Source organism: Delftia sp. WSY_10, from assembly GCF_043104705.1.
Lineage (GTDB): Bacteria > Pseudomonadota > Gammaproteobacteria > Burkholderiales > Burkholderiaceae_C > Comamonas > Comamonas tsuruhatensis.
On sequence record NZ_JBICKY010000013.1, the window covers coordinates 1 to 111,964 of the forward strand.

103 protein-coding genes and 1 tRNA gene (1 of these 104 cut by a window edge) are annotated in these 111,964 nt (G+C 66.8%); 47 read left to right on the plus strand and 57 right to left on the minus strand.

Going from position 1 to position 111,964, the window contains the following annotated elements; all coding sequences use genetic code 11:
* Positions 1-19: 19 nt before the first annotated feature.
* The 6 genes from fhuE to ACF8ML_RS05855 all read right to left on the minus strand — a co-directional run bounded on the left by fhuE (position 20) and on the right by ACF8ML_RS05855 (position 8,378).
* Positions 20-2,554: a ferric-rhodotorulic acid/ferric-coprogen receptor FhuE gene (fhuE, locus tag ACF8ML_RS05830; protein ID WP_392406633.1), complete on the minus strand. Its 2,535-nt coding sequence runs from the start codon at positions 2,552-2,554 to the stop codon at positions 20-22.
* A gap of 142 nt (positions 2,555-2,696) precedes the next feature.
* On the minus strand, positions 2,697-3,680 hold the full coding sequence (locus tag ACF8ML_RS05835) for a FecR domain-containing protein (protein ID WP_392406635.1): 984 nt from the start codon (positions 3,678-3,680) through the stop codon (positions 2,697-2,699).
* A gap of 5 nt (positions 3,681-3,685) precedes the next feature.
* The gene (locus ACF8ML_RS05840; protein ID WP_016450750.1) at positions 3,686-4,168 is read right to left on the minus strand and encodes a sigma-70 family RNA polymerase sigma factor; all 483 of its coding nucleotides are present in this window, start codon (positions 4,166-4,168) and stop codon (positions 3,686-3,688) included.
* A gap of 126 nt (positions 4,169-4,294) precedes the next feature.
* Positions 4,295-6,781, minus strand: a complete 2,487-nt coding sequence (locus ACF8ML_RS05845; RefSeq protein ID WP_392406637.1) for a TonB-dependent siderophore receptor — start codon at positions 6,779-6,781, stop codon at positions 4,295-4,297.
* 89 nt (positions 6,782-6,870) lie between these two features.
* Positions 6,871-7,875: a FecR domain-containing protein gene (locus ACF8ML_RS05850; protein ID WP_392406639.1), complete on the minus strand. Its 1,005-nt coding sequence runs from the start codon at positions 7,873-7,875 to the stop codon at positions 6,871-6,873.
* Positions 7,854-8,378: a sigma-70 family RNA polymerase sigma factor gene (locus ACF8ML_RS05855; RefSeq protein ID WP_392406641.1), complete on the minus strand. Its 525-nt coding sequence runs from the start codon at positions 8,376-8,378 to the stop codon at positions 7,854-7,856. Before ACF8ML_RS05855 ends, ACF8ML_RS05850 begins: the two co-directional genes overlap by 22 nt.
* 228 nt (positions 8,379-8,606) lie before the next feature.
* Between ACF8ML_RS05855 and ACF8ML_RS05860 the strand changes: the two genes are divergently transcribed.
* From ACF8ML_RS05860 to ACF8ML_RS05885, 6 genes are all read left to right on the plus strand, one after another.
* The gene (locus ACF8ML_RS05860) at positions 8,607-11,195 is read left to right on the plus strand and encodes a GGDEF and EAL domain-containing protein (RefSeq protein WP_047327589.1); all 2,589 of its coding nucleotides are present in this window, start codon (positions 8,607-8,609) and stop codon (positions 11,193-11,195) included.
* 233 nt (positions 11,196-11,428) lie between these two features.
* Positions 11,429-13,273 carry a methyl-accepting chemotaxis protein gene (locus tag ACF8ML_RS05865; protein ID WP_277848557.1) on the plus strand — a complete coding sequence of 615 codons (1,845 nt, stop codon included), beginning with the start codon at positions 11,429-11,431 and terminating at the stop codon, positions 13,271-13,273.
* Between the two features lie 291 nt (positions 13,274-13,564).
* Positions 13,565-14,669, plus strand: a protein-coding gene (prfB, locus tag ACF8ML_RS05870; protein ID WP_392406643.1) for a peptide chain release factor 2 whose coding sequence is annotated in 2 segments (ribosomal slippage) — positions 13,565-13,645 and positions 13,647-14,669 — 1,104 coding nt in all. Because the reading frame shifts where the segments join, the coding sequence is not laid out codon by codon here.
* 78 nt (positions 14,670-14,747) lie between these two features.
* Positions 14,748-17,474: an aminopeptidase N gene (pepN, locus tag ACF8ML_RS05875; protein WP_016450620.1), complete on the plus strand. Its 2,727-nt coding sequence runs from the start codon at positions 14,748-14,750 to the stop codon at positions 17,472-17,474.
* 198 nt (positions 17,475-17,672) lie between these two features.
* Complete coding sequence (locus ACF8ML_RS05880; RefSeq protein WP_392406645.1) at positions 17,673-18,680, plus strand: class 1 fructose-bisphosphatase; 1,008 nt, start codon at positions 17,673-17,675, stop codon at positions 18,678-18,680.
* Between the two features lie 26 nt (positions 18,681-18,706).
* Positions 18,707-18,782, plus strand: a tRNA-Thr gene (locus tag ACF8ML_RS05885).
* Between the two features lie 74 nt (positions 18,783-18,856).
* On the opposite strand, the gene ACF8ML_RS05890 is transcribed toward ACF8ML_RS05885, so the two are convergent.
* The 21 genes from ACF8ML_RS05890 to ACF8ML_RS05990 form a co-directional block, all read right to left on the minus strand.
* Positions 18,857-19,153 (minus strand): addiction module antidote protein, encoded by a 297-nt coding sequence (locus ACF8ML_RS05890; protein ID WP_017406814.1) that lies wholly within the window; start codon positions 19,151-19,153, stop codon positions 18,857-18,859.
* 168 nt (positions 19,154-19,321) lie between these two features.
* Entirely contained in the window at positions 19,322-20,074 is a 753-nt protein-coding gene (locus ACF8ML_RS05895) for a 4'-phosphopantetheinyl transferase superfamily protein (RefSeq protein WP_052947245.1), read from the minus strand.
* Between the two features lies 1 nt (position 20,075).
* Positions 20,076-20,510, minus strand: a complete 435-nt coding sequence (locus ACF8ML_RS05900) for a hypothetical protein (protein ID WP_047327587.1) — start codon at positions 20,508-20,510, stop codon at positions 20,076-20,078.
* A gap of 47 nt (positions 20,511-20,557) precedes the next feature.
* Complete coding sequence (locus tag ACF8ML_RS05905; protein WP_209672864.1) at positions 20,558-20,953, minus strand: hypothetical protein; 396 nt, start codon at positions 20,951-20,953, stop codon at positions 20,558-20,560.
* The gene (locus ACF8ML_RS05910; RefSeq protein WP_047327585.1) at positions 20,950-22,209 is read right to left on the minus strand and encodes a beta-ketoacyl-ACP synthase; all 1,260 of its coding nucleotides are present in this window, start codon (positions 22,207-22,209) and stop codon (positions 20,950-20,952) included. The genes ACF8ML_RS05905 and ACF8ML_RS05910 overlap by 4 nt, the downstream gene beginning before the upstream one ends.
* A complete protein-coding gene (locus ACF8ML_RS05915; RefSeq protein WP_047327584.1) occupies positions 22,206-22,949 on the minus strand; it encodes a 3-ketoacyl-ACP reductase FabG2 in 744 nt (247 codons plus the stop codon). The genes ACF8ML_RS05910 and ACF8ML_RS05915 overlap by 4 nt, the downstream gene beginning before the upstream one ends.
* Complete coding sequence (locus ACF8ML_RS05920; protein ID WP_047327583.1) at positions 22,946-23,425, minus strand: hotdog family protein; 480 nt, start codon at positions 23,423-23,425, stop codon at positions 22,946-22,948. The genes ACF8ML_RS05915 and ACF8ML_RS05920 overlap by 4 nt, the downstream gene beginning before the upstream one ends.
* Positions 23,426-23,437: 12 nt before the next feature.
* Positions 23,438-24,649 carry a beta-ketoacyl-ACP synthase gene (locus ACF8ML_RS05925; RefSeq protein WP_047327582.1) on the minus strand — a complete coding sequence of 404 codons (1,212 nt, stop codon included), beginning with the start codon at positions 24,647-24,649 and terminating at the stop codon, positions 23,438-23,440.
* On the minus strand, positions 24,646-25,230 hold the full coding sequence (locus ACF8ML_RS05930; protein ID WP_392406650.1) for a DUF3261 domain-containing protein: 585 nt from the start codon (positions 25,228-25,230) through the stop codon (positions 24,646-24,648). The genes ACF8ML_RS05925 and ACF8ML_RS05930 overlap by 4 nt, the downstream gene beginning before the upstream one ends.
* A 65-nt stretch (positions 25,231-25,295) precedes the next feature.
* Positions 25,296-26,546, minus strand: coding sequence for an NAD(P)/FAD-dependent oxidoreductase (locus ACF8ML_RS05935; RefSeq protein ID WP_047327581.1), 1,251 nt, complete (start codon positions 26,544-26,546; stop codon positions 25,296-25,298).
* A 14-nt stretch (positions 26,547-26,560) separates the two neighbouring features.
* Positions 26,561-28,936 carry an MMPL family transporter gene (locus ACF8ML_RS05940; protein ID WP_392406652.1) on the minus strand — a complete coding sequence of 792 codons (2,376 nt, stop codon included), beginning with the start codon at positions 28,934-28,936 and terminating at the stop codon, positions 26,561-26,563.
* 9 nt (positions 28,937-28,945) lie between these two features.
* Positions 28,946-29,476, minus strand: coding sequence for an outer membrane lipoprotein carrier protein LolA (locus ACF8ML_RS05945; protein ID WP_240479255.1), 531 nt, complete (start codon positions 29,474-29,476; stop codon positions 28,946-28,948).
* Between the two features lie 170 nt (positions 29,477-29,646).
* Entirely contained in the window at positions 29,647-30,087 is a 441-nt protein-coding gene (locus tag ACF8ML_RS05950; RefSeq protein WP_046239890.1) for a thioesterase family protein, read from the minus strand.
* A gap of 23 nt (positions 30,088-30,110) precedes the next feature.
* Positions 30,111-31,088, minus strand: coding sequence for an acyltransferase (locus tag ACF8ML_RS05955; RefSeq protein ID WP_046239889.1), 978 nt, complete (start codon positions 31,086-31,088; stop codon positions 30,111-30,113).
* The gene (locus ACF8ML_RS05960; RefSeq protein ID WP_070080336.1) at positions 31,085-31,849 is read right to left on the minus strand and encodes a glycosyltransferase family 2 protein; all 765 of its coding nucleotides are present in this window, start codon (positions 31,847-31,849) and stop codon (positions 31,085-31,087) included. Before ACF8ML_RS05960 ends, ACF8ML_RS05955 begins: the two co-directional genes overlap by 4 nt.
* Entirely contained in the window at positions 31,846-33,519 is a 1,674-nt protein-coding gene (locus ACF8ML_RS05965) for an AMP-binding protein (protein WP_392406655.1), read from the minus strand. The genes ACF8ML_RS05960 and ACF8ML_RS05965 overlap by 4 nt, the downstream gene beginning before the upstream one ends.
* 100 nt (positions 33,520-33,619) lie before the next feature.
* Positions 33,620-34,171 (minus strand): membrane protein, encoded by a 552-nt coding sequence (locus ACF8ML_RS05970; protein WP_046239885.1) that lies wholly within the window; start codon positions 34,169-34,171, stop codon positions 33,620-33,622.
* Positions 34,172-34,185: 14 nt separating this feature from the next.
* Positions 34,186-34,446, minus strand: coding sequence for an acyl carrier protein (locus ACF8ML_RS05975; RefSeq protein ID WP_017406831.1), 261 nt, complete (start codon positions 34,444-34,446; stop codon positions 34,186-34,188).
* A gap of 38 nt (positions 34,447-34,484) precedes the next feature.
* Positions 34,485-34,745: a phosphopantetheine-binding protein gene (locus tag ACF8ML_RS05980; protein ID WP_128422704.1), complete on the minus strand. Its 261-nt coding sequence runs from the start codon at positions 34,743-34,745 to the stop codon at positions 34,485-34,487.
* Positions 34,738-35,508 carry a 1-acyl-sn-glycerol-3-phosphate acyltransferase gene (locus tag ACF8ML_RS05985; RefSeq protein ID WP_017406833.1) on the minus strand — a complete coding sequence of 257 codons (771 nt, stop codon included), beginning with the start codon at positions 35,506-35,508 and terminating at the stop codon, positions 34,738-34,740. The genes ACF8ML_RS05980 and ACF8ML_RS05985 overlap by 8 nt, the downstream gene beginning before the upstream one ends.
* Entirely contained in the window at positions 35,501-36,286 is a 786-nt protein-coding gene (locus tag ACF8ML_RS05990) for a beta-ketoacyl synthase chain length factor (RefSeq protein ID WP_047327578.1), read from the minus strand. The genes ACF8ML_RS05985 and ACF8ML_RS05990 overlap by 8 nt, the downstream gene beginning before the upstream one ends.
* A 744-nt stretch (positions 36,287-37,030) precedes the next feature.
* Between ACF8ML_RS05990 and cysC the strand changes: the two genes are divergently transcribed.
* Genes cysC through ACF8ML_RS06005 form a run of 3 tightly spaced genes read left to right on the plus strand, consistent with a single transcriptional unit; the run spans position 37,031 to position 39,502 of the window.
* Positions 37,031-37,717, plus strand: a complete 687-nt coding sequence (gene cysC, locus ACF8ML_RS05995; RefSeq protein WP_047327577.1) for an adenylyl-sulfate kinase — start codon at positions 37,031-37,033, stop codon at positions 37,715-37,717.
* Positions 37,714-38,349 carry an aspartyl/asparaginyl beta-hydroxylase domain-containing protein gene (locus ACF8ML_RS06000; RefSeq protein WP_034392492.1) on the plus strand — a complete coding sequence of 212 codons (636 nt, stop codon included), beginning with the start codon at positions 37,714-37,716 and terminating at the stop codon, positions 38,347-38,349. The genes cysC and ACF8ML_RS06000 overlap by 4 nt, the downstream gene beginning before the upstream one ends.
* The gene (locus ACF8ML_RS06005; RefSeq protein ID WP_047327576.1) at positions 38,342-39,502 is read left to right on the plus strand and encodes a hypothetical protein; all 1,161 of its coding nucleotides are present in this window, start codon (positions 38,342-38,344) and stop codon (positions 39,500-39,502) included. The genes ACF8ML_RS06000 and ACF8ML_RS06005 overlap by 8 nt, the downstream gene beginning before the upstream one ends.
* A 235-nt stretch (positions 39,503-39,737) precedes the next feature.
* Here ACF8ML_RS06005 and ACF8ML_RS06010 read toward each other — a convergent pair whose 3' ends face one another.
* The gene (locus ACF8ML_RS06010; RefSeq protein WP_026062195.1) at positions 39,738-40,307 is read right to left on the minus strand and encodes a helix-turn-helix domain-containing protein; all 570 of its coding nucleotides are present in this window, start codon (positions 40,305-40,307) and stop codon (positions 39,738-39,740) included.
* Positions 40,308-40,321: 14 nt separating this feature from the next.
* Between ACF8ML_RS06010 and ACF8ML_RS06015 the strand changes: the two genes are divergently transcribed.
* The 8 genes from ACF8ML_RS06015 to ACF8ML_RS06050 all read left to right on the plus strand — a co-directional run bounded on the left by ACF8ML_RS06015 (position 40,322) and on the right by ACF8ML_RS06050 (position 48,982).
* Positions 40,322-41,233 (plus strand): DMT family transporter, encoded by a 912-nt coding sequence (locus ACF8ML_RS06015; protein ID WP_047327575.1) that lies wholly within the window; start codon positions 40,322-40,324, stop codon positions 41,231-41,233.
* 150 nt (positions 41,234-41,383) lie between these two features.
* Positions 41,384-42,115, plus strand: coding sequence for a type 1 glutamine amidotransferase (locus ACF8ML_RS06020; RefSeq protein ID WP_016448076.1), 732 nt, complete (start codon positions 41,384-41,386; stop codon positions 42,113-42,115).
* A 111-nt stretch (positions 42,116-42,226) separates the two neighbouring features.
* Entirely contained in the window at positions 42,227-43,036 is an 810-nt protein-coding gene (locus tag ACF8ML_RS06025; RefSeq protein WP_047327574.1) for a DeoR family transcriptional regulator, read from the plus strand.
* Between the two features lie 34 nt (positions 43,037-43,070).
* Positions 43,071-43,991, plus strand: coding sequence for a substrate-binding domain-containing protein (locus ACF8ML_RS06030; protein WP_016448078.1), 921 nt, complete (start codon positions 43,071-43,073; stop codon positions 43,989-43,991).
* A 59-nt stretch (positions 43,992-44,050) separates the two neighbouring features.
* Positions 44,051-45,568, plus strand: coding sequence for a sugar ABC transporter ATP-binding protein (locus ACF8ML_RS06035; RefSeq protein WP_392406656.1), 1,518 nt, complete (start codon positions 44,051-44,053; stop codon positions 45,566-45,568).
* Positions 45,565-46,611, plus strand: a complete 1,047-nt coding sequence (locus ACF8ML_RS06040) for an ABC transporter permease (RefSeq protein ID WP_154834549.1) — start codon at positions 45,565-45,567, stop codon at positions 46,609-46,611. Before ACF8ML_RS06035 ends, ACF8ML_RS06040 begins: the two co-directional genes overlap by 4 nt.
* Positions 46,612-46,671: 60 nt before the next feature.
* On the plus strand, positions 46,672-47,640 hold the full coding sequence (locus ACF8ML_RS06045; RefSeq protein ID WP_392406659.1) for a sugar kinase: 969 nt from the start codon (positions 46,672-46,674) through the stop codon (positions 47,638-47,640).
* A 4-nt stretch (positions 47,641-47,644) separates the two neighbouring features.
* A complete protein-coding gene (locus ACF8ML_RS06050; protein ID WP_392406661.1) occupies positions 47,645-48,982 on the plus strand; it encodes a D-tagatose-bisphosphate aldolase, class II, non-catalytic subunit in 1,338 nt (445 codons plus the stop codon).
* Here ACF8ML_RS06050 and ACF8ML_RS06055 read toward each other — a convergent pair.
* Positions 48,957-49,871 carry a LysR family transcriptional regulator gene (locus ACF8ML_RS06055; RefSeq protein ID WP_046985485.1) on the minus strand — a complete coding sequence of 305 codons (915 nt, stop codon included), beginning with the start codon at positions 49,869-49,871 and terminating at the stop codon, positions 48,957-48,959. The two genes, ACF8ML_RS06050 and ACF8ML_RS06055, sit on opposite strands and share 26 nt — an antisense overlap.
* 118 nt (positions 49,872-49,989) lie before the next feature.
* Here ACF8ML_RS06055 and ACF8ML_RS06060 point away from each other — a divergent pair, with 118 nt between their 5' ends.
* A complete protein-coding gene (locus ACF8ML_RS06060; RefSeq protein ID WP_017404669.1) occupies positions 49,990-51,033 on the plus strand; it encodes a bile acid:sodium symporter family protein in 1,044 nt (347 codons plus the stop codon).
* Positions 51,034-51,092: 59 nt separating this feature from the next.
* Here ACF8ML_RS06060 and ACF8ML_RS06065 read toward each other — a convergent pair whose 3' ends face one another.
* The 5 genes from ACF8ML_RS06065 to ACF8ML_RS06085 form a co-directional block, all read right to left on the minus strand.
* Complete coding sequence (locus ACF8ML_RS06065; protein ID WP_017404668.1) at positions 51,093-52,193, minus strand: DUF6817 domain-containing protein; 1,101 nt, start codon at positions 52,191-52,193, stop codon at positions 51,093-51,095.
* Positions 52,190-52,720 (minus strand): cupin domain-containing protein, encoded by a 531-nt coding sequence (locus ACF8ML_RS06070; RefSeq protein ID WP_017404667.1) that lies wholly within the window; start codon positions 52,718-52,720, stop codon positions 52,190-52,192. The genes ACF8ML_RS06065 and ACF8ML_RS06070 overlap by 4 nt, the downstream gene beginning before the upstream one ends.
* Before the next feature lie 4 nt (positions 52,721-52,724).
* A complete protein-coding gene (locus ACF8ML_RS06075) occupies positions 52,725-53,534 on the minus strand; it encodes a MetQ/NlpA family ABC transporter substrate-binding protein (RefSeq protein ID WP_012205012.1) in 810 nt (269 codons plus the stop codon).
* A 79-nt stretch (positions 53,535-53,613) separates the two neighbouring features.
* Positions 53,614-54,279: a methionine ABC transporter permease gene (locus ACF8ML_RS06080; protein ID WP_012205011.1), complete on the minus strand. Its 666-nt coding sequence runs from the start codon at positions 54,277-54,279 to the stop codon at positions 53,614-53,616.
* A gap of 3 nt (positions 54,280-54,282) precedes the next feature.
* Positions 54,283-55,329 carry a methionine ABC transporter ATP-binding protein gene (locus ACF8ML_RS06085; protein WP_016448088.1) on the minus strand — a complete coding sequence of 349 codons (1,047 nt, stop codon included), beginning with the start codon at positions 55,327-55,329 and terminating at the stop codon, positions 54,283-54,285.
* 433 nt (positions 55,330-55,762) lie between these two features.
* Between ACF8ML_RS06085 and ACF8ML_RS06090 the strand changes: the two genes are divergently transcribed.
* The 6 genes from ACF8ML_RS06090 to ACF8ML_RS06115 all read left to right on the plus strand — a co-directional run bounded on the left by ACF8ML_RS06090 (position 55,763) and on the right by ACF8ML_RS06115 (position 64,599).
* The gene (locus ACF8ML_RS06090) at positions 55,763-58,684 is read left to right on the plus strand and encodes a xanthine dehydrogenase family protein molybdopterin-binding subunit (protein ID WP_392406664.1); all 2,922 of its coding nucleotides are present in this window, start codon (positions 55,763-55,765) and stop codon (positions 58,682-58,684) included.
* Positions 58,681-59,277, plus strand: a complete 597-nt coding sequence (locus ACF8ML_RS06095; RefSeq protein WP_046988347.1) for a (2Fe-2S)-binding protein — start codon at positions 58,681-58,683, stop codon at positions 59,275-59,277. The genes ACF8ML_RS06090 and ACF8ML_RS06095 overlap by 4 nt, the downstream gene beginning before the upstream one ends.
* 5 nt (positions 59,278-59,282) lie before the next feature.
* Entirely contained in the window at positions 59,283-60,719 is a 1,437-nt protein-coding gene (locus ACF8ML_RS06100; RefSeq protein ID WP_392406665.1) for a c-type cytochrome, read from the plus strand.
* A 461-nt stretch (positions 60,720-61,180) separates the two neighbouring features.
* On the plus strand, positions 61,181-62,086 hold the full coding sequence (locus ACF8ML_RS06105; RefSeq protein WP_392406161.1) for an SDR family oxidoreductase: 906 nt from the start codon (positions 61,181-61,183) through the stop codon (positions 62,084-62,086).
* Positions 62,083-63,588 carry an acyl-CoA synthetase gene (locus ACF8ML_RS06110; protein ID WP_061287604.1) on the plus strand — a complete coding sequence of 502 codons (1,506 nt, stop codon included), beginning with the start codon at positions 62,083-62,085 and terminating at the stop codon, positions 63,586-63,588. The genes ACF8ML_RS06105 and ACF8ML_RS06110 overlap by 4 nt, the downstream gene beginning before the upstream one ends.
* A 33-nt stretch (positions 63,589-63,621) precedes the next feature.
* A complete protein-coding gene (locus tag ACF8ML_RS06115) occupies positions 63,622-64,599 on the plus strand; it encodes a Bug family tripartite tricarboxylate transporter substrate binding protein (RefSeq protein WP_392406160.1) in 978 nt (325 codons plus the stop codon).
* A 35-nt stretch (positions 64,600-64,634) separates the two neighbouring features.
* Here the strand turns inward: ACF8ML_RS06115 and ACF8ML_RS06120 are convergent, their stop codons facing one another.
* The 3 genes from ACF8ML_RS06120 to ACF8ML_RS06130 all read right to left on the minus strand — a co-directional run bounded on the left by ACF8ML_RS06120 (position 64,635) and on the right by ACF8ML_RS06130 (position 67,755).
* Entirely contained in the window at positions 64,635-65,549 is a 915-nt protein-coding gene (locus tag ACF8ML_RS06120; RefSeq protein ID WP_016448094.1) for a LysR family transcriptional regulator, read from the minus strand.
* Positions 65,550-65,724: 175 nt separating this feature from the next.
* The gene (locus ACF8ML_RS06125; RefSeq protein ID WP_392406159.1) at positions 65,725-66,729 is read right to left on the minus strand and encodes a tripartite tricarboxylate transporter substrate binding protein BugE; all 1,005 of its coding nucleotides are present in this window, start codon (positions 66,727-66,729) and stop codon (positions 65,725-65,727) included.
* Positions 66,730-66,786: 57 nt separating this feature from the next.
* Positions 66,787-67,755, minus strand: coding sequence for an alpha/beta fold hydrolase (locus ACF8ML_RS06130; protein WP_392406158.1), 969 nt, complete (start codon positions 67,753-67,755; stop codon positions 66,787-66,789).
* A gap of 132 nt (positions 67,756-67,887) precedes the next feature.
* Between ACF8ML_RS06130 and ACF8ML_RS06135 the strand changes: the two genes are divergently transcribed.
* Complete coding sequence (locus ACF8ML_RS06135; protein WP_012205000.1) at positions 67,888-68,823, plus strand: LysR family transcriptional regulator; 936 nt, start codon at positions 67,888-67,890, stop codon at positions 68,821-68,823.
* Between the two features lie 42 nt (positions 68,824-68,865).
* On the opposite strand, the gene ACF8ML_RS06140 is transcribed toward ACF8ML_RS06135, so the two are convergent.
* Together ACF8ML_RS06140 and ACF8ML_RS06145 are read right to left on the minus strand one after the other, a co-directional pair.
* The gene (locus ACF8ML_RS06140) at positions 68,866-69,471 is read right to left on the minus strand and encodes a LysE/ArgO family amino acid transporter (RefSeq protein ID WP_392406156.1); all 606 of its coding nucleotides are present in this window, start codon (positions 69,469-69,471) and stop codon (positions 68,866-68,868) included.
* Positions 69,471-70,310: a 2OG-Fe(II) oxygenase family protein gene (locus tag ACF8ML_RS06145; protein ID WP_392406155.1), complete on the minus strand. Its 840-nt coding sequence runs from the start codon at positions 70,308-70,310 to the stop codon at positions 69,471-69,473. Before ACF8ML_RS06145 ends, ACF8ML_RS06140 begins: the two co-directional genes overlap by 1 nt.
* A 529-nt stretch (positions 70,311-70,839) precedes the next feature.
* Here ACF8ML_RS06145 and ACF8ML_RS06150 point away from each other — a divergent pair.
* The 3 genes from ACF8ML_RS06150 to ACF8ML_RS06160 all read left to right on the plus strand — a co-directional run bounded on the left by ACF8ML_RS06150 (position 70,840) and on the right by ACF8ML_RS06160 (position 73,675).
* Positions 70,840-71,286, plus strand: a complete 447-nt coding sequence (locus ACF8ML_RS06150) for a hypothetical protein (protein ID WP_392406153.1) — start codon at positions 70,840-70,842, stop codon at positions 71,284-71,286.
* Positions 71,287-71,372: 86 nt separating this feature from the next.
* Entirely contained in the window at positions 71,373-72,839 is a 1,467-nt protein-coding gene (locus ACF8ML_RS06155; RefSeq protein WP_392406151.1) for a hypothetical protein, read from the plus strand.
* Between the two features lie 464 nt (positions 72,840-73,303).
* A complete protein-coding gene (locus ACF8ML_RS06160; RefSeq protein ID WP_088165090.1) occupies positions 73,304-73,675 on the plus strand; it encodes a hypothetical protein in 372 nt (123 codons plus the stop codon).
* A gap of 46 nt (positions 73,676-73,721) precedes the next feature.
* Here the strand turns inward: ACF8ML_RS06160 and ACF8ML_RS06165 are convergent, their stop codons facing one another.
* From ACF8ML_RS06165 to fepB, 3 genes are read right to left on the minus strand one after another with little or no spacing between them, the layout of a single operon-like run.
* The gene (locus tag ACF8ML_RS06165) at positions 73,722-74,762 is read right to left on the minus strand and encodes a FecCD family ABC transporter permease (protein WP_392406149.1); all 1,041 of its coding nucleotides are present in this window, start codon (positions 74,760-74,762) and stop codon (positions 73,722-73,724) included.
* Entirely contained in the window at positions 74,759-75,820 is a 1,062-nt protein-coding gene (locus ACF8ML_RS06170; protein ID WP_333906803.1) for an iron ABC transporter permease, read from the minus strand. Before ACF8ML_RS06170 ends, ACF8ML_RS06165 begins: the two co-directional genes overlap by 4 nt.
* Before the next feature lie 3 nt (positions 75,821-75,823).
* Entirely contained in the window at positions 75,824-76,825 is a 1,002-nt protein-coding gene (gene fepB / locus ACF8ML_RS06175; protein WP_392406147.1) for a Fe2+-enterobactin ABC transporter substrate-binding protein, read from the minus strand.
* Positions 76,826-76,944: 119 nt separating this feature from the next.
* Here fepB and ACF8ML_RS06180 point away from each other — a divergent pair, with 119 nt between their 5' ends.
* Positions 76,945-77,760, plus strand: coding sequence for an ABC transporter ATP-binding protein (locus ACF8ML_RS06180; RefSeq protein WP_047472422.1), 816 nt, complete (start codon positions 76,945-76,947; stop codon positions 77,758-77,760).
* 30 nt (positions 77,761-77,790) lie between these two features.
* Here the strand turns inward: ACF8ML_RS06180 and ACF8ML_RS06185 are convergent, their stop codons facing one another.
* A complete protein-coding gene (locus tag ACF8ML_RS06185; RefSeq protein WP_096916011.1) occupies positions 77,791-78,582 on the minus strand; it encodes an IclR family transcriptional regulator in 792 nt (263 codons plus the stop codon).
* 358 nt (positions 78,583-78,940) lie between these two features.
* On the opposite strand from ACF8ML_RS06185, the gene ACF8ML_RS06190 reads away from it, so the two are divergent.
* Both ACF8ML_RS06190 and ACF8ML_RS06195 read left to right on the plus strand, forming a co-directional pair.
* Positions 78,941-80,890 carry a TonB-dependent receptor gene (locus ACF8ML_RS06190; protein ID WP_223275245.1) on the plus strand — a complete coding sequence of 650 codons (1,950 nt, stop codon included), beginning with the start codon at positions 78,941-78,943 and terminating at the stop codon, positions 80,888-80,890.
* Between the two features lie 19 nt (positions 80,891-80,909).
* A complete protein-coding gene (locus tag ACF8ML_RS06195) occupies positions 80,910-82,220 on the plus strand; it encodes an NtaA/DmoA family FMN-dependent monooxygenase (RefSeq protein ID WP_392406145.1) in 1,311 nt (436 codons plus the stop codon).
* 27 nt (positions 82,221-82,247) lie between these two features.
* On the opposite strand, the gene ACF8ML_RS06200 is transcribed toward ACF8ML_RS06195, so the two are convergent.
* The 4 genes from ACF8ML_RS06200 to ACF8ML_RS06215 form a co-directional block, all read right to left on the minus strand.
* Entirely contained in the window at positions 82,248-82,943 is a 696-nt protein-coding gene (locus tag ACF8ML_RS06200) for a response regulator (RefSeq protein ID WP_160854923.1), read from the minus strand.
* Positions 82,940-84,574 carry an ATP-binding protein gene (locus tag ACF8ML_RS06205; RefSeq protein WP_392406144.1) on the minus strand — a complete coding sequence of 545 codons (1,635 nt, stop codon included), beginning with the start codon at positions 84,572-84,574 and terminating at the stop codon, positions 82,940-82,942. Before ACF8ML_RS06205 ends, ACF8ML_RS06200 begins: the two co-directional genes overlap by 4 nt.
* Before the next feature lie 12 nt (positions 84,575-84,586).
* Positions 84,587-85,504, minus strand: a complete 918-nt coding sequence (locus tag ACF8ML_RS06210; RefSeq protein WP_392406142.1) for an intradiol ring-cleavage dioxygenase — start codon at positions 85,502-85,504, stop codon at positions 84,587-84,589.
* A gap of 83 nt (positions 85,505-85,587) precedes the next feature.
* Entirely contained in the window at positions 85,588-85,887 is a 300-nt protein-coding gene (locus ACF8ML_RS06215) for a hypothetical protein (RefSeq protein WP_016448111.1), read from the minus strand.
* A 128-nt stretch (positions 85,888-86,015) separates the two neighbouring features.
* Here ACF8ML_RS06215 and ACF8ML_RS06220 point away from each other — a divergent pair, with 128 nt between their 5' ends.
* Positions 86,016-86,459 carry a hypothetical protein gene (locus tag ACF8ML_RS06220; protein WP_392406141.1) on the plus strand — a complete coding sequence of 148 codons (444 nt, stop codon included), beginning with the start codon at positions 86,016-86,018 and terminating at the stop codon, positions 86,457-86,459.
* A 43-nt stretch (positions 86,460-86,502) separates the two neighbouring features.
* Here the strand turns inward: ACF8ML_RS06220 and ACF8ML_RS06225 are convergent, their stop codons facing one another.
* From ACF8ML_RS06225 to ACF8ML_RS06235, 3 genes are all read right to left on the minus strand, one after another.
* Positions 86,503-87,486: a tripartite tricarboxylate transporter substrate binding protein gene (locus tag ACF8ML_RS06225; RefSeq protein ID WP_160854926.1), complete on the minus strand. Its 984-nt coding sequence runs from the start codon at positions 87,484-87,486 to the stop codon at positions 86,503-86,505.
* Between the two features lie 77 nt (positions 87,487-87,563).
* Positions 87,564-88,709 (minus strand): CaiB/BaiF CoA-transferase family protein, encoded by a 1,146-nt coding sequence (locus tag ACF8ML_RS06230; RefSeq protein ID WP_338405889.1) that lies wholly within the window; start codon positions 88,707-88,709, stop codon positions 87,564-87,566.
* Between the two features lie 29 nt (positions 88,710-88,738).
* Entirely contained in the window at positions 88,739-89,692 is a 954-nt protein-coding gene (locus ACF8ML_RS06235; RefSeq protein WP_392406139.1) for a hydroxymethylglutaryl-CoA lyase, read from the minus strand.
* 114 nt (positions 89,693-89,806) lie between these two features.
* On the opposite strand from ACF8ML_RS06235, the gene ACF8ML_RS06240 reads away from it, so the two are divergent.
* The 4 genes from ACF8ML_RS06240 to ACF8ML_RS06255 all read left to right on the plus strand — a co-directional run bounded on the left by ACF8ML_RS06240 (position 89,807) and on the right by ACF8ML_RS06255 (position 92,645).
* Entirely contained in the window at positions 89,807-90,730 is a 924-nt protein-coding gene (locus tag ACF8ML_RS06240; protein ID WP_392406137.1) for a LysR family transcriptional regulator, read from the plus strand.
* A 69-nt stretch (positions 90,731-90,799) separates the two neighbouring features.
* Positions 90,800-91,453 (plus strand): cytochrome b/b6 domain-containing protein, encoded by a 654-nt coding sequence (locus ACF8ML_RS06245; RefSeq protein WP_392406136.1) that lies wholly within the window; start codon positions 90,800-90,802, stop codon positions 91,451-91,453.
* A complete protein-coding gene (locus ACF8ML_RS06250) occupies positions 91,450-92,241 on the plus strand; it encodes a molybdopterin-dependent oxidoreductase (RefSeq protein WP_034367224.1) in 792 nt (263 codons plus the stop codon). The genes ACF8ML_RS06245 and ACF8ML_RS06250 overlap by 4 nt, the downstream gene beginning before the upstream one ends.
* 104 nt (positions 92,242-92,345) lie before the next feature.
* On the plus strand, positions 92,346-92,645 hold the full coding sequence (locus tag ACF8ML_RS06255) for a pentapeptide MXKDX repeat protein (RefSeq protein WP_016448119.1): 300 nt from the start codon (positions 92,346-92,348) through the stop codon (positions 92,643-92,645).
* Between the two features lie 141 nt (positions 92,646-92,786).
* Here the strand turns inward: ACF8ML_RS06255 and infA are convergent, their stop codons facing one another.
* Together infA and ACF8ML_RS06265 are read right to left on the minus strand one after the other, a co-directional pair.
* Positions 92,787-93,053, minus strand: coding sequence for a translation initiation factor IF-1 (infA, locus tag ACF8ML_RS06260; protein ID WP_016448120.1), 267 nt, complete (start codon positions 93,051-93,053; stop codon positions 92,787-92,789).
* A 489-nt stretch (positions 93,054-93,542) separates the two neighbouring features.
* Positions 93,543-94,931, minus strand: coding sequence for a GntP family permease (locus ACF8ML_RS06265; protein WP_017407212.1), 1,389 nt, complete (start codon positions 94,929-94,931; stop codon positions 93,543-93,545).
* A 235-nt stretch (positions 94,932-95,166) separates the two neighbouring features.
* On the opposite strand from ACF8ML_RS06265, the gene ACF8ML_RS06270 reads away from it, so the two are divergent.
* The 8 genes from ACF8ML_RS06270 (at position 95,167) to ACF8ML_RS06305 (ending at position 102,290) form a co-directional block, all read left to right on the plus strand.
* Entirely contained in the window at positions 95,167-95,880 is a 714-nt protein-coding gene (locus tag ACF8ML_RS06270) for a nucleotidyltransferase domain-containing protein (RefSeq protein WP_392419675.1), read from the plus strand.
* Between the two features lie 126 nt (positions 95,881-96,006).
* On the plus strand, positions 96,007-96,996 hold the full coding sequence (locus ACF8ML_RS06275) for a LacI family DNA-binding transcriptional regulator (protein WP_392406130.1): 990 nt from the start codon (positions 96,007-96,009) through the stop codon (positions 96,994-96,996).
* Between the two features lie 79 nt (positions 96,997-97,075).
* Complete coding sequence (locus ACF8ML_RS06280) at positions 97,076-98,101, plus strand: ABC transporter substrate-binding protein (protein WP_392406128.1); 1,026 nt, start codon at positions 97,076-97,078, stop codon at positions 98,099-98,101.
* Positions 98,098-98,955 (plus strand): ABC transporter permease, encoded by an 858-nt coding sequence (locus ACF8ML_RS06285; protein WP_279213639.1) that lies wholly within the window; start codon positions 98,098-98,100, stop codon positions 98,953-98,955. The genes ACF8ML_RS06280 and ACF8ML_RS06285 overlap by 4 nt, the downstream gene beginning before the upstream one ends.
* Before the next feature lie 2 nt (positions 98,956-98,957).
* Positions 98,958-99,755, plus strand: a complete 798-nt coding sequence (locus tag ACF8ML_RS06290; protein WP_392406125.1) for an ABC transporter permease — start codon at positions 98,958-98,960, stop codon at positions 99,753-99,755.
* A complete protein-coding gene (locus ACF8ML_RS06295) occupies positions 99,745-100,806 on the plus strand; it encodes an ABC transporter ATP-binding protein (protein ID WP_016448130.1) in 1,062 nt (353 codons plus the stop codon). Before ACF8ML_RS06290 ends, ACF8ML_RS06295 begins: the two co-directional genes overlap by 11 nt.
* Positions 100,793-101,653 (plus strand): phosphodiesterase, encoded by an 861-nt coding sequence (locus ACF8ML_RS06300; protein ID WP_392406124.1) that lies wholly within the window; start codon positions 100,793-100,795, stop codon positions 101,651-101,653. Before ACF8ML_RS06295 ends, ACF8ML_RS06300 begins: the two co-directional genes overlap by 14 nt.
* 46 nt (positions 101,654-101,699) lie before the next feature.
* Positions 101,700-102,290, plus strand: a complete 591-nt coding sequence (locus ACF8ML_RS06305) for an HD family hydrolase (protein WP_016448132.1) — start codon at positions 101,700-101,702, stop codon at positions 102,288-102,290.
* Positions 102,291-102,315: 25 nt separating this feature from the next.
* Here ACF8ML_RS06305 and ACF8ML_RS06310 read toward each other — a convergent pair whose 3' ends face one another.
* The gene (locus ACF8ML_RS06310; protein ID WP_392406122.1) at positions 102,316-103,545 is read right to left on the minus strand and encodes an IPTL-CTERM sorting domain-containing protein; all 1,230 of its coding nucleotides are present in this window, start codon (positions 103,543-103,545) and stop codon (positions 102,316-102,318) included.
* A 332-nt stretch (positions 103,546-103,877) separates the two neighbouring features.
* Positions 103,878-104,363, minus strand: a complete 486-nt coding sequence (locus ACF8ML_RS06315; RefSeq protein WP_012204957.1) for a winged helix-turn-helix transcriptional regulator — start codon at positions 104,361-104,363, stop codon at positions 103,878-103,880.
* Between the two features lie 114 nt (positions 104,364-104,477).
* Between ACF8ML_RS06315 and ACF8ML_RS06320 the strand changes: the two genes are divergently transcribed.
* Positions 104,478-105,776, plus strand: coding sequence for a D-amino acid dehydrogenase (locus tag ACF8ML_RS06320; RefSeq protein ID WP_013802901.1), 1,299 nt, complete (start codon positions 104,478-104,480; stop codon positions 105,774-105,776).
* 57 nt (positions 105,777-105,833) lie between these two features.
* On the opposite strand, the gene ACF8ML_RS06325 is transcribed toward ACF8ML_RS06320, so the two are convergent.
* On the minus strand, positions 105,834-106,730 hold the full coding sequence (locus tag ACF8ML_RS06325; protein ID WP_013802902.1) for a LysR family transcriptional regulator: 897 nt from the start codon (positions 106,728-106,730) through the stop codon (positions 105,834-105,836).
* 150 nt (positions 106,731-106,880) lie between these two features.
* Between ACF8ML_RS06325 and ACF8ML_RS06330 the strand changes: the two genes are divergently transcribed.
* Positions 106,881-108,203 (plus strand): arylsulfatase, encoded by a 1,323-nt coding sequence (locus ACF8ML_RS06330; RefSeq protein ID WP_063327938.1) that lies wholly within the window; start codon positions 106,881-106,883, stop codon positions 108,201-108,203.
* The gene (locus ACF8ML_RS06335; protein WP_392406118.1) at positions 108,200-109,222 is read left to right on the plus strand and encodes a tripartite tricarboxylate transporter substrate binding protein; all 1,023 of its coding nucleotides are present in this window, start codon (positions 108,200-108,202) and stop codon (positions 109,220-109,222) included. The genes ACF8ML_RS06330 and ACF8ML_RS06335 overlap by 4 nt, the downstream gene beginning before the upstream one ends.
* A gap of 58 nt (positions 109,223-109,280) precedes the next feature.
* Here the strand turns inward: ACF8ML_RS06335 and ACF8ML_RS06340 are convergent, their stop codons facing one another.
* Positions 109,281-110,003 (minus strand): DUF4198 domain-containing protein, encoded by a 723-nt coding sequence (locus ACF8ML_RS06340; RefSeq protein ID WP_392406116.1) that lies wholly within the window; start codon positions 110,001-110,003, stop codon positions 109,281-109,283.
* Positions 110,004-110,014: 11 nt separating this feature from the next.
* Positions 110,015-111,964: the 3' portion of a TonB-dependent receptor gene (locus ACF8ML_RS06345; protein ID WP_392406115.1), read on the minus strand. It continues 114 nt past the right edge of the window; 1,950 of the gene's 2,064 nt are visible here — the last part of the coding sequence; its start codon lies beyond the right edge, outside the window — the gene reads right to left on this strand; the stop codon is at positions 110,015-110,017.

The following is a 111,964-nucleotide window of genomic DNA, read 5'->3' on the forward strand; positions in this document are numbered from 1 at the left end:
CCCGCCCCAACGCAACCACTCAGAACTTGTAGTTCAGCACCGCCATGGCCTGGCGCGGCGTGCCGAACTGGCCCTGGCCGTCGATGTTGACGTAGTACTTTTTGTTGAAGAGGTTGTTCAGGTTCAGCTGCAGCGAGAGCCTGGGGCTGAAGGCATAGCGCGCCATGAGGCTGGCGGTGGCGAAGGATTTCTGCTCGAAGACCAGGTCATTGCCCGCCACGAAGACGCTGGCGCGGGTGCGGCTTTGCCATTGCAGGCCGCCGCCCACGGTGAGCTGATTCCATCCACCGGGCAGGCGGTAGGAAGTGAACAGCTGGGCCTGGGTCTTGGGCGCCCAGGCGTTGATGGACAGGCCCTGGGCGTCACGCGCGACGGTGTGGGCAATGCCGGCCGACAGGTTCCAGCCCGTGGCCAGCTCGCCCGAGAGCTGGGCCTCGAAGCCCTTGCTGGTCACGCCCTTGGCGCCGTAGTAGGCGAAGTCGGTGGTGCCGGGCACGACCTGGCCTTCGTCCAGCTGGGCCACGTTGTCCTGCTGGATGCGGAAGACGGACAGCGAGCTGTTGAGCCTGCCGTTGAGGTGCTCGCCCTTGATGCCGATCTCGAAGCTCTTGCCCGCCACGGGGTCCAGGTAGCTGCCGCCGCGGTCGCGGTAGTTCTGGGGCTGGAAGATGTCGGTGTAGCTGGCATAGGCCGAGAAGCCTTCGCTCAGGTCCAGCACCAGGCCTGCGTAGGGGATGAAGACGTTGTGGTCGCGCACCTCGCTGAGGCTGCGCACCTTCCAGCTGCTCTGGCGCCCGCCCACGATGAGCTTGACCGGATCGGCCAGCGACAGGCGCAGCGCGCCGTACAGCGCGTCCTGGCGCGTGTGGTCCAGGCTGCTGGTGGTCAGCGGCCCCCAGGTGGGCTCGGCATAGGAGCCGTCCCATTGGTAGTAGTTGCCCACGTCCTGCAGGGGGCTGGTGCGCGCATGGCCGGCCTTGTGTTCGCGGGCACGGCTGCTGGTCAGGCCGACAACGGCCTCATGGCGGCGCCCGCCCAGTTCCCAGCCGCCCGTCACCTGCAGGTCGGCGCTGTTTTGCTGGAAGCTGTATTCGGAGTAGTTGGGCAGGGCTGCCATGCCCAGGCCGGTGGTGATGTCGGGCTGGCGCATGAGGTACAGCAGCTTGGCGTCGTAGGCGCTGTCGCGGTGCACGAAGTTGGCCTTGAGCTTCCAGTCGTTGCCGAAGCGGTGCTGCAGATTGGCGAAGATGCTTTTGTTGGTGCTGTTCCAGCGCGTCCAGTTCGCAGCCGTGGTCTTGGAGGTGCTCCAGTCGGCCGGCATGCCGTTCGTGAAGACCAGCGGCAGGCCGCCCCAGGTCGAGCCGGTGGGCCGGTTGGCCTGGTAGTCGGCGCCCACGCTGAGCGTGGTGTCGGGCGTGAGGTCGGCATCGATCACGCCGTAGAAGACCTGCTTGCGCGCGTGGTAGAGGTCCACATGGGAGTCGCGCTCTTCGGCCATGCCGGCGACGCGTGCGCGGATGCGGCCGTCCTGCGTCAGCGGCATGGACAGGTCCACCGTGCCGCGATGGTGGTTCCACGAGCCCACGCTGGCCGAGGCCGAGCCCGTGAACACCTTGCTGTTGGCGTGCTTGCGCACCATGTTGATGGAGGCCGACGGATTGCCCGCGCCCGTGAGCAGGCCCGTGGCGCCGCGCACCACTTCGACGCGGTCATAGATGGTGGTGTCGTTGCCCGATTCGCCGTAGAACGACAGGCCGATGGAGGTGGGCACGCCGTCGTACTGCAGGTTGTCCACGTAGAAGCCGCGCGAGTAGAAGTCCGAGCGGTCGCTGTCCGAGCTGACGACATGGATGCCGGTGACGCTGCGCATGGCGTCGTTGAGCGATAGCAGGCCCTGGTCCTCGATCTGCTGGCGCGTGAGCACGCTGACGGACTGCGGCGTGTCGCGCAGCGACAGGCTCAGGCCCGTGGCCGCCGCCGTGGCCGGCGTGGTGTAGGAGCCCGAGCCTTCGGTTGTGGGGCTGGCCTGGGCAGAGGCCGTGACCAGCACGGTCCTGAGCGTCTGGGAGGACCCCGCGCCTGCCGCACCCGCAGCACCCGCCGCGCCGGAGGTGGCAGGCACCACGGGCATCTCGCGCAGGGTGTAGCCGCCGCCGGCCGAGCGCACGGCCGCCAGCGGCGTGCCCAGCAAGGCGCGGTCCAGCGCCTGCTCCACGGTGAAGCGCCCGCTCACGCCGCCGCTGCGCAAGCCTTCGGTGACGGCCGAGCCGAAGGTGACCAGCACGCCGGCCTCGCGCCCGAGCTGGTTGAGCACGCTTTCCAGCGGGCCGGCGGCAATGTCGTACTGGCGTTGCTGCGAAGCACCGGCAGCCGGCTGCGCCCAGGCCTGTGCCGGAGCCAGGGCGCCTGCGGCAGCCAGCCCCGCCAGCGTGCCCGCGCACAGCACCTGCAGCGCCAGCGCCACGGGCCGCAACGCCGGGGCCGCCTGGGATGGGCGGACAGTGGGGGCGGCAGCCTGCCGCATGGAGTTCTGGCGCATGGTCTGAGGGCGCATGGAAAGGCCTTGTTGCAATGGTTGTAGAGAAGCGTTGGCGCACGCTGCGGTGCGCTCCTGTCTCTGTTGACAGCCATCGCCGGCAAATCAGCTCAAATTTTTTTCAAAAGAGAGGCGAAGGCCTTCATGCAGGCCGTGCCGCTCATGCCTTGCCCGCCCCGGCAGGCCGCACCATCACCCAGTAGCGCGAGAAGGAATGGATTTCCACGGGCAGCGAGGAAGTCAGCGCGGCCAGCACGCGGTCGGTGTCGGCCAGCGGATAGGCGCCGGAGACGTGCAGGCCGGCCACGGCCGGGTCGCAGCCCAGGCGCCCGCGCCGGTAGCGGCCCAGCTCGGCCAGGAAATCCTCCAGCCGCATGCGCGAGGCCACCAGCATGCCTTCGGCCCAAGCGCTGGCCGCCGTGTCCAGCGCGCCGGAGTGCGCGGCCTGCTGGGCCGTGAACGTGCCCTGCTCTCCTGCAGCTATGCGCTGCGCGGCATGCGGGGCATGCGCGGGCCGCAGTTGCACGGCGCCTCGCAGCACGCCCACTTCGATGCCGGACGCGCGCTCGCGCACCGTGAAGCGCGTGCCCAGGGCCTGGACGGCGCCCATAGCGGTCTGCACGATGAAGGGACGGTGCAGGCTGTCCGGCGCGGTCTGCACGAGGATTTCGCCACGCACCAGCTCCAGCACGCGCTCGGCCGCGCCGTAGCGCAGGTTGAGGGCGCTGCCGGTGTTGAGCACCACGCTGCCGCCATCGGGCAGCGGCAGCGTGCGCTGCTCGCCCACGGCCGCGACCTGGTCGGCCGTCCAGCCGCGCCAGGCCTGCGAGCGCACGACGGCTGCGGAGCCTGCGCCCGAGACCAGCAGCACGGCCAGCGCCTGCACCGCACGGCGCCTGCCGGCCGAGCCGGGTGCGGCCAATGCGGCCCGCGCCAGCGGCATGGGGATGCCGGCCATCTGGCTGCCCATGGATTCGATGCGCTGCCAGGCGGCCTCATGCTCGGGGCTGGCCGCACGCCAGCGCTGCAGGCCATCGTGCTGCCGGGCCTGGGCCTTGCCGGAGTTCAGTTGCAGCCACCATTGCACGGCCTGGCGGGCCACTTCGGCAGAAATGGGGGAAGAAGCGGAAGGGAACGCCTGCATGCCGCCTACTCCGGGAAGAAGCAGCGCATGGCCGCCTTGGCCAGATGCCGCTTGACCGTGGAGATGGAGATGCCCAGCTCGGCCGCGATCTCGCCATGGCCGAGCCCTTCGAGCTGGGCCAGCAGGAAGGCCTGCTTGGCCAGCGCGGGCAGGCGGCCCAGGCGCCGGTCTATCTCCACCAGGGTCTCCAGCACCATGAGCCGGACCTCGGGCGGCGGCGCCACGGGCTCGGGCATGGCGGCCAGGGCATCGAGATAGGCCTGCTCGATGGCGCGGCGGCGCACCTGGTTGATCAGCAGGTTGCGCGCAATGGTGGTCAGGTAGGCGCGCGGCTCCTGGAGCTGGTCCAGCCCCTTGGCGCCCAGCACCTTGAGGAAGGTGCTCTGCGCCAGATCGGCCGCGTCGAAGGCATTGCCCACCTTCTTGCGCAGCCAGCCCTGCAGCCAGCCGTGGTGGGCCAGGTACAGGGATTCGACATGGGCGGACAAGGAAGGCGATGGGCTGGACACGCGACGACCCGAGATTGAGAATAATTCTCAATTATAGGCAACTGCGACCCTCTTGCGGCCCTGCTCTGCCGCCTGCTGCTGCAGTCCGTTCCTCCTGGCCGCGTTTCAGAACTTGCCGCGCAGGGTGAGCGTCGCGCTGCGTGGCGCGCCGTAGACATTGCCCCAGGCCGGCGCGCCTATGGTCTGGTAGTAGGTCTTGTCGAACAGGTTGGCCACGCTCAGTGCCACGGACCAGTTGCGGTCGATGCGGTAGCCCAGGCGGGCAGACCACACGGCATAGGCTGGCTGCACGTCGGTGATGGCGCCCACCGCGCGCGAGCTGGCGGTCTGGAAGTTGACGCCGCCGCCCACGTTCCAGGCGCTCCATTCGCCCGGCAGGCGGTAGTCGCTCCAGACCCGCAGCATGTGCTTGGGCGTGTAGGTGCTGGCGAACTCCACGCCGGCATTGGAGGTGTTGTCCAGGTACTTGAAATGGCTGAAGGTGTAGCCGGCAAACAGCTGCCAGCCGCGCGCCACCTCGCCGCTGATCTCGGCATCCAGCCCCTGGCTGCGGACCTTGCCCACGGAGACATAGCAGTAGGTGCTGGCCGAGCAGGGGTTGACCAGGTCCTCTTCGGCGCGGTTCTTCTGGTCGATGCGGAACAGGGCCACGGCCGCGTTCACCCTGCCGTCCAGCAATTCGCCCTTCATGCCCACTTCCAGATTGCGCCCCTTGATGGGAGCCAGCAGGTCGCCGGCCGCCGTCACGGCGTTCTGGGCCTGGAAGATGTCGGAGTAGCTGGCATAGGCCGACCACTGGTCATTGAGCGCATAGACCAGGCCGCCATAGGGCGTGAGGACGCCGCTTTCCTTGTACGGGTCGTTGTAGGCCTCGCCCGTGTTGCGGTAGTTGCTGCTGCCCGTGAAGCGGGTGATGCGGGCGCCGCCGATCAGGGTCAGTGCATCGGTGAGGCCCAGCCGCGCCACGCCATAGGCGCCGGACTGGGTCATGCGGGTGCGGCTTTCATCGCCGCGATAGCGGTTGGCCAGGAATTCCGCGCGGGACGGCTCGCGGATGGCGGCGCTCGGGTCGAACACGTTGTTGGGCAGGCCCATGCGGATCAGCGAATAGTCGCTGTCGTTGACCATGCGGCCCGTGTTGGCGCCAAAGCTCAGCGAATGCCGGCGGCCGAAGGCGTCGAATTTGCCGTCCACCGCCACGTCCAGGGTCTTGTTGTCGGTCGTGACATCGAACAGGCCGGCATACATCTCGTTGCCCGCCAGCGTGGCGGGATTGATGGCCCCCAGGGCAAAGGCGTACTTCATGTCGTGCTTTTCCCGGGTGTAGCCTGCCGTGGCCTTGACGGTCCAGTCCGCGTTGAAGCGGTGCTGCAGCTCGGCAAACAGCGATGTCTGCTCGCTGTCCCAGCGGTTCCAGTCCGCGCCCAGGAAGGTGGAGCGCGGCAGCCGCAGGTCCGCACCGTCGGCATAGCGCGGCAGGCCCTGGAAGAACGGCGTGGAGCGCAGCCGCTCGTGGGTGGCGCCCACCGTCAGCCGGGTCTGGGAGCTGAGGTCGTACTCCAGCACGCCGTAGAGCACGCCGGTGCGGCTGCTGGCCACGTCGTAGAAATAGTCGCGGCTATTGAGGCTGGCGACCACGCGCCCGCGCAGCGTGCCGGCCTCGTTGAGCGGGCCCGTGGCATCGATCTCGCTACGCAGGTTGTTCCAGGAGCCCGCACTGGCCGAGACCTCCAGCTGGCGCTCTGCCAGGGGGCGCTTGCGCACCATGTTGATGGCCGCGCTGGGCGAGCCCGCCCCCTGCAGCAGCCCCGTGGCACCGCGCACCACTTCCACGCGGTCCAGCGTGGCGGCGTTGCTGGTGAAGTTGTCGGCCTGCGGGTAGTAGAAGGCGCGGTTCACACCATCGAACTGGTAGGTGTCCACGCGGAAGCCGCGCGAGTAGACATAGCGCCCGCCCATGGGGCTGTCGTACATGGTGATGCCCGTGGTGCTGGCCAGCACGTCGTCCACGGTGTGGAGGTTCTGGTCGTCCATGCGCTGGCGCGTGATCACGCTGATGGACTGGGGGATGTCCTTGATCGCCTGCTCGCCCTTGCCCACCGTGACCGCGCGGGCCGCGTAGCTGCCCGTGCCTTCGCTGGTGGCGCTGCGCTCGGCGCGGGCCGTCACCTGCACTTCGTTCAGGACCGTGGTGGAACCGGCGCCAGCGCCGGCCGGTGCGGCCTGCCTGCGCAGCGTGTAGCTGCCATCGCTGCGCGCCACCATGTCCAGCCCGCTGCCGGCCAGCAGGCGCTGCAGCGCCTGCTGCGGCGCGTAGTGGCCGGACAGGGCCGGGCTGGTGAGCCCTTCGGTCAGCGCAGGATCGAAGGACAGCGAAATACCCGCCGCCGTGGCCACGCCGGCCAGCGTGCGGCCCAGCGGCCCGGGCGCAATCTGGTAGGTCTGGGCTGCGGGAGCGGGGGCAGGTACGGAAGCGGGGGCCGGTTCGGCCGCCTGCCCGGCGCCTGCGGCCAATGCCATGCCCAGCAGGGCCAGTCGGGCGGCATGCGCCAGGGGATGGAAGACGGGATGCGGCATGGGTACGGCAGGCATGGAAATCGGTCCTTGGAGGCGGTGAAGAAAGAAGCTCTTTCCCCGTTGCCAGCCGAGATCCGAAAAAGTGTCACCCTGCCTCGATTTTTTTAGTTCCTGGCGACGACGGTGATCCAGTAGCCGCGCATGCGCGTCTGCACGTCGACGGGATAGGTGGAGGCCAGCATGGTCAGCGTCCGGTCCGTATCGCCCAGCGGGAAGGAGCCGGACACGCGCAGCGCGCGCACCTCGGGCGCGCACTGCAGCAGGCCGGGGCGGTAGCGCGACAGTTCGGCGCAGAACGCGGCCAGCGGCATGGCGTCGGCCATCAGCATGCCGTGGGTCCAGGCCGTGGCCTCGGGCTGCAGGGGCTGGGGCGCGGTCACCTCCCCCGCTCGCAATACCGTTTGCTGACCGGCTTGAACGACCAGCGCCGGGCTGGCGGCGCCGCGCAGCGTGACCTCCACGGCGCCCTCGGTCACGGCCAGGCGCACGGGGCCGCCGTCCGCCCTCTCGCCCTCTTGCCGCACGGTGAAGCGGGTGCCCAGGGCGCGCAGCCGGCCATGGGCGGTGTCCACGACAAAGGGACGGTGCGACGTGGCGGTATCGGCCGCCGTTTCTATGGAAATCGCGCCCTGGCGCAGGGTGAGCAGGCGCAGTGCGCCATCAAACCGGATGTCCACCGCGCTGGCCGTGTCCAGCAGGAGGCGGCTGCCATCGGCCAGATGCTCGGTGCGGCGCTCGCCGGTGGCGGTGCGCAGGTCGGCGCCCCAGCCGCGCTGGTCCGCCGCACTCCATACCAGCCAGCCTGCAGGCGCCACGGCCAGCAGCGCGGCCAGCCGGGCCACGGCGGCGCGGCGCTGGGCGCGGTGGCTTCGGGGCCGGTCCAGCGCCGGCATGGCCAGCGCTGCAGGCAGGCCGCCCAACTTGCCCAGCAGCCGCTCGGCGCGCTCCCAGGCCAGGGCATGCTGTGGGTCGGCCTGGCGCCAGCGCTCGCAGGCGGCGCGGTCGGCATCGGTGGCGCCGCTGTCGTGCAGGCGCATCAGCCATTCGGCGGCCTCGTCGAGCACGCGCGCTTGCAGGGGCGTCTCCATCACGCCATTGCCCCCAGGCATTGGCGAAACGCCTGGGCCATGTAGCGCTTGACGCTGGTGAGCGAGACCTCCAGCTGCTGCGCGATGTCCTCGTACTTCATGCCGTCCAGCTGGGACAGCAAAAACGTGCGCCGCACGATGGGCGGCAGCGCGTCCAGCATGGCGTCTATCTCGTGCAGGGTCTCCAGTACCAGGGCGCGCTGCTCGGGCGAAGGCGCCACGGGCTCGGGCAAGGCGGCCAGGGCTTCGAGGTAGGCGCGCTCCAGCGCCTGGCGCTTGTACCAGTTGACGAGCACGCCCTTGGCCACCGTGGTCAGGTAGGCACGCGGCTCCTGCACACCAGCCAGGTCGCGCACGCCCAGGATGCGCACAAAGGTGTCCTGCGCCAGGTCCGCCGCATCCGCCCCGTTGCCCAGCCTGCGGCGCAGCCATCCCTGCAGCCAGCCATGGTGGCCGGCATAGAGGGTGGAGATTTCGCGGTGCAAGGAGCTGGAGGCGGCGCTGGAGGCTGGGGCGGATGGCATGGTAGGACCCGATGGCTTGAAGGCGGGATGCACCATCAAACAAGAATCATTCTCAAATCATTGTAACCAGCGGAATCACTTGCCTAAGCGTGCCATCAGGCGGACCATCCAAAGGCGAACAGTGGGAGCAAGTGCGACCAGGTGTGGCTGACATCCAGCTGCTGCGCCGGATCGGTATCATTTAGAAACAATCAATCATCAGCTCAGCATCCATCAGGAGAGCGAACCATGTTCGAAACGCGGGTAGCAGGCACGGCAGGACAACAGGCGCTGTGGAGCACGCTGGACAAGGCCATGGCGCTGGCGGAATTCACGCCCGAAGGCCGGCTGATGCGCGCCAATGCCAACTACGAGGCCATCCTCGGCTATCCGGCCACGGGCGCTGAAGGTCTGCTTCACAGCGATCTGTGCACGCAGGCCCAGGCCGACCCGGCCGCCTACGGTCAGTGGCGCCAGCGCTGGGGCGCGGGCGAGACGGTTTCGCGCGTGGGAGAGCACCGGCGCCGCGACGGAAGCACCTGCTGGCTGGAGGCCACCTATGCGCCCGTGCTCGATGCGGCCGGCGCCCTCAGCCATGTGCTGTGCATTGCCACCGATGTCTCGGCCCGCATGCTGGCCGACCGCCGGCGGCAGGAGCACATGCGGCGCCTGTCCCTGGTGGCCGATGCCACCGACGCGGCCGTGGTGATCGCCGATGGCAACTGGACCATCAGCTATGTGAATGCGGGCTTCAGCCGCATGTTCGGCTGGACCAGCGAGGAGGTGGTGGGCCGTGCGCCCATCGCCCTGCTGGTGCCCCATGCCTCGCCCGAATTCACGGCCGCCTACCGCGCCGAGCTGGACGCGGGCAAGCCCGTGTACCGCGAGGAGATCCTGGTGGGCAAGGACGGCGAGCGCTACTGGGTCAGCGCCCAGGCCAATCCCGTGATGGGGCCGGACGGGCGGCTGCAGACCACGGTGACGGTGATCACCGACATTACCGAAGCCAAGATGCATGAGGTGCTGCAGCGGCGCGCCCTGGAGGCCATGGCCCGCGACCAGCCGCTGACCGAGGTGCTGGACCTGGTGTGCCGCGAGGTCGAGCGCATTGCGCCCGATATCGCGGTCTCGGTGCTGGAAGTCGATGACCAGAACCGCCTGCATCCGCTGGCCGCGCCCAGCCTGCCGGCCTCCTATTCGGCGGCGCTGGACGGCGTGCCCATCGGCCCCAATGTCGGCTCCTGCGGCGCGGCGGCCTTTCACAACCGGCCCGTGCTGGTGGGCGACATCGCCACCGACCCGCTGTGGGCCGACTACAAGCACCTCATCCTGCCGCTGGGGTATACGGCCTGCTGGTCCACGCCCATCTGCGGGCTGCAGGGCGGCGTGGCCGGCACCTTTGCCTTCTACTACCGCCATTTCAACCGGCCCGGCCCCGATCCCTTCCACCAGCGGCTGGTGGAGGCCTGCACCGACCTGTGCGCGCTGGCGCTGGAGCGCGAGCAGGCACGCCGCCGCATCCGGCAGCTGGCCTTCTACGACGGGCTGACCACCCTGCCCAACCGCAGCCTGCTGCTGGCCCAGGCCGAGCAGGCGCTGTCCGTGGCGTCGCACGAGGGCCACGAGCTGGCCGTGGTCTTCATCGACCTGGACCGTTTCAAGCAGGTCAACGACTCGCTGGGCCACCCGGCCGGCGACCGGCTGCTGTGCAGCGTGGCCCAGCGCATTCAGGCGGAGCTGCGCACGGGTGACATTGCCGGGCGGCTGTCGGGCGACGAGTTCGTCATCGTGCTGCCACACTGCGGCGGTGCGCAGGCGGCCGAGGTGATAGAGCGGCTGCAGTCGGCACTTGGCGAGCCCTGCATGATCGACGACGTGTCCCTGGCCAGCACGGCCAGTTGCGGCATTGCCGTGTTTCCCGCCGACGGGCGCGACATGGAGACCCTGCTGCACCGCGCCGACATGGCCATGTACCAGGCCAAGTCGGGCGGGCGCGGGCTCTACAGCTTCTTCAGCCCCGAGATGAACCGCCTGGCCCAGGAGCGCCTGGTGCTGGAGACGGCGCTGCGCGATGCCCTGCGCAGCGGCGGCCTGCGACTGCACTACCAGCCCCAGCTCGACCTGAAGGACGGGCGCCTCTACGGCGTGGAGGCCCTGGCGCGCTGGAGCCATGCGGAATTCGGCGAGATCTCGCCCGCACGCTTCATTCCGCTGGCCGAGGAATGCGGCCTGATCGGCGAGCTGGGCACCTGGGCACTGCGCGAGGCCTGCCGCCAGCTGGGCGAGTGGCGCAGCCGGGGCATCGACGTGCCGGCCATGTCGGTCAACCTCTCGCCCACCAGCTTTCACAACCTGGACCTGCCGCGCATGATTGCCGACACCCTGGAGCACAACGCGCTCAAGCCGCAGGACCTCACGCTGGAGATCACCGAAAGCCTGCTGCTGGACACCAACCCGGGCACCATGCGCACGCTGCAGGCCGTGCATTCCCAGGGCGTGCGCCTGTCCATGGACGACTTCGGCACGGGCTACTCCAGCCTCAGCTACCTGCGGCGCCTGCCGGTCAGCGAGCTCAAGCTGGACCGCAGCTTCGTCGCCGACCTGGAGCACGACGAGGCCGCGCAGGCGCTGAGCAACGCCATCCTGGGCATAGGCCGCAGCCTGCACCTGACCGTGGTGGCCGAGGGCGTGGAGACGGCAGCGCAGAACACCATCCTGCGCGAACAGGGCTATCCGGTGGCACAGGGCTATCTGTTCTCGCGCCCGCTGCCGGCCGCTGATCTGGAGCGGTGGCTGCAGGCCTCGAGCGCGCAGGCCGGCCTGACGACGGACGTGTGAGCGGACCAGGCCATGCGCGCGGAGACCTTGGCCGGCAAAAGTAACAATCCGCAATAAATATTCGGACTGGACCTATTTTTCCCTAAGCCTCGCCGGCAAGTGACCGATATCTGCGGCATGGCGGCGGCTGAGTGTCGGCCCCGCTGATCGCCACAGATCGCCACCGTTTCCGCCGACTCCCAGCCCCAGCCGCTCATCCGCTTCCGCTCTTCGCCATACGGCACTCCCCCACCATGATGTTTTTCCGCAATCTGAAGCTGGCCCCCAAGCTGCTGGCCTCCTTCATCGCCCTGCTGCTGCTGACCGCAGGCCTGGGCCTGTTCTCCGTGGTCCAGCTGGACCGCGTCAACCAGACCGCCACCGACCTGGCCCACCACTGGATGCCTGCCGAGCGCGTGCTCCTGGAGATGCGCTACCAGCTGCAGCGCTACCGCTCGCAGACCATGCAGCATGTGCTGGCCACCTCCATGGAAGAGATGGCCGTCTACGACAAGAACATGCCCGCGCTGTGGTCCGAGCTGCTGAAGAACCAGCAGGCCTTCGAGCGCTATGCCAATACGGCTCGCGAGCGCGAGCTGATGGCCGGCATCAAGGACGATCTGGGCCAGTACGCGCAGCACACGGCAAAGATCGTGGACCTGTCCCACGCCCTGCGCACCGACGAGGCGTCCGAGCTGCTGCGCGGCGATTCGGTCAAGACCAGCCGCGCCATCAACAGCAAGCTCGATGAACTGATCAAGCTCAACGCCCAAGGCATCGAAGATGCCAACCAGGCCGGTGACGACATCTTCACGGCTGCGCGCTGGTGGGTGATCGCCCTGCTGGTGGGCGCCGTGGTCTTCGGCCTGGCCATGGCCCTGCTGATCGCCCGCAGCGTGGCGCGCCCCCTGCAGCAGGCCGTGAGCCTGGCGCAGGCCGTGGCCGCAGGCGACCTGGGCAGCCGCATCGAGGTGCATGGCAAGGACGAGACCGGCCAGCTGCTGCTGGCCCTGCAGCACATGAACGAAAGCCTGCAACGCATCGTGGGCCAGGTGCGCCAGGGCACGGACTCCATCGCCACGGCCAGCGGCCAGATCGCATCGGGCAACCAGGACCTGTCGGCCCGCACCGAGGAGCAGGCCAGCTCGCTGGAGCAGACCGCCGCCTCCATGGAGGAGCTGACCTCCACCGTCAAGCAAAACGGCGCCAACGCCCAGCAGGCCAACCAGCTGGCCGCCGCCGCGTCCCAGGTCGCCGTGCGCGGCGGAACGGCCGTGGCCCAGGTGGTGCAGACCATGTCCGCCATCAACGATGCCTCGCGCAAGATCGTGGACATCATCGGCGTCATCGACTCCATCGCCTTCCAGACCAACATCCTGGCGCTGAATGCCGCCGTGGAAGCGGCCCGCGCCGGCGACCAGGGCCGGGGCTTTGCCGTCGTCGCCTCGGAAGTGCGCACCCTGGCCCAGCGCTCGGCCGCCGCCGCCAAGGAGATCAAGCAGCTCATCGACGACTCGGTGGGCAAGGTCGAGGAAGGCAGCGCCCAGGTCGATTCGGCCGGCAAGACCATGGAGGAGATCGTGGCCAGCGTGCGCCGCGTGACCGACATCATGGGCGAGATCTCGGCCGCCAGCCATGAGCAGACGGCCGGTATCGAGCAGGTCAACCAGGCCGTCACGCAGATGGACCAGATGACCCAGCAGAACGCGGCCCTGGTCGAGGAATCGGCGGCGGCCACCGGCGCCCTGCAGGCCCAGGCCAAGGCGCTGGCCGAGGTGGTGAGCGTGTTCAAGCTCTCGCCGTCCACCGGCATGCTGGGCAGCAGCCGCGGTGTCAGCCACGCCGCCGCCGTGGCAGCGCCCCGCCAGACACCGGCGGCGCCCCGTCCGCATCTGGCGCCTGCCGCTCCCAAAGGCGCTGTGCCCGCACGCGCATCGGCCGCCCTGCCTTCTGCAACCGGTGCGGCCGGTGCACCCCCTGCTCCGGCAGGCGCCGCGCGCCCGGCCCAGCCGGCGCAGCCGGCCCGGCCTGCCGTGACCGCACCTGCCAGGGCCAAGGCGGCCAGCACGGCCTCCGACGACGATTGGGAAACCTTCTGAACCAGGTTTTCGCCCGCCCCGCCGGGAGCGGACACACCGGCCAAGGCCCGACCAGCTCCTGCTGGCCGGGCCTTTTTTCCGGGCGCCTCGCAGGCGGATCACGCCCCTGCCATGGCCAAGCCCTTCAAATCTGCCATGATCGACCGCTGCAAGCCCTTGTTTTGAAAGCCCTCGCCAGTCTGCCGCCCTCCCGCAGCCCCGCGCGACAGGCGCTTGGCCCGGCACGGTGCCCCAGCATGAGAAAATCGGCGATTCAGCCAAGAACACATTCATCAGAAGACGGAACACATCATGGAAGCAGAACGCATCAACCTCATCGGCAACACCCTCGAAGATCTGTCGCAGCGGACGGCAGATCTACGGAGGTATCTTTGACTACGATGCAAAGTACGAACGACTGCGCACGGTAAATGCCTCGCTGGAAGATCCCAGCGTCTGGAACGACCCCAAGAAGGCCCAGGACCTGGGCAAGGAAAAGAAGCTGCTCGACGGCGTCGTGCTGACGCTGCAAAAGCTCACCACCGAGCTGGCCGACAACGCCGAGCTGTTCGAGATGAGCAAGGAAGAAGGCGATGAGACCGGCCTGCTCACCATCGAGGGCGAGACCGCCAAGCTGCAGCCCCTGATCGAGGAACTGGAATTCCGCCGCATGTTCGGCAAGGAAGCCGATCCGCTGAACTGCTTCGTGGACATCCAGGCCGGCGCCGGCGGCACCGAAGCCTGCGACTGGGCCGGCATGCTGCTGCGCCAGTACCTGAAGTACGCCGAACGCAAGGGCTTCAAGGCCACGGTCGAGGAAGAGACGCCGGGCGACATCGCCGGCATCAAGAGCGCGACCATCCACATCGAGGGCGAGTACGCCTACGGCCTGCTGCGCACCGAAACCGGCGTGCACCGCCTGGTGCGCAAGTCGCCCTTCGACAGCTCGGGCGGCCGCCACACCAGCTTTGCCTCGCTGTTCGTCTATCCCGAGATCGACGACTCGATCCAGATCGAGATCAACCCCTCGGACGTGCGCACCGACACCTACCGCGCATCGGGCGCCGGCGGCCAGCACATCAACAAGACCGACTCGGCCGTGCGCCTGACGCACATCCCGACCGGCATCGTCGTGCAATGCCAGGATGGCCGCAGCCAGCACAGCAACCGCGACGTCGCATGGCAGCGCCTGCGCTCCAAGCTCTACGAGCACGAGATGCAAAAGCGCATGGTGGAGCAGCAAAAGCTGGAGGACACCAAGACCGATGTGGGCTGGGGCCACCAGATCCGCTCGTACGTGCTGGACAACAGCCGCATCAAGGATTTGCGCACCAACGTCGAAATCTCGGCCACCCAGAAGGTGCTGGACGGCGACCTCGACGCTTTCATCGAAGCCTCGCTCAAGCAAGGCCTCTGAGTTTCAAGCCCCTGGGCGGCACCGGCCGCACAGGGGCTTGAACTCTGTCCCCTGATATTGGCATAGGAAGGAATCTGTATGCTGCAACTGCGTGACGGGCAGGCCCCTGCCACCGCCATCCACCGCGCCGACTACCAGGCTCCTGCCTGGTGGATCGACACCGTGGACCTGACCTTCGATCTCGATCCGGCCAAGACCCGCGTGCTCAACAAGATGCGCGTGCGCCGCAACACCGAGGTGCCGGCGCAGCCGCTGCGCCTGGACGGCGATGAACTGAACCTTGCGCGCGTGCTGGTCAACGGCGGCGGCACCTCGTTCAAGATGGACGGCGACCAGCTCGTGCTGGAGAACCTGCCCGAGGGCGGCGACCCCGTCGATCTGGAAATCTTCACCACCTGCGCGCCCGCCAAGAACACCAAGCTCATGGGCCTGTATGTGAGCCAGGGCACGTTCTTCACCCAGTGCGAGGCCGAGGGTTTCCGCCGCATCACCTATTTCCTGGACCGTCCCGACGTGATGGCCATGTATACCGTGACGCTGCGCGCCGACAAGACCGCGTACCCGGTGCTGCTGTCCAACGGCAACCTGGTCGAGCAAGGCGCGCTGGAAGACGGCCGCCACTTCGCCAAGTGGGCCGATCCGCACCGCAAGCCCAGCTACCTGTTCGCCCTGGTGGCCGGCAACCTGGTCGCGCGCGAGCAAAAGATCAAGAGCCGCGCGGGCCGCGACCACCTGCTGCAGGTCTTCGTGCGCCCCGGCGACCTGGAGAAGACCGAGCACGCCATGAACTCCCTCATGGCCAGCGTGGCCTGGGACGAGGCCCGCTTCGGCCTGTCGCTGGACCTGGACCGCTTCATGATCGTCGCCACCAGCGACTTCAACATGGGCGCCATGGAGAACAAGGGCCTGAACGTCTTCAATACCAAGTACGTCCTGGCCAGCCAGTCCACGGCCACCGACACCGACTACGCCAACATCGAGTCCGTCGTCGGCCACGAGTACTTCCACAACTGGACCGGCAACCGCGTCACCTGCCGCGACTGGTTCCAGCTGTCGCTCAAGGAAGGCCTGACCGTCTTCCGCGACCAGGAATTCAGCATGGACATGGCGGGCAGCCCCTCGGCGCGCGCCGTCAAGCGCATCGAGGACGTGCGCGTGCTGCGCACCGCCCAGTTCCCCGAGGATGCAGGCCCCATGGCCCACCCGGTGCGGCCCGACAGCTACATCGAGATCAACAACTTCTACACCGTCACCATCTACGAAAAAGGTGCCGAGGTCGTGCGCATGCAGCACAACCTGGTGGGCCGCGAAGGCTTCGCCAAGGGCATGAAGCTGTATTTCGAGCGCCATGACGGCCACGCAGTGACCTGCGACGACTTCGCCCAGGCCATGGCCGACGCCAACCCCGACAGCGAACTGGCCCGGCGCCTGGACCAGTTCAAGCGCTGGTACAGCCAGGCCGGCACGCCACAGCTGCGCGCCGAAGGCAGCTATGACGCGGCCGCCCGCACCTACACGCTGACCCTGAGCCAAAGCTGCGCGCCCACGCCCGGCCAGGCCGAGAAGCTGCCCTTCGTCATCCCCGTGCAGATGGGCCTGCTGGGCCAGGACGGCCGCGCGCTGACCCTGCGCCTGCAGGGCGAAGATGCGCAGGCAGCCGGCGACAGCCGCCTGCTGGTGCTGTCCGAACCCAGCCACAGCTTCGTCTTCACCGACGTGGACCAGGAGCCCGTGCCCTCGCTGCTGCGCGGCTTCAGCGCCCCCGTGGTGCTGCAGCACAGCGACAGCGATGCCGCCTTGCTGACCCTGCTGGCCCATGACAGCGATGCCTTCAACCGCTGGGAAGCCGGCCAGCGCCTGGGCCTGCGCATCGCGCTGCAGGCCATTGGCGACACCTCCATCACGGCAGACGCCAGCGGCCAGATCGCCGCTGCCCTGCTGCCGGCCTCCTTCGTCGAGGCCATGCGCGGCGTGCTGCGCCATCCGCAGCTGGATGCGGCCTTCAAGGAACTGATGCTGACCCTGCCCGGCGAAAGCTACATTGCCGAGCAACTGGCCGTGGTCGATCCGCAGCGCGTGCACGCCGTGCGCGAAGCCATGCGCCAGCAACTGGCCACCGAACTGCAGGCCGACTGGCAGCAGGCATGGCAGGAGCACAGCGACACCGGCGCCTACCGCCCCGACCCCGTCAGCTCCGGCCGCCGCGCCCTGTCCGGCATGGCACTGTCCATGCTGTGCCTGGCCGCGCGCGCCTCGGGCGACACGGTCTGGCCCGGCAAGGCGCTGCAGCGCTTCAAGGACGCAGGCAACATGACCGACCGCATGAGCGCCCTGACGGCACTGGTGCAAAGCGGCCACCCGCTGGCCGCCCAGGCCCTGGCACGTTTCCACAAGCTGTTCCAGCACGATGCACTGGTCCTGGACAAGTGGTTCGCGCTGCAGGGCGGCGCCTGCGACCGTGGCGGCAACGTGCTGCCGGCCGTCAAGCAGCTGATGAAGCACCCCGACTTCCAGATCAAGAACCCCAACCGCGCGCGCAGCCTGATCTTCAGCTACTGCAGCGCCAATCCCGGCGCCTTCCACCGCGCCGACGCGGCGGGCTACGTGTTCTGGAGCGAGCGCGTCATCGAGCTGGACGCCATCAACCCCCAGGTCGCCGCCCGCCTGGCGCGTGCCCTGGACCGCTGGAGCAAGCTGGCCGAGCCCTACCGCACGGCTGCACGTGAAGCCATCGCCCGCGTGGCGGCTCGCGCCGAACTCAGCAACGACGTGCGTGAAGTCGTCACCCGCGCCCTCGCGGATTGACGAGCCACCCCCTGAGTCGCTTCGCGCCTTCCCCCTTGCAGGGGGACGACACCCTCGGTGCGAGGCGGCTCTTCCTCGGTGTCCCTGGCTTGAGCAGCGCCGGTTTTATGCTGCAAGCCAGGAACCACTGAAATGCTGTTCATCAGCAGATGCATACGCCATGCCGCATCTGCTCCCGGATTTTTAGGAGTTGAACCCATGAAGAAAAACGTCAGCCTGACCCGCTACCTGGTCGAGCAGCAACGCGTGGACGGCCTCATCCCCGGCCAGCTGCGCCTGCTGCTGGAAGTCGTGGCACGCGCCTGCAAGCGCATCAGCCAATCCGTCAACAAGGGCGCCATCGGCGACGTGCTGGGCACGGCCGGCAGCGAGAACGTGCAGGGCGAAGTCCAGAAGAAGCTGGACATCATCGCCAACGAGGTGCTGATCGAGGCCAACGAATGGGGCGGCCACCTGGCGGCCATGGCCTCCGAGGAAATGGAAGGCATCTACCTGGTGCCCAACCGCTACCCGCACGGCGAGTACCTGCTGATGTTCGATCCGCTGGACGGCTCGTCCAACATCGACGTCAACGTCTCCATCGGCACCATCTTCAGCGTGCTCAAGAAGCCCGAAGGCCACCCCGGCGTGACCGAGCAGGACTTCATGCAGCCCGGCACCCAGCAGGTCGCCGCCGGCTACTGCATCTACGGCCCGCAGACCACCCTGGTGCTGACCGTGGGCGACGGCGTCTCCATGTTCACGCTGGACCGCGAGCAAGGCTCCTTCGTGCTGGTGCAGGAAAACATCCGCATCCCCGAGGACACCAAGGAATTCGCCATCAACATGTCCAACATGCGCCACTGGGACACCCCCGTCAAGCGCTACGTGGACGAATGCCTGGCCGGCGTGGAAGGCCCGCGCGGCAAGGACTTCAACATGCGCTGGATCGCCTCCATGGTGGCCGACGTGCACCGCATCATGACCCGCGGCGGCATCTTCATGTACCCCTGGGACCGCCGCGAGCCCAACAAGCCCGGCAAGCTGCGCCTGATGTACGAAGCCAACCCCATGGCCTGGCTGGTCGAACAGGCCGGCGGCGCCGCCACCAACGGCAAGCAGCGCATCCTCGACATCCATCCCACGCAGCTGCACGAACGTGTGAGCGTCATCCTCGGCTCGAAGAACGAAGTCGAAAAAGTGACGCAATACCATTCCGAGGCATGAATTTGCCGTTATAATTTTTGTCTGTCGCCGGTGTAGCTCAGTTGGTAGAGCAGCTCATTCGTAATGAGAAGGTCGAGGGTTCGATTCCTTTCTCCGGCACCAAACAAGAAGCCCCAGATTCGCAAGAGTCTGGGGCTTTTTCGTTGGGCACTCTGAGTGCATTCCGGCAACAATGATCAGGTGCGGATAGGCTGAGCCACCAGACGCACGCCAAGAGCGCCACAGACGCGACGGATGGTGTCAAACCGAGGCTGGCTACCCGGCCGCAGTGCCTTGTACAAAGCCTCCCGGGTCAGACCGCTGGCACTGGCTATCTCGCTCATGCCGCGCGTGCGTGCGATCACGCCAAGGGCATGGGCCAGTTCGGAGGGGTCATCTTCTTCCAGCACCAAGGACAGATAGGCAGCCACGTCCTCATCGGTTTTCAGGTGCTCAGCCATGTCAAAGGTGGGAAGGTCAGCAATCTTGGTCATGGTCAGTTCTCCAGGGTCTTGGACAGGGCAATTGCAGCCGCAATGTCCACCTGCTGGGTTGCCTTGTCGCCACCACCCAACATAACTACCAGCACGTAACACGCAAAGCTAACGGCGAAACCACCCCAGTGGTCAGAATTTCTGCAGCTGGACATGTGCCTTGTGCCATCAGGCCAGCACGACAAGTCGCCAATCCACAGCGGGCTTCCAATGCACTTCTTCGCTTCCTGATATAGCCACCTCGGGCAGGGGCCCAGGCATGCAAAGCGCCAGGCACACGGCCTGTGCATCGCAATCCCGGCCTTGCCACAGGCGGCCGTGGGCCAGGGGCGGCCCAGCCATGTCGAGCGCAGCGCAGACGGGTATCCATGCAAGCTGCCGCATCCGGACAAAGTCCAGGCCCTGGCCCAGGCTCTTGAAATAGGCCTCCTTCAGGCTCCACAGCTGCACCAGGCTGTGCTGCAGGCGGGCTCCGTCCTGCGCCTGAAGCCATGCGCGTTCGGGCGGGGAGCACACCATCTCGGCCATGGCATGCACGTCGCGCTGGCGGTGCGCAGCCCTTCGCTCAAGGTCCACGCCTACCGGGCCTTGTGCGGCGGCGCAGGCCAGCCAGCCGGCGCTGTGCGAGAGGCTCAAACGGGGCTTCGCTCCAAAAATGCCACCCTCCCCGCCTTGATCCACGTGGGGTGCAGCATTGCGGGGCGCTGCCAGCCGCCAGGTCGATGCGGCATCATGCCCGCCGGCCAGCAGCAGGCGCATGGCATAGCGGCAGGCGATGAATTCGCGCTGACGCGCCTCGCGCATGCCGGCATGGCGCTCCCGCTCCGAGTCCGTCAGCCAGCCCGCAGCCAGCGACTGCGCATTGGCCCACAAGGGCGCCTGCGCCCCCAGCAGCAAGGCGCAGGCGGCCGGCGCGCTCAAATCACCGGCCTACGCGGGCATAGGTGCCCTTGAAGGTCACGCCGGCCATCACATTGCCTGCGCGGCATTCGAAATTGACTGGATCCCGGGTGGATTGCTTCTTGTTGAAGCTGTGCAGGTCCACCACGGCGTTGGCGCCCTTTTGCTTGGCCTTGGCCTCGAAGGCTATCAGGGCAGACAGCGCTGCCCAGTTGCAGGCCGTGGCATCGTCCTTGCCCACGCCGTTGGTTTTCTTGTTGGACACGTCATCGCCCAGCTTTTCGGAGATGGCAGGCGTGCTGGCACCGGACAGGTGAAAGCTCACGCTGCCGTCGAGCTTGCCCTGCTCCAGGCCGAGCTTCACCACGTCGGCCAGCGGCAGCATCACTGCTTCATTGCGGGCATGTACCGCCGTTGCGGCCACCAGCGCCATGGCTGCCAAGATCATCTTTCTCATGGAAACTCCCTCTCTGTAAAAAAGCATGGAACAGGGACAGCGATGGATTACGGGGTACTGATTTTCTTCATCAGATTCCGGACCCAGCGGTTGTAGTTGGGATGGATCTCCCGCTTGCCATCGCCTTCCGAGTAATTCAGATTCACGCTGTGCAGATAGCTGATCCGGTAGGTATCTGTGTTGTAGTGCACCGCGATGTTGACCTGGTGCTTGCCTTGCTTGTCGTAGTGCAGCTCCAGGCGGCCCGGCTCGTCGCCGACCACCACCCAGCCCAGCGACTTCGACGCCACCACGATGCGATCGTGCAACTGCTGCGTCGTAGTCTCGGGCGAGGCGGTCCACATGACCGCCGGGGGTTCATAGATGTCCGTGCTTCGTGCCACCGCGCTGCCTGCGGCCAGGGCAAGGACCAGGACAATGGCGGCGGTTCTCGTCTGTTTCATTTCACTGGCTCCTGTTGCTTCCAACGTCGAAAAATCAATGAGGTGTTGATGCCTCCAAAGGCAAAGTTGTTGCTCATGACGATATCGGTGTGCAAGGCACGCGGCTCGCCCATGACGTAGTCCAGATCGGCGCAGCGCGGATCGGGTTGCTGCAGATTCGCGTTGGCTGCAAACCAGCCTTCACGCATCATCTCGATGCTCATCCAGGCTTCCAGCGCGCCGCAGGCGCCCAGCGTGTGGCCCATGTAGCCCTTGAGGCTGCTGATGGGCACCTGACTGCCGAGCACTTCGCGGGTGGCCTGCGATTCGGCAATGTCCCCCTGGTCCGTGGCCGTGCCGTGGGCGTTGACGTAGCCGACCTCCGAAGGTTCGATCCCCGCGTCATCAAGCGCCATGCGCATGGCCTGGGCCATGGTGGCGGCGTTGGGCTGCGTCACATGGGTGCCATCGGAGTTGCTGGCAAAACCGATCAACTCAGCCCGGATGCAGGCGCCCCGGGCAAGTGCATGCTCCAGCTCTTCGAGCACCAAGGTGCAGGCGCCCTCGCCCAGCACCAGGCCGTCGCGCCGGGCGTCGAATGGACGGGGAGTGCACTCGGGGCTGTCGTTCTTGACGCTGGTCGCAAACAGGGTGTCGAACACAGCCGCCTGCGTGGCATCCAGCTCCTCGGCCCCGCCGGCCAGCATGGCAAGCTGCTTGCCGCTCTGAATGGCCTCGAAGGCATAGCCCAGGCCCTGGCTGCCCGAGGTGCAGGCGCTGGACGTCGTGATGACGCGGCCCGTGGTTCCGAAGAACACGCCGATGTTCACCGCCGCCGTGTGCGACATCATCTTGATGTAGGTGTTGGCGTTGATGCCCTCGGTGCTCTTGTCGGCCATCATGCGGCCGAAGTCGCCGATGGCCGAGGGCGTCCCCGCAGAAGACCCATAGGACACGCCCATGTGCCCGCTTTTGACGAAGGCATCGCCCAGCAGGCCGGCATCGGCCAGCGCCAGCTCGCTGGCGCGCGTGGCCATCAGGGCGACGCGGCCCATGCTGCGCATGGACTTGCGGTTGTAGTGCGGCGGCAGATCGAAGGGCGGCACGGTGCTGCCCAGCCGGGTGCTCAGGCCCTCATAGGCAGCCCACTCGTCCATCACCCGGATAGCGGTTTTGCCGGTGCGCAGTCGCTCCCGCACCGTGGCCCAGTCGTGGCCCAGCGGACTCAGGGCACCCACGCCCGTGACGACCACACGCCGTTTGCTTGCTGCGCTCATCCCACCATCCCTCCATTGACGGAGATGACCTGGCGCGTGATGTACGAGGCCTCGCCGCCCATGAGGAAGGAGACCGCACCTGCCACCTCGTCCACCGTGCCCATGCGGCGCATGGGAATCAGCGCCAAGGCATGTTCGAGCACTTCCTCGCTGACCATTTCCGTGTCGATCAGGCCGGGCGCCACGCAATTGACCGTGATCTCGCGCTTGGCCAGCTCCACGGCCAGGGACTTGGTCGCAGCGATCACCCCGGCCTTGGCCGCGCTGTAGTTGGTCTGCCCCCGGTTGCCCATCAGGGCGGAGACCGAAGCCAGCGTCACGATGCGCCCCGGCTTGCGGCGGCGCACCATGGGCATGACCACCGGGTGCAGCACGTTGTAGAACGCATCCAGGTTGGTATGCACCACGGCATCCCACTCCTCGCCCGTCATGGCAGGGAAGGCATTGTCCCGGGCGATGCCGGCATTGCAGACCACGCCGTAGTAGGCGCCGTGCTGTTCCATGTCGGCCTCAAGCGCCTGAGCGCAGGCAGCGCGGTCTGCCACATCGAACTGCAGCACGCGGGCCTGCCGGCCCAGCGCGGCAATGTCGGCCACCGTCTGCAGGGCCTGCTCGCGGCCGCTTCGGCAATGGACCACGATGTCGAAACCATCGCGCGCCAGGCGCAGGGCGATGGCCCGGCCTATGCCCCGGCTCGACCCGGTCACCAGCACCGTGGCTGGCTGGGCGATTGCACTCATGCTTGTCCAACTCCTTCTTGCTCCAGCGCCTGTATGAATGCGCTGCCATTGTCTGGTTCGTAAACGGATATGCGGGCCTGGGCGAGCACGCTGTCCTCGCCCTGGGGCTGGATGCGGCAATCGAACATGCCCAGGCCATTGGTGCCCACCAGTTCGCAGTGCACGCTCACGCGCAGCACGCTGCCCGGGGAAAAATGCGCGCAGGCCGCCTGGAACTTGCGCGTGCCCAGCAAAAAACCCAGCTTGACGGGCCGCCCGGCCTGCACCGCCTGCCAGCCAGCCCAGGCGGCCACGGTCTGGGCCATGTACTCCAGCCCCACCCAGGCGGGCATGCCGGAGTCCTGCAGAAACAGGCCATCACGCGGCACGGTGACCTGCGCATGGGCGCTATCGGCGGATGCATCGAGCAGGCAGTCCAGCAGCAGCATCACGCCGCGATGGGGCACGTAGTTTTCAATCGGTAGAAATGCGTTCATCTCGATGGCTCCTCAGGCAGCGGCCAGCAGCAGGGCGCAGTTGCTGCCGCCAAAGGCAAAGGAATTGCTGAGCACGGCCCGGGGCGCACGCCCCAGCGCCATGCCCGGGCGGACCACGGCCAGGGCGGGCAGTTCGGGCGCCTGCTCGCCATCCCACCAGTGCGCAGGAAGCCGGCCCTGCGGGTTGTCGTGCAGCAGGTGCCAGGCCATGGCCGCTTCCAGCGCCCCGGCCGCCGCCAGGGTGTGGCCGGTCAGCGGCTTGGTGGAGCTCACGGGCGTTGCTTCGCCGAACACGCTGTGAATGGCCAGGCTTTCCATGGCGTCGTTGTGCACCGTGGCCGTGCCGTGCAGGTTGATGTAGTCCACGTCACCGGGCCGCATGGCCGCACGCCGCAGCGCCTGCTCCATGGCCTGGATGGCGCCCTGGCCGGATGGGTCGGGGGCCGACATGTGGTGGGCATCCTGGGTCTCGCCCCAACCGGCCAGACGCACGGGGCCTGGCTCTCGCGTCAGCAGGAAGAACGCCGCGCCCTCGCCCAGGTTGATGCCGCTGCGCCGGGCAGACAGCGGGTTGCAGCGCTGGTCCGACACGGCCTGCAGCGCGCTGAAACCGGCCACGGTGAAAGCGCACAGCGCATCCACCCCGCCGGCCAGCACGGCATCGACCAGGCCGGCCTGCAGCCAGCGCGCGGCAGATGCCAACGCCTTGGCCCCGGAGGAGCAGGCGGTGGAGAGGGTGTGCGCCGGCCCCTGGATGCCCAGGTGCTGGGCCAGGAACTCCGACACATTGCCCATTTCCTGCAAGGCGTAGTCAAAGTCCTGCGGGAACCGGCCCTGTGCCTGCCAATGGGCGGCGGCGGCTTCGCCCTCCTGCACGCCGGCCGTGCTGGTGCCCACCACCACGCCCACACGCGCCGGGCCCCAGCGCGACAAGGCGTGCTCCACCGAGCCGCGCACGCCCTGGGCGGTGTGCCATGCCAGGGCGTTGTTGCGCGATCGCTGCGGCGGCGGTGCCCAGTCCAGCGTGGGGAGCACCACATGGGGCGGCAGGCAGCCCAGCGGCAGGTGCCGGCCCGGGCTGTAGCGGTCGCTGCACTGCAGGCTGTCGGGGGCCTGGGTGGCGAACAATGCGGCGCGCAGGCCGGCCGCATCGGCGCCCAGGGCGCTGGTGGCTGAAAGGGTTTGCACAAACACGGCCTGTGCCGTCGGGGTGATCGCGGTCATGCGCCCTCCCCTGCATTGGCACAGGGACGCATGCCGCCGGGCGAGGCAACGCGCAGTTGCCAGGCGCCTGCGGCATACACGATCTCGAACCCGTCGCTGCCGGCAGGCCGGATCTCGACGCGCGTCTGCCCTTGGTGAGACAGGTGTCTGGCCGATCCACCGGACATTCCGACCTCTTCCAACACCCAGGATGCAGGCAAGGCCTGCGCAATGGCGTCCACCGGCCACAGCGCCAGCTGCATGTCGCCGAGCACCTGCGCCGGCGCCAGTTGCGCCGGCCACCAGCGTGACAGCTCGGCCTGCAGCTGCTGCCCATCCCAGACGATCACGCCCACGCGCTGCCCCAGGTGGACCAGCGCCAGGCGCACCGTCTGCGCATCGACCTCCAGCAGCGCGTCCAGTTCCTGCGCGGGCTGGCCAGGCGCCTGTACCACCAGATGCTGCTGCAGCGCCAGCTCGCAGCCCAGCGCAGCCGGCGGCAATGCCAGCCGCGGCGGCGTGGCATCGCCCTGCGGTGCACGCGCCTCTGGTGCGGTGGAGCAGCCTGCCAACGCGCTGGCCGTGATGATGGCAGCGCTCACGGAGCACACCGCGAACAAGGCTGGCGCACGCCGGCGCGCAAAAGCCGGGAAAAGACGCAGCCGCGTCATGCCATCACCCCCTGCGCAGGCTGGCAAAGCTGGCTCAGCACGTTCAGGCGGCGCTCCGGCTCGGCCACATAGGGGTTGCGTCCATCCCAGGCGTAGCCGGCGAGGATGGACGAGATCATGCGGCGGATGTCCGGCGCATGCGACGGGTGGAAGATCACGTCCTGGAAGCTGCCGTCGTACCAGCCCTGCACAAAGGCACGGAAGGTATCGACACCTGCCTGCAGCGGCTGGGCATAGTCCTGTTGCCAGTCCACCACCTCGCCCTGCCAGCTGCGGGCGATGCAGTCGGCGGCCAGGCTGGCCGACTTCAGGGCAATGGTCACGCCGCTGGAGAACACCGGGTCCAGAAACTCGCCCGCATTGCCCAGCAAGGCATAGCCCGGGCCCCACAGCGCCGTCACATTGGCCGAGTAGCCCGTGAGCGAACGCCCGGGCGTGTCCCACCGGGCATTGCGCAGCACCTGCGCGAGGCTGGGCGTCTCGGCAATGATGGCGCGCAGGCGCTCGACCTCGGAGCCCGCATAGCGCTCCAGGAATTCGGGCGTGGCGACAACGCCCTGCGAGCTGCGGCCATTGGAAAACGGAATGGTCCAGAACCACACATGCCGGTGCTCGGGATGCACGGAAATCAGGATCTTGTCGCGGTCCATGTCCTGTGCCGCGATGCGATCCTCGACATGCGTGAACAGGGCCGCGCGCACGGGAAAACCGGAGGGCCGCTCCAGCCCCAGCATGCGCGGCAAGATGCGCGCAAAGCCGCTGGCATCCAGCAGATGGCGGGCCTGCACCACATATTCCTCGCCTTGCGGCGTGCGGGCCGTGACCTGCGGCTGGGCGCCTGCCACGTCCACGCCGGTCACCGTATGGCGATAGCGGATCTCGGCGCCCGCCTTCTGGGCGGCATCGGCAAGCACCTTGTCGAAATGGGCGCGCTGCACCTGGTACGTCGTGCCCCATCCGCAGGAGAACTTGTCACGGAAGTCGAAGGCCGTGCGCAGATCGCCCCGGGCGAAGGCCGCGCCGTTCTTGTGCTGGAAGCCCGCCTCCACCACGTCCTGCAGCATGCCGGCCTGCTCGATGTAGGCCATGCTTTGCGGCAGCAGGCTCTCGCCAATGGAAAAGCGCGGGAACTCTTCCTTCTCCAGGATGAGCACCCGGCGCCCCTGCCGGCGCAGCAGGCCCGCCGCCACGGCGCCGGAGGGGCCGGCGCCAATGATCAGGATTTCAGTCTGTTCGGTACGTTGCATGTACGGTGTCTTTTTCAGAGAGAGGTGCCGGCAGGCGCCTGCGGCGGCGCGCGAAACAGCGGCGCCAGCACCAGCACCAGCGGCAGGCCCAGCATCAGCGTGACGCCAAAGGCCCGCAAGGCCGGCGTCTGGGACAGGCCCAGCAGGCCGAATGACAGCCAGGTGCTGGCCGCGCCGATCACCACGGCCAGCCAGGCGTGGGGATCGTCCTCGTGCTCCTGCAGGAAGATGCCGTAGTCGATGCCCACGCCCAGCAACAGCATCAGCGCCAGCACGTTGAAAAGCTGCCAGGGCTGGCCCCAGACGGACAGGACCACCGCCACCGCCAGACTGGCCAGCACGGTGGGCAGCCAGGCTCGCCAGGCCTGGCTGCCAAAGCGCAGCCACAGAGCCGCCAGCACCAGGCCGTGGCCCAGCACCAGCAGTTGCGTCATCGACAGGCGGTAGCGCTGCAGCAGGCCGGAGATCTCGGCGGGCTTGTCCACCCAGACCACGCCCTCCAGCCCCTGCGCTGCCTGCGCCAGGCCCGGCAGTGCGGCCTGACCGGCCACGCCGCGCAGCATGAGCATGCTGCGCCAACGGCCATCGCGCTCGCCCAGCCACAGGGGGCCGGCCGCCGCGGAGATGGACTGCTCCAGCCAGGCCTGCACGGTCAGGGGCTGCACCGGTGCGGCGGCAGGCGCACTGAAAGACTCGCCCAATTGGGCATTGATCCCTTGCAGCACCTGGTCCTCGACACGGCGCACCAGGGCCAGATCCTCGCTCTGGCGCCGGGCGGAAGGCACCCAGTCGGACACAGCCGTGTAACCGGCAAGCTGACCATGCTGCACCAGCACATCAAGCCGCTGCTTGAGCAGCTCCTCGCGCTGCAGCAGCTCCTGGTCGCTGGCCCCGTCGAGCAGGTAGAACTGGGCCGGGCTGGGCAGGCCCAGCATGTCACCCACCTGGCGCTGCTGGGCAACCAGGGCAGGCGCGCCGTTTTGCAGCTGGCGCACATCGTCCTGGATGTTCAGGCGCCCACCCCACGCCAGCCAGGCCGCCATGGCGGCACACAGCACCACCGAACCCGGCAGCGCTGCGCGCCAGCGCGGCCAGGCCATCAGGCTCAGGCCTATGCGCCGTGCAGCGGGGCTGGCGGGCATGTGGCCCCGGTCCAGCCAGGGGAACCAGCAGACCACGGTCAACATGGCGGCGGCCAGTCCCACCACGGAGAAAACGGCCATCTGCCGCAGTCCCGGGAAAGCCGCGACGCCCAGTGCCAGGTAGGCAATCACGCTGGTGCCCAGCGCCAGCCACAGTGCCGGCAGCAGGGAACGCATCAGCGCATGCGGCGTGCGCCGTGGGGCGCCCTGCCGGGCAGCAAAGTAGTGAATGCCATAGTCCTCGGCCACACCCACCAGGCTGGCGCCAAACACCAGGGTCAGCAAATGCACCTGGCCGAACAGGGCCGCCGTCACGCTCAGCGCCACCGCCGTGCCGATCAGCAGGGACAGGCCCACCAGGGCCATCGGACGCACGGCGCGAAATGCCAGCCACGCCAGCAGCAGGACAGCGGCAAGGGAGCCCCAGCCGATGGTGTTGATCTCGCCATGCGCCTGCGTGGCCGCTGCCTCGGCATGCAGCGGTACGCCGGCCACCAGCAGTTGCGCATCGGGCCATTGCCGGCGCACATCGGCCAGGGCCTGCTGCAGCGCATCCTGCAGCACGGGTTCGCCTGACAGGCGAAACGCCGAGCCCGACAGCGCGTACTGCAGCAGCACCCATTGCTGCCCCTGCCCGGACACCCACAGCTCGCCGTCGCGCGGCCGCGCATGGCTTTGCGCAGCGCGCGCCGTCCACCAGGGGGTCCACAGGCCCAGGGGATCACGAATCCAGTCGCTCAACCGCGCCTGCAGGCCGGGCTGGTACAGGTCCTGCAGGACCTGCTGCACCAGGAGCTCGCCCGGCGTGTGCTGCAGCCGGTCGCGCTGCTGCGGCGTAAGCAGGGACTGGCGCCAGGGCTGGTAGAAATCCAGGGCCGCCTGCATGGAGACCTGCTGCGCCAGCGCCTGTTCGCGCAGCGGCGCGGCCGCCTGACGTGAAAGGCTTTGCCGCAACTGCTGTGCTGCCTGTCGGCTGCCGGCCCAGTCGGGCGTACCCAGCAGCACGGTGACCTGGCGCGACAACTGGTCGGCCAGCTGCTGCGTGGCACGCGTCACCTCGGGCGCCTGTTCATTGACCGGCAGCAGTGCCAGCACATCGGTGTCCATGCGCTGGCCATGCCAGAAATGCCATTGGTGCACGGCCACCACCAGCACGGCCAGCAGCCAAGCCAATGCGGCTGCACGCCACAGAAGGCCGGGACGGTCCTGGCTGCCGGTGTCGTGCGCGGGGGATGGACTGGTGCTCATGGCGCGGGCTCAGTCAAACAGGGCGGCATCCTGCGCACGCAGCGCCTGCTCGGCAACGGGGTTCGCCATCTGGATCTGGCTGCGGTCGCCGCGCGCCTCCTGCAATTGCACGGACTGCACAAACTGCTGGCCGCTCAGGTCCACCGCCTGCAGCCACTGGGCCAGCACGGGGTCGCGCGGCACCAGGTGGAGACTCCAGCCGGCACCCTGCACCTGGCCGCTGACCTCGAAGTAGTGGGTGAGCTGCGCCAGGTCCGCCGACACCACGGCAAACAGCATGGCATTGATGGTGCGCAGCACAGGCTCGTCCTGCGCGCGCATCTGCACGGCCGTGCTGCCATCGGCGCCGCGCGACAGCAGGCTGTCGGGCCTGACGATCAGCGTCGAGGCAAAGGGCTGTCGCACCTGCCAGGCGATGCCCTTGCCACGTGCCACGACGAAGTCGCCCGAGGATTTGAGCGGCTGCCTGAAGCCCTGCACGGTCTTGAGCTGCGTGAACTGACCACGCACCACAGGCGCGCTCTGCACGCGCTCACGCACCTGGGCCAACAGAGCCTGCTGTGACACTTGGGAGGCCGGGGCGGTCTGGGAGCCGTCGCCAACGCCGGAAACACCGGCAGCAGGCGCAGCCTGCAAGGCAGCCGGAAGAGACAAGGTGCAGGCCAGGGCGCAGGCCATGCCCCATGCAGCCAAGCGCGTCCCTCGGGCAGTCATGGCTGCACCCCCAGCCGTTCCCACAGCACGGGAGGGCAGACAAAGCACATCTCGCGCGTGCGCATGTCCACGGCCACCTGGGTGGTGTGGGCCGTGTTCACTTTCTCGCCCGTGGCGGCATCGCTGATCAGGTAGTCGATGCGCAGGCGGTTTTCCCACTCGGTGATGGAGGCCTTGATCCGGAGCTTTTGTCCGAACAGCGCCGGGCGCACGTATTTGAGACGCATGTCCACCACGGGCCAGCCGTAGCCGGAGTCTCGCATGCGGGGATAGTCGTAGTCGAAGTGGGCCAGCAAGGCGCTGCGAGCCAGTTCGAGATAGCGCACGTAGTGGCCGTGGTAGACGATCTCCATCACGTCGATGTCGTAGAACGCCGGCGTGACTTCGATCTCGTAGCTCAGCCGCTCGCGCGAGGCGATTTCCTGGTCAGTGGCCATGAAGGCTCCGCGTGAAGGGCAAATTACCCATGGTTGAGAGGATGCGTGGGTGCAGGTGCAGGCATGCCCTGCTCCCAGAACGGGAAGAAGTTGAACCAGTCATAAGGCGCCTTGCACAGCAGGCGTTCAAGCTGCCGGGCATAGAGCCGGGCATAGCCGGCCAGCGCCTGCGCGCGCCGCGCGCGCGGCAGTTCAACCTGGGCGGCAAGCGGCACGAACTCGACGGCATAGCCCCGTCCCTCATGCACGCAGCCCATGAAATACAGCGGGCACTTGAGCAGGGCAGACAGGATGTAGGGCCCGCAGGGGAAGGCGGCCTCATGGCCCAGAAACAGGGCCTGCGTGGTCTTGCTCTCATGCACAGGAACGCGGTCACCGGCAATGGCGATGAACTCCCCGCGCGCCACGCGGTCGGCCAGTGCCATGGCGGTGGCCATGTTGAAGTCCAAGACCTGCAGCAGCTGCACCCCGCTGTCCGGCGCCATGCGGCGCAGCAGGCGGTTGAAACGCTCGGCATGCCGGGTATGCACCAGGATGGTCAGTTGCAGGCCAGGGCATTGCCGGGCCAGGGTCTGGCACAGCTCGACGCAGCCCATGTGCGCGGTCACGAGCACGGCCCCCTGCCCGCGGGCCATCAGGTCCAGCAAGGGCTGTTGCCCCTCCAAACGCACGTGCTCGGTGCGGTAGCTGTTCGTCACGGCAAGCAGCTTGTCCAGGATCACCTGGGCAAAGACACCAAAGTGCCGCAGGCCGTGCACCCAGCCCGGCCCGCGCGGCCACAGGCCATGCGCCTGTTGCAGGCGCTGCAGGTACTGCAGGGAAGCGCGCCGCGCCACCGGGCGCGTGAGCCAGTAGTAGCCGACGACCGGATACAGGCACAGCAAAAAGGGCCAGCGGCCCAGCCAGCGGTGAAGCTGGTAGAGCAGCCACATGCCGCCCACGCAGGTGCTTTCGCCGATCTGCGCCCAGTGGTGCGGGCTGCGTGTGGAAGGCCCGCTCATGACGCCTCCCGCGTTCGCAGTCGGCGCGCCAACAGTTGCGGGCTGCGCAGCAGCATGCCGCCGAACAGGCGCGCGTGCATGCCGGAGATCCGAAGGTTGTCGCTCCAGACCCTGAAGTGCGACAGCCCATCGGCGGGATAGGTCACGGGCGTGGGCAAGGTCACGAAGGCCACGCCGCGCCAGTGCAGGTGCACCAGCACTTCGGTGTCGAATTCCATGCGCCGCCCCATGCGGGAGCGGTCCAGCACCGCCACCGTGGTCTTCAGCGGATACACGCGGTAGCCGCACATGGAATCGCGAATGTCCAACGACAAGGTGTTGATCCACACCCACACATGGGTGAGGTACCGGCCATAAAGACGCGCCTTGGGCACGCTGGCGTCATAGGCGGGTGCCCCGCAGACCATGCTCCCCGGGTGGGCACGGGCCAGCGCCAGGAAGGCGGGAATGTCACTGACGGCGTGCTGGCCATCGGCATCGATCTGCAGCGCATGCGTGCAGCCCTGGGCCAGCGCGGCGCGCAGGCCGGCCATCACGGCGGCGCCCTTGCCCTGGTTGCTTGCCAGGCGCAGCACCTGGACCTGCCCTGCGTGCTGCGCTGCCAGCGCATCCAGCACGGCGGCGCAGCGCGGCTCCGAGCCGTCGTCCACCAGCAGGCAGGGCAGGCCTGCGCGCAGGCAGCCCCGAACCATCCCCCCCACCGTGTCGGGGTGGTTGTAGACGGGGATCAGGGCCGTGGGGCGAAAGCCAGGTGCCGTCATGGCCTGCGCTCCAGCAGGCGGCCGCTGGCATGCACGCCCCGCGCGGAACTCAACTCGAACTGCAGCCAGCCTTTCTCGGGCTGCCACTGCAGCTGCATCTGCACCGTATCGCCGGGCAGGATGGGCTGCTGGAACTTGAGCAGTTGCGCGTCGGCAAATCCGTGCTCCAGGCCGAAGGCCTGGGTCGCCAGGCTCACCACCCAATGCAGTTGCGCCACGCCGGGCACCAGGGATGCCTCGGGAAAATGCCCCTCCAGCACGCGCAGCCGGGGCTGCACCAGCAATTGCGCCGTGGCGCGCTGCGCGCTGCGTTCCTGCCATGCCGGCACGGGAATCACGGGATTGAACAAGGTCAGCAGGCTGTGATGCGTGGTCTTTCCCTGCGCATTCATGGGCATGCGCTCCACATAACGCCAGTGGCGCGGCAAGGCCACGCGGTCCACGCAGGGTTGCAGCAGCAAGCGCAGCGCCTGACCCATGCCGCGACGGCCCTGCTGCTGCAACGCCTGCCAGCCCGCTTCGCACAGCTCCACCACCATGCCCACGCGCTGCGGCGCGCCGCCAGCGATGCCGCTGGCGCCGGGCGGCTGCTCCAGCACCACAGCCCTGGCCTGCCGGACTCCACCATGGGTTTCCAGAACACGCTCCATGGCGGTCAGAGACACCCTTTTTTCGGCAATCTTCACAATGCGGTCTGCACGCCCCTGCAGCACGAAGCCCAGGCCGTCGGTGCCGGGCAAGGCACGGTCGGCCGTCTCCCACCAAAGCTGCGCATCAGGCAGATGGCGCGAGCGCACGGCAAGAAGCCCGTTGTCCGACAGGCGCAGCTCCACGCCAGGCAGGGCCTGCCAGGATTCGCCGTGTTCTGCGCGGCGGCGCCAGGCGATACCGCCCGTTTCAGAGCTGCCGAAGACTTCGGTGGGCGAATGGCCCAGCAGCTGCAGCGTGTGCTGCGCGGCGCTCTCGGCCAGTGGACCGCCGGAGGAAAACACGCCGCCCAGCCGCTCCATCGCCTGCGACCAGTCCAGGTGCATCGGCAAGCGGCCGAGCATGGCGGGGCTCGATACCAGCAGGCTGCGCGGCGCCTGCTGCAGTGGCTGCACCAGATCCTCGGGATAGTGCGCCAGATGCGTGCCCATGGCGCGGCCCACCGCCAGCGGCCACAGAATGCGGAACAGCAGGCCGTAGATGTGATGGTGCGCCACGGTGGAGAGCACCTGCACGTGCGGCCCCTGCGCCATGCCGGCACCGAACACGGCCTGCAGGGCCTGCACCTCGGCATCCAGCTGCGACAGCCGCTTTTCAATGCGCTCGGGCACCCCCGTGGAGCCGGAGGTGAACAGCACGACGCGCGCCTTGAGCATGTCCAGGGGCTGCAGTACCACGCCGTCCGCGCCAGCGGCATCAGGCACCAGGGCCTGGGGCAACTCGCCCGCGCAGGCCGCCACCTGGGGCAGCAGCGCCGACAGCGTGTGCGCATGCAGGTCACTGGCCAGCACCGGCGTCTTGCCCGCGTGCCAGGCACCCCATAGCGCAGCGGCAAAGGTCAGCGGATTGCCGCAGTACAAGGCCACTTCCGCCCCTTGCACACGCTGGAAGGCCGCGCACCACGCCCGGACAGCATCGACCCATTGCGCGTGCGTGACCGCCGCATCCTGCGGCCTTGCCACCACATGCCCTGCGTCCCTGGACTGCGGCAGTGCTACCTGCGCCAACGCCACCCATGCCAGTGCCAGACCTTGTTTGCTCTTTGTGGCCGTCATCCTTGCCTCACACATGTCCATGGCGCCTGCGCACACGCTGGCGCACCAGCCACTCCACCGCCATCAGCAGCCCCATGGCGCCATAGGCGATCAAACCGTTGTACAAAGCCCAGGCCTCGTCGCTGCCATACAGGGCCGTACCGGCCGCCACTGCGCCATTGCAGACAAAGAAGACGCACCAAACGGCCGTCACCCGGGCGGTGTAGCGCACGGCCGGCGCAGGCAGATCGGGCTGCCGCAGCCGGGCCAGGCGCTCGACCACCGACGGCGGAAACCACAGGCTCCAACCAAAGCCGGCCAGCAGCACGGCATTGACCAGCACCGGATAGAACTTGAGCGCCAGGCCATGGCCCTGCCACCACGAGACGGCAGACAGCGCCGCCGCCCCCGCAGCGACAACCCACCAAAATCCTTCGCGGCTGCTGCAGGCACGCGCCAGCGCCAGCACCACCAATGCGGCGGCAATCCAGTGCGCAGCCACACGCCCCAGCGCGGCATAGACGGCCAGCGGATAGAGCACCGTGGCCAGCAGCACAAGGCCTGTCGCGGTTTTGCGCATGGCAGGCGTGTTCCTCAGGCGACGGCGCTGTCTTCTTGCATCAGCTGATGCAGCGCATCCACCACGTCCTGGATGGTGCGCACCGACTTGAAGGCCTCGGCATTGAGCCGCCTGCCGACCAGAGGCTTCAGTTGGACGATCAGATCCACGGCATCAATGCTGTCGATGTCCAGGTCGTCATGGAGCCGGGCTTCGGGCGTGATGCGCTCCGCCTCGATATCGAAGGTTTCCGTCAGGATTTCGACGATGCGTTCGTAGATGGTTTCTTTGTTCATGAAAATGTCTTTGCTGCGGTCTGCGCGGAGGGCCGCACTCAGTGCGTGCGCTGGGCTGCCACGAAGGCAGCAAGCGCCTGGACGCTGCGGAAATGCTGGCGCGTCTGTTCCGAGTCCCCGGACAGGCTCACGCCGAAACGCTTTTGCAGCGCCAGGCCCAGCTCCAGCGCGTCGATGGAGTCCAGTCCCAGGCCCTCGACAAACAGGGGCTCGCCCGCATCGATCTGCTGCGGCGTGATGTCCTCCAGCGCCAGGGACTCGATGATGAGTTCTTTGATTTCTTGCTCAAGCTCAGGCACGGGACGGTTCCTTGAATAGTTGTGCGGACAGATGGTCCGTGACATGTCGGGCCGCCACGGAGTCGCTGGCAGCGCCCTGGCAAAAGGCCTCGATACCGATGTCGTCACGGACTTCGATGAAAAAGTGGGGCTTGCGCGGCGGCACCTGCCACCACGGCGCGCCCTTGGTCAGCATGGGCAGGCTGCAATGGATGTGCACCGGCGTGATATCGATGCGGCCTCTGACCGCCACATGGGCCGCGCCGCGCTGCAGCCGGACTTTGCCGTGCAGCGGTGTTCGCGTGCCTTCGGGAAAGATGATCAGGTTGTTGCCGGATGCCAGCGAGCGCAGGCAGTCCTGCAGCAGGCCCTCGCCACGGCTGTTGGCAATGAAGCCGGCCGCCCGGATGGGGCCGCGCGTGAAAGGGTTGCCTGCCAGCGCCGCCTTGACGATGCAATCGGCATGGCGAACGAAGGAGATCAGGAACACCACGTCGATCAGCGATGGGTGATTGGCAAGAATCAGCAGGCCGCGCCGCTGCAGACGTTCACGGCCGTGCACTTCATAGGACAGAACGCCGACGCCCGCCATCAGGGCCACGAACCAGCGCAGGCTGTGATGGATCACCGACTGGGCCGCCCACTGGCGCGACTGCGGCTGGCGCACGGTCAGCAGCAAGGCCGGATAGACCACGCAGCGCACCACCAGCCCACCCAGGCCGAACACGGCAAAGCACAGGCCGGTGGCCGCCAGGCGCCACTGACGATTGAGCCACTCAGCCATGAGCGCGCTCCCATCGCCATGTACCTGCGCCACGGCGCTGTGCCGGGCGCTGCGGGCCTGTCAGGGATGCCTGGCCGTCGTGCAACAGAAACTGCAACACCTGCAACCCGTGCGGTAAATGCTGCAAATGCGGCGCGTGGTCCGGTTCCGGCTGCGCGGCGTCCATGCCGGGCTGCCTGCTCAACTGGAAACCGGACTCCCCGGGTACTGCCCATTGCACCAAGACCGCCCAGGCGAATACCACCTGGGGCTCTGTGTGGAAGCCGTCATACGGAGCAGGCAGTGGCGCGTCATAGCAGACCAGCATGACTTGCGGCGCGCCTTCGTGCAGCAAGCCCAATGCTTCGACCATGCCCGCTTCCGGCGCGCAATCGGTGGACGCCACGCACAAGGCATTGGCACGCATGCCTCGCAAAATGGAATGCTGGGCGCCAATGCCGTTATGCACCGCCAGGCCGAATGCCGTGGGAGACAAAGCCTGCCCCAGGGCCTGCGTTTGCAGCAAGTCAAGGGACTTTTCGGCATCGCCGTAGCGCGAAGCCCAGACCACGGGCAGGTCAGCCAATGCAGCCTGCGCCGCAACGGTATCGGCGGGAACAACGGCACATCTGGCCAATGGGCCGAGGCGCCTGCGGGCGATTGGGGGGATATGGGCAAGATCCGGGCGGACCTCGCCCTGTGGCAAGACGGGCTGCCTTGCCCACTGCCGCCACTGGACAGGTTCCTGCAGTCCGGGCGCAAGCGCAGACCACGCCCGAATCGCAAAAACGCGGCGCACGAAAATCCCCCCCGATGCCTATGTTTGAATGTCACGTCCAGTAGCTACTGGCCGCTGGCTTTAAAAAAACGATGCATTGTAGCTATCGAAGGTAAAAAAATTCTTGTATCTGTTATTTAAATTTGTTACTTGATGCATATTGACAACAGTGACGCGGCCATGATAGCCATCAACGACTGATCGGTGCTTCGCCTGGAGGCGGCGCCTTCCCTGTGCGCCGGAACCGCGCAGCCTCTCCCTTTCAAAGTCAGCCCCGAGCAGCCCCCCTCCAGGCATGCGGGACAGCGCCGGGCGCCGGACATCTGGAATCTGCCGCCAGTACCTTGTTTCAGTGATATGTCGCGCATATGCATTGAACAGGTTTTCCAACCATTCTTATCAGACGCAGATTTTTCTGTCTTGCATTCTTGATCCGCACAATGCTATTGATAACAACAAATCAATCACCCATCAAAAACCGACAGCAGCATGCTCAATCGACATAATCAACGACTATTGCAAATGAATTATCAAGAACCATGAAAAATATAAGCATTCGCTGATAACTACCAGAACCACACCTACCATCCGCCTTCCTCCTCTGAAGAAGAAAATAAATGGCCAATGAAAGCGCTTGAATACGGCCACACAACGAAAAACCGCTTCAGCAATTTCTTCTTGAAAATTTCTTACAATCCATCGATATTCCCGCCTACCTGATGCGCTCAGCATCCACTCCAGACCTTTCCTTCCCGTATTGAATACATGCTGTTTTCCGGCCAGAATCCGCCGCCCGACATACATGACCAACTGTCTTCCGTTTCAAGGCAAGACCGGGAGATACTCCATGGTCATAAAGCCGTTGCGATATGGCTGACCGGTCTTTCGGGGTCCGGCAAATCGACCATCGCCAATGCGCTGCAGGCGCATCTGCACGCGGCCGGCCGGCGTACCTATGTGCTGGACGGAGACAACATCCGCAGCCGGTTGAACCGCGATCTGGGCTTTTCCGAAGAAGACCGGGCGGAGAACATACGCAGGGTCTCGGAGGTCGCCCGGCTTTTCGTGGATGCGGGCACCATCGTGATCGCGGCCTTCATTTCCCCTTTCCGTAGCGAGCGCGACACTGCCAGGGCCTTGTTCGACAAGGGTGACTTCCTGGAGGTGTTCGTGGATGTTCCCCTTTCCGTTGCCGAGCGGCGGGACCCCAAGGGCCTGTACAGAAAAGCGCGCCGTGGCGAACTGCTTCAGTTCACCGGAATCGACTCGCCCTATGAACCCCCTGTGGCAGCGGAGCTGACCCTGCGCACGGACCAGCTCAGCGTGGCCGCATGTGTTTCGCGCCTGCAGGCGTTGCTGCTGCAGGGGCAGCCGACTGCGCCGGGCACACCCGCCCAGGGCATGGCGCCGCTGATGACCTGTCCCCTGCCACTGGCCAAGGCGCTGCAATGAATGCCAGGCCCGCCCTGCCCTGCGCGCATGAAGACGCCTGTGCCGGCACGCCCCTGTTTGCGCGGCTTGATGCCAGGGTTGCGCTGCAGGCGCTGCGCGAGGAGGTGGATGCGCTGCTGTCCTCGCCATGGTGCGACCACGTGAACCACGGCGGCTACGAAGGCGTATGGCGTGTGATGCCGCTGCGCTGCCAGCGCCAGCATGTGGCGGCCCACCCCATTCTCCAGAGCTTCTCCATCGAGGAACCCGAGGAGGATTGGGAGGACCTGCCCCTGCTGCAACACTGCCCCGCCATACGCCAGGTGCTGGAGCAACTGCAGTGCCCGCTGCGCTCTGTGCGCCTGATGCAGCTGAAGGCCGGCTCATCCATCAAGCCGCATCGCGACCGTGGGCTGGGCCTGGCGCATGGCCAGGCCCGGCTGCATGTGCCCGTGCACACACATCCCGATGTGCAGTTCATCGTGGAAGGCCGCACGATCCCCATGGCCGCAGGGGAGCTCTGGTATTTCAATGCCGATGCCACGCATGAAGTGGTGAACCGGGGCACCCGGGACCGCACCCACCTGGTCATCGACTGCCTTGCCAACGCCTGGCTGGCAGACAGCATCGGCAAGGGACACGCCCATGCATGAGCTGCAGGCGGCCTTTGCCGAACTGATCGCAAGCCCCCGGCAGCACACCCTGTTCCAGCAGGCCAGGAGCATGGAGTCGCTACTGGTGCAACTGCGCCTGCTGTGGTGTCTTCCCGCCTGGAACGATGGTCGCCTCATGCAGGCGCTGCAGCAGTTGAACCAGGTGGCCGCCGTGCCAACTGCCGCACTGCTGGCCGGTGGCTGGCTGCCACACAGGTATGAGGCACGCACGCGCAGCATCCTTTGGTGCCTGCCGGACGGCGCTGCCACCGAGCCGTTTCATGACGAGTACATCAGCCGCTGCCTGCAGCGCAGGCTGCTGAACCAGTTCATCCGGCCGCGCACGCCGCTGGCCGGCCTGTGCGCAGAATCCCTTCCCAGGCCCGGGGGCCACCCGCCTGCCGGCTTCATCTTCCACCTCTCGCGCTGCGGCTCCACCCTGGTCTCGGGCTGCCTTTCCGAACTGGACGGCACGCTGGTCCTGTCGGAGCCACCTGTCTTCACCGAGCTGCTGCTGGACAGCTCGCTGGACCGGGCGCAAAAGCGCGATGGCATTGCCGGCCTGGTGTCGGCCATCACCGTGGCCGTGCCGGGGCGCCGCAACCTGGTGGTCAAGTGGAATGCCTGGGACATTTTCCAGTGGGAGCTGCTGCACGATCTCTACCCCGAGGTGCCCGGCCTGATGCTGGTCCGCGATCCTGTGGAGATCCTGGCCTCACACCACAGGCAGGCCGGCCGGCACATGTCGGGCGACCCGTCGCTGGCTGGCGCTGGTCCGGTTTTCTGTTCCGGCAGTGGCAGCCAACCCTTTGTCTCCGTGCTCGACCACCGCATGCGCGTGCTGCAGGCAATGATGGAGCGGATGCGGGATCTGCACGAAAGCCAGGGCGTTCCTGTGCTGCACTACCGCCAGCTCGATGCCGAAGCCATGGAGCAGATAGCCCGGCGCTTCGACCTGCATGCAGGCGAGGCAGCGCGCCAGCACATCGCCGCACGCCTTCGCCAGCATGCCAAGGCGCTGGACCAGCGCTTCGAGCCTGACGGGCGGGACAAGGCGGCCGTCTTTGGCGAAAGCGAACGCCAGCACATCGAAGCGCGCCTGGGTCCGCTGCACGCACAGCTGCTGCTGCGCGCACAACCCGTGAACGAATAGGCCGCGCCAAAGATCAACGCCAGCAGCACATGGACAGCGCACACGATGTGCCAGCCCCAGAAAAACGGCGAGTCGATCTGCGGCTTTGCCCGTTCCTTTGATTTGCGCAGCACAGATCCTTTGGTAGTCCGCGCTGTGTATGCACGGCTTCAGTCTGAAGCGACACCGCAGGCTGCCGCACTTCACTGACGACAGCGCCTTGCCCAAAGCACGGCACAGACCGCTGCAGCGCCCCTCAGGAAATCACATTCCGAATGAACCGCGTCACGCCTTCGTGCAGGTTCACGTAGGCGTAGTCCTGGGCGCTGCCGTAGATGGCGTAGTCGCCGGCCTCGATGGTCATGGGGCCTTCGCTCAGGTCCACCAGCAGGCGGCCTTCGACCACGACGATCATCTCGTGCCAGCCTTCCGGGTCGGGTTCGGCCTGGTAGCGTTCGCCGGGGCCCAGGGACCAGGACCACAGCTGGGCCTCGCGCGTGGCGGGCACGCTGCCCAGCAGCATGGCCTGGCTTTCGGGCCGGGTGCCGCGCCAGGCCATGGCGTCCATGCGCAGGCGCTGCGCGGCCGGGTCGCTGACGATTTCTATGAAGCTGGCGCCCAGCGCATCGGCCAGCCGATCCAGGCTGGACAGGCTGATATTGGTGTCGCCGCCTTCCAGCTGCACGACCATGCGCCGGCTCAGGCCTGCGGCCTCGGCCAGGGCCGCCTGGCTCAGTCCTGCACGCTGGCGAAGGCGGCGCAGGTTTTCGCTGACGAAAGCCAGGACATCGGAGCGCTCGCCAGCGCTGTGCAATATATTTCTCATATGATCTGCGCAATATGTTGCACACGTCATCTTCTCACAGTTCGCGCACGCCGCTGCTCAGCCGGCAGGAGCTGGCCCTGATCGCCGTCACCATGGTCTGGGGCGGCACTTTTCTCGTGGTCCATCTGGCCATGCAGCACAGCGGGCCGCTGTTCTTTGTGGGCCTGCGCTTCGTCACGGCGGGTCTGATCGGGCTGCTGGTGTTCCGCAAGGTCATGGCCGGGCTCACGCGCACCGAGCTGGTCGCAGGCACGGCCATCGGCGCCAGCATCTTTCTGGGCTATGGCCTGCAGACCTTCGGCCTGCAGACCATCAGCAGCAGCAAGTCGGCGTTTCTGACCGCCTTGTATGTGCCCATCGTGCCCCTGCTGCAATGGCTGGTGATGGGCAAGCCGCCGCGATTGATGAGCTGGATAGGCATCGGCCTGGCCTTCACGGGCCTGATGCTGGTGGCGGGGCCCGAGTCCGGGGGAATGGAGTTGAACGTGGGCGAGATGGCGACCATGCTGAGCACGCTGGCGATTGCGGCCGAGGTGCTCCTGATCGGGCATTTCGCGGGCAAGGTCGATGCGCGGCGCGTGACCACGGTGCAGTTGCTGGCGGCCGGCACCATGGCGCTGCTGGCCATGCCCGTGGCTAGCGAGTCGGTGCCGGATTTCTCGTGGATCTGGCTGACAGCCGCCGTGGCCATGGCCTGCGCCAGCATCCTGATCCAGCTGACCATGAACTGGGCCCAGAAGTCCCTGTCGCCCACGCGCGCCACCGTGATCTATGCCAGCGAGCCGGTCTGGGCCGGCATCGTGGGGCGCATGGCAGGCGACCGGCTGCCGGGGCTGGCCATCCTGGGGGCAGTGCTGATCGTGGGCGGGGTGCTGGTCAGCGAGCTGAAATGGAGCCGGCGCAAGGCTGGAGCATCCACGGCTTGAGAGGGACGGGGGCGACATCCGTGGTGCTGTCCCGGTGCTGCCTTGATGCGACCTTGATGGCGTTGTGCGCAAACACAATCCGCCCTTGAGGCAGCCGTCCCTAGAGTCAAGGCCTCACAACAAATGGCTTCCCGATGAAGCCGCGCCGCCATGAGACCTGTCGCCATCCTCCAGCACGAATCCACCCAGGGCCCCGGCGTTCTGCGTGAACACCTGGAGCAGCAGTGCATTCCCTACCGAATGTTGCAGCCCGCCCTCGATGGCAGAGCCCCTGTGCATGCCGCCGACTACAGCGGCATCGTGGTGCTGGGCAGCAACCATTGCGTCAACGAGGGCCTGCCCTGGATGGAGGATGAACAGTCCCTGCTGGCCGACGCGCTGCGGCATGACGTTCCCGTGCTCGGCCACTGCTTCGGCGCGCAGATGCTGGCGCGCGCCATGGGCGCCAGGGTCTGGCGCAACCCCTGCCCCAACATTGGCTGGAGCCGCATCTGGGTGACGGCCGCCGCCCAGCAGCTCATGGACCTGCCGCGCGAGGCCACGATCTTCCATTGGCACTACGACACCTTCGAGATCCCGCGCGGCGCCGTGCGCACCATGTACGGCAGCCATTGCCTGAACAAGGGTTTTCGACATGGTCGGCACTGGGCCTTCCAGGGCCACATGGAGGTGACTGCCGCCAGCGTGGCTGCCTGGTGCGCCGAAGGCCATGACGAGCTGCTGCGCGCACGCGGCCCCGCGGCGCAGACCGAGAGCGAGATCCTGCGCCACCTGGACCTGCGCATTCCCGTGCTGCACGCCCTGGCCCACCGCACCTACCGGGCCTGGACGTCACAGCTGCAGCGGCCCGTGGTCGTGCCCCTGAGCGCGGCCAGCCGGTAAACCTTCCAGGCCAGGCAATCCCTGGTGAATACCCTGGGTGCGCTTGACGCAGCTTTTGCGTGCAGGGAAACTTTCGATACGAAATAGAAACCTTTCGAATCGAAAGAATCCATGCAGGAACAAGGCAACAGTTCACTCAAGCGCAGGCTGCAGATCGTGGAGCTGGCGCGCAAGACCGACGAGGTGCGGGTGGAGGCGCTGAGCGTGCTCTTCGGCGTCTCCACCGTCACCATCCGCAACGACCTGCACTACCTGGAGCAGCAGGGCTATGTGGTGCGCGCCTTCGGCAAGGCGCGCTACAACCCGGCCCTGCTCAAGACGGCGGCCGAGCTGCCCGGCGCCCACGCCGCCGCACAAGGCCCGGCACAGGCCCAGGTGGCCCAGGGCGCCCTGGGCTGGATTGAAGACGATGCGTCCGTCTTTCTTGGCGGTGGCCGCATCACCCACCGCGTGCTGCCGCTGCTGGCCAGCCGCCAGGGCATTGCGCTGACGCTGCACGACCTGTCCATGGTGGCGACGGCCCGGCAGTTTCTCGATTGCACCATCCACATCACGGGCGGCTCGCTGGCCGGCGACGAGCCCTGCCTCATCGGCCCCGGCGCTGAAACGGGCCTGCGCGGCCGGCCGCTGGACATCTGCCTTTTCGAGATCTGCGGCATCGACGAGCGCAACCGCCTGCTGTGCCGCGACCCGGGCGCCGCGCGGCTGTACGCGGCAGCCGTGGAGCACAGCGCCAAGGCCGTGGCGCTGGCACTGGATCTGGACAGCACCTCGGGCGGACACCCGGTCTGCGACATCGCTCAACTCGACGGCCTGTGCGCGCACCAGGACATGGAGCCCGGCGCCTTCGATCTGCTGGAACGCCACCGGCTGCAGGCCACCCACAAGGCCGAGGGCCGCATCGAGTTCGCCAGAAGCTGAGTTTTTCCACAACGACAGAGGGAGAGAGACCGTCATGGACCGCAACACGTTTCTCCGGCGCATGCTGGCCGGCGCATTCACATTCGGCCTGCCGGCCAGCCCGGCGCTTGCACAGCCGGGCCCCGGCCCCGCGCGCACCATCGGCGTGTCCCTGCTCACGCAGCAGCACCCGTTCTACCTGGAGCTGGCCCAGGCCATGCAGCAGGAAGCCGCGCGGCAGGGGCTGAAGCTGGACCTGAGCATTGCCAACCAGGACCTGGGCAAGCAGATCTCCGATGTGGAGGACTTCGTCAGCAAGAAGGTCGATGCCATCATCCTGTCGCCCGTGGATTCACGCGGCGTCAAGGCCGCCGTGCTCAAGGCCGCCGCCGCCCGCATACCCGTGATCACCGTGGACATTGCGGCCAGCGGGGTGGAAGTGGCCTCGCACGTGGCCACCGACAACCGCGCCGGCGGCGTGCTCGCCGGCCAGCTCATGGCCCGCGCCACAGGTGGCAAGGGCCAGATCGGGGTGCTGCACTACCCGTCCATACAGTCCGTGGTCGATCGCGTGGAGGGCTTCAAGTCGGCCATCGCGGCCTTCCCCGGCATGAAGATCGTCTCGGTACAACCCGGCATCACACGCGCCGAGGCCCTGTCCGCATCGCAGAACATGCTGCAGGCCCACCCCGACCTGGCAGGCATCTTCGGTTTTGGCGACGATGCGGCCCTGGCCGCGCTGGCCAGCGTCAAGGCCGCCAGAAAGCTGGAGCAGGTGAAGATCGTGGGCTTTGACGGCATGGCCGAGGCCCGCGCAGCCGTGGACCGCGAACCGGCCTTCGTGGGCGTGATCCGCCAGTACCCCGACCAGCTGGGACTGCAATCCGTGGCCCTTGCCGCACAATTGCTGTCGGGCAAGCCGGTGGAAAAACTCCACCCCGTGCTGCCCGGCGTGTACACGGCTGCCGCCAGGTAAATGAACCTGCGGAGCCCGCCATGCCAGGCCCCACTGCACACGGCCGCCCAGGCCGTGCCATGCTCGACGCCGTTGCGCCGCCCCCCATGCTCGAAGCCCGGGCGCTGGCCAAATCCTTCGGCGCCGTGCAGGCGCTCAAAGGCGTTTCCTTCCGCCTGCGCGCAGGCACGGTGCACACGCTGCTGGGCGAGAACGGGGCCGGCAAATCCACCCTGCTCAAGATCCTGGCCGGCGTGCACCGGCCCGATGGCGGCCAGCTGCTGATCGAGGGTGCCGGCACCGAGCTGGCCAGCCCCGCCGATGCGCAGCGCCACGGTATCGCCATCGTTCACCAGGAGCTGAGCCTGGCGCCCAACCTCAGCGTGGCGGACAACCTGTTTGCCGCGCGCCTCCCGCAGCGGGCCGGCTGCGTGGACCGCCGCGCACTGCGCCGCGACGCCGCCGCGCTGCTGGCCCGCCTGGGCATGGACCTGGACTCCAACGCGCAGGTGGCCGAACTGTCGCTGGCCCAGCGCCAGCTGGTGGAGATCGCCAAGGCGCTGTGCCAGCCCGCGCGCATCGTCATCATGGATGAGCCCACCTCCTCGCTCAGTGACAGCGAGGCGCAGATTCTCTTCAACCTCATCGCCCGCCTCAAGGCCGAGGGGCGCGCCATCATCTACGTGTCGCACCGCATGGACGAGATCATGCGCATCTCCGACGAGATCACCGTCATGCGCGATGGCAGCTCCATCTGCACCCTGGCGCGGGACGAAACCGACATCGGGGCGCTGATCGCGCTCATGGTGGGACGCCAGATGCAGGACATCTATCCGCCGCGCGGCCCCACCCCTGACCGCAGCACGCGCGCCCTGCTCCAGGTGCGCGGCCTGGGCCTGGCCGGGCGCTTCGAAGGCATTGACTTCGAGGTCCATGCGGGCGAGATCGTGGGCTTTTTCGGGCTGGTGGGCTCGGGCCGGTCCGATGTCATGGATGCGCTGTTCGGCATGCACCGCTGCACGGGCAGCATCCTCATGCACGGCCGGCCGCTGCGCCTGCGCTCGCCGGCCGACGCCATTGGCCAGGGCATGGCCTTCGTGACCGAGAACCGCAAGGAGCAAGGCCTGGTGCTGGACCAGTCCGTGCAGCACAACATCTGCATGGTGCAGGTGCACAGCGGGCGCGGCGGCGCACTGCTCACCGACGAGGCGGCCGAGCAATCGCTGGCCCGCGCCTGCGTGCAGCGGCTGAAGATACGCGTTGCCGGCCTGCACCAGCCCGTGCGCCAGCTGTCGGGCGGCAACCAGCAAAAGATCGTGTTCGCCAAATGGCTGGCCATGCGCCCCCGGCTGCTGGTGCTGGACGAGCCCACGCGCGGCATCGACGTGGGCGCGAAGTTCGAGATCTATGCCCTGATCCGCGAGCTGGCAGCGGCCGGCACGGCCGTCATCCTGGTGTCGTCGGAACTGCCCGAGGCACTGGCCATGAGCGACCGCCTGCTGGTCATGCGCAACAAGCGCCTCGTCCAGAGCCTGGACACCCTCCATCTGCGCCAGGAGACCGTGATGGCGCACGCCACCGGAGCAGGACTGCCATGACCCCTTCCGAACTGAGCATCACCGCGTCTGGCTCCTCCAAGGCCTCCAACGCCTCCGACGCTGCCGAAAGCATCCCGGGCAGCCAGGAAACATGGCGAGACGGCTTGCGAGGTGGCTGGCGATCGCTGCGGCGCCACGCCGGCACCCTCATGGGCCTGGCCGCCCTGGTGCTGCTGTTCTCCCTGCTGTCGCCGGCCTTTCTGACGGCCGGCAACCTGCGCAACGTGCTGCTGCAGGTGTCCATCATCGCCATCGTGGCCTTCGGCATGACCTATGTGCTGCTGCTGGGCGAGATCGACCTCTCGGTGGGATCGGTGGTCGCCCTGGCCGGCAGCGTGGCCGGCCTGATGCTGGGCCAGGGCCTGGCGCCCGCCCTGGTGCTGCCCGCCGTGCTGCTGTGCGGCCTGCTGCTGGGCGCGCTCAACGGCTCGCTGTCGGCGCTGCTGCATCTGCCGTCCTTCATCGTGACGGTGGCGACCATGGGCATCTTCCGGGGTCTGGCCTATATCGTCTCGGGCGGCATGCCGGCGCCGGTGGACAACGAGGCCTTTCTGTGGATCGGCAACGGCGAATGGCTGGGCATGCCCGTGCCCATCTGGATCCTGGCCGCACTGCTGGCCGCCAACCACTTCGTGCTGGCCCGCACCGTCTTTGGCCGCAAGACCTATCTGGCAGGCGGCAATGCCGAGGCGGCCACCTATGCGGGCATACGGGTGGGGCGGCTCAAGATCGCCATCTTCATGCTGTCGGGGCTGATGGCGGCCGTGGGCGGCCTGCTGCTCACCTCCCGCCTGTACTCGGCCCAGCCCAACGCGGCCATGGGCTGGGAGCTGGACGCCATTGCCGCCGCCGTGCTGGGCGGCACGCGCCTGGCCGGAGGCCACGGCAGCGTTGCGGGAACCTTGATAGGGGCGCTGATGATCGGCGTCATCAACAACGGCATGAACCTGATGAGCGTGCCCTACTTCTATCAGCTCATCGTCAAGGGCAGCGTGATTCTGGTGGCCGTGTGCATCGATGTGCACAGCAGGCGCAGGCGCTGACGCATGGGCCGGCGGTGCAGCGAACGGCGCACGGGGTTTGATTCCAAAGGGAGGGAGAGCATGCAATCCATCATGACCATGGGCGAGATCCTCGTCGAAATCATGGCCGAGCGAAAAGGCCAGAGCTTTCGCGCGCCGGGGCCGCTGGCCGGGCCCTATGCCAGCGGGGCGCCCGCCATCTTCATCGACCAGGTGGCCCGGCTGGGGCATCCGGCCGCCATCATCGGCTGCGTGGGCGATGATGACTTCGGCTGGCTCAACATCGACCGCCTGCGCCGCGACGGCGTGGACACCAGCGCCATCGCCGTGTGCAAGGGCGCCGTCACGGGCAGCGCCTTCGTCACCTACCGCGACAGCGGCGAGCGCGACTTCATCTTCAACATCACCAACAGCGCCTCGGCACAGCTGCAGCCCGAGCAGGTCAACCAGGCCGTGCTCAAGGACTGCGCGCATTTCCACGTCATGGGCTCGTCGCTGTTCTCGTTTCGCATCATCGATGCCATGAAGAAGGCCATCGAAATCGTCAAGGCCCAGGGCGGCACCGTGTCCTTCGACCCGAACGTGCGCAAGGAGATGCTGCGCATCCCCGAAATGCGCGAAGCCCTGGCCTACATCCTGGAGTTCACCGACATCTTCCTGCCCAGTGGCCACGAGGTCACGCAGCTGGCCCGCTCGGCCGACGAGGCCGGCGCCATCGCCGAGATCTTTGCGCGCGGCGTGCGCGAAATCGTGGTCAAGCGCGGCGCCGACGGCTGCAGCTACTTCAGTGCCGACGAGCGCATCGACCTCGACGCCCTTGCCGTGGACGTGGCCGACCCCACGGGCGCGGGCGACTGCTTTGGCGCCACCTTCATCGCCTGCCGGCGCCTGGGCAAGACCGCGCTGCAATCGCTGCGCTACGCCAATGCGGCCGGCGCGCTGGCCGTCGCCAGCACGGGGCCGATGGAGGGCACATCCGGCTTTGCGGGGCTCGACGCGCTGCTGGCACAACAGCCGCAGCACCTGCGGCATGCGGTGATGGAGGGCTGAAACCATGCTCACCCACCTCACCCGTCTGGCACAGTCACGCTGCGGGCAGGCGCCAGCAGCTGCTGGCGGCGCGAACGGCGCACTCGGCATCTACTCCATCTGCTCGGCCCATCCCCTGGTCATCGAGGCGGCCATGCACCAGGCGCTGGACGACGGCACGCCGCTACTCGTGGAGGCCACCGCCAACCAGGTCAACCAGTTCGGCGGCTACACCGGCATGCAGCCCGCCGACTTCCGCCGCTTCGTGCTGGCCATCGCCCACCGCGTCGGCCTGCCGCCAGACCGCGTGCTGCTGGGCGGCGACCACCTGGGCCCCACGGCGTGGACACACCTGCCTGCCGCCGAGGCCATGGAACTGGCGCAGGACCTGGTACACGCCTATGCGGCGGCCGGCTTCGTGAAGCTGCACCTGGACGCCAGCATGGCCTGCGCAGACGACCCCCAGGCGCTGGACGACGAAACCGTGGCCCGCCGCGCCGCACTGCTCTGCCAGGCGGCCGAGCAGGCCAGCACCTGCCCCGCGCCCGGCCCGGCCTACGTGATCGGCACCGAAGTGCCCGTGCCCGGCGGCGCCGCGCATGCGCTGGAGCATGTGCAAGTCACTGCCCGCGCCGACGCCCAGCGCACGCTGCAGGTGCACCGCGACGTCTTCGCGCAGCAGGGGCTGGACGCTGTCTGGCCGCGCATCATCGCGCTGGTGGTGCAGCCGGGCGTGGAGTTCGATCACACGCGCGTGGTGGACTACGCGCCAGCCGGGGCAGCCGACCTCCGGCAGTTGCTGCGCCAGCATCCGCAACTGGTCTTCGAGGCCCACTCCACCGACTACCAGCGGCCCGAGGCCCTGCGCCAGCTGGTGCAGGACGGCTTTGCCATCCTCAAGGTCGGGCCCGGCGCCACTTTTGCGCTGCGCGAGGCGCTGTTCGCGCTGGCCGCCATCGAGGAGCAGCTTGTGGACGCACCCCAGCGCTCCCACCTGCCTGCCGTGCTGGAGTCCGCCATGCTGGGCCGCCCCGCCAACTGGGAGCGCTACTACCGCGGCGAGCAGCCCGATCCCGGCGCCCAAAGGCTGCTGCGCATCTACAGCTACAGCGACCGCATCCGCTACTACTGGGCCGACCCCACGGTGAACGCCGCCGTGGTGCGGCTGCTGGACAACCTGTCCGCCTGCACCCTGCCCGAGAACATGCTCAGCCAGTTCCTCCCAGCCCAATACCAGGCCGTGCGCGCCGGGCGGCTGGCCCCCTCGCCCCACGCACTGGTGCTGGACCGCGTGCGCGAGGCGATACGGCCGTATGCGGCAGCCTGCAACGCGAGCCTCACAGCTGCCCCGCCTCCCCCCTGATCAAATCCCACACGCTTTGCGCCACGGGCGACAGTTCGCGTTGGCGGCGGCGCACCAGCATGATGTCGCGCTGCACGCGCGGCAGCAGGGGGCGGCTGGCAAGGGCGTCGGGGGCGGCGCCACTCGCGGGAATTCGCCATGTCTGCGGCACGGCCAGTTCCGGCACCACGCTCAGGCCCAGGCCCGCCTGGAGCATGCAGAAGATGGTGGTGGTGTGGCCGACTTCCTGGACCACGGCGGCCTCGGCGTCGTGGGCCTGCAGTGCGGCGTCGATCAGGCGGCGGCTGCCCGAGGCGTGGTCCAGCAGTACCAGCGGCTGGCCGGCCAGGTCGCTCCAGGCCACCTGGCGCTTGCGGGCCAGCCGGTGCGTGGCCGGGCAGACCAGGCAAAAGGGCTCGCTGAGTATGGTTTCGCAGTGCAGGTCGTCGCGGCCCTGCGGGTCGATGACCACGCCGAAGTCCACCTCGCCGCTGCGCACGCTTTGCAGCACATCGCTCTGGATGCGGTCCAGCAGCAGCAGTTCGATGCCCGGCGCCTGCTCGCGGCAGCGCGCAATGCAGCGCGGCATCAGGTGGGCCGACAGCGTGGGACTGCTGGCCACGCGCACCTTGCCCAGGCGCTGGGTGGCCAAGCCGCTGACTTCGAGCAGGCATTCATCCAGCGCGTCCAGCACGCGCGTGGCATGGCCCTGCAGCAGGCGGCCGGCGTCGGTCAGCTCCACCTCGCGCGTGGTACGGTGCAAAAGCTGCACGCCCAGGGCCTGTTCCAGCTCGGTGACATTGCGGCTGACGGCGGGCTGGGTCAGCGCCATCAGCTCGCCGGCGCGGCTGAAGTTGCGGCTTTCCGCCACGGCCAGGAAGGCGCGCAGCTGGCGCAGGCTGATATTCATACGGAAAAATTATAAAACCATCAGATAAATCCATTTCTCTTTTCAATGGCCGTGGCGTCCAATCGGGGCCTTGCAGCCTGGCTGCACGAACCGATAGTTAGTTGGAGAGAGTTTTCCCATGGCACGCCCCCGCTTCGCCCCTGACAATTTCACGCTGATGCTGCTGTCCACCGTGGCACTGGCCAGCTTCCTGCCCGCCTCGGGCACCGTCTCGCAATGGCTGGAGGTGGCGACCACGCTCATGGTCAGCCTGCTGTTCTTCCTGCACGGCGCCAAGCTCTCGCGCGAGGCCATCTTTGCCGGCATAGGCCACTGGCGCCTGCACCTGACCATCTTCGCGGCCACCTTCGTGCTCTTTCCCCTGCTGGGCTGGGCGCTGCGCCCCGTGCTGGAGCCCCTGGTCACGCCCGAGATGTACATGGGCGTGCTCTTCCTGTGCACGCTGCCGGCCACGGTGCAGTCGGCCATCGCCTTCACGGCCATGGCGCGCGGCAACATGCCCGCTGCCGTGTGCAGCGCATCGGCCTCCACGCTGATGGGCATCGTGATCACGCCCATCCTGGTCAGCATGCTGCTGCACAAGAGCGCCGAAGGGGGCGACGCGCTGCAGGCCATCGGCAAGATCGCGCTGCAGCTGCTGCTGCCCTTTGTGCTGGGCCATCTGCTGCGGCCCGTGATCGGCGGCTTCATCTCGCGCCATGCCAAGCGCGTGAAGTTCGTGGACCAGGGCTCCATCCTGCTGGTGGTGTACACGGCCTTCAGCGCCGCCGTCATCAGCGGCCTGTGGCAGCAGACGCCCCTGCCTGCGCTGCTGGGCCTGCTGCTGCTGTCGTCCATCCTGCTGGCCCTGGTGCTGGTCATCACGTCGTGGACGGCGCGCCGCCTGGGCTTTTCCAAGGAGGACGAGATCACCCTGGTGTTCTGCGGCTCCAAGAAGAGCCTGGTCAGCGGCGTGCCCATGGCCAAGGTGCTGTTCGAGTCCAGCGCCGTGGGCGCCATCGTGCTGCCGCTGATGATCTTCCACCAGCTGCAGCTCATGGTCTGCGCCGTGCTGGCCCAGCGCTATGCACGCCGGCCCATGCACCCCGAGGCGATCGAGGATGGCGCCGTGCCCGCCAGCGCTGCGCCGGCCGCCAAGGCCGGAACGGCGCCGGCCAAATAAGGCACTGGCGCGCTCCCACAACGAAAAAGCCTGGCTCTCGCGCCAGGCTTTTTTGCATCTCAGCCCTTCAGGGCCAGGTTGTTGAGCTTGTCCAGCCGTTCAGGCCAGCTTCCCTGCTGCGCCGACTGCAGCAGGATGCGCGTCCAGGCGATCCAGGCGTCCCACTGCACGCGCTTGTCCCAGGCATTGCCCCAGCCGCTGAAGCACTGCAGCGCGCTGGTGGCTGCGCGCGCGGCGTCGTCGGCGCGGCCGGCAGACAGGTAGAGCTGGGCCAGCACCATTTGCGGCTCGCCCACCCAGGGGTTCAGGCGCACGGCGCTTTCCAGCACGGCCGTGGCGGCGTCCAGGTCCACCAGCGGCTGGTCCAGCTGGATCACCGACCAGTACAGCGACACGGCAGCGGCCTCGTCGCCAGGCGACAGCTGCCGGCTGCAATGGTCGAACACCGGCGGCAGCGGCAGCTGGGCGCGCAGCGCCGGGTGCTGCAGCGCACGGCCCAGGTCGCTGATCTGGCTGAGCATGCGGCTGGCAGGCCGCATGGGACCGGGCCACAGCGAGGCCGCCCAGTGCACGCCCTGCTGCCGCTGGTTCTGCACCTGCGGAAACTGCGAGTAGATGTCTTCCTGCCAGCTGAACCACTGCTCCATGGCATCGGCCATGCTCACGATGGTGAAGGCCGCCACCTCATAGGCGCTCAGGCGCTGGCTGCGGCCGGCGGATTCCAGCGCCATGGAGCCGTCTTCGGCCAGGTCGCCGGCCAGGATCTTCTGCATGAACTGCGTGCGGCTCATGGTGCAGAACAGGTAGACCAGGTGCTCGGCGCCCTCGCCCACCAGTTCGCGCAGGCGGCCGCGCTCGCTGCCCGCGTCGAACTTGACCAGGTCCACGAAGGCGTTGCCGTAGACGCTGTGCAGCAGGCCCAGCAGGCGCACGTCGCGCGGCTGGCGCCACAGCGCCAGCGAACGCGCCACGCCCGCCAGGTGGTGGCGGAAAGTGCCGGCCTTGTGCCAGTCCTGGCCCACGCCGCGCGCCAGCACCACGGGCAGCACGGGGGCGAGGTCGGCATCCCTGCGCAGCCATTCCTCGTCCAGCAGGTCCTGGGCGCGCGTGAACAGCGCATCGTCAAGTGTCTGGAACAGTGTCGGGACAGGCAGGCTCATGCGGGCACCTCCATGGCAGCGGCGGGCCGCTGGGTATATTGCGCCACCCAGCCCGCCGTATCGGCGAACAGGCGCAGCGCCTTGATGCGCCGCGTGGCGGTCAGCGTGAAGCGGTGCTCCACGCCGGCCGGTATGCGCAGGTAGTCGCCGGGCTGCACGCGCAGCACGCGCTCTTGGCCGTGGGCATCAAAAAATCCGAACAGGCCTTCGCCTTCGAGGATGTAGCGCACCTCGTCATCGGCATGGGTGTGAGGCTTGTCGAAGCGCTCCAGCGCCTCGTCCAGGCCCGGCGTGCCTGGGTGCAGCACGACCAGGTCCATGCTGTGGTAGCCATGGGCCACGCATTCGTCGACCACCAGCATGCCCACGGCCTGGACCACGGTGGCCTTGCCGCCGTCGTCCAGCTGGGCCTGCGCCAGCAGCGCGGCCAGGCCGGGCTCGGGCGCCAGCGGGCGGTGCTGCCATTGCACGCCGATGGCGGCCACGAAGTCCGCGTCGGAAACCCGGTGGGATGCGAGGCTGCCCATGCTCTTACCAGGCCGCCGTGTAGGCGCCCTTGAACTGCGTGTCGATGAACTGGCGCACCTCGGGCGACTGATAGGCCTTGACGAAGGCCTGCAGGCCCGCGTCCTTTTCATGGCCGGCGCGCGTGGCGATCAGCACGGTCACGTACGGCGTGTCCGTGGCTTCCAGCGCCAGCGAATCCTTTTGCGGCGACAGGCCTGCGGCCACGGCGTAGCTGCTGTTGACGGCGGCAGCGTCCAGGTCGTCCAGCGAGCGCGCCAGCTGGGCGGCCTCCAGCTCGACGAACCTCAGCTTCTTCGGATTGGCCGTGATGTCCAGCACCGAGGCACGGGCGCCCGCGCCGGTCTTCAGTTCGATCAGCTTTTGCGCGGCCAGCACCATCAGCGCACGCGAGCCATTGGTGGGGTCGTTGGGGATGCCCACGCGCGCACCGCTCTTGAGGTCGGCCAGGCTTTTGATCTTCTTGGAGTACACGCCCATCTGCTGGTTGACCGCACGGGCCACGGGCACGAGCTTGTAGCCGCGGTCCTTGTTCTGGGCGTCCATGAAGGGCTGGTGCTGGTAGATGTTGGCATCCAGCTCACCCTGCGACAGCGCCGCATTGGGCTGGATGAAGTCGCCGAACTCGACCAGCTTCACCTTCAGGCCGTTCTTCTCGGCCACTTTCCTGGCCACCTCGGCGATCTGGGCATGCGGGCCCGAGGTCACGCCGATGGTGACCGAGCCGTCGGCCGCATGGGCCGGCAGCGCGGCCATTCCCGCCAGGGGCAGGACGGCAGCCAGGGCCAGCGATTGAAGCAATGCGCGCTTTTTCATGGAATCCCTCTTTCAGACAATCTCGCGGCAGCTTGCCGCCCCGGCCACGCCAGCCGCACCGGCCGCCGGGGTGTGTGGATCAGCGGTGGCTCAACCTGCGCACCGCCCAGTCGCCCAGGCTCTGGATGGCCTGCACGAAGAAGATCAGGATGATGACCACGGCCAGCATCACGTCGGGCAAAAAGCGCTGGTAGCCGTAGCGGATGCCCAGGTCGCCCAGGCCGCCGCCGCCAATGGCGCCGGCCATGGCCGAGTAGCCGGTCAGGCTCACGAAGCTGATGGTCAGGCCCGCCACGATGCCGGGCAGCGCCTCGGGCAGCAGGATCTTCCAGACGATCTGGCCCGTGGTGGCGCCCATGGACTGGGCCGCTTCCACCAGGCCGTTGTCCACCTCGCGCAGCGCGGTCTCCACCAGGCGCGCCACGAAGGGGGCTGCCGCAATGGTCAACGGCACCACGGCCGCCCAGGTGCCGATGGACGAGCCCGTGATCAGACGCGTCAGCGGGATGATGGCGACCAAAAGGATGATGAAGGGGGTGGAGCGCAGGGCATTGACGATCCAGCCCACGATCTTGTTGGCCGGGCCGTTCTGCAGCACGCCGCCGTGGTCGGTCAGGCGCAGGAACACACCCAGGGGAATGCCGATCAGGCCGCCCACCAGGCCCGAGACGCCGACCATGATGATGGTCTCCCACAGCGAGCTGACGAACAGCTCCAGCATCATTTCCGAAAAATTCTCAAACATCGCTCAATCCCTGGTGGAAACGATCTGCACCTGCACGCCGGTGGCGCGCAGATGGTCCACGGCGGCATCGATCTTTGCCGCATCGCCGCTGGCGAAGACGGCCAGCGAGCCGAAGGTCTGCTCCTGGATCTCGTCGATCTGGCCATGCAGGATGGACAGGTCCAGCCCCAGCTCGCGGATCAGGTGCGACAGGATGGGCTGGTAGGCGCTCTCGCCCGCATACGACAGGCGCAGCAGCCGGCCTTGCTGGCCGGGCGCCAGCTGGGCGGCCAGCGCGTTCACGCGCACGGCCACCGACTCGGGCAGTTGCTGGGGAACGATCTCGTCGATCAGGCTGCGCGTGATGGCCTGCTGCGGGCGCGTGAACACGTCGATCACGGGGCCCAGCTCGGCAATCTCGCCGCCGTCGATCACGGCCACGCGGTCGGCGATCTGCTTGATCACCTGCATCTGGTGCGTGATCAGCACCACGGTCAGGCCCAGTTCGCGGTTGACCTTGCGCAGCAGGTCCAGGATGGAGCGCGTGGTCTCGGGGTCCAGGGCCGAGGTGGCTTCGTCCGACAGCAGCACCTTGGGGTGGCTGGCCAGCGCGCGCGCAATGCCCACGCGCTGCTTTTGCCCGCCCGAGATCTGCGCCGGATAGCGGTCGCGCAGCGCGCTCAGGCCCACCAGGTCCAGCAGCGGGTCCACGCGCTTCTTGATGTCGTCGGCCGACATGCCCGCCAACTCCAGCGGCAGCGCGGCGTTGTCGAACACCGTGCGCGAGGACAGCAGGTTGAAATGCTGGAACACCATGCCGATGTCGCGGCGCGCCGTGCGCAGCTCGGCATCGCTGAGCTGCATCAGGTCACGGCCGCCCACCAGCACCTGGCCCGAGGTCGGGCGGTTGAGCAGGTTCAGGCAGCGCACCAGCGAGCTTTTGCCCGCGCCGCTGCGGCCGATGATGCCGAACACCTCGCCCGACTCGATCTGCAGGTTGATGCCCCGCAAGGCATGGACGGGCCCGGTGGGGCCCTTGTAGGTCAGGGAAAGATCCCGAATCTCGATCATGAAAAAACGCCGCGGCGCAGGACGGCCTGGGGACGCCGCTGCGCATTGTTGGGAAGTGGGAGCAAATATAGGTTGCGCGTATAAAAACGCAAACTATAAAAAAATAAAGTAATAAGAAGCTCCGGTTATGCCCAGGACTTCACTACTTTCTGCACAACCCTCAACTATGCCTGAATGTGGACACGCCCTGGCCCTGCCGGGCTATGCGCGGCGCCACGGAGCACTGCGGCAAGGCCCTTCTTGCGGCGGCGTCTGATTGACAGTGCGGCCGGCACGCTGCCGTCGCGGCCTGGCGGCCCCGGCCCGCTCCTGCTTTTGACGATGGCAGGCACCCGCCGCTGCCGCCGCGCTGACGCCAGAAGCAGCCTTTGCTGACAGGCCGCGCGGCATGCGCCCTCCTACAGTGGGCTCAACCCCACAGGAGAAGAGCGCCATGCGCCCAGAACAACACTCCGGCGCCGGCAGCCAGGCCGGCACGGCTCCCTTGTCGCGGCGCGGCTTTCTGCAGGCCGCCAGCATCGCAGGCGTCAGCGTCTGGGTGGCGCCGCTGGCCAGCCAGGCCTATGCAGCCCTCTTTGAAGACCGCGTGCTCGGCAGCGTGGCCCGCGAGCCGGCCACGCAGCTGCCGCGCATGCGGCTCGATGGGCGCTCCAAGGTCATGGGCGCCAAGGTCTTCGCCCGCGACATCCGCGCACGCGACATGCCGCACTGGCCCCAGCAGCAATCCCATGCCTTCATCGTGCGCACCACGCTGGCCGACCGGCTGTTCGACGGCATGGACCTGTCTTCCCTGGACGGCGAGCTGACACCCGACCGCGTGGTCACCGCCGAAGACCTGGCGCGCGACGGCCTGGCATTTCCCGAGTTCTATGGCGAAGACATGCTGCTGCCCGCAGGCAAGACCCCCGCCTACCTGGGCCAGGCCGTGGCCATCCTCATCTACCACGACTTCGCGCGCTTTCGCTTTGCCAAGGAAAGGCTGCAGGCCACGGCCGGCGTCATCCGCTACGGCCGCATCACGGGCGCGCTGGACCGTCCGCCCTGGGGCGTGTTCCGCTATGTGCGCCAGGGCGGTGCCACGGCCTTTGACGACGACGTGTTCTCCAGCCTGCGCGATGCCCCGCTGTTCCCCGCCGAACGCAAGCCGCTGGTCTGGCCGCAGATCTCCAAGGCCGACGCGGTCACGGCACGCGGCCTGCGCGCGGCCGAGCAGATCGCCCAGGAGCTGGCCACGCCGCCCGCCGACTGGCTGGTGCTGCAGCGCCACTACGCCACGCAATCGGTGGACACGGCCGCGCTGGAGCCCGACAACGCCAACTGCTGGTATGACGCGGCCACGCAAAGCCTGCACATGGTGCTGGCCACGCAGTCGCCGCACGAGGTGGCCGAATGGGCTGCGCAGATGGTGCAGGCCAGCAGGTTCCCGCTCAAGAACCTCTTCGTCCACCCGTGCTACACGGTGGGCTACGGCTCCAAGGACCACGCGCCCATGCCCTACTACGGCCTGGTCTGCGCGCTGTATGCGGACGGCAAGCCCGTGCGCCTGGCCAATGACCGGTTCGAGCAGTTCCAGTCCTCGCTCAAGCGCCATGCCTTCGAGATCGACTACACCATGGCCATCGACAGGAAGACCGGCCTCTTCCAGAGCCTGGTGGCCAACATGACGGCCAATGGCGGCGGCCGGGCCAACTTCTCGCCCTCGGTCGCCATGGTCGGCGGCACGGCGGCGCAGTCCATCTACTACTTTCCCAAGAACGACATCACCGCCGTGGCCCTGGCCAGCCGCGCGCTGGACGCGGGCTCGGCACGCGGCTACGGCACGCTGCAGAGCATGGCGGCCACCGAAATGATGGTGGACGAAATCGCCGAACTGCTGCAGATCGACCCCATCGAGCTGCGGCTGCGCAACGTGCTGACCTCGGGCGCCAAGAACACCCAGGGCGCCATTGCCGCCGGCGCCCTGCGCGCCGACGAGGTGCTGGAGCGCGCCCGCCGCCATCCCCTGTGGACCGAGCGCGCCAAGCGCAAGACCGCCTACGAGGCCAGCCACCCTGGCCAGCGCTACGGCGTGGGCTTTGCCTGCGTGCAAAAGGACTTCGGCACGGGCGGCGAGGCGGCCTTCGCCCGCATCGAGATATCGCCCCAGGGCCGCGTGCTGCTGCACCACTCGGGCACCGAGATCGGCACGGGCATGGGCACCTCGCAGGCCCAGCTGTGCGTGCAATGGTTCGGCAAGCCCGCCGACGAGCTGCAGACCGCCTGCCTGGACTGGCCGGAGCTCCCGCTCAAGGCCGAGGGCGACAACTACACCATGCCCCAGGCCGACCAGGACCGCTTCGCCACCCGGCCGCTGTGGACGCCGGTCTACGCCTCGCCGGCCAGCGCCAGCAACTCGGCCTACTACTACAGCCACGCCACCAGCGAGACGGCGCGCGTGGTCTTCGAGCACGGCCTGTGGCCGGCCGCCGTCGCCATCTGGAGCCAGGGCACGGGCGGCGGCCAGAAGGCGCCCTACGTGGTGCGCCGCGAGGACGCGCGCTGGGTCAACGGCATGCTCACGGCCAACGGCATGCAGCCGCTGTCCCTGCAGGCCCTGGCCCAGAAGGCCCATGCCATGCAGCTGGTCACGGGCGCCGTGGGCCATACCTTCAACCGCTGGCAATGGGCCGAGGCCGACTTCGACATCCTGGGCACCAGCGCGCGCCGGCCGCTGGACGCGCTGGCCGTGCGCCTGGGCAGCGCGTCCGATGCCGGCGCCGTCACGCCGGCCCCTGAACCCACCGACACGCCGCAGGCGGCCACGCCCGTCGAGGCCTCTGTCACCGCGCGGCGCAGCGCCGCCGGCTACCGCATGATTGCGCGGCGCAACCTGTTCTATCCGCCCATGCAGCGCAACAACGCGGGCGTCACCTACTACAGCGCCAATGCGGCCCTGGTCGAGCTGGCCGTGGACACGGGCACGGGCGCGGTCGAGCTGCTGGCCCACCACTCCATCATGGAGTGCGGGCGGCCCATCGTGCCCGAGCTGGTGCACGGCCAGCTCGAAGGCGGCATTGCCATGGGCATAGGCCATGCGCTGTACGAAACCATGCCGCTGTACGAGGGCGGCCCCGGCGACGGCAACTGGAACTTCCACCGCTACCACCTGCCGCGCGGCAGCGAGGTGGCGGTCTGGAAGCAGACGGCCGAGCTGCTGCCCCCGCTGTCCGACACCGATCCACCCAAGGGCATTGCCGAGGTGGTGATGATTCCCATCGTCGCCGCCATCGTCAACGGACTGCACCACGCCATTGGCAAGCGCTTCCACGACCTGCCCGTGACCCCGCAAAAGATCAGGGAGGCACTCGCACCATGAGCCTTGTCCCGCGCCCCTTGTCGCTGACCGTCAACGGCCAGACCGTCGGCCCCATGGACGTGCCCGAAGGCATGCCCATGATCGACTTCCTGCACGAATACCTGAACCTCACCGGCTCGCGCCTGGGCTGCGGCATCGGCGAATGCCGGGCCTGCACCATCATCGTGGACGGTCCCGAGGGCAGCCGCGAGATGCGCACCTGCATCACCGGCGCCCATTACTTCCAGGGCCGCAAGGTCCGCACCATCGAAGGCATTGCCGACCCGGCCGGCGCGGACACCGCGCCCCCATCAGCCCCGGGCGCCTCGGGTACCTCGGGCCAGCCGCGCAAGGTCATCGCCATCAGCCCCGTGCAGCAGAAGTACCTGGAGCATTTCAGCTTCCAGTGCGGCTACTGCACGCCGGGCTTCGTCATCGCGGCCACGGTGCTGGTCGAGCGCCTGGCCAAGGCGCCCATCCGCGCGGCCGATGTGGAACAGGTCGTGGGCGAGGCGCTGCAGCCCCACCTGTGCCGCTGCACCGGCTATGTGCGCTACTACGCGGCCGTGAAGGACCTGGTCCTGAACACGCCCGGGCTGACCTTGAAAGGATGAGCGCCATGTCCGCCGCCGACCCCAGCGCAGCCACCCCCACCGCCGCCACCGCCGCGCCACCTGCCGACTACAGCGGTGCCCGCCCCCCGCCACCGCGCAGGCCCAGGCGCCGCTGGCGCGGGCTGCTGCTCGTCCTCCTGCTGCTGGCCGTGCTGTTTGCCATTGCCGCTGTCTGGGGCAACCGGCCCCATGTGCCCCAGCGCGAGCCGCAGGCCGTGCACCGCAGCCCCCAGCAGCTGGCCCAGGGCCTGTACCTGGCGCGCGCCGCCGACTGCATGGCCTGCCATGACGGGGTGGGTGGCATAGGTGGCGCCCGGGAAGGCCAGCCCTTTGCGGGCGGCAAGCCCCTGCCCACGCCCTTCGGCACCCTCTACGGCACCAACATCACTCCCGACCCCGACCACGGCATAGGCCGCTGGACGGCCGAGGAATTCCACGCCGCCGTCACGCGCGGCACGGCGCCGGGCGGGCGCCAGCTCTACCCGGCCATGCCCTATGCCTCCTACCACCTGATGAGCCGCGAAGACTCGGACCTGATCTACGGCTACCTGATGAACATCCGGCCCGTGGCCCAGCCCAACACCAAGCCCGCCCTGCCCTTCCCCTTCAACCTGCGCGTGCTCATGTTCGGCTGGAAGACGCTGCTCCTGTCCAGCGCGCCCCTGCCCGTGGGCTCGCAGGGCCAGAGCCCAGCCTGGCTGCGCGGGCAGTACCTGGGCAATGTCATGGGCCACTGCGCCGAATGCCACACGCCGCGCGGCATGTTCGGCCAGATGCAGAAGGACCGCTGGCTGCAGGGCGGCACGCTGTCGCTGTTCACGGCCCCCGGCATCACCGCCGAAGCCCTGGCCGCACGCGGCTGGACGCGCGAGGGCATGGCCCAGTTCCTGCAGACGGGCTTCTCGGCCCACGGCAGCGCCTTCGATGAAATGCACGAGGTCATCGCCAAGAGCACCCGGTACCTCACGGCCGAGGACATGACGGCGCTGTCCACCTTCCTGCTGGGCGACAACCCGCCCGCGCCCCAGCCCCTGCCGGCCGCCGCGCCCCCAGATTCCGGCACCGGCAACGGCGCGGGCACGCTGGACGCGGGCCGGGGCCACTACATGGCGCTGTGCGCCAGCTGCCACGGCAGCGAGGGCCTGGGCCGCAGCCTCACCATGCCCCCGCTCAAGGGCAACAGCACCGTGCGCCAGGCCGACGCCCGCAACCTGGTGCTGGCCATCCTCGTCGGCCTGCCCAAGCACCCGGCCACCCAGCAGGGCCCCACGCCCCTGCCCGGCATGCCCGGCTTCATGCAGGAGCTGACCGATGGCGAAGTCGCTGCCCTGGCCAACTACACCCGCGCCACCCTGGGCGGCCAGCCCGCCGACGTGACGGCCGCCCAGGTGGCCGACCTGCGCAGCGCAGCCGGAAAGTCAGGGCACAAGGCTGCGCCGTGAAACACCGGCTGTTCTACGGAGCCCAACCCGTATGCCCGCGCCTGCGGCGTGGCGGTTGCGGGGTTGCAAGCCTGCCGAAGGACAGGCTTGCTTCGTCATCTGACTCGCCGTGATGTTTGAGTGAAGCGCGCAGCGCGCAACGAGTTTCACGGCGAACCCCGCAACCGCCACGACGCAGGTTGCCCGCAGCGAAGCGGAGGGTCGCGGACATCCGGGTCGCCTTCTTTGATCTGACCTTTCTTGGCGAATCAAGAAAGGGCAGTCGGCTGCCGGGCCGAGACCCGGCCTCGAAAAATAGCCACCCGGCAGATGGCCATAAGCATCCCTGCACTAGCTGACAAGCCGGGGGAACAGCCCCAAAACACAAGCCCATTGTTTCCACCACGGAACCAACCGCGTTCCACCACCCTCCTTTGCCAGCCGCCCCTGTCTCCCTAGAGTGAAAGCAAAAGGAGACAAGCATGTTCGAAGCCAATCTATTCCAGGGCCAGCGCGTCCTGATCACCGGGGGCGGCACGGGGCTGGGCCTGGCCATGGCGGCCAAGCTGGCGGAGCTGGGTGCCGAGCTGCACCTGTGCGGCCGGCGGCATTCCGTGGTGCAGCAGGCCTGCGAGATGCTGAGCAACGACACGGGCGCGCAGGCCTTTGCGCATGAACTCGACATTCGCCAGCCCGAGGCCGTGCACACCGTCATCGACCGCATCTGGGCCGAACACGGCCCGCTGACCGGCCTGGTCAACAACGCGGCCGGCAACTTCGTCAGCCGCACCGAGGACCTGAGCATCAACGGCTTCCATGCCATATCGGACATCGTCTTCCGGGGCACCTTCTACGTCACCCAGGCCGTGGGCCGCCGCTGGATTGCCGAAGGGCTGCCGGGCTCGGTGCTGTCCATCGTCGTCACCTGGGTGGACACGGGTTCGCCCTTTGTCGTGCCCTCGGCCATGTCCAAGGCCGGGCTGGACGCCATGACCAAATCGCTGGCCGTGGAATGGGGTCCCAAGCGCATACGGTTCAACGCGATTGCACCGGGCGTGATTCCCACCCAGGGCGCCAGCCAGCGCCTGCGCCCCAGGATCGACGGCAACGAGAACTCGGCCGACCGCCGCCGCCTGGACAACCCCACGCGCCGCCTGGGCACGGGCGAGGACATCGGCAACATGGCCGCCTTCATCCTGGCCCCGGGCAACACCTGGCTCAACGGCCAGACCATCACGCTGGACGGCGGCGACGCCCTGGCCAACGGCGCCTACTTCACCGAATACCAGGCCTGGGACGATGCCGACTGGGCGCGCGCCCGGCAGATGGCCAAGGCCGCCAACCAGCCCAACGTCAACGATGGGGAGCAGGAGGCCACGCCCACATGAGCACCGCCGCCACGCCCCATTCCACCCTGGTCTTCGAACAGCGCACGCTGACCGGCGCCGCCCAGCAGCAGCGCGGCCGCCAGCTGGCCCAGGGCCTGCGCAGCCTGGGCCTGGCCGAAGGCGACGTGCTGGCCGTCTTCCTGCGCAACGGCATCGAATACGCCGACGTGGTCCATGCCTGCCGCATTGCGGGCATCTACTACTGCCCCGTCAACTGGCATTTCACGGCCACGGAGATCGACTACATCCTGGCCGACAGCGGCGCCCGCGCCCTCATCACCAGCCAGGACCTGCTCGACGGCCTCAAGGGCGAACTCTATGCGGACCTGCCCCGGCGCGTCGCCCACGCACGCGAGCCGGAGCAGGACTACGAAACCTGGCTGGCCGCCCAGGCTCCTTACGACGGCCCGCTGGTCGCGCCGCGCGGCCACATGGCCTATACATCGGGCACCACGGGCCGCCCCAAGGGCGTGCTGCGCAAGGCGTTTCCCGTGGAAGAACTGCCCCGGCGCCTGGCCGTGAACCAGGCGCTGATCGCCACCGCCTACGGCCTGCAGCCCGGCGCGCGCACCCTGCTGACCGCGCCCATCTACCACAGCGCGCCCAGCCTGTACTTCCAGAACGCGCTCATGCTCAGCGAGCTGGTGGTGCTGGAGCAGCGCTTCGACCCCGAGCGCTTCCTGCAGCTGGTGCAGGAGCACCGCATCGACACCGCCTACATGGTGCCCATCATGTACGTGCGCCTGCTCAGGCTGCCGCGCGAGGTGCGCGAGCGCTACGACATCTCCTCGCTGCGCTTCATCGCCTCCACCGGCTCGCCCTGCGCGCCCGAGGTCAAGAAGGCCATGATCGAGTGGATGGGGCCCATCATCAACGAGACCTATGCCTCCAGCGAGTCGGGCCTGGTCACCTTCATCGGCTCGGCCGACGCCCTCACCCACCCGGGCAGCGCGGGCCTGCCGCTGCAGGACGCCGAGGTCCGCATCCTCGACAGGCAGGGCCAGGCGCTGCCCACGGGCGAGGTCGGCCTGATCTACGTGCGCCAGCCCGCCTATGCCGACTTCACCTACAAGGGCAACGATGAGGCCCGCCGCAAGATGGACCAGGGCGGCCTGATCACCCTGGGCGACATGGGCTACCTGGACGAGGAAGGCTTTCTCTACGTCTGCGACCGCGACTCGGACATGGTGATCTCCGGCGGCGTGAACATCTACCCGGCCGAGATAGAGAACGAGCTGCTCAGGCACCCCGGCATAGCAGACTGCGCCGTCATCGGCGTGCCCGATGCCGAGTACGGCGAACGGCTGCTGGCCCTGGTCGAGCCCGGCCAGTCAGGCACACTGCCCGAGGCGGAACTGAAAGAATGGCTGCGCGGCCGGCTGGCGGCCTACAAGCTGCCGCGCAGCTTCGTCTTCCAGCGCCTGCCCCGCGACGACAACGGAAAGATCGCCAAAAGAAAGCTGCGCGACGCCCACTGGGGCGCGACGCAGCGCAAGATCTGAACCCGCCAACACCGAAAGAGAAGGAGACAACGCATGAACAAGGCCATCGCATTGCTGCTTGCCGCTGCGGCCACCGCAGCCGCAGCCCCCGGGTTCGCCCAGTCCGACTACCCCAGCAAGCCCATCAAGCTCATCGCCCCGTATGCGCCGGGCGGCTCGGTCGACGTGCTGGCCCGCACCCTGGCCACGCACCTGTCCACGGAGCTCAAGCAGTCCGTGGTCGTGGAGAACCGGCCGGGCGCCAACACCATGATTGCCGCCTCGGCCGTGGCGCGCTCGCCGGCCGACGGCTACACCCTGCTGCTGGCCAGCAATGCCAGCATGGTCCTCAACCCCCTGCTCTACAAGAAGCTCAGCTACAACCCCGACCGGGAGCTGAAGCTCACCAACATCCTGGCCGAGGCCCCGCTGGTGCTGGTCACCAACAGCCAGACCGGCATCAAAAACGTGGCCGACCTCAAGGCCTACTCCAAGGCCCACGCGGGCAAGCTCAACTACAGCTCGGTCGGCCTGGGCAACCCGCTGCAGCTGACCACCGAGCTGATCAAGTCCCGCCTGGACGTGGCCGCCACCCACATTCCCTTCAACGGCAGCGCCCCGGCCCTCACCGCCCTCATGGCCAACGACACCCAGCTCATGGTGGACGTGGCCGGCACCTCCCTGCCCCACATCAAGGCCGGCAAGCTGGTGGCCATTGCCACCACCGGGCCGGAGCGCTCGCAGTTCCTGCCGCAGACGCCCACCATTGCCGAATCGGGCGTGCCCGGCTTCAGGGCCTCCACCTGGTTCGGCATTGCCGTGCCCGCAGGCACGCCCGCGGACGCGCGCAACACCCTGCAGGCCGCCATCAACAAGGTCATGCTCAACCCGGAATTCGCCAGTGCCCTGGGCAACCAGACCCTGGCCGCCAGAAAGCCCCAGACCCAGGCCCAGCTCGACGACTTCCTGGCCGCAGACGGCCAGATGTGGCGCAAGGTGATCGCGGACAACGCGATTGCGCTGGAGAACTGAAGACCGAAAAGGTGATGAACTAAGGGCCTAAGGACCTAAGGGCCGGACACCTCGGCCTGCTCCACGAAGCGCAGCAGGCTGGCCCTGAGGAACTCGGTCATCACCTTGACGGCATGCGAGGGCCGACGGTCCTCGGCAGTGATGATGTACAGCCTGTCGCCCAGGCCGGACACCGTCCAGTCCGGGCACACGCGCTGCACGGCGCCCGATCGCAGCTCGTCCATCACCATGTAGTTGGGCAAGGTGGCCACGCCGCTGCCCCGGAGCATGGACTGCTTGAGGAAGGGGAAATGCTCGCTGGTGATGCAGGGCTCGCACTTGAGCGCAATCTCCTGCTGCCCCTTTTTCACCGAGACGGCATAGGTCTTGCCGTCGCCGGGCGGCGTCAGCAGCACGCCGTGGGGAATCTCGGCAGGGTCGTGGAACGGCCGCGCCTTGGCATAGGCGCTGCTGGCATACAGGCCAAAGCCCACCGGCCCCAGGTCGCGCGCCACCAGGTGTTCCTGCACGTCGCGCGCCACGCGCACGGCCACATCCACCTGGGCGCTCATGGGATCGCTCACCCGGTTGGAGAACAGCACGCGGATGCGCACCTGCGGGTGCCGTTTCTGGAAGGCCAGCAGCATGTCGGCCAGGTACAGCTCGCCCAGGCCCGTGGGAATGCTCAGCCGCACCGAGCCCGTCACCACATGCTGCAGCGCGTCGATGGCGCCCTGCGCCGCCTCCACCTCCTGGATGATGCTGCGCCCATGCTCGTACAGCACCTCGCCCGCCGCCGTCAGCAAAAAGCTGCGCGTCGTGCGGTGCAGCAGGGTCACGCCCAGCGCCGTCTCCAGCGCCTTGAGCTCCTTGCTCACCTTGGAGCGCGTGATGTCGCGCTTGCGCGCCGCAGCGCTGAGGCTGCGCGCGTCCACGATCTCTACGAAATTGCGGATGAGGTTGATGTCCATGGCTTGAGAGCGGCAGGTCAGGCGGGCCGCCTTGTTCGCGGCCTTGTTTGCGGCCTTGTGCGCGGCCGCAGGCAACGCGCCCGGACCGCCACCCCCGGACTATGGCACCGTCACGACGCCTGGCCCCGCCACCCGTGGGCGCCGGAACACAGGGCTTTCCCCGGTGCCCGCCGCATCAGTCCAGGCTGATCTGCGACGAAGAGGCCACCTGCTTCCAGGTCGTCACATCCTTGAGCATCACCGCGCCGAACTGCTCCGGCGTATTGGCCACCACCGTGCCGCCCAGCTCCGCCAGGCGCTGGCGCAGTTGCGGATCGGCCAGGGCCTGCACGCTGGCCTTGTGCAGCTTGTCGCGGATGTCCTTGGGCAGGCCCTTGGGCGCCAGCAGGCCGTTCCAGGCCTGCACGGCATAGCCGGGCACGCCGGACTCTGCAAAGGTCGGCACATCGGGCAGCTCGCTGCTGCGCTGGGCCGTGGCCACGGCCAGCGGGCGGATCTTTCCGGACTTGATGTGCGGCAGCGAAGCCGGCAGCGGCTCCCACAGCATGGACACCTGGCCGCCGATCAGATCGGTGAAGGCCGGGCCCGCGCCACGGTAGGGCACATGCATGATCTGCACGCCCGCCTTGGCCTTGAACAGCTCCATGGCCAGATGGCCCAGGCCGCCCGCGCCCGAGGACGCATACGACAGATGGCCCGGCTGCGCCTTGGCCAGCGCGATCAGCTCCTTCAGATTGGCCGCCTTGACCGAGGGATGCACGCTGAGCACGCCCGGCACCGTGATCACCTGGGTGATGGGCGTGAAATCCTTCACCGCGTCATAGGGCAGCTTGGTGTAGACGGCCGGATTCGTGCCGTGCGTGCTGGACGTGGCGCCCAGCAGCGTATAGCCGTCCGGCTTGGCATCGGCCACGAAGCGCGTGCCCAGCGAGCCACCGGCACCGGCCTTGTTCTCCACGATCACCGAGGCGCCCAGCACCTTGCCCAGCTGCTGCGCGAACAGGCGGTTCACCACATCGGCCGTGCCGCCGGGCGGAAACGGCACGATCAGGCGGATGGGCTCGGCCGTGGGCCAGCCGGCATCGGCCGCCAGGGCCGACTGCGCGGGCGCCAGCGCGCCCAGGGCCAGGGCCGCCGTGGTTGCAGACAGGCTGCGGATCATGAAATTGCGGCGTTGCATGAGATTTTTCTCCTCGTTGAAATTCTTCGGGACCAGCACCGGCCAGTCACTGGCAAGTCATCGGCCCAGGCGCTCCAGCCAGGCCAGCACCCGGCCCAGCACCTCGTCGCCATTGGTGTCCAGCATGCAGAAATGCGAATTGCCGGTAATGCCTGCGGCCGGCAGGTCCAGCACCTCGGCACGGCCGCCCAGGCGGCGCAGCAGTTGCCAATACACATCGGTCTGCGCGCGGTACTTCTGCCACTGCGGGCTGTGCGCGAAATGGTCGCCCCACACCGCCAGATGCGGGATGGCCGAGGCAGGCGCGAAGGCATCCGCCCCCTCCTGCCCCTGTTGCCCCTGCTGCCCTTCTTGCACCACCGGCATGCCCGTAGGCTCGACGCCCACCACGGCGCGCACCAGGTGCGGCTTGCGGATGGCCGCATGCGCGGCAAAGCCACCGCCCTGGCTGTGGCCCATCACCACGCAAGGGCCGAACTGCTCCAGCAGCGCGTCATAGGCCGCCATGGCCATGGCCTCATGCCCCAGCCAGCGCGGCACCATCTGCCGCACCAGGGCACCAAAATTCTCGTGCGGAAACCGCTGGCCAACGAAGGGCTCGCCCACACCGTCGCCCGAAGGCGCGCCATGGCCTATGCGAAACAGCTGCCACGCCTCCTCGGCACTGCGGAACACGGGTGCCTCGGCATAGATCTCGGGGAACATCGCCCAGCCCGCGCGGCCGCGCTCCACGGCATCGCAGACCACCACGTCATGGCCGGCCTCCAGCAGCCGCCACAGCCAGCCCTGGCGGCCATCGGGCGTGGACTCCCACTGCGCCCCGGTCATGCCGCCGCCGTGCCACAGCAGCACGGGCAGAGGGCTGCGCGGATGCGCCAGCCGGTACTCCATGGCGTACATCTGGCCTACGGCGTAGCTGCCATTCATGTCCAGCGGCCGCTCGCCGCCGTTGCGCACCACTTCCCTGTGCTGGATCGGCAGATCCCGCACCGTGCGCTGCGCACCGCCAATGAAATGGCTTTGCATCTTCCTGAGGCAAACTTCAGGCATAACAGGGCTTCTCTCGCATGCCGCCATGCTAGGCATGCCCCGCCTTGGTGCTGTGCCGATTGCGGCGGGGCTGTGCCGGATCAGCACAGCTCTGCGCCCACCCTACCCATGCACGAACTCAACCTCAAACTGCTGCAGGACCTGCAGGCCCTGGCCGACACCGGCAGCCTCTACAAGGCCGCCGAGCGCCGCCACATCACCCACCCTGCCTTCGGCCGCCGCATCCGCGCGCTGGAGGAATGGGCGGGCACGCCCCTGGTCGAGCGCGGCCACCAATCCACCACGCTCACGGCCGCCGGCAAGACGCTGCTGGCCTCGGCCCATGAAGTGCTGGGCATCCTGGAGCAGACCCATGGCCTGCTGCAGCGCCCGCACCGCACGCGCGATGAAACCATCACCATCGCGGCCGGCCGCACGCTGTCGCACACCGTCCTGCCGGGCATCATCACCGCCCTCAACCAGGCCATGCCCCAGCTGTGCTGGAAAGTGGTCACCACCAGCCTGGACTACGGCGTGGAAATGCTGCTGCAAGGCAAGGTGGACCTGCTCATGTGCCACGCCCAGCCCGCCATCGAAGGCAGCCTTCAGGGCCACCACCTGGCCTGGCTGCCCGTGGGCCAGGACACGCTGATCCCCGTCAGCATCCCCCTGGTCCCGCAACTGCCCAAATACGCCCTGCCCGCCCACGGCGGCGGCCCGCTGGTGCCCTACCTGGACTATGCGCAAAGCATGTCCCTGGGCAAGATCCTGCGCAGCCACCTGCACGAACTGTGCGACACCACGCGCCTGCGCACCGTCTACGAGGCCGACCTCGCCGACTCCCTGCACGCCATGGTCCACCAGGGCCTGGGCCTGGCCTGGCTGCCGCTCACCCTCGTCAAAGCCGACCTGACCGAGGGCCGCCTGGCCCGCGCGGCCGGGCCCGACAAGGACGTGCCCATCAACGTGCGGCTGTACCGCCGGCCTGCGGCGCAGAGCAAGCCGCTCACGCGCAGGGTGTGGGCGGGGTTGGAGAATCTTTATGGGAGGAGTCAGAAATCTTGAATAGCATCGCCACCACCAATAGCAGCAAGCAAACAGGCGGCATCAAGACTCTTTCAATATTGAGTAAATCTCAATAACCAGAAAAATTAAGATAATCGGCAATATTATCTTTGCAAACATTGGTAGATATTTATAAACACTTTCTCTCATCGACTCTGACAGAAGCCAGCCAAAGACAAACATCAACGCCACAAACCAGATAACTGATGCCACGATGGCCCCCGAAATGAAGCTCACCGGATGTGTCGATACGGCGGCCATCCCTCCTAGAAAGACTACCGTGTCAATCCACGAATAGGGGTTTGCAAGAGACAACTCCCCCATGCGTAGAAAATCACCCCTGAGACGATCACTACCCACCGCATCCACGGAAAGGCCTTTGCGATCAATCGAGAGAAACAAATACACAATATAAAATACTGCCAACACCCTGATGCTCATACCCACAGCAGAGATTCCGCTGGTCATCCCAAACAGCAACGCCCCCGCCGCAATCAGAAATGCATCAGAGGCAACCGCGACAAATGCCATCGAGAGAAGACCTCTTCGCAAGACGCACATCTTGATGAAGAAGATATCTTTTGGGCTGGGAATACTGATGATTCCCAGACCGAAAGCTATACCGAGAAAGAAAGTATCCTCATCCATCAATTTATCTCTGCATTACCAAATGATATATGATTTTCCTGAATATGCTGCGAGAAATTCATCAATCTTCTTTTGTAGAAACTTGAATAATTTTTATTCAAATCCGGATTAAGAAAATAGACCACTGAAGTTCTATTCATTTCCAATTGATTGTCCACAGAATGATATATCGATTTGATCGCATGGTCTGACAAAATCGATAGTGCCGAGCCGGCCATCACAATAAATTCTCCATCTGCAAAATTTACTTGCTCCATTACTTTCCCATTATGCAAGGAAAGCCCCTTTGAGTTAGCTGTTATGAATGTAAGAAAGTGGCCATCCTCATGCGGCTCTTGAGCATAATCCCTACCATTGACTGCATTGTCTTTATAGTAAAGACATGCCTGCAAATATGAATAACATCGCCCAGATGGTTTATCATCCATGTCGAATCTAGAGAATATCTCATCCAAAATACAATCTGCAAGCCTGCTCATCCTATTCTCCAACTGCTCGGCCAATTTGTAGACCATTGCATCAGTCACGCCATTTTTCTTGTTTACCTCACTCCTTGAATACCAATAACAAAATCTCTCACAAATATCAGCATAGCTATTGATGTTGGAAAATTCGCTACCAATCCCCATAAATCCATCGCTGTGTTTCTGATCGGAATGAGACAATTTATACTCGAAATCGGAACTACGCACAGACTCAGCAAATTCAAGGACAAGGTTATACAAATCATCATCGACCGAAAACTTACAATAACCATCTTTGATGATTCTTTGAACCACACTTTCCAAAGTACCAATTTTCCCAACGGCTAGATTTGGCCTAATTCCAATTTCATTCATCACAACACTCCCAGCTGATTCCAAAAATTAAGCGTTCAGTTGAACCGAACGTGCGGCAAATATCATTACAATTCTTCAGAAGCCCGCCCTCCATTGCAGATACTAGTTGCCGCGCATTTCTTTTTCCATAGTTTCGTCTTAGGAAAATTCTGGTTTTTAGCAATCAACCCAACTCCCCCCTGAAGACAAAGGCATCGAGAGTCTGATCGGTCAAGAAATTCGCAACTTATCGCTCTCTCGCACAGTCTGTATCCCATAAACACAAAGGGCATTTGAACTTGCCAGCGCCGCCTCCATCGTCGTTAGACGGGAAGTGCGAAAGCCTCATTTCCTTGCCGGCAAGCGGCAAATCCAGGTGCGATGCTGGGTGCCCAAGCAAAGCACTTCACTCGAAAATTCATCCGTGAACCGGAATTTCTGCCTTGCTGATCAAGCACGCCTGCCTGAACTATGGTTGTCATTGGCATCGTGGCGGCTGCAGCCTCTGCCCAGGACTTTCCCCTTGGCCCCGCTGCAGCCTTGAACTAGCATGGCCTGCACCGTCCCGGCCGGGGCGGATCTTCCCTGGGCATCGATGAGCTTTCCCGTTCAGATTCCGATCCGAGTCCCCTGCCCTCCGGGCGTCTGCATCTGTGAGCACGATGCCCTGCTCGCCGACTCCATGGCCGACCAGCGCATCCTGCGACTCACCAGGGAAGAGGAAAAACGCCTGCTACACCGGCTGGAGCAGATCACCAGCCTGCAGGACCTGCGCCATGTGGAGCAGCGCATGTATGAGCAGCTTGGCATCCGCGTGCGCGTCGAGCCCGGCGCCAGCGAAGTGCGCACCGTGCGCGGCATACAGATCGAGGTCCTGCCCATGCGCGGGCTGTGCAGCAAGACGCGGCAGGCGATTCCTGCGGCGATTCGGCGGGGGATGGAGAGGACGCCGGGGGTGGCGTTTGAGTTGTTGGATGAGGGGGGGTTGTTTGGGTGAGACCTATTACTACACCGACTTTATTTGAAAAATCCAAGTATATACAGAGAACTCAAGCATCAAATCACATATTAAGGAATATATAAATGCATTTTCAAAATACATTAAATTTCAATAAACGCCAAATAATAAGAGAAATGAAAAGATATTCACTAAATAGTGTATTGCAAGAATGCATTGAGATGATTAATTCAAAAGATTGCAAAGCAAAATGGGTTATTTATCTGATAATAAAATGGAAATTTATTTCTACCGATAAGAAACAAGATTTTTACAGAGGCATATATTGCAACAAAAACAAAATAGACCAATGGAGTCAGATTATATGGAAAAGTGAGTCCAACCTAGATAACATCCACCACTTTCTAAGAAATATGTTTGATACCCAGATAATTTGGCAGAAAAATTATCAACCAGACGTTTTCTTTTTCCCAAGCTTTATCAATTCACTTAGCGAAGATAATTTAATAAGAAAGCATATATTATCACGCTACAAAATATCAATCACCGAGTTAAAGCTGCTTTTTACGCTTCTTTATCAATTCAGAATAAATCACCAAAACTCCATAACAGTTGCCAAAGCGATAAGTACAGATCTGCATGCAGTATTAATTTCAATTATTGAAGATTTGACTTTTACATGGAAAGAATTAGCAGGAAATGGATTGGACGCCAATCTACCTTACGATGAGGCCTTGATAAAATATTTAGCAAGTATAAACTTAGAGGAAAATACTTTTGAATCAACTGAATCTCCGTGGCTTGAAAATTATCCAATAATAGAAATCAATGAGAAATTCATTTTTTCTGTCGATTCATTATTATGGCAAAGAAAAATATCCAATTATTTCTACGAAAAACTGTCAATTGAACTGGATAATTTCTCCGAAGTTTTTGGAAAAAATTTTGAAGATTACTGTAAAAATATAATACTAAGCAATTTCGGAAATGATAAAGTAAAAATAGATCTTCCTAAATCTTCTGTTAATGCTGATCTTATAGCAGAAGATGAAAATTATTTTTATATCATAGAAATAAAACATAAGAAATATGATAAAAATATATTCAGCCTTGAAAATTCCAAGCGTTTATCTAGTCATTTATTTAATCAAGTCGTAAAAGGATATAAACAAATAAAGGCTACAGCCCAAAATATTGATGATTATAAAATTTTTAAATTCAAAAGAAAACCATTAAATAAGCGAAGAATAGGATTCGTCATCACAGAGCGTAGCTATAAAATTGGTCATGGTGTTCATTTCACAGCTTTAGCAGGGGATGAGCACAAAATTGACGATACTCATATTCAAGATAAAGATATATTTTTTATTGGAATTCAAGAGTTTGAGCTCCTGCTTTTAGCCAGCCGCGATAACTCATTGTTCTTGGGTGACGTTGCAAATATGTGTTTTGATCAACGCCAGAGCTTTATTGAACGTATTGATGTGTCCAAGAAGCTAACGCTAAAAAGTCAAACAGGCGCCGAAGTAATTAAACAAGAATGCTTTGATTTTTTGAGCCGATTTGCACTTGAGCAAGAATCAAAAATTTAAAACAAACTAATATTCATCACCACAAACAGGAAGAATTTAATTAAATAACTTATTTTCTTTAATCAAATTTATTGAATTTTCAAAAATATTACACAAAATAACAACGTTCAATAAAATATATAAATATTCTCTCCACAATGACTGAATTTTTATCGCATATTCTTGAGCGACAACTGCGCCGCCTTATTATCCGTATCCGAATATAAGAACGCCATCGGAACCTTGCGCACGGTCAGGAGGTCCGGTCTGTGTTTCCCCAGCTCATAGCGATTGACCCGTGGCCAACCACAAACTGGTAGGCACCTGCCTCAAGTCCATCCGGCAGCCCCCATCTTCTTGAACACCCTGTCAATCAGCTACGCAACTCGTAGTATCTGCGTCACGAAAAACCGGCAAGCATCATCCCTTTCTGAAGGAGATGCAATGTCAGATGCCAATGGAATGCTTCGTGGAGAGTCGAACCCATGAAGCACATCCCCCCATCCCCTCCCCCCGAAAACACCCACGCCCAGAAGCTCGCAACAGCGCTGCACGAAATGGACCGCTTCGTGCAGCAAGGCTGTGCCGAGGTTTCCGCCCTGGCCCAGCTGGCGCTGGCCTGGCTGGAGATTCCCGAGGGCCATCAGCGGCTGGACGTGGTGGCGCAGGCGCTGGTGACCATTCGCAACAGCGCTGAATCGCTGGCGGAGTTCGCGGGCAGTGAGGCCCGGGTAATGAACTGCGAGTACGAGGACCAGGCGGAGGTGCGCCGCAGCGAGGCGGCCAAGGTGGCTGCCGAAGAGGCCGGGCATGTGTACACCGTGGTGGGGCCTGGGGCGGCGCGGGGCGTCAGGTAGTCCCGCAGGTACTGGGTCTGCGCCCCGTTGCACCTTGCCCGTCCGTCTATCCCTTGCGTGTGCGAAACAGCAGCCACAGCAGATACACCCCGCCCAGCAGCCCCGTCACCAGCCCGATGGGCAGATGCAGGCGCACGGGTGCCCACTGGCTGAGCATGTCGGCCGCAAGTAGCAGAACGGCGCCCATGGCTGCCGCCGTGAACAGGGGCACGTCGGGCGACAGGCCCAGGCGCCTGGCCAACTGGGGCGCGGCCAGCGCGATGAAGGCGATGGGCCCCGCCGCTGCCGTGGCAATGGCGGTCAGGGCCACGGCAGCCATCACCATGGTGAGCCGCGTGCGCGGCACGTTGACGCCGAGCTGGGTGGCGGCATCGTCGCCCAGCTCCAGCAGGTTGATGCGGCGAGCGCACCACAGCACGACGGGCACGATGGCGATAAAGCCCAGCGCGGCGGGCACGACATGCGCCCAGGTCCGCGCGCTGAGCGAGCCGGCCAGCCAGCGCTGCGCGGCGACGGCCCGGTCCAGGTCCCCCATGACCAGCAAGATGGTGTTCAGGCCCGAGAGCGTGGCCCCCACGCCTATGCCCACCAGCACCAGCCGGTAGCCGCCGGCAGCACGCCGGCCTCCGGACAGCGCAAGCACGACCGCCGCCGTGGCCATGCCCGACAGCACGGCGGCCAGCGATGTCCACAGCGGCCCGGCGTCACCCAGCACGATGAGCGCAATCGCCCCGCTGGCCGCGCCGGTGGTGAAGCCGATCACGTCCGGCGAGCCCAGCGCGTTGCGGGAGATGGACTGGAAGATGGCACCCGCCATGCCAAGCGACGCGCCCACGAAGACGGCCGTGAGGACACGCGGCAGCCGCACCCGCTGCACGATGCGCTCTGCTGCGGGGTTGGAGCCCGTGCCCAGCAGGCTGTCGAGCACTTCGGCGGGGCTGAGGGACAGGGTTCCCGTGCCCAGCAGCAGCACACCCAGCACCAGGGCCAGCACGACCAGCGCCATGCCCACGGCCAGCGGCCTGGGCCGCCAGAGAAACGAACAGGCTCCCCAGCGCACGACGGATGTGTTCACGGAGGTCTTCATAGCCTGCTCAACCGGTATCTGCACGCCACCCAGACAAAGAACGGCCCGCCGATCAGGCAGGCGACGATGCCCGCAGCCACTTCGGCAGGCGCCGCGACGACGCGGCCCAGCACATCGGCACCCAGCAGCAGCACCGCCGCGTAGAGCGCGGACAGCGGCAGTATCCAGCGGTAGTCCGGCCCGCACGAGAGGCGTGCAAGATGCGGCGCCACCAGGCCGACGAAGGCGATGGGCCCCACGGCCGCCGTGGCCGCCCCGGCCAGCAGCATGACCGCAAGGCAGGCCAGTTGCGCGGTGGCGCGCACATTGACACCCAGCGCCAGGCCCACGTCATGCCCCAGCGCCATGGCGTTGAGCTGGCCGACGATGGCCCAGGCCGCCGCCAGCCCCGCCGCCACGGCAGCCGCCAGCACGGCGGCGCTGGCATAGCCGCTGCCCTCCAGGGAACCGGCCGCCCAGTGGCGGAAGCCGTCGAAGACTTCCGGGGGTGCGTTGAGCAGGATGATGCCGGCGCTGGAGGTGAGCATGACCGACAGGCCGGCCCCGGCCAGGACCAGGCGCACCGGGTGCGCGCCCGCGCCCCGGGACTGGCCGAACGCGAAGACGGCAGCGCCCGCCAGCCCCGCGCCGGCAAAGGCGCACCAGACGTACTGGAGCACGGACGTCAGGCCGAAGGCCGTCATGCCGATGAGCACGGCCAGCGCCGCACCCGCGTTGACGCCCAGCAGGCCCGGCTCCGCCAGGGGATTGCGGGTGACGGCCTGCATGAGCGCGCCGGCCACGCCCAGCGCCATGCCGGCCAGGATGGCCACCACGGTGCGGGGCATGCGCAGCAGGCTGACGATCAGGTGCTGGTCATCACGCAGGTCCGGAGCCCGCAGCGCGCCGAGGATGTCGGCCAGCGCAATGTCGCGCGAGCCGACGGTGATGCCGAGCACGGCGATGATGGCCAGCGCCAGCAGCCCGCCTGCAAGGCCCAGCCAACGCCTGCACTGCAGGGGAGCGCGCGGAGCACGCGAGGCAGGCCGCGCCGCCGCGCCTTGGAGCCGTGCACGCATGGCTCAGCGGAAATGGCTTGCCACGGCGTCGACCATCTGCTGCCCCGAGTAGTAGTCGATGCGAAACGAGGTCGGGCCCAGCGGATAGACGCGCCGCCCGGCAACGGCGGGCAGGTTGGCCAGCAGCGGATCGTCCAGGAAGGCCTGCACATCGCCCTGCGAGGCGCCGAGCAGGAAGACGGCGTCGCCGGTGATGGCGGCCGAGAGATTCTCGCGGGAGATGAATTCGAAGTCCGAGGCGCGTGTGACCTGGGCGGCCAGCGCGGGCGGCAGGCCCTCCACCTTGAAGCCCAGCGCGGCCAGCAGCCGCGCATGGGGGCTGGCGGCGCGGCCTATGGAGTAGCTGCCGGCCAGGTTGTAGGCGACGATGCTGACGGGCTGGGCCGGTGGCGTGATGGAGGCGGCGGTCTGCGCCACATGGGCATCGAAGCGGGCAATGGCTGCGGCGGCCTGCTTCGCATGGCCGGTGATGCGGCCCAGCTCGGTGGCGATGTCCTGCCAGGACTGGCTGGAGTAGTCGACCACGACCATGGGCACGCCCTGCGCCTGCAGTTCGGTGCGGTGCTGGGCCACGCTGTCGGCCCCGGTGGCGGAGGCCACCAGCAGGTCGGGGCTGGCGCCGATGGCGGCCTCGATGTCGAATTGCAGGTTGCGGTAGAGCACCTGCACGCCGCGCTTGTCGGCAACGGCGGCCCATTGCGAGAAAAAGCCCTTGTCGTCGGTCATGCGGCTGGGCGTGGTCGCGGCGGTCGCAACGACCGGCGCATCGATGGCCAGCAGGATGCCGGTCACGCTGGGCGAGGTGGAGACGATGCGCCGGGGCAGCGGTGCATGGTCTGCATGTGCTGCAGCCGGCGTACCCGATGCATGCGACGCATGCGATGTATCCGACGTATGCGGTGCGGCGCCCGCCACGGGAACGGCTGCGCGGGGAAACCATGCGACACAGGCCAGCACGGCCAGTGCGGCGGCCGCGCCCAGGGCGGCAAGTTGGAGTCTGTTCATCTCGATCCGAAGCGACGGGGCCGGGCGCCAGGGCGGCGTCTTCAGCGTATTCCGTATTGTAGAATTCATTCCACATTGCAAACACTGAAGGACCTATCGATTGTGGGAAATGACCGGCCATGACGCAGCGCCTGAGTGCTGATGCGGTGACGCTGCGCTACGGCGAGCGCACGATTTCTCAGGGCCTGTCCCTTGCCATTCCCGATGGCTCCTTCACCGTCATCGTGGGGCCGAACGCCTGCGGCAAGTCCACCCTGCTGCGCGCGCTGTCGCGGCTGCTGGTGCCGGTGGCCGGGCAGGTCATCCTGGATGGCCGGCACATCTCGCAATTTCCCGCCAAGGAGGTGGCACGGCGCCTGGGCCTGCTGCCGCAAAGCGCGGTGGCGCCCGAGGGCATCACGGTGGCGGACCTGGTGGCGCGGGGGCGCTACCCCCATCAATCCTTCCTGAGGCAGTGGACGGACGCGGATGAGCAGGCCGTGGCCGAGGCCATGCAGGCCACCGATGTGGCAGCGCTGTCCGACCGCCTGCTGGACGAGCTGTCAGGCGGCCAGCGCCAGCGGGTGTGGATTGCGATGGTGCTGGCGCAGCAGACGCCGATCCTGCTGCTGGACGAGCCCACGACGTTCCTGGACATCGCCCACCAGATCGAGCTGATGGAGCTGCTGGCGGATCTCAACGACGCCGGCCGCACGGTGGTTGCGGTGCTGCACGACCTCAACCAGGCCTGCCGCTATGCCTCGCACCTGATCGCCATGCGCGACGGGCGCATTGCCGCGCAGGGCGCGCCCGGGGCGATCTTCACGGAGCAGTTGGTGCAGGAAGTGTTCGGCCTGCCGGCCGTGATCATGGCAGACCCTGTGTCGGGGACACCCCTGGTGGTGCCCAGGGGGCGCAGGGCCGTGAATGCCGTGGAGCGCGCCGCAGGGAACTGAGGCGCCCGGCCATTCTTCCCGGCGCGGCTTTCAAGGCGAATCTGCGCTGAAGGCCCGCCCGCCCGTGGACTGGTTGATCAGGCTGGCCTCGCGGAACAGTGCGACCCGGTCTTCCGGTGACTTGAGCTGGCCCAGGTCCGAGACGGTGGTGACCGCGCAGACGATTTCATGCTGCGCATCGAACACCGGCGCCGCCTGGCCCGTGACGTTGGACAGCAGGTGGCTGGTCATCTCGGACCAGCAGCGCTCGCGCACTTCGTCGAGCACGGCCTTGGCCGGCGGCTTGCCACGGAAATGGGCGGGCTGCTGGCGCCGTGCGGCGTCGATGGTGGCCTTGGGCAGGAAGGCCTGGAACACCAGGCCGCAGGCGGTGTTGTCTATGGGCAGGATGTCGCCCAGCGCCAGCGGGTTGATCGAGAAGTAGGCGCTGCGGTACCAGCGCACCAGGGTGGGCCCCCGGTCGGTCCAGATGGCCACGCCGCCGCTGAGCGCATGGCTGTGCGTCAGCGCCTTCATGCGCTGCGCCGCAATCTCCACCGCATCCACACGCTTGAGCGCGCCAATGCCGATGCTCAGCGCCGCGCTGCCCAGGTCATACAGGCCGCTGGCCGGGTCCTGCTTGGCCAGGCCTTCCTTGACGAGGCTTTGCAGGTAGCGGTGGGCCGTGGAGCCCCCCGTTCCCGTTCGCCGGGCCACCTCGCCCAGCGCCAGTTCGCTTTCGGCATTGGCCAGGACCATGAGAAACCGGGTGGCGATGGAGACGGACTGGATGGTGCCGGAGCGCTTCTCGCCGGCTGTCGTCTGAGGTGTTGTTGTTTTCAAGGGCTGGGCTTTCTTGCCTGTACCAGGCGCATCGCAGGTGGGGGCGCGGGCGCCGCCGGACTCGATGATACCGGCTCTGCCGAAGGCTCTGCACGGGTGCGCGCACACCATTTCGCCGCTGTTTTTCTCTTCCGCATGTGGGAATGCATTCCCTACTGTGGAATTTCAATGCATGATGGCGACCTTTGAAAAATACGAATCATTCTCATCAAAGGAAGATGCTGTGAAGCTGTGTTTCCATCGCAGGCTCCCGTCCCGGGCGGGCGCCATCGCACTCTCTACCCTGATGGCGCCGGCCGGCGCCTTCGCACAGGGCGCATCGGGTTCCGGGGGGGAGTCCAACGCGCTTGAAGCGGTCGTGGTCAGCGGAGAAAAGGTCAGGCGCGAACTCAAGGACACGGCCTCCTCCGTGTCGGTCAAGGCCGGCAAGGACCTGGCCCGGCAGGAGTCCGGCAATGCCTCGGTCCACGAGGTGCTGCACGATGTGCCCAACGTGGTCTACACCGACACGGTGGGCGCGCCCATCATCCGCGGGCAGGACACGCAGGGCCCCAACAACGGCCAGAACGTCTTCTGGGGCGGCACGGTGCCGCGCGCCACCATCAACCTGGATGGGCACTACCTCAACTACAACGAGATGTTCTTCGGCGCGACCTCGGTCTGGGATGTGGAGAGCATCGAGGTGTTCCGCGGCCCGCAGACCACCTCGCAGGGCGCCAATGCCATTGCGGGCGCCATCGTCGTGAACACCAAGGACCCCAGCTTCAAGCGCGAAGGGGCCTACCAGCTGGAGGCGGGCGACTACCACTCGCGGCGTGCGTCCATCGCCGTCTCCGGCCCCGTGGGCGAGGAGCTGGCCGCGCGGCTGGCCGTGGACTACTCGGGGCGCGATACCTTCATCGACTACACCAATCCGCAGTTCCAGCGGGGCCAGGCCGATCAGGATTTCCGCGCACTCAACGCACGCATGAAGTTCCTGTGGCTGCCCAGCAGCGTTCCCGGCCTGGAGGCCAAGTTCACCTATTCCCACAACGACAGCAACCGCCCCAGCCAGGAGGCGGCGTCCGCTCCGTTCAGCGCGCTGGAGCACTGGACGACGACCATGCCCAGCTGGAAGCAGAAGACCGACACCGGCATCCTCGACCTCAGCTACGAGCTGGGCAACGGCGTGCGGCTGGTCAACCAGTCCCAGTATTCGCGCTCGTCCGTGCAGCGCTACACGGGCATTCCCGGCGAGGGCGATGCCGATATCCGCCAGAACAATGTCTCCAATGAGTTCCGCGCCCTGGTGGGCAGCGACAAGGACCGCCTGAGCGGCTTCGGCGGCGTCTACTACGCGCGCACCGGCACGGACGAAAGCCTGCTGCTGCGCGGCCTGTCCGCCTTCGACGACACGAAGAAGAACCTGGGCGTCTTCGGCGAGCTGAACTGGCGCCTGGCCGACCGCTGGACCCTGACCAGCGGCCTGCGCTACCAGCAGGACGAGGTGGTGCGCACCGGCACTTCGGTGCTGGCACCCACCGCCCTCGACTACACGAAAACCTTCTCGGCCCTGCTGCCCAAGCTGTCCCTGGCCTATGCCGCCACACCGCGCTGGACCGTGGGCGCGCTGGTCAGCCGGGGCTACAACCCGGGCGGTGTGTCGCTGAACCTCACCAGCCGGCAGTGGGCCTATTTCAAGAAGGAGTCGATCTGGAACTACGAGCTGTTCAGCCGCGCCAGCCTGCTCGATGACCGGCTGATGCTCAACACCAACCTGTTCTACATGGACATGCGGGATGCGCAGTACAACATCCCCGTGGTCATCTCCCCGGGCGTGGCCCAGTCCTACACCATCAACGCGGAGAAGGCCCATGCCTACGGCTTCGAGCTGGGCGCCGACTACCGCGCGCTGGACAACCTGCGGATCAAGGCCGGCGTGGGCGTGCTGCGCACCCGCATCGAGGAAATGGGCAGCAACCCCGGCTACGAGCACAACCGCTTCGCCCGCTCGCCCGGCTACAACCTGAGCCTGGGCGTGAGCTGGGACGCCAGCCCCCGGTTCAATGTCTCCGGCCAGGTGCGCCATCTGGACGGCTACTACTCCGATACCGCCAACACGCGCGCCTATGCGGTCGGCTCCAACACCATCGCCGACCTGCGCATGACCTATGCCTACAGCGCGCGCGTGCAGCTGTACGGCTATATCAAGAACGTGTTCGACAGGCGCGCACCGACGTACCTGCAGCAAAACCGCGGCATCGGCGGCATCGAGGCCAGCATGACCGCGCCGCGCATGATCGGCGTGGGCGTGCGCGGAACGTTCTGAGATGGGAATGACAGCAGACATGACACCCCGCAAACCCCTGCACATCGGCCTTTCGCTGGCCCCCACCTGGCTGAGCGGCGACGCCTGGCGGCGGCCCGGCAGCAATATCGAAGGGCTGTACTCCAGCGACTTCGCCCTGGACCTGGCCCGGCGCGCCGAGGCCGCGCACCTGGACTTCGTCTTCCGCCCCGACGTGAGCTTTCTGCCCATGGAGGCGCTGGAGACGGGAGCGGGCTTCGCCAGCCTGGACCCCACGGTGCTGATGGCCGCGCTGGCGCGCGAGACCTCGCGCATCGGCCTGGTGTCCACGGTATCGACCACGTTTTTTCCGCCCTATGCGGTGGCGCGCCAGCTGCAGTCGCTGCACTGGATCAGCAACGGCCGCGCCGGGTGGAACATCGTCACGGCCCTGCAGGGCCACGAGAACTTCGGGCTGCAGGCCATGCCCGATGCCGATGAACGCTATGCGCGGGCCGCAGAGTTCACCGACGTGGTGCGCCGGCTGTGGGCCAGCTTCCCCAACGAGGCCTTGAAGATCGACCGGGACAGCGGCCGCTACGCCGACGCCTCGCTGGTCCACCCCATAGACCACGAGGGACCGCACCTGAAGGTGCGCGGCCCGCTGAACCTGCCGGAGTTCGGCGGCCCGCGCATTCCGCTGGTGCAGGCGGGCGCGTCCAGCACAGGGCGCGACTTTGCCGCATCGGTGGCAGACATTGTTTTCGCCCCCACGCCGGACCTGGACGCGGCGCTGGAGCTGCGCCGGGACCTGTCTCGGCGCGCCCAGCGCCATGGGCGCCAGGCGCAGGATGTGCGCCTGCTGCCCGGCCTGAGCCTGTACCTGGCCGACACCCGCGAGCAGGCCCGGGAGATGTTCCAGCAGACGCACGGCCGGGTGGACAGGGACCGCAAGCTGGCATCGATCAAGGCCATGGTCGGCCTGGACCTGACGGACTGGCCCGCAGGCCGGCCGATCACCGCAGCCGACCTTCCGCCGCCCGTGGCAACCCCGTCCAGCCGCACGCATGCGGGCCTGCTCAGGCGCCTGATGGAACGCGAATCATTGCGCATCGACGAGCTGCTGCAGCGGCCGGAAATCCTCTCCGCCGCGCACTGGCAGGTGGTCGGCACGGTGGACGATGCCGTGGCGCAGATCACCGAGTGGAGCGCCGCTGGCGCCGTCGACGGCTTTCTGGCCGCGCCCGGCGGCTCCGTCGAGTCCCTGCATTGCGTGCTGGAGCAGCTGGTGCCGCGCCTGGTGGAGGCCGGTCTGTTCCGCTCCCGCTACACGGGCACCACGTTCATGGAGCACCTCGACGAGTCGAGGTAGGGGCTGCGCCCTGCCCTCGCCGGGCCTTCACTGCGCCCGCGTGTCGGAACCGCCATCGGGCTCGAAAGCAAAGCCCACGCCATAGACGGAGCGAATCCACTCATGGCGGTCGTCCGCCGCCTTGAGCTTTTTGCGCAGGTTCTTGATGTGGCTGTCGATGGCGCGTTCGTTCACGTCCAGCGTGTCGGCGCAGGCCAGCTCCAGCAGCTGCGCGCGGGAGTACAGGCGGCCGGGCTGGCGCATCAGGGCCTGCAGCAAGGTCAGCTCCCGCTTGGTCAGCGGCAGCACGCTGCCGTTGAGCATGGCGCGGCCCTGCTCGGGCAGCAGCGTCAGGCGTTGCTGCGCGGGGCCGGGGCCGGCACTGCGGCGCAGCACGGCCTTGACGCGGGCCACGACTTCGCGCGGGGCGAAGGGCTTGCAGATGTAGTCGTCCGCGCCCAGCTCCAGGCCCAGCAGGCGGTCCATTTCCTCGACACGCGCGGTGAGCAAGATGACGGGGCTGGCGCTGTGGGGGCGGAACTGGCGCAGGATGTCCAGGCCGTCCAGCCCCGGCAGCATGATGTCCAGCAAAGTGAGGTCGGGCGGGGAGCGCAGCATGCGGTCCAGCGCGTCGCGCCCGTGGCGGATGTGCTCGACTTCGTAGCCTGCATGGCGCAGGTAGTCGATGACGATGGCGGCCATGTCGGTCTCGTCTTCGACCAGGAGGATGCGGGCAGGCTTCATGGCGCGGGATTTTCCAGCAAGGGCAGCCACAGCGTGATGCGCAGGCCGCCCAGCGGCGAGGCGGCGGCCTCGATGCTGCCGCCATGGGCCTGGACGATGGTGCGGCAGATGGCCAGCCCCAGGCCGGAGCCGCCCAGGCCGTCGCCGTCGCGCACGCGGGAGGCGTCCACGCGGTAAAGGCGGTCGAACAGGCGCGGCAGGTGCTGGCTGGCCACGCCGGGAGCCGTGTCGTCCCAGCGCAGCTGCAGCATGCTGCGGTCCTGCAATTGGACGATTTCGGCGGACACCTGCAGCTGCCCGCCCGCAGCCGTGTAGCGCAGGCTGTTTTCCAGCAGGTTGGCAAACACCTGGTGCAGCCGGTGCGGGTCGCCCTGCACCAGCGGCGGCGGAACGCGCGCGGCCAGCTGGTCCACGGTGGAGCGGTCCAGGCCGATGCCCACCTGCTCGAAGCCGGGCCGCGCGCCGTCCAGTGCCTCGCCCAGCAGGGTCAGCACATGCACGGGCACATGGCCCGAGCCGTGCAGGGCCTGCGGGTCGTCCAGGCTCACGCGCAGGTCGCTGACCAGCCGTATCAGCCGCATGATCTGCCGGTGCAGGCGCAGCGCCATGCGGTCGTCCATGGGCAGCACGCCGTCCTGCACGGCCTCGACCTCGGCGCGCATGGTGGACAGGGGTGTGCGCAGCTCATGCGCCACGTCGGCCAGCCAGCGCTGGCGCGAAGCTTCCATGGTGGCCAGCTGCACGGCCATGTCGTTGAAGGTTTCCGCAAGGCGAGCCAGCTCCGCATCGCCCTTGATGGCCACGCGCGTGTCCAGCCGCCCGGCCGCAATGCCGCGCAGGCCGTCGACAAAGGCGGTCAGCGGCTCCAGCCAGCGCCGCGTGAGCCAGGCCGACAGCAGCAGCGCCAACAGCAGGCCGGCCAGCCCGGTCCAGGCCACGAAGTCCATCTGCTGCGCGAGGAAGGCGCGGTCCAGGTCGCGCTGCATGCCCTGCCCGGTCTGCACGGGGGACAGCACGATCTCGCCAATGGCCTGCCCGTTGGCGGCGCGCAGAACGCGGTGCGCCGCACCGGGCTGCGGCGCCATGCCGGAGATGAGCTGGCCCTGGGCATCCAGCAGGCCCACGCGCGCCCACGGGCCGCCGAACGGGCGGTCTGGCGGCGGGCCAGGGCGGTCTGTACGGTCTGTACGGTCGGAGCGCTCTGAGCGATCGGCAGGCTCTACGCCTTCCGGCCCAGGTGGCGGCGGAAACTCCGGGCCCGGCCCCGGACCGTGGCTTCCCTCAAAGCCAGGCCTCGGCTCCGGCATGGGCATGGGCATGGGGGGCCGTGGCCCGGGCTCGCCCGCAGGAAAGCCCCGGCCCATGCCTGCGCCCGGGCGCACCATGTCGCGCCAGAAACCGGGGTTGGCGCGCGCCACATCCCAGCCGCCATTTTGCTCATGGTGCTGGACCAACCGCTCGGCCAGCCCGTCCATGCCGGTCAGCTCCACCTCGGCCATGTACGGGCCCAGGCCCCGCTGCAGCCCCAGGCGCGAGAAGCCGAGAAACACCAGCAGCAGGGCCACCAGCAGCACGGCCAGGGCGAAGAAGGCCTTGTGCTGCAGCTTCAGGCGCGGGAGGCGGAGGCTCATTCAGTTGCTGCGTCAGACGGCAATGCCGATGGATATCGTGGCGGTGTGGCCATTGGTGGTGTCTCCGGTGAAGGTGGGCGTCTGCCAGGCGATCTGCTCGCTGGTGTTGTCGCCGAAGACATTGTCCGATGTCACGCTGACCCGCGACAGGTTGGAGACGCTGGCGCTGTAGCCGCTGACACCGGCATAGACGGCGCTGGCCACGTCCTTGGGCATGGCCATCTGCGAGGTCAGCAGCTTGTTGGTGTAGCTGCCGGCCGTGTTGAGGCTGCGGAACACCTCGAAGTGCATGTGCGGCCAACGCCCGTCATAGCAGCCCGGGAAGATGGTCACAAAGGTGCATTCGCCATTGCTGTCCGTCGCCTGCACGCCGCGCAGGAAGTTCTGGTTGAGCAGGTCGGTGGAGTACAGCGAATACTCGCCCTCGCGGGTGCAATGCCACAGGTAGATGGCATAGCCTTCCAGCGGGCTGCAGTTGGTGCTGACGTTGACCAGGGTGATCTTGAGCGTCAGCGGCAGGCCCGCAGCCGTGCCGCTCATGCCGCCAAAGCTGCTGCGCAGGTCGCTGCGCACCACGCCGCTTTGCGACAGCACATTGACCAGGCTGCCGCGCGAGCCGTTGGAGCCGTCGGCGGGGTAAGGGCCTTCGGTTTCCGTGGGATCGACCATGCAGGTGGTGGTGGCCGTGCCCGTGCCGGTGCCCGTACCTGTGTCAGTACCGGTGCCTGTTCCGGTTCCCGTGCCGGTCCCTGTCGAATCACCGGAATCACCTCCGCCGCCACCGCAGGCGGACAAGAGCGCGGCAGCGCCACCGGCAGCCATCAGGCCCAACAGGCGGCGGCGCTCGGACAGGCGGCGCGCCATGACTTGCAGATCGTGCTGAAGGCCCAGGTCGTGGGCAAGATCATCGGCATCGTGAGAGTGGTTCATGGGGATGGCTTTTTCATGAGGGCCTGTGCGCAGGCCCGTGGGGTTGCAGACAGCCCGTCGGCGTGGCCCGCCGGGCCACGCGATCACTGCTGTGGATGGGGCGGCGGCCCGCCTGCGCCGGGCCCGCCAGCCGGCATGGCCACCAGCTGCCCGTTCAGGCTGCGGCAGGTGCCGGCCAGCGTCTTGCCATCGGGCATGGTCAGCGTCACGCTGTCACCCTCGGCCTTGCCCTGGCAGGCCGTATAGGCCTCGGGCGGCGGCGACGGCGGATTGCCGTGTCCCCCGTGGCCCTGCGCATGGCTGCAGGCCGCCGCGAAGGCCGCCACAGCCAGCACAAGGGCCGGGCGAATGCGTGAAGCGTTGGTTTGCGAGAAATCAATCATGGTCTTTTCCTGGAGTTGCCAAGGAATTCTTGCGACCAATCTGGGGGGAAATTGGGAGAAGTGGGGACGAGCTGGTACAAGCTCACAGAGCGAGTGGGTCAACAAGCTCTGCATCGCACAACAGAACCATGAAACCAACAAGATTCCTGCTGCTGGCCGCCCTGCTCGGCCCACCCGCTCTTGCTGCAGATCTGACCGTGATCGAAATGCATGCGGCAAGCGGCAATGATCGGCCGTACAGCCTGGATGGCCAGCGGGTCAGTCCGGCTCAGTTGAGAAACACACTCTCCAGGAAGCTGACCGCAGCCCCCGATGCCAAAAGTACGGTTCGCATTGCCGTGCTGGTCGATCCCGATGTGAAGGTCGGTGCCCTCTCCGAGCTTCGCGGTCTGGTGATGAAAGTGGGATTCGGCATGCCGCGCTATTTCATGACGACGCGGGTGAATGACAAGCTCTCCGAGATCCAGGTGAACTACAGCCCGGTCTTCCCGAGAAGCGGGCTGGAGGCGGTGATGTCGTCCGGCCAACAGGCTGCAGATCCAGCGGCAACAGCACCCACTCCGTCCCGCTGATCACAGCCCCAGCATTGTCCTTAGCAGTCAGAGGGCCGAGTTTTTATTCCAGCGTGACATTGGCCTTCTTGACCAGGCGCGCAAAGCGCTCCTGCTCGGAGCGCAGGAACTGGGCTGCTGCCTCGGGGCTGTTGAGCACGGTGTATTCGTCGCGCCGTGCAAAGCCGGCCTTGACCTCGGGGTCGGCAAAGGCAGAGGCGATGCCGTCGTGCAGGCGCCGCACCTGGGCGGGCGGCATGCCCTTGGGGCCGATGGCGGCCACCCAGCCGGCGATGTCCACGCCGGGAAAGCCCTGCTCGGCTACGGTGGGCACATCGGGCAGCGATGCCACGCGCTCGCGGCCCATGATGCCGATGGCACGCAGCGCGCCGGATTTGAGGTGCGCCTGCGCCGTGCCCACGGCGATGACGCCGAAGTCCACCTGCCCGCTGAGCAGGTCCACCACCATCTGGCCCACGCCCTTGTAGGGAATATGGCGCGCCGTGGCGCCGGCGGCGTCCAGAAAGACTTCGGCCGCGAGGTGGAAGATGGTGCCGTTGCCGGACGAGGCGTAGTTGAGGTCGCCGGGCCGCGCCTTCATGAGCGCCTGCAGTTCGCGCGCATTGCGCGCCGCCACCTTGGGGTGGACGACCAGCACGAAGGGCGAGCCGCCGACGATGGACAGCGGCGTGATGTCGGCCAGGCTGTCGTAGGGCAGCTTCTTGAAGACGCTGGGGTTGACGGCGTGGTTGTTGGAGATGAAGGCGATGGTGTTGCCATCGGCCGGCGCCTTGACCAGGGCCTGCGTTCCCGTGATGCCGCCCGCGCCCGGCAGGTTCTCCATGACCACGGGCTGGCCGCCCAGCGAGCGCACCAGCGCAGTCTGGGCCGAGCGCACGATGGTGTCGGCGCCCGAGCCTGCCCCCACGGGCAGGATGACGCGCAGCGGCGTGCCATTTTGGGCGCGCACGCCCAGGGCAGCGGCCCCCAGCGATGCGCCGGCCAGGGCCAGCAGGGTGCGGCGGCGGAAGGGATGGGACGAGTGCATGGGGTTGTCTCCTTTTTGTGTTGTCTCATGCGCGCCGGGGTGGTTTTTCTGCGGCCTTCGGCGCCCGGGGATGGCTGTCAGGTCTGTGATGCAAGGGCTTCGAGGATTTCTTCGGTGTGCTCGCCAATCCCGGCCAGCGGCATGCGCACGCCGGGACGGTGGCCGTTCATGAGCAGGGGCAGCAGCACCACGTCGGTCTGGCCGCCGTCTTCGGTCTGCATGGAAGCCAGGCCGCCGCTTTGGCGCAGGTGCGGGTCGTCCACCAGTTGCTCGGGCCGCGTGATGGGCGCGTAGGGAATGCCTGCGGCCTCCAGCTGCGGCGCAAGCCGGGCCGATTCATGGCTGGCCAGGATGGAGCCCAGCTCGGCCAGCAGTTGAGGGCGCACGGCCACACGGGCGGCGTTGTCGGCGTATTCGGGGCGCTGCAGCAGGTCGGCGCGGTCCAGCACGCGGCACAGGGTGGCGAACTGCTTGTCGCTGACGGCGCCGATGAACAGCTGCTCGCCACCGGCCAGGGTGAACACGTCGTAGACACTCCAGGCCGACACGCGCGAGGGCATGGGCGGCGGTGCCTCGCCCGTCATCAGGTACTGCTGCATGTGCTGGGAGGACAGGAAGACGCAGTTCTCGAAAAGCGCGCTTTGCACCTCCTGGCCGCGCCCGGTGCGCTCACGCTCGCGCAGGGCGGCGAGCACGCCGATGGCGCCGAACATGCCGCCCATGATGTCGTTGACGCTGGTGCCCGCGCGCAGCGGCCGGCCCACGGGGCCGGTCATGTACGACAGGCCGCCCATCATCTGCACCACCTCGTCCAGCGCCAGGCGCTTCTCGTAGGGGCCGGGCAGAAAGCCCTTGTGGCTGACGTAGATGAGGCCGGGCGCGCGCTGCGACAGCGTGGCGTAGTCCAGGCCCAGGGACTGCATGAGGCCGGGGCGGAAGTTCTCCAGCACCACATCGCTGCCAGCGGCCAGCTCGGCAGCGGTGGCGCGGCCCGCTTCGGTGGTGATATCCAGCACCACGCTTTTCTTGTTGCGGTTGAAGCTGCGGAAAAAGCCGATGCCCAGGCCGGGCAGCGTGCGCGTTTTGTCGCCGCCCGGTGGCTCGACCTTGATGACTTCGGCGCCCAGGTCGGCCAGGATCATGCCGCAGGTGGGGCCCATGACCATGTGGGTGAATTCGATGACGCGGATGCCGGACAGCGGCAGCAGGGGTTCGGTGGCCATACAGGTGTGCTCGTGGGAAGGTAAGGGGTTCATGCAGCGGCGGGGGCTGCGTCGGCGGTGACGCTGCGCGGCAGGCCCGCGCGCCACAGCGCGCCGTGCAGGCTTTCGCCGTCCAGCCAGGCGGCCACCTTGGCGCGCAGGCGCAGCAGGGCCTCGATGTCCAGGCCCGTGCCGATGTCCATGGTGTCCAGCATGAAGGCCAGGTCTTCGGTGGAGGCATTGCCGCTGGCGCCGGGCGCATGGGGGCAGCCGCCGATGCCGGCCAGCGTGGCGTCGAAGCGCGTGACGCCGGTTTGCAGTGCGGCATGCACATTGGCCAGCGCCAGGCCACGCGTGTCGTGGAAGTGGCCGCACCAAAAGCGTTCGCCCGCAATGCGCCGCGCCTGCTCGAACAGCGATTGCACCTGGCCTGGCCCGCCATGGCCCACGGTGTCGGCCAGGCTGACGCGGTCGGCCCCCGCGTCCAGCAAGGCCTGCATGCAGCGCAGCACCTCGGCCGGCTCCACCCGGCCCTGCAGCGTGCAACCGAAGGCCGTGCCAATGCCGCCTTCGATCAGCATCTTCGAACCTGCGGAATCGCGTGCGGCACGCATGCGGGCCACCTCGGCCACGACCTCATCGGGCGTCTTGCGCAGGTTGGCAAGGCTGTGGGCATGGCTGGCCGACAGCGGCACCAGCATCAGGTCGGCCCCGCTGGCAAGGGCGCTTTCGGCACCGCGCAGATTGGGCACCAGCACGGAGACGAACAGGCCCGGCAGCGTTCGGGCATAGGCCACCAGCTCGGCCGTGTCGGCCAGTTGGGGCAGCAGGCGCGCGGGGACGAAGGAGCCGACTTCGATCTCGCGCTGGCCGGCAGCGTAGGCATCGCGTATCCATTCCTTCTTGCGCTCGGTGGACAGCACGGTCTGGATGCTTTGCAGGCCATCGCGCAGGCCGACCTCGCGGATGACGGCGGACTGCTGGGCACGGATGGGTTCTGGCATGGGAAGGTTCGCGTGGGGTGGTTTGTCTTGAATGGCACTTTAGACATTCCCACCAGCGTGCAGAAGCGATAATTTTTCGCCTCAGAGTTTCCCAAATGGAAATCCATAACCGCCATGAAAGACCTGGACCTGACCACCCTGCGGCTCTTTGTCGCGGCCTGCGACCTGGGCAACATCGCCCGCGCGGGCGAGCAGCAGCACATCGGCTCATCGGCCATCAGCAAGCGCATGGCGCTGCTGGAAGAGCAGGTGCAGGCCCCACTGCTGGAGCGCCACCGCCGGGGCGTGGTGCCCACCGCAGCCGGGCTGATGCTGCTGGAGCATGCACGCGCCATGCTGGCCAGCGCCGACCGCGCGGCGCGCGACATGGCGGCCTACCAGCATGGCGTGAAGGGACAGGTGCGGATACTGGCCTCGGTCTCGTCGATTGCCGAGTCGCTGCCCGACGACATTGCGGCCTTTCTGCAAAAGCCCGAGCACGCGCAGATCCGCGTGGACATTGAGGAGCTGACCAGCAGCGAAATCATCCGATCCATCCGCGAAGGCCTGGCCCTGGTGGGCGTGTGCTGGAACGCGGCCGATCTGGAGGGCCTGCAGACCCTGCCCTACCGCTGCGACACCCTGGCCGTGGCCGTGCCGGCCGGCCACCCGCTGGCCTTGCGCGACAGCTGCAGCTTCAGCGAAACGCTGGATTGCGAGCATGTGGGCCTGCCCGCCTCCACGGCCGTCTACACCATGCTGGCGCGGGCGGCGGCCATCATCGGCCGGCCCATCAATTACCGCGCCGTGGTCAGCTCCTTCGACGCCACGATCCGCTGCGTGCGCGCCGGCCTGGGCGTGGCCATCATGCCCAGGGAGATCCTGGGCATGGCGGGCCCCAGTCAGGGTGTGCAGGGCGCGCAGGGTGTGCACATGGTGCCGCTCACCGATGCCTGGGCGCGGCGGCAGTTCGCCATCTGCTTCAGGGACGGCAGCCGGCTATCGCCTGCGGCGCGCACGCTGGTGGACTATCTGGCCGGGTGCGCCCAGGCGGGCTGAACAGGCCTTGGGAGTTATCACGATTAATTGAAGTTTGCGTGATACATCCGCTACAGGGTCCCTCCAACAATGGGACCCATGAACACCGCCCTCATCACCCCCCAACCGGCACAGCCCAAGGATGGCCAGCGCATCCACCCGCTGTGGCTGCGCCTGACGCATTGGCTCAATGCGCTGGCCGTGGTCATCCTGGTGACCAGCGGCTGGCGCATCTACAACGCGGCGCCGTTCTTTGATTTCAGCTTTCCGGGCTCCATCACGCTGGGCGGCTGGCTGGGCGGGGCGCTGCAATGGCACTTCGCGGCCATGTGGCTGCTGGTGTTCAACGGATTTCTGTACCTGCTGCTCAACATCGCCAGCGGCCGGTGGCTGCGCAAGTTCTTTCCCATCACGGTGCAGGGCGTGCGCCAGGACCTGTTGGCCGCCCTCAAGGGCCGGCTGTCGCACGCCGACCCGGCCCGCTACAACCATGTGCAAAAGCTGGCCTACCTGTTCGTGGTGCTGGACCTGGTGGTGATCGTGCTGTCGGGCCTGGTGCTGTGGAAGTCGGTGCAGTTTCCGCTGCTGCGCGAGCTGCTGGGCGGCTATGAGTCCGCACGGCGCGTGCACTTCTTCGGCATGGCTGCGCTGGTCGCCTTTGTGGTGGTGCACCTGGCAATGGTCGCCCTGGTGCCCCGGACCTTCCTGACCATGATCCACGGCCGTGCGCCCAAGTCACCATGAAAATCTTCAAAGCCCCTTCCCTGCCCGGCGTCGATGGCGCGGCCGTGGTGCACGAGGCACGCTCGCTGATCGCCCGCAAGCTGGACCAGCCCGCACGCCGCGCCTTTTTGCAGCGATCGCTCACGCTGGGCGGCCTGTCCCTGCTCACGGGCTGCAGCATCAGCGATGACAGCCACGTCGAGGCCGCGCTCAATCAGGTATCGCGCTTCAACGACCGCGTGCAGGGCCTGCTCTTCAGCCCCACGCGGCTGGCGCCCACCTATTCAGCAGCCGAGATCACGCGCCCCTTCCCCTTCAATGCCTACTACGGCGAGGACGAGGTGCGCGAGGTGGACGAGGCCAGCTGGCGCCTGGAAGTGACCGGCATGGTCGCCGACCGCCATGCCTGGAGCCTGGCCGAGCTGCGCGCCATGCCGCAGGAAGAACAGATCACGCGCCATATCTGCGTGGAGGGCTGGAGCGCCATAGGCCGCTGGGGCGGCGTGCGCTTTGCCGATTTCCTGCGCCATATAGGCGCCGACACCAGCGCCAAGTACGTCGGCTTCAAGTGCGTGGACGACTACTTCACCAGCATCGACATGGCCACGGCCCTGCATCCGCAGACGCTGATGGCATTGACTTACGACGGGCAGCCCCTGCCGCCCAAATATGGCTTCCCGATGAAGCTTCGCATGCCCACCAAGCTGGGCTACAAGAACCCGAAGCACGTCCAGGCCATGTTCGTCACCAACACCTACTCCGGCGGCTACTGGGAAGACCAGGGCTACAACTGGTTCGGAGGCAGCTGAGCGGCCTCACAAGCCGCTGTGCCGCCAACGAAGGTGCGAGGCCGGGCCATGCAAGGCCGGCCGATTGTGCAACCTGCAAACCGCTAATCCAAAGGAAGACTCAAATGACCAAGTTCACCACCACCGTGCTCGCCGCCTGCCTCGCCCTGGCCGGCGCCACCTCGGCATTCGCTGCGGATGAGATGTCCAAGGACGGCATGTCCAAGGGCGCAATGACCAAGGATTCCATGTCCAAGGATGGGATGAAGAAGGACTCCATGTCCAAGGACGGGATGAAGAAGGATTCCATGTCCAAGGATGGAATGAAGAAGGACTCCATGCACAAGGACGGCATGCACAAGGATGGCATGTCCAAGGACGCAATGAAGAAGGACTCCATGGGCAAGGACGGAATGTCCAAGTAAGCCGGGGAACTCGCCTGTCCCGGCCGATGCCGCCCGGGCGGCCGGGCTGGCGGGGCTGCCTGCCATGGGACCAGGCGCAAAGCCGGGTCCTTTCTGTGCCCCCCCCATGCCCGCTCCGAGGCAAGAGCGGGCTGGCAGACCTCAGCGGCGCTGGGGTGGGCGCTGGCCCGGGGCGCCGCCGGAGCGTTGCTCAATATGACGGAACGTGAGACGGCCCTTGTTCAGGTCATAGGGCGACATCTCGAGCGTGACCTTGTCGCCGGCCAGCACGCGGATGCGGTGCTTGCGCATTTTTCCGCCGGTATAGGCGATGAGCTGGTGGCCGTTTTCCAGCGTTACGCGGAAGCGGGAATCAGGCAGCACTTCGTCTACCCGGCCTTGCATTTCGATCAGTTCTTCTTTAGCCAATGGGACTCCTGTGAGTACATGTTGAAAGGGGTGCGTCGCCGCAAGTTGCCGGTGCAGCACCATGCTGCGGCCTTGGGCCAGCGCAGGATGACCGCTGCACACAGGCAGCGGATCATCGGAAAAAAGGGAAAGAGGCCCCTGCAGGTGGCAGGGAGAGTGCGGGCCCGGGGAAGGGTGTTGGACCCGCGTGGTGCTCGCCGATGGGAGTGACAGTTGCGGACTTCGTCACAGTGGGCGGCCAACGGCAGTCCGGGGACTGCAAGAATGTCAGACGGGCACTGAGGAGGCGAACAACAAGGACAGCACCTCCAGCAGTATAGGTCAATTGCCGGACCCGCGTTGAAGCGGCGCCGGGTACCGCACCTGTACGGGGCGGCATTTTCCCTGTCGCGACTGGGGCAATTCGCAGTCGAACCGGAAGAAGTGCCCTCTCTTGGTGGTTGCCGCGGCATCGAAGCGGCCGCCGTCGGCCCGCCTCATGCCTTTCACCTATCCCAGCTTGGGCAGCAGGTTGAACAGCAGCACCATCAGCAGGCCCACAAAGGACACGATGGACTGCACCACGGTAATGGTCTTGGTGGCCTCGCCCATGCTCATGCCGAAGGACTCCTTCACCATCCAAAAGCCCGCGTGGTTGGCATAGTTGAAGAACAGCGAACCGCAGCCGATGGCCAGCGCCAGCAGCGGCACGTTCAGCGAAGGATCGGAGGCCGCCAGCGGCGCCAGCAGGCCCGCCGCGCCCACGATGCCCACGGTGGCCGAGCCGGTGGACACCGACAGCAGCATGGCGATCATCCACCCCAGCACCAGCGGAGGCAGGGCGAACTGCTGGGTCATGTGGACGATGGCATCGCCCACCTTGGCGCTGGTCAGGATCTGCTGGAAAGCACCTCCGCCCGCAATGATAAGCATGATGCCGGCGATGGGCTTGAGGCTCTGGCCCAGCGCGTCTCGCAGCTTCTCGGCATCGGCGCCGCGCAGATAGCCCAGGGTGATGGAGGCAAACACCACGCCCAGCAGCATGGCCACCAGCGGATTGCCCAGGAAGGCCGCCGCATGCAGCAGGCCCGAATCCTTGGGCAGCAGCACCTCGGCCAGCGCATGCACCAGCATCAGCAGCGCGGGCAGCAAGGCGCACAGCACACCCATGCCGATGCTGGGCGCACTGCCCTCCCCGCCTTCCTTCTTGCCTGATGTGAACTGCTCCAGCAGGGCTGCATCGGGGCGCGTGCTCATGCGCGGCGTGATGAAGGCGCCGTACAGCGGGCCACCCAGCACCATGGCGGGAATCACGGCCAGAAAGCCGTACAGCATGGTCGGGCCGACCGTGGTGTGCAGCGTGGCAATGGCGGTGAGCGGGCCCGGGTGCGGCGGCACCATGCCGTGCATGGCGGCCAGCGCGGCGATCACGGGCACGCCCACATAGACATAGGCCGATCCCTTGAAGCGCTCATTGCTTTCCAGCTTGCGCGCCACGCTGAAGATCAGCGGCAGCATGACCACCAGCCCCACCTCGAAGAACATGGGAATGCCGATCACGAAGGCCACCAGGGTCATGGCCCAGGGAATCATGCGCTCGGACGTGCGCTGCAGGATGGCACCGGCCAGCCGCTCGGTGGTGCCGGAGTCCGCCAGGATCTTGCCCAGCATCGCGCCCAGGGCAATCACCACGCCCACCGCGCCCAGCGTCTTGCCGGCCCCGTTGGTGAGGTTCTTGACGATCTCGCCCGGCGCCATGCCGGTGGCAAAGCCCACGCCGATGGAAACCACCAGCAGCGCCAGCAGGGGATGAAGACGGATGCGCGAGACGATCAGCGCGACCAGGACCAGCACGCTGGCCAGCGCGATGAGCAGCAGTTGGGTATCGAATGAAGACATAGGAGGCTTGGAGTTGTGTTTTTATGATGGACGCCCGCACGCTGGGATGCATGCGGTTTCCAATCGCTGCAAATCCTATGCCTGACCCTGAAGGGGACCTGTAGGCTCCAGGCTTGTTCGCAGGAGACTGTCTCAGAGCCGTGCCTCCCGTTCCACTACTGCAAGACCAATGAACAACCTCGGCTCCGCTGGCACTCTCGAAGTCTTTGTCAGAGCCGCCATCCAGCCGGAATTTGTGGATTTGGTGGCAGATGCGCGCGCATCGATCGCCAGCGCCCTCGGCGAGGCGCTGGACAGCCTCTACCTGTATGGCAGCGTGGCGCGCGGCTGCGCAAGGGCGGGCTTCTCGGACCTGGACCTGACGGTGGTGCTGGTGCGCTCCCTTAGTGGACAGGAAAGCGCCCGGCTGGAGCAACTACGCCAGGACCTGCAACTACGTCACACAGAAGTCGTGAAGATCGATTTCGACCTGGGCACTCGGCAAGAGGTGCTGGACCCGGCCCATCTCTACAGCTGGGGCTACTGGCTCAAGCATGAGTGCCGCTGCATCCATGGAGAAGACCTGGCGCAGCAGTTTGAGGCGTTCGAGCCGTCCAGGGCGATTGCACAGGCCGTCAATGGTGACTACGTGCAGGTGCTGAACGACTACCTGCAGCGCATTGCCGGAACCCGGGACGACATGGAGGCCCTGCGCCTGCAACGCGAAGCCGCACGCAAGCTGATCCGGGCCACCAATGTGCTGCGCCCCTGCTCAGGGGGCTTCTGGCCGCGCACGCTGGAGGAGTTCGCCGATTGCTTTGCGCAGCTCCATCCGGAAATGGCGCAGTCCATGGCTTTCTTTCTGGCGCAGGCAAGGACGCCCGAGGCACCCAGAGCTCGTTTCAACGCAGAGCTTTCGGCCTTCATCAGCTGGATTCGGAGCCAGCGGGCTGCATCTACGGCAGTCTAGGTACCGGGCAACGCCAGGGCCCAAGCCGCCAAACGCCTGGCTGCCACAAAAGCTTCAAATCTCCGTCACCGCACCGTCACGCGCAGCGGGTGCAATGTAAACGTTTTCAAGAAATCGTTTACATCCATGAGCATCACCGAGGTTGCACGCCGCGCGGGCCTGTCCGTCGCCACTGTTTCGCGGGTTTTCAATTCGCCGGAGGTGGTCAATGCGCAAACGCGCAGCACGGTGCTGCGTGTGGCGCAGGAAGTGGGCTATGTGGCCAATGCCAGCGCCCGCACGCTGCGCACGCGCAGCAGCAAGGTGCTGGGCGTGGTGCTGCCCACGCTCACCAATCCGGTGTTTGCCGAGTGCCTGCAGGGCATTGCCTCACAGGCGGCGCTGCGCGGCTATGCGATTTCGCCTTGCACCACCGAATACGACCACGCCGGTGAAGACGCGGCCACCACGCGGCTGCTGGCCAGCGGGGTGGATGCGCTGGTGCTGGTGGTCTCCAACCCTGGCGATTCGGCGGCGCTGGCGCGTGTGCGCCAGGCCGGCAAGCCCTATGTGCTGGCCTATCACCACACCCATGAGCATGCCTGCGTGGGCGTGGACAACACGGGCGCCGTCAGGGAGCTGGTGCTGCGCCTGGCTGCGGCAGGCCACAGCCGCATCGGCATGGTCACGGGCCAGTTGCAGGCGTCCGACCGCGCCCAGCAGCGCTGCCGTGGCTATGCGCTGGGCATGCAGGCCGCAGGCCTGGCGCCGCTGCCCGCCTGGGAGGTGCCCTTTGCCGCCACGGCCGTGCAGATGCTGCAGCAGCACCTGAGCGAGCAGGCCCCGCCCACGGCCATTGTCTGCAGCAACGATCTGCTGGCGATACGCACCATCCGCGCGGCATCGCTGGCCGGGTTCTCCGTGCCTGCGGACCTGAGCGTGGTCGGCTTTGACGGGATTGCCATGGCCGGCGATCTCACGCCTTCGCTGGCCTCGATTTCCCAGCCCAACCACGAGATCGGCTCGGCCTGCGTGCGCCTGCTGTGCGATGCGCTGGCGGGCAAGAAAACCCTGGCCGCGCAGGACAGCCTGTGCCTGCCGCATGGCTGGCGCAGCGGCGAGTCCTGCCGGCTCTGAAACCAACAACAGCGGCCCGCGCAAGCCAAGGCCGCGCCCTTCCCTTCCCCACGCTCCCCCACCTCTTCGAGTACGCACCATGAAACTGACTGCCATCCCCTTCAAGCTCTCCTTCAAGCGCCTTGCCCTGCTGGCCGCCACCACCGCCGTCTGCGGCACGGCCCTTGCCCAGAGCGCCATCTGCTACAACTGCCCGCCCGAATGGGCCGACTGGGGCACGCAGATCAAGGCCATCAAGGCCGATACCGGCATCACCGTGCCGCCCGACAACAAGAACTCCGGCCAGTCGCTGGCCCAGCTGGTGGCCGAGAAGGCCAGCCCCGTGGCCGACGTGACCTACCTGGGCGTGACCTTCGCCATCCAGGCGCAGAAAGACGGCGTGGTCGCCGCCTACAAGCCCGCCAACTGGGACCAGGTTCCCGCCGGCCTCAAGGACCCCAAGGGCGAGTGGGTGACCATCCACTCGGGCACGCTGGGCTTCATGGTCAACAAGGCGGCGCTGGGCGGCAAGCCCGTGCCGCAGTCCTGGGCAGACCTGCTCAAGCCCGAATACAAGGGCCTGGTCGGCTACCTGGACCCGGCATCGGCCTTCGTGGGCTATGTGGGCGCCGTGGCCGTGAACCAGGCCATGGGCGGCACGCTGGACAACTTCCAGCCCGCCATCGACTACTTCAAGAAGCTGCAGAAGAACGAGCCCATCGTGCCCAAGCAGACCTCGTATGCACGCCTGCTGTCGGGCGAGATCGGCATCCTGCTGGACTACGACTTCAACGCCTACCGCGCCCGCTACAAGGACAAGGCCGACGTGGACTTCGTGATCCCCAAGGAAGGCACCGTGGTCATGCCCTATGTGATGAGCCTGGTGAACAAGGCGCCGCACACGGACAACGGCAAGAAGGTGCTGGACTATGTGCTGTCCGACAAGGGCCAGTCCATCTGGGCCAACGCCTACCTGCGCCCGGTGCGCGACGTGGCCCTGCCCAAGGAGGTGGCCGGCCATTTCCTGCCCGCCAGCGAGTACGCACGCGCCACCTCGGTGGACTACCAGAAGATGGCCGATGTGCAAAAGGGCTTTTCCACGCGCTACCTGCGTGAAGTGCGTTGAGCCGGGCGGACTGCATCGTGGGCATTTCCTCCCAAGCGCCAGGCGACTGGCGCGCCCGCGCGCTGCTGCTGGCCTGCAGCGCGCCGGCCGTGGCCTTCTTCGCGGCGTTCTGGCTGCTGCCGGCCGGCCTGCTGCTGGCGCTGCCGGCGCGTGAAGGCTGGCGCACCTACTTCGCCACGCTGACCGACGCGCTGTACCTGCAAAGCCTGCTGCAGACGCTGGCCCTGTCGCTGGCCGTGACCCTGGCCACGCTGCTGATCGGCGCGGTGATGGGCATTGCGCTGGCGCGCCACCGCTTCACGGGGCGCGGCCTGCTGCTGTCGCTGCTGACGCTGCCGCTGTCGTTTCCGGGCGTGATCATCGGCTTTTTCATCATCCTGCTGGGCGGGCGCCAGGGCGCGCTGGCCGACCTGTCGGTGGCCCTGGGCGGTGAGCGGATCACCTTCGCCTACGGGCTGCTGGGCCTGTTCCTGGGCTACCTGTACTTTTCGCTGCCGCGCGCCATTGCCTCCTACACGGCAGCGGCCGAGGCGCTGGACCCGCACCTGGAGGAGGCCGCGCGCTCGCTGGGCGGCAACGGCTGGCGCGTGGCGCGCGATGTGTGGTGGCCGCAGCTGCTGCCCACCACGCTGGCCTGCGGCGCCATCGTGTTCGCCACGTCGGTCGGCGCCTTCGGCACGGCCTTCACGCTGTCGAGCAAGTTCGAGGTGCTGCCCATCACCATCTACAACGAGTTCACCAACTACGCCAACTTCGCCCTGGCCGCCAGCCTGTCGATCAGCCTGGGGCTGATCACCTGGCTGGTGCTGTGGCTGTCGCGGCGCTGGGCGGGTCCGGCCGCCACAGGAGTCTGACCATGCGGACCACACAAAAAATGCCACCGCTGATGTGGCTGGTGACCGCCACCGTCACCCTGTTCATGCTGGCGCCCATGCTGCTGTCCGTGCTGGCCGGGCTGGTGCAGAACTACGGCCAGGGCCTGTCCAGCGGATTGACCACGCGCTGGCTGGCCGAGGTCTGGGCCGGCTACGGCAATACCGTGCTGATGTCGCTGCTGCTGGCCTGCGCCTGCGTGGCCATGACCTTGGTGCTGGGCGTGCCCTGCGCCTATGCGCTGGCGCGCAGCCGCTCGCCCTGGGCCCGGCATTTCGAGGAACTGCTGACCCTGCCCTTGGCCATTCCGGGCCTGGCCAGCGCCCTGGCCCTGCTGCTGGCCTATGGCAGCGTGGCCGCCTTCCGCCAGAGCTTTGCCTTCATCCTGGTGGGCCATGTGGTGTTCACCCTGCCCTTCATGGTGCGCATGGTGGGCTCGGCACTGCGCCGCCAGGAGCTGGTGGCGCTGGAGGAGGCAGCGCGCAGCCTGGGCGCCTCGTTCGCGCAGCGCTTCCTGGGCGTGCTGGTGCCTGCCGTGCTGCCCGCCATCGTGGCCGCCTGCCTGATGGTGTTCACCCTGTCCATGGGCGAGTTCAACCTGACCTGGATGCTGCACACGCCGCTGACGCGCACCCTGCCCGTGGGCCTGGCCGACAGCTATGCGTCCATGCGCATCGAGGTGGGCTCGGCCTACACCCTCATCTTCCTCATCGTCATCCTGCCCGTGATGTGGCTGCTGCAGGCGCTGGGGCATTTCATCGAGAAGCATTATGGAAAGTAACAGCGTCGCCATCGACATCCGGCAGTGCGCCAAGACCTATGCCGACGGCACCCGCGGCCTGCAGGCCACCGACCTGCGCGTGGAGCCCGGCGAAGTGCTGGCCCTGCTGGGACCCTCGGGCTGCGGCAAGACCACGCTGCTGCGCATCATCGCGGGGCTGGAGACGCCGGATGCGGGCAGCCGCATCGCCTTCGGCGACACCGACGTCACCCGCGTGCCCATAGAAAAGCGCCAGGTGGGCATGGTGTTCCAGCACTACGCGCTGTTCCCGCAGATGAGCGTGCAGGCCAACATAGCCTACGGCCTGCGCATACGCGGCGTGTCCGAGCAGGAGCAGCGCCGCGTGGTGGGCGAACTGGTGGACCTGGTGCGCCTGAACGGCCTGGAGCACAAGCGCCCGGCCGAACTGTCCGGCGGCCAGCGCCAGCGCGTGGCCCTGGCCCGCGCCGTGGCATCGCGCCCGCGCGTGCTGCTGCTGGACGAGCCGCTGACCGCGCTGGACGCCAAACTCAAGGAAACCCTGCGTGACGAGCTGGCCCAGCTGCTGCGCCAGCTGCGCATCACCGCCGTCCACGTCACGCACGACCAGCAGGAGGCCATGGCCATTGCCGACCGCATGGCCGTCATGCAGGCAGGCCGCATCCTGCAGGTGGGCGACGGTGAGAGCCTGTACCGCCGCCCGGCCCATCCCTTTGTCGCCACCTTCCTGGGGCGCGTGAACCAGGTCGAACGCAGCGAAGACGATGCGCGCAGCAACCGGCTGGCGCTTGCCGGCATGGAGCTGGCCTGCCCGGCCGAATGCACGGGCGCGGCCCGGCTGCTGCTGCGCCCTGAAGACATCGAGGTCTGCGCCGCCGGCACGCCGGGCGCCGTGCCCGCGTCGGTGGCGCGCCGCGTCTTCCTGGGCGACCGCCTGCAGCTCACGCTGGAGCTGGCGGGCCACACGCCGCTGATGGCCGACGTGGCCCGCGACCACGCCGCGCAATCGGGCGACCGCGTGGCCTTGCGCATCGCCCCCCACCAATGGATGCCCAACCATGCCCACGCCTGAAACCCTGCGCCCCTCCATGACCACCTTCCTGGCCCAGCTCACCGACCTGCACATCCGCGAACCCGGCCGCCTGACCTACCGCCGCATCGATACCGCCCAATACCTGGAGCGCACGGTGCAAAGCGTGCTAGCCCTGCCCCAGCAGCCGCACGCCTTGGTGATCACCGGCGACCTGACCGACTTCGGCCGGCCCGCCGAATACGCCCACCTGCGCAGCCTGCTGGCGCCGCTGGGCACGCTTCCCATCTACCTGCTGCCCGGCAACCACGATGACCGCGACGCGCTGCGCACCGCCTTTCCCGAGCATCCCTGGCTGCGCAGCGAAGGCTTCATCCAGTACGCCGTGGACATCGGCGATCTGCGGTTGATCGCGCTGGACACCGTGGTGCCCGGCCACAGCGAGGGCACCCTGTGCGAGAAGCGCCTGCAATGGCTGGAGCTGCAACTGGCCGCCAGCGAAGGCCGCCCCGTGGTCATCGCCATGCACCACCCGCCCTTCGAGACCCTGATAGGCCACATGGACAAGATCGGCCTGCTGCAGGGTGCACAGGCGCTGGAAGACCTGGTGCGCCGCCACCCCAACGTGCAGCGCGTCATCTGCGGCCACCTGCACCGCAGCATCCAGGTCGCCTTTGGCGGCACGGTGGCCATGACCTCGCCTGCGCCCGCCCACCAGGTCTGCCTGGACCTGGCGCCCGACGCCGCATCGGCCTGGACGCTGGAGCCGCCCGGCTTCATGCTGCACGCCCTGCCGCCCGGCGGCCGGCTGGTCAGCCATGCCGTAGCCAGCGGCCAGTTTGACGGCCCGCACCCGTTCTGGGATGCGCAGGGGCGGCTGATCGACTGAGCCCGGACGCGCGCGGCCCTGGTGAAAGCCGACGAGAATATCCGCCATGGATATCAACAACATCAAGGGCCGCCTGGACTTCCTGCGCGAGGCGGAAAAGCTCAAGAGCGTGCTGCGCAGCGCCCACACCTCCACCGGCCGCACCGAAAGCACGGCCGAGCACAGCTGGCGCCTGTGCCTGATGGCCATCGCCTTCGAGGACCAGTTCGCACAGCTGGACATGCTCAAGCTGCTCAAGCTGTGCGTGATCCACGACCTGGGCGAGGCCATCCACGGCGACATCCCCGCTGTGGAAAAGAACCAGCACCCCGACAAGAGCGCGCAGGAAAAGGCCGATCTGCTGCACCTGACCCGCTCGCTGCAGCCCGGGCACCGCGACGCCATCATGGCCCTGTGGCAGGAGTACGAAGACGCCGCTACGCCCGAGGCCCGCGCCGTCAAGGCCCTGGACAAGCTGGAGACCATCCTGCAGCACAACCAGGGGATCAATCCGCAGGATTTCGACTACGGCTTCAACCTGGGCTACGGCAGGAAGTACACGGGCGCCGATCCTCTGTTCGCCCAGGTGCGCAGCCTGCTCGACGAGGACACGCGCCAGAAAATGGGCGCCGCCGCGCAGGACGCCAGCGCGACCTAGCTGCGCTAGCGCCCCTGTGGCCGCGTCAGCGGCCCGCGCCGACCCGCTGGCGCCGCCCCAGCCCCATCCATCCGATGGCTGCGGCCAGCAGGCTCAGGACCACAAGGGCTGTGTGCTGCAGCGTCGGCACGGGGGTCACCTGGCCACCGCCGGGGAAAGCCGCCACCGTATTGATGGACGCGGAAGCCATGCACGGCACCGTTCCCACGACCTGCCCTGCCTGCATGCACTGCACCGACGGGTCCCCGGCATCCACGGTGGCCACATTGGTAATGGTTGCGGGCGCCGGGTTGGACACGCTGGCCATCACGGTGAACACCAGCGAGTCTCCTGCCGCGAACACGGGCACCGTGACCGCCAGCGATCCGGAGCCTGACGCCACGGGACATGGCGTGCTGGCGCCGGGCGTACAGGTCCAGGTGGCGCGCTCCAGGCCGGCAGGCAGGCTGTCGGCAATCTGCGCCTGGGTGGCGGCCACGGTCCCCGTATTCCTGACGGTGATGGTGTAGCGCACCGCCTGCCCCGCCTGCACCTGGCCTGCGGGCGAGATGCTGTGGGTCAACGACAGGGCAGGATGCACGGCCTCCCTGTGCCAGGACATGACGTTCTGGTTTTGCACGGGCGCCCCGGTCCACGCAACGGACACGCCGTTGTCGGGCATCTCATAGGTCCCCAGACAGGTGTCGCTCTCACCCGAATGGCTGACCTGCTGGGATGTTTCCGAGAACAGGGAAGCGCACATCGCGTTATTCACGGCCGCCACCTGTTCCGTGGCCATTTCAAACCGGCTCAGCATATCCACATCATTGGGAGATCCACCCGGGCCAACGCCATTGATGGAGCGGTGCGGATTGCTTCCCGTCAGCCAGCGTTGAAGGTGGATTCTGTTTCTCACGATATTGGCCCCACTGTCCGTGGAAACCCTGAAAATGAATGCGCGCACATCCGGGTCGGCACTGCTGTAGGTGGTCAATCCGTCCGAGAAACTATAGGAAGTGACCAGCGCCCTTATTTCGCTCTCGTCCAGGTCGGGCTGCAAGGGTGCGGCCGTTTCAAACCAGCCGGCCAGGCGGGCGGTCCTCGGAAAATCCTGGCATGAGCCGTGAGGCGCCAGGGGACAAGCCGTGCGATCCTGGAAATCCGAGTAGGAGGTTCTCATCTCCCCGAAGTAACGCGTCACTTGCGCGCTGGCGGGTGGGCAGGCCGAGATTGCTGCACCGGCCATCAAGGCAGCCATGAGGGCGTGATTTTTCATAGAACTCCCAGCGATAGATAGATTTGAACTATCAAGGTATCACTGGTATTGAACTTTAAAAATCACCAATCCCAAAAATTCACCCTTCAATGACAAATATTTGCAATACCGCCATTGGAATGGAACTCCAAGTTGCCGTCCTGCCTACTTTTCAACGGAGAGCGCCGATGAATGCGGAACTCCATAACAACCGATCTGCCGTCCGATATCCATTTGGATGGGATCGCACAATACCCCATTTGAATCAAATCTATTGTGACAAACGTTTCAAACAGTAAATAACAATAAGGAATGGCGGTAGATCCGACCCTGGAACGCCGAGGGCGGCTCCCTCACCGATCCACAGGCAGCGCCAGCGTCTCCTTGACCTCCTCCATCACCACATAGCTGTGCGACTCGGCCGGCACGGGCAGTTTCTTGAGGATGTCGCCCAGCAGGCGGCGGTACTCGCGCATGCCGCCCAGGCGGGCCTTGACCAGGTAGTCGAAGCTGCCCGATACCAGGAAGCACTCCAGCACGTCGGGCACGTGCAGCAGTTCCTGGCGCACCTTGTCGAAGACCTCGCCCGACTTGGACGAGAGCTTGATCTCCACGAACACCAGCAGCGTCTTGCCCAGCGCCTCGGGCGAGAGGTGGGCGTGGTAGCCCGTGATCACGCCATCGCGCTCCAGGCGGCGCACGCGCTCCGAGCAGGGCGTGGCCGAGAGGCTGACCTGCTCGGCCAATTCGGTCATGGAGATGCGGCCGTCCCGCTGCAGGATGTCGAGGATCTTGCGATCGGTGCGGTCAAGCACGCGGTTTTCACTTTTGGCGGCCATGGCGGCGATTCCCGGGGCTTATCAATCACTGGAGAGTAGCAATATTTCAGTGATTTCCACTGCCTCATCGTCAATAGACTTTGATTTCATCTTGTTGACCTGGCGGTGAATCGTATGAAAGTCCTTGTTCTTGGTGGCGGTGTCATCGGCGTGACCAGTGCGTACTACCTGGCGCGGGCCGGTGCCGAGGTCACGGTGCTGGACCGGCAGGATGCGCCCGCGTCCGAAACCAGCTTTGCCAACGCGGGCCAGGTCTCGCCCGGCTACTCCACGCCCTGGGCGGCGCCCGGCATTCCGCTCAAGGCCCTGAAGTGGATGCTGCAGGAACACGCGCCGCTGGCCGTGCGCCTGGACGGTAGCCTGTTCCAGCTGCGCTGGATGGCGCAGATGCTGCGCAACTGCTCTGCCCAGCGCTACGCCGTCAACAAGGAACGCATGATGCGCGTGGCCGAGTACAGCCGCAGCTGCCTGCAGCAGTTGCGCGCCGACACCGGCATCGCCTACGAGCAGCGCACCGGCGGCACCTTGCAACTGTTCCGCACCCAGGCCCAGCTGGACGCCGTGGAGCGCGACGTGGCCGTGCTGCGCGAATGCGCCGTGCCCTTCGAGCTGCTGGACCGCGACCAGCTGGCCCAGGTGGAACCCGCCCTGGCCCAGGCGCGCGACCGGCTGACCGGCGGCCTGCGCCTGCCCAAGGACGAGACAGGCGACTGCCACCGCTTCACCAATGAATTGGCCCGCATCGCCACCGGCCTGGGCGTGGAGTTGCGCTTCAACCAGAACGTGGATGGCCTGGTGGTCGAAGGCGGCCGCATTGCCGGCGTGCGCGTCAATGGCGAACTGCTGACCGCCGACCGCTACGTGATGGCCTTCGGCAGCTACTCGCGCCAGGCGCTGGAGCCGCTGGGGCTGGACCTGCCCGTCTACCCCGTCAAGGGCTATTCGCTCACCGTGCCGCTGGGCAACCCGGCGCTGGCGCCGCAGTCCACGGTGCTGGACGAGACCTACAAGATTGCCGTCACCCGTTTTGACGACCGCATCCGCGTGGGCGGCATGGCCGAACTGGGCGGCTTCGACCTGCGCCTGGACCCGCGCCGCCGCGCCACGCTGGAACTGGTGGTCAACGACCTGTTCCCGGGCGGCGACGTGGCGCGCGCCAGCTTCTGGACCGGGCTGCGGCCCATGACGCCGGACGGCACGCCCATCATCGGCGCCACGCGCTACTCCAACCTGTTCCTGAACACCGGCCACGGCACGCTGGGCTGGACCATGGCCTGCGGCTCGGGCCGGCTGATCGCCGACCTGATCACCGGCCGCAGCCCCGAAATCAGCACCGACGGCCTGGCCCTGGACCGCTACACGCACCGGCCGGCCCGGCACCTGGGGGGCAGCTCCACGCCCGTCTCTGCCTGAGCGCAAGACACCTTGAACATCTGAGGCCAGCCTGCACCGGCCCTGCGTTACGGGCCGCTACCCCAGCGTCAGGTCCCGCAGCGCGGACATCAGCGGCGACCAATGGGCCTTGGGGTGGCTGATGAGAAGCCAGCTGCGGCGCGTGCGCAGCTCGGGGATGGGCAGGGACTGCAGGCGCTCGGGATTGCTGCGCAGCACATGGCTGGGCACGTAGCACAGCAGATCGGTCTGGCCCACGATGTCGATGGTGGCCTCGGTGTTGTGCTGGATCTCCAGGGCCACGGTGGGCGCGCCCAGGCCCTGGGCCGCGAAGGCCTCGTCCACCACCTTGCGCACGGCGGCGCCCGGTGCCGGCAAGGCCCAGGAGTAGCCCTGCAAATGCCCGAACCTCAGGCCCTGCTCCAGCGCCAGCTGGAACAGCGGGTGGCGCGGCCGTGCGGCGGCCCATAGCTCGTCCTCGCCAATGACCACCTGGGCGCAGCGCGTGGCATGGCCCGGGTAGGACGGCACCACGGCCAAGTCCAGGCTGCCGTCGAGCAGCGCGCGCTCCAAGTCGTCGGACTTACCCACGGTCAGCCGCACGCGCAGGCCGGGGCGGCGGCGCAGCAACTCGGCCACGGCCCGGGTGGCGCGGCTTTCCGAGGTGGCCTGCGTGAAGCCCAGGCGGATCAGGCCCACATGCTGGGCCTGGATGTCGCTGGCGGCGCGCATCGTCTCCTCATGCCGCAGCACCAGTTGACGCGCAGGCTCCATGAACAGCTGGCCGCTGCTGGTCAGCGCCACGCCATGCGTTCCGCGCGTGAACAGGGCCGCTCCCACCCCCTGCTCCACGCGGCGCACGATCTTGGAGACGGCCGGCTGGGTCAGTTGCAGGGCAGCGGCCGCACGCCCGAAATGGCCATGCTCAGCCACGGCCAGAAAGCAGGCCAGCTCGTTATAGGCAAATCCCGTCATGCCATTCCTTGTCAACGAAGAAAAACGAGAAAGCTTGCTACCTTGCCGAGCAAAGCCATTCCAGATGTGCATCGATTTTCGCTGGTTTGGTTATCACCAAGACAGGGCTTGTGGCTAGAGTTTTGGCATGGAAACTTTTTGAGCCACATCATGAACCCACCAAACATCGTGCTCATCGTCGCGGACAACCTGGGCTGGGGCGAGCTGGGCTGCTACGGCGGCGGTGCGCTGCGCGGCGCGCCCACTCCGCGCATCGACCAGCTGGCCTGCGAGGGACTGCTGCTGCAGAACTTCAATGTGGAAAGCGACTGCGTGCCCACGCGCTCGGCCCTGATGACGGGGCGCCACCCCATCCGCACGGGTGCCCTGCAATCGGTGCCGGCCGGGCTGCCACAGGGCCTGACGCGCGGCGAGACCACGCTGGCCCAGCTGCTGTCGGCCCAGGGATATGCCACGGCGCATTTCGGCAAATGGCATCTGGGGGACATTCCGGGCCGTTATCCCTCGGACCGGGGTTTCGATGAGTGGTACGGCATTCCGCGCACCACGGACGAAAGCCAGTTCACCGCGACCACGGGCTACGACCCCCTGGTGGCGCCCCTGCCCCACATCATGGAAGGCCGCGCGGGCGCGCCCTCGGACGATGTCAAGGTCTATGACCTGGAATCGCGGCGCAACATCGATGCCGAGCTGGTGGAGCGCTCGCTGGACTTCATGCGCCGCAACCACGCCCGGGACCGCCGCTTCTTCCTGTACCTGCCCCTGGTGCACCTGCACTTTCCCACGCTGCCGCATGCGGATTTCGCGGGCCGCACCGGCCAGGGCGACTTTGCCGACTCCATGGTGGAGATGGACCATCGCGTGGGCCAGATCTCGGACGAGATCGACCGGCTCGGCCTGCGCGAGGACACCCTGTTCATCTTCTGCAGCGACAACGGCCCCGAGTTCCGCCAGCCCTACCGCGGCACGGCCGGCCCCTGGCGAGGCACCTACCACACGGCCATGGAGGGCAGCCTGCGCGTGCCCTTCATCGCACGCTGGCCGGGCCGCATCCAGGCCGGGCGCACCAGCAACGAAATCATGCACGTGACCGACATCTTCTCCACCCTGGCGGCGGTGGCGGGCGCCGCCGTGCCGCAGGACCGGCCCATCGACGGCCTGGACCAGACGGCCTTCCTGCTGGGCGAGCCCCGGTCTGCGCGCGAGGGCTTTCTCTTCTACATCAAGGACCAGCTGCGGGCCGCGAAGTGGCGCGACTGGAAGCTGCATTTCTACTGGGAGCCTGAGGTCAACGAGAGCAAGGGCAAGCTGGAGTCACCCTACCTGTTCAACATCGTGCGCGATCCCAAGGAGGAGCATGACGTGCTGATCTTCAACACCTGGGTGCTCAACCCCATGCTGACCATGGTCCAGCGCTTCAACGAAAGCTGCAAGGCACACCCCAACACCGCGCCCGGCGCCCCCGACCAATGACCTGCGCACCCCTACCCGCCCCGCAGGCCAGCGGCCGCCTGCCGACCACCCGCCGCCATGCACTGCGCCCCCTGGCCGCCGCAGCCCTGCTGGCCCTTGCACTGCCCACGGCCCGCGCGGCCGATTCCCCGGCGCACGCCCCGCAGGGCAAGCCCATCACCTGGATCGTGGGCTTTGCGCCCGGCGGCAGCCTGGACGTGCTGACCCGCCATGTGGCCCAGCAACTGGAGGCCAGGGCCGGTGTCAGCGTGGTGGTGGAGAACCGGCCGGGCGCCTCGGGCGCGATCAGCCTGCAGGCGGCGGCCAAGGCGCCTGCCGATGGCCTGACCCTGGTCTCCGTTCCCGGTCCGCAGCTGTCCGGCCCACGCCAACCCGAGGTGGGCCGCGAGCTGACCGCCGTGGCCGTGATGGCCCGGGGCGCCATGGTGCTGGTGGGCCCGGCCCCGGGTGCAGCCGGCAGCCTGGGCGAACTGGTAGCCGCCATGAAAGCCAAACCGGGCCAATGGAGCTACGCCAGTTCGGGCACGGGCACCTCCCAGCATCTGGCCGGCGAACTGCTCAACGCCCTGGCGGCCACCAGCATGGTGCATGTGCCGTACAAGGGCGGCGGGCAGGCCGTGACCGATGTGGTGGGCGGGCAGATCCCCCTGGCCATGCTGGGCGTGACGCCCGTGCTGCCGCACATCCAGTCGGGCCGGCTGAAGGCCTATGCCGTGACCAGCGCCACGCGCATAGACAGCCTGCCTGATGTACCGACCATGCGCGAGGCCGGCGTGCCCGGCTACGAGGCCACCCAGTGGTATGCCGTGGCCGTGCCCTCCGGCACGCCCCCCGAGCGGCTGGCCCAGCTCAACCAATGGATCAACCAGGCCATACAGTCGCCCGAGCTGCGCCCCACGCTGCAGGCCGCCGGGGCCGTGGCCACGCCCATGTCGCTGCCCGAGATCCAGCGCTTCATGTCCCAGGACAACGCCAAGTGGAAGAAGCTGGCTGAAGACCGGCGCCTGGCGCTGGACTGACCCCACAGCGCCGGGCCACGCCAGGCCGGGCCACGCCGGGCCGGGCCGCCAGCCCCTTTCAATGCGCCGAGAACCCCAGCAGGTACTCGTAGCTGAGGCTGGTGGTGCGCGCATCGCCTGCCACGGGCAGGCGCACGATGGCCAGCAGCTGGTTCATGCCGGCACGCGGTGTGACGGTCACCAGGCCGTCGGCATCGGTTGCCAGTGGGGGGCCGCTTTCTCCCAGCGACACGCGCACGCCGGCCCGGGGCTGGCCGCCCAGCAGCACCTGGAATTGCTGGGGCTCGCCCGCGTGGGGCGAGCGGCGGGTCTTGGCGATGATCTCCAGGGTCTGGCCCAGCTTTTCGCGGGTGACCGGGCCCCATTCGAGGATGGTCTTGTGGAACTTGAGCGCATGCACGCCGCTGGTGGCACCGGGGTTCTCGGTCATGGGCTTTTCGACCATCGGCCCCTCGCCCACGCGGCTGAAAAAGCCGTTGTCGAAATGCGCGGCCAGCAGCGCGGCCTTGCGGGCCGGCGTGGCGCGGGCGCCGCCGGGCACGGGCTGCACGGCCACGTCGATGCGGCGGCCGCGCGTGTCATAGGCCTCAACGCTCTTGAGCTTGCCGGCCGCAAAGTTCTCCAGCTGGCCCTCATGGCCGCCGAACTGCACGGTGTAGGCGCCGTCGGCGTCGGGCTCCAGCCAGATGTTGTGGGCCTGGGCCAGCGGTGCGCAGGCCAGCAGCGCAGCGAACGCTGCGGCGGCGAAGGGATGGCGGGCTGTCATGTACGTGTTTCTCATTTGGGGTTTCCTCAAAACTGCGTCTGCACGCCGACCTTGAGCGTGCGCGGCGCGCCGGGCGCGAACAGCGACACGCCGCGGATGACCGAGGCCGACGTGGCATAGGCCTTGTCCCCCAGGTTGGAGACCACGGCGTAGATGCGGCTGCGCGCCGAAGGCAGGCGCCAGCTCAGGCCCAGGTCCCAGGTGGCGTAGCCGCCATAGAAGACGCTGTTGTCGGCGGTGACGGCATAGCGGCCTACGCGGCGCCAGGTGAGCGAGCCTTCCCACTGCGCCAGCGGGCGCCAGGCCAGGCCCACGGTGGCGGTCTGCCGGGGCACGCCGGCCACCTGGTTGCCGACCAGGGCCGGGTTGCCGTTCTCGGTCACGCGCGAATGGGCGCTGCCCCAGGCCACTTGCAGGTCCAGGTTCTTGCGCACGGCCCACAGCGCGCTGGCCTCCACGCCCGTGCGGCGCGTTGCGCCGAAGTTCTCATAGACGCCAGGCGCCACGTTGCGGATCTCGCCCGAGGACTGCAGCCTATAGGCGGCCACATCCAGCGCCAGGCCCGGCATGGGCTTGATCTGCGCGCCCACTTCAGTCTGGCGGAAGATGTTGGGATCGAGCTGCGCGGCGCCCAGCGCGTACTTGGCGAAATCGCTGGCCAGCGCAAATCCTTCGGACCAGCTGGCGCGCAGCAGCACACCCGGCGCCACCTGCGAGCGCAGGCCCAGCTTGGGGCTGGCATGCGAGGTGCGCGCCAGCGGGCCGCAGGGGTCGCTGCCCGCCTCAGGGCCGTTGGGACGGCAGCCGCCCGTGAAGCGATCCCAGCGCAGGCCGGCGGACAGCTGCAGCAGTCGGTGAACGGGCGCATCCACCTCGGCAAAGGCCGAGAGGGTGTTGAGCCTGGAATTGCGGTCATCCAGGGCAGCGCCCGTGCGCTCGCGCCACTGCAGGCCATCGTAGAACTGGTAGTCGGTGGACTCACGCACGGCCTCCAGACCCGCCACCCAGTTGATCGGGGTCAGCGCCGTGGCATGGCGGCCATTGAGGCTGGTGCCTGCGCCGTAGACGGCGCGGTCATAGCTTTCCTCGCGCTGGCGCCACTGCAGTGCGTCGATGGGCCGGCTGAACCAACGCGTGAAGCTTTGCTGCGTGGTGTAGGCATAGCCCAGCCAGGTCAGCCGTGGCGAGAGCGCGTACTGCACATCGGCGCGCAGCGTGGCGAAGTTCTTGCGCGTGCCATCGTTCATGGCGCGCGGATCGATGCCATGCGGATCGCGTGCGAACTGCCCCGCCGTCAGGTACGAAGGCGAGTCGCCCTCGCCGTGGTGCAGCCGTGCCGACAGCGCCACTTCCAGCTGCGACGAGAGCCGCTTGCTCCAGCGCAGGGATGCCGTGCTGCGCTGCATTTGCGACTGCGCGCGGAAACCGTCCGTGCGGTAGTGCTGGGCCGCCAGGTTCAGGAACTCGCCATCGCCCGGCTTCAGCCCCAGCGCCGCCTGAGCGTCCAGCGTGCCGTGCGAGGCCATGCTCACGTCGGCCTCGCGGTAGGGGGTGTAGTCGCCCTGCTTGCGCGTCTCTATCGCCATCAGCCCTGCGCGGTTGAAGTTGCCGTACAGCGCCGACACCGGCCCCTTGTAGATGCTGATGCGCTCCATCTCCAGCGGCACGATGACGCCCAGGTCCACATAGCCGTCGGCATGCGACATGGCCTCGTTCAGTGGAATGCCGTCCAGCACCACGCCCACGTCGCCGCCGTGCCCGCCCCCGCCGAAGCCGCGCATGACGATGGCATCGCCCACGCCGGACAGCTGGTAGTTCTGCACATTCATGCCCGGCACCTGGCGCAGCAGCTCCTGCGGATGGCTGACATGGGCGTTGGCGATGTCCTCGGCATCGATCACGCTGGTGGTGTAGGCGGCCGAGGCGCCGCGCGCGGTCTGGCCCTTGACCTCGACAGCCTGCAGGCTGGCCGTGGC

Excerpts from the sequence above, each read along its gene's own strand:
- fhuE (WP_392406633.1), bottom strand. The coding sequence starts at position 2,554 with ATGCGCCCTCAGACCATGCGCCAGAACTCCATGCGGCAGGCTGCCGCC.
- ACF8ML_RS05835 (WP_392406635.1), bottom strand. The coding sequence starts at position 3,680 with ATGCAGGCGTTCCCTTCCGCTTCTTCCCCCATTTCTGCCGAAGTGGCC.
- ACF8ML_RS05845 (WP_392406637.1), bottom strand. The coding sequence starts at position 6,781 with ATGCCTGCCGTACCCATGCCGCATCCCGTCTTCCATCCCCTGGCGCAT.
- ACF8ML_RS05850 (WP_392406639.1), bottom strand. The coding sequence starts at position 7,875 with ATGCCTGGGGGCAATGGCGTGATGGAGACGCCCCTGCAAGCGCGCGTG.
- ACF8ML_RS05855 (WP_392406641.1), bottom strand. The coding sequence starts at position 8,378 with ATGCCATCCGCCCCAGCCTCCAGCGCCGCCTCCAGCTCCTTGCACCGC.
- ACF8ML_RS05860 (WP_047327589.1), top strand. The coding sequence starts at position 8,607 with ATGTTCGAAACGCGGGTAGCAGGCACGGCAGGACAACAGGCGCTGTGG.
- ACF8ML_RS05865 (WP_277848557.1), top strand. The coding sequence starts at position 11,429 with ATGATGTTTTTCCGCAATCTGAAGCTGGCCCCCAAGCTGCTGGCCTCC.
- pepN (WP_016450620.1), top strand. The coding sequence starts at position 14,748 with ATGCTGCAACTGCGTGACGGGCAGGCCCCTGCCACCGCCATCCACCGC.
- ACF8ML_RS05880 (WP_392406645.1), top strand. The coding sequence starts at position 17,673 with ATGAAGAAAAACGTCAGCCTGACCCGCTACCTGGTCGAGCAGCAACGC.
- ACF8ML_RS05890 (WP_017406814.1), bottom strand. The coding sequence starts at position 19,153 with ATGACCAAGATTGCTGACCTTCCCACCTTTGACATGGCTGAGCACCTG.
- ACF8ML_RS05900 (WP_047327587.1), bottom strand. The coding sequence starts at position 20,510 with ATGAGAAAGATGATCTTGGCAGCCATGGCGCTGGTGGCCGCAACGGCG.
- ACF8ML_RS05905 (WP_209672864.1), bottom strand. The coding sequence starts at position 20,953 with ATGAAACAGACGAGAACCGCCGCCATTGTCCTGGTCCTTGCCCTGGCC.
- ACF8ML_RS05910 (WP_047327585.1), bottom strand. The coding sequence starts at position 22,209 with ATGAGCGCAGCAAGCAAACGGCGTGTGGTCGTCACGGGCGTGGGTGCC.
- ACF8ML_RS05915 (WP_047327584.1), bottom strand. The coding sequence starts at position 22,949 with ATGAGTGCAATCGCCCAGCCAGCCACGGTGCTGGTGACCGGGTCGAGC.
- ACF8ML_RS05920 (WP_047327583.1), bottom strand. The coding sequence starts at position 23,425 with ATGAACGCATTTCTACCGATTGAAAACTACGTGCCCCATCGCGGCGTG.
- ACF8ML_RS05925 (WP_047327582.1), bottom strand. The coding sequence starts at position 24,649 with ATGACCGCGATCACCCCGACGGCACAGGCCGTGTTTGTGCAAACCCTT.
- ACF8ML_RS05935 (WP_047327581.1), bottom strand. The coding sequence starts at position 26,546 with ATGCAACGTACCGAACAGACTGAAATCCTGATCATTGGCGCCGGCCCC.
- ACF8ML_RS05940 (WP_392406652.1), bottom strand. The coding sequence starts at position 28,936 with ATGAGCACCAGTCCATCCCCCGCGCACGACACCGGCAGCCAGGACCGT.
- ACF8ML_RS05950 (WP_046239890.1), bottom strand. The coding sequence starts at position 30,087 with ATGGCCACTGACCAGGAAATCGCCTCGCGCGAGCGGCTGAGCTACGAG.
- ACF8ML_RS05955 (WP_046239889.1), bottom strand. The coding sequence starts at position 31,088 with ATGAGCGGGCCTTCCACACGCAGCCCGCACCACTGGGCGCAGATCGGC.
- ACF8ML_RS05960 (WP_070080336.1), bottom strand. The coding sequence starts at position 31,849 with ATGACGGCACCTGGCTTTCGCCCCACGGCCCTGATCCCCGTCTACAAC.
- ACF8ML_RS05970 (WP_046239885.1), bottom strand. The coding sequence starts at position 34,171 with ATGCGCAAAACCGCGACAGGCCTTGTGCTGCTGGCCACGGTGCTCTAT.
- ACF8ML_RS05975 (WP_017406831.1), bottom strand. The coding sequence starts at position 34,446 with ATGAACAAAGAAACCATCTACGAACGCATCGTCGAAATCCTGACGGAA.
- ACF8ML_RS05985 (WP_017406833.1), bottom strand. The coding sequence starts at position 35,508 with ATGGCTGAGTGGCTCAATCGTCAGTGGCGCCTGGCGGCCACCGGCCTG.
- cysC (WP_047327577.1), top strand. The coding sequence starts at position 37,031 with ATGCTGTTTTCCGGCCAGAATCCGCCGCCCGACATACATGACCAACTG.
- ACF8ML_RS06000 (WP_034392492.1), top strand. The coding sequence starts at position 37,714 with ATGAATGCCAGGCCCGCCCTGCCCTGCGCGCATGAAGACGCCTGTGCC.
- ACF8ML_RS06005 (WP_047327576.1), top strand. The coding sequence starts at position 38,342 with ATGCATGAGCTGCAGGCGGCCTTTGCCGAACTGATCGCAAGCCCCCGG.
- ACF8ML_RS06010 (WP_026062195.1), bottom strand. The coding sequence starts at position 40,307 with ATGAGAAATATATTGCACAGCGCTGGCGAGCGCTCCGATGTCCTGGCT.
- ACF8ML_RS06015 (WP_047327575.1), top strand. The coding sequence starts at position 40,322 with ATGTTGCACACGTCATCTTCTCACAGTTCGCGCACGCCGCTGCTCAGC.
- ACF8ML_RS06020 (WP_016448076.1), top strand. The coding sequence starts at position 41,384 with ATGAGACCTGTCGCCATCCTCCAGCACGAATCCACCCAGGGCCCCGGC.
- ACF8ML_RS06025 (WP_047327574.1), top strand. The coding sequence starts at position 42,227 with ATGCAGGAACAAGGCAACAGTTCACTCAAGCGCAGGCTGCAGATCGTG.
- ACF8ML_RS06030 (WP_016448078.1), top strand. The coding sequence starts at position 43,071 with ATGGACCGCAACACGTTTCTCCGGCGCATGCTGGCCGGCGCATTCACA.
- ACF8ML_RS06035 (WP_392406656.1), top strand. The coding sequence starts at position 44,051 with ATGCTCGACGCCGTTGCGCCGCCCCCCATGCTCGAAGCCCGGGCGCTG.
- ACF8ML_RS06040 (WP_154834549.1), top strand. The coding sequence starts at position 45,565 with ATGACCCCTTCCGAACTGAGCATCACCGCGTCTGGCTCCTCCAAGGCC.
- ACF8ML_RS06045 (WP_392406659.1), top strand. The coding sequence starts at position 46,672 with ATGCAATCCATCATGACCATGGGCGAGATCCTCGTCGAAATCATGGCC.
- ACF8ML_RS06050 (WP_392406661.1), top strand. The coding sequence starts at position 47,645 with ATGCTCACCCACCTCACCCGTCTGGCACAGTCACGCTGCGGGCAGGCG.
- ACF8ML_RS06055 (WP_046985485.1), bottom strand. The coding sequence starts at position 49,871 with ATGAATATCAGCCTGCGCCAGCTGCGCGCCTTCCTGGCCGTGGCGGAA.
- ACF8ML_RS06060 (WP_017404669.1), top strand. The coding sequence starts at position 49,990 with ATGGCACGCCCCCGCTTCGCCCCTGACAATTTCACGCTGATGCTGCTG.
- ACF8ML_RS06065 (WP_017404668.1), bottom strand. The coding sequence starts at position 52,193 with ATGAGCCTGCCTGTCCCGACACTGTTCCAGACACTTGACGATGCGCTG.
- ACF8ML_RS06070 (WP_017404667.1), bottom strand. The coding sequence starts at position 52,720 with ATGGGCAGCCTCGCATCCCACCGGGTTTCCGACGCGGACTTCGTGGCC.
- ACF8ML_RS06075 (WP_012205012.1), bottom strand. The coding sequence starts at position 53,534 with ATGAAAAAGCGCGCATTGCTTCAATCGCTGGCCCTGGCTGCCGTCCTG.
- ACF8ML_RS06080 (WP_012205011.1), bottom strand. The coding sequence starts at position 54,279 with ATGTTTGAGAATTTTTCGGAAATGATGCTGGAGCTGTTCGTCAGCTCG.
- ACF8ML_RS06085 (WP_016448088.1), bottom strand. The coding sequence starts at position 55,329 with ATGATCGAGATTCGGGATCTTTCCCTGACCTACAAGGGCCCCACCGGG.
- ACF8ML_RS06090 (WP_392406664.1), top strand. The coding sequence starts at position 55,763 with ATGCGCCCAGAACAACACTCCGGCGCCGGCAGCCAGGCCGGCACGGCT.
- ACF8ML_RS06095 (WP_046988347.1), top strand. The coding sequence starts at position 58,681 with ATGAGCCTTGTCCCGCGCCCCTTGTCGCTGACCGTCAACGGCCAGACC.
- ACF8ML_RS06100 (WP_392406665.1), top strand. The coding sequence starts at position 59,283 with ATGTCCGCCGCCGACCCCAGCGCAGCCACCCCCACCGCCGCCACCGCC.
- ACF8ML_RS06105 (WP_392406161.1), top strand. The coding sequence starts at position 61,181 with ATGTTCGAAGCCAATCTATTCCAGGGCCAGCGCGTCCTGATCACCGGG.
- ACF8ML_RS06110 (WP_061287604.1), top strand. The coding sequence starts at position 62,083 with ATGAGCACCGCCGCCACGCCCCATTCCACCCTGGTCTTCGAACAGCGC.
- ACF8ML_RS06115 (WP_392406160.1), top strand. The coding sequence starts at position 63,622 with ATGAACAAGGCCATCGCATTGCTGCTTGCCGCTGCGGCCACCGCAGCC.
- ACF8ML_RS06120 (WP_016448094.1), bottom strand. The coding sequence starts at position 65,549 with ATGGACATCAACCTCATCCGCAATTTCGTAGAGATCGTGGACGCGCGC.
- ACF8ML_RS06125 (WP_392406159.1), bottom strand. The coding sequence starts at position 66,729 with ATGCAACGCCGCAATTTCATGATCCGCAGCCTGTCTGCAACCACGGCG.
- ACF8ML_RS06130 (WP_392406158.1), bottom strand. The coding sequence starts at position 67,755 with ATGCAAAGCCATTTCATTGGCGGTGCGCAGCGCACGGTGCGGGATCTG.
- ACF8ML_RS06135 (WP_012205000.1), top strand. The coding sequence starts at position 67,888 with ATGCACGAACTCAACCTCAAACTGCTGCAGGACCTGCAGGCCCTGGCC.
- ACF8ML_RS06140 (WP_392406156.1), bottom strand. The coding sequence starts at position 69,471 with ATGGATGAGGATACTTTCTTTCTCGGTATAGCTTTCGGTCTGGGAATC.
- ACF8ML_RS06145 (WP_392406155.1), bottom strand. The coding sequence starts at position 70,310 with ATGAATGAAATTGGAATTAGGCCAAATCTAGCCGTTGGGAAAATTGGT.
- ACF8ML_RS06150 (WP_392406153.1), top strand. The coding sequence starts at position 70,840 with ATGGCCTGCACCGTCCCGGCCGGGGCGGATCTTCCCTGGGCATCGATG.
- ACF8ML_RS06155 (WP_392406151.1), top strand. The coding sequence starts at position 71,373 with ATGCATTTTCAAAATACATTAAATTTCAATAAACGCCAAATAATAAGA.
- ACF8ML_RS06160 (WP_088165090.1), top strand. The coding sequence starts at position 73,304 with ATGAAGCACATCCCCCCATCCCCTCCCCCCGAAAACACCCACGCCCAG.
- ACF8ML_RS06165 (WP_392406149.1), bottom strand. The coding sequence starts at position 74,762 with ATGAAGACCTCCGTGAACACATCCGTCGTGCGCTGGGGAGCCTGTTCG.
- ACF8ML_RS06170 (WP_333906803.1), bottom strand. The coding sequence starts at position 75,820 with ATGCGTGCACGGCTCCAAGGCGCGGCGGCGCGGCCTGCCTCGCGTGCT.
- fepB (WP_392406147.1), bottom strand. The coding sequence starts at position 76,825 with ATGAACAGACTCCAACTTGCCGCCCTGGGCGCGGCCGCCGCACTGGCC.
- ACF8ML_RS06180 (WP_047472422.1), top strand. The coding sequence starts at position 76,945 with ATGACGCAGCGCCTGAGTGCTGATGCGGTGACGCTGCGCTACGGCGAG.
- ACF8ML_RS06195 (WP_392406145.1), top strand. The coding sequence starts at position 80,910 with ATGACACCCCGCAAACCCCTGCACATCGGCCTTTCGCTGGCCCCCACC.
- ACF8ML_RS06200 (WP_160854923.1), bottom strand. The coding sequence starts at position 82,943 with ATGAAGCCTGCCCGCATCCTCCTGGTCGAAGACGAGACCGACATGGCC.
- ACF8ML_RS06205 (WP_392406144.1), bottom strand. The coding sequence starts at position 84,574 with ATGAGCCTCCGCCTCCCGCGCCTGAAGCTGCAGCACAAGGCCTTCTTC.
- ACF8ML_RS06210 (WP_392406142.1), bottom strand. The coding sequence starts at position 85,504 with ATGAACCACTCTCACGATGCCGATGATCTTGCCCACGACCTGGGCCTT.
- ACF8ML_RS06215 (WP_016448111.1), bottom strand. The coding sequence starts at position 85,887 with ATGATTGATTTCTCGCAAACCAACGCTTCACGCATTCGCCCGGCCCTT.
- ACF8ML_RS06220 (WP_392406141.1), top strand. The coding sequence starts at position 86,016 with ATGAAACCAACAAGATTCCTGCTGCTGGCCGCCCTGCTCGGCCCACCC.
- ACF8ML_RS06225 (WP_160854926.1), bottom strand. The coding sequence starts at position 87,486 with ATGCACTCGTCCCATCCCTTCCGCCGCCGCACCCTGCTGGCCCTGGCC.
- ACF8ML_RS06230 (WP_338405889.1), bottom strand. The coding sequence starts at position 88,709 with ATGGCCACCGAACCCCTGCTGCCGCTGTCCGGCATCCGCGTCATCGAA.
- ACF8ML_RS06235 (WP_392406139.1), bottom strand. The coding sequence starts at position 89,692 with ATGCCAGAACCCATCCGTGCCCAGCAGTCCGCCGTCATCCGCGAGGTC.
- ACF8ML_RS06240 (WP_392406137.1), top strand. The coding sequence starts at position 89,807 with ATGAAAGACCTGGACCTGACCACCCTGCGGCTCTTTGTCGCGGCCTGC.
- ACF8ML_RS06245 (WP_392406136.1), top strand. The coding sequence starts at position 90,800 with ATGGGACCCATGAACACCGCCCTCATCACCCCCCAACCGGCACAGCCC.
- ACF8ML_RS06250 (WP_034367224.1), top strand. The coding sequence starts at position 91,450 with ATGAAAATCTTCAAAGCCCCTTCCCTGCCCGGCGTCGATGGCGCGGCC.
- ACF8ML_RS06255 (WP_016448119.1), top strand. The coding sequence starts at position 92,346 with ATGACCAAGTTCACCACCACCGTGCTCGCCGCCTGCCTCGCCCTGGCC.
- ACF8ML_RS06265 (WP_017407212.1), bottom strand. The coding sequence starts at position 94,931 with ATGTCTTCATTCGATACCCAACTGCTGCTCATCGCGCTGGCCAGCGTG.
- ACF8ML_RS06275 (WP_392406130.1), top strand. The coding sequence starts at position 96,007 with ATGAGCATCACCGAGGTTGCACGCCGCGCGGGCCTGTCCGTCGCCACT.
- ACF8ML_RS06280 (WP_392406128.1), top strand. The coding sequence starts at position 97,076 with ATGAAACTGACTGCCATCCCCTTCAAGCTCTCCTTCAAGCGCCTTGCC.
- ACF8ML_RS06290 (WP_392406125.1), top strand. The coding sequence starts at position 98,958 with ATGCGGACCACACAAAAAATGCCACCGCTGATGTGGCTGGTGACCGCC.
- ACF8ML_RS06295 (WP_016448130.1), top strand. The coding sequence starts at position 99,745 with ATGGAAAGTAACAGCGTCGCCATCGACATCCGGCAGTGCGCCAAGACC.
- ACF8ML_RS06300 (WP_392406124.1), top strand. The coding sequence starts at position 100,793 with ATGCCCACGCCTGAAACCCTGCGCCCCTCCATGACCACCTTCCTGGCC.
- ACF8ML_RS06305 (WP_016448132.1), top strand. The coding sequence starts at position 101,700 with ATGGATATCAACAACATCAAGGGCCGCCTGGACTTCCTGCGCGAGGCG.
- ACF8ML_RS06310 (WP_392406122.1), bottom strand. The coding sequence starts at position 103,545 with ATGAAAAATCACGCCCTCATGGCTGCCTTGATGGCCGGTGCAGCAATC.
- ACF8ML_RS06315 (WP_012204957.1), bottom strand. The coding sequence starts at position 104,363 with ATGGCCGCCAAAAGTGAAAACCGCGTGCTTGACCGCACCGATCGCAAG.
- ACF8ML_RS06320 (WP_013802901.1), top strand. The coding sequence starts at position 104,478 with ATGAAAGTCCTTGTTCTTGGTGGCGGTGTCATCGGCGTGACCAGTGCG.
- ACF8ML_RS06325 (WP_013802902.1), bottom strand. The coding sequence starts at position 106,730 with ATGACGGGATTTGCCTATAACGAGCTGGCCTGCTTTCTGGCCGTGGCT.
- ACF8ML_RS06330 (WP_063327938.1), top strand. The coding sequence starts at position 106,881 with ATGAACCCACCAAACATCGTGCTCATCGTCGCGGACAACCTGGGCTGG.
- ACF8ML_RS06335 (WP_392406118.1), top strand. The coding sequence starts at position 108,200 with ATGACCTGCGCACCCCTACCCGCCCCGCAGGCCAGCGGCCGCCTGCCG.
- ACF8ML_RS06340 (WP_392406116.1), bottom strand. The coding sequence starts at position 110,003 with ATGAGAAACACGTACATGACAGCCCGCCATCCCTTCGCCGCCGCAGCG.